General features: G+C 70.6%; 101 protein-coding genes, 1 tRNA gene and 1 pseudogene (1 of these 103 running past the window's edge). 62 read left to right on the top strand and 41 right to left on the bottom strand.

Features of this window, described 5'->3' with window-relative positions; all coding sequences use genetic code 11:
• The 3 genes in view from JOC24_RS08715 to JOC24_RS08705 are tightly spaced (at most 49 nt apart) and all read left to right on the top strand, a layout consistent with a single transcriptional unit that may run on beyond the window.
• A protein-coding gene (locus tag JOC24_RS08715) for a DUF998 domain-containing protein (RefSeq protein WP_205019552.1) crosses the window boundary here: on the top strand, positions 1-182 show its 3' end. It extends 466 nt beyond the left edge of the window; 182 of the gene's 648 nt are visible here — the last part of the coding sequence; its start codon lies off the left edge, out of view; the stop codon is at positions 180-182.
• A gap of 32 nt (positions 183-214) precedes the next feature.
• The gene (locus JOC24_RS08710) at positions 215-586 is read left to right on the top strand and encodes a YciI family protein (RefSeq protein ID WP_205019551.1); all 372 of its coding nucleotides are present in this window, start codon (positions 215-217) and stop codon (positions 584-586) included.
• 49 nt (positions 587-635) lie between these two features.
• The gene (locus JOC24_RS08705) at positions 636-1,895 is read left to right on the top strand and encodes an RNA polymerase sigma factor (protein WP_205019550.1); all 1,260 of its coding nucleotides are present in this window, start codon (positions 636-638) and stop codon (positions 1,893-1,895) included.
• A gap of 84 nt (positions 1,896-1,979) precedes the next feature.
• Here JOC24_RS08705 and JOC24_RS08700 read toward each other — a convergent pair whose 3' ends face one another.
• Entirely contained in the window at positions 1,980-3,071 is a 1,092-nt protein-coding gene (locus JOC24_RS08700; RefSeq protein ID WP_205019549.1) for an ankyrin repeat domain-containing protein, read from the bottom strand.
• 217 nt (positions 3,072-3,288) lie between these two features.
• Complete coding sequence (locus JOC24_RS08695) at positions 3,289-4,200, bottom strand: hypothetical protein (RefSeq protein WP_205019548.1); 912 nt, start codon at positions 4,198-4,200, stop codon at positions 3,289-3,291.
• A 254-nt stretch (positions 4,201-4,454) separates the two neighbouring features.
• On the opposite strand from JOC24_RS08695, the gene JOC24_RS08690 reads away from it, so the two are divergent.
• From JOC24_RS08690 to JOC24_RS08665, 6 genes are all read left to right on the top strand, one after another.
• Positions 4,455-5,231 carry a S1 family peptidase gene (locus JOC24_RS08690; protein ID WP_205019547.1) on the top strand — a complete coding sequence of 259 codons (777 nt, stop codon included), beginning with the start codon at positions 4,455-4,457 and terminating at the stop codon, positions 5,229-5,231.
• Positions 5,232-5,355: 124 nt separating this feature from the next.
• On the top strand, positions 5,356-5,679 hold the full coding sequence (locus JOC24_RS08685) for a chorismate mutase (protein ID WP_205019546.1): 324 nt from the start codon (positions 5,356-5,358) through the stop codon (positions 5,677-5,679).
• 354 nt (positions 5,680-6,033) lie between these two features.
• The gene (pepN, locus tag JOC24_RS08680) at positions 6,034-8,604 is read left to right on the top strand and encodes an aminopeptidase N (RefSeq protein ID WP_205019545.1); all 2,571 of its coding nucleotides are present in this window, start codon (positions 6,034-6,036) and stop codon (positions 8,602-8,604) included.
• A 282-nt stretch (positions 8,605-8,886) separates the two neighbouring features.
• Entirely contained in the window at positions 8,887-10,311 is a 1,425-nt protein-coding gene (locus JOC24_RS08675) for a pyridoxal phosphate-dependent decarboxylase family protein (protein ID WP_205019544.1), read from the top strand.
• The gene (locus JOC24_RS08670; RefSeq protein ID WP_205019543.1) at positions 10,308-11,741 is read left to right on the top strand and encodes a lysine N(6)-hydroxylase/L-ornithine N(5)-oxygenase family protein; all 1,434 of its coding nucleotides are present in this window, start codon (positions 10,308-10,310) and stop codon (positions 11,739-11,741) included. Before JOC24_RS08675 ends, JOC24_RS08670 begins: the two co-directional genes overlap by 4 nt.
• Before the next feature lie 296 nt (positions 11,742-12,037).
• Positions 12,038-12,484: a hypothetical protein gene (locus tag JOC24_RS08665; protein ID WP_205019542.1), complete on the top strand. Its 447-nt coding sequence runs from the start codon at positions 12,038-12,040 to the stop codon at positions 12,482-12,484.
• A 553-nt stretch (positions 12,485-13,037) separates the two neighbouring features.
• Here the strand turns inward: JOC24_RS08665 and JOC24_RS08660 are convergent.
• Positions 13,038-14,849, bottom strand: a complete 1,812-nt coding sequence (locus tag JOC24_RS08660) for a bifunctional metallophosphatase/5'-nucleotidase (RefSeq protein WP_205020003.1) — start codon at positions 14,847-14,849, stop codon at positions 13,038-13,040.
• Positions 14,850-15,096: 247 nt separating this feature from the next.
• Between JOC24_RS08660 and pyk the strand changes: the two genes are divergently transcribed.
• Positions 15,097-16,530 carry a pyruvate kinase gene (gene pyk / locus JOC24_RS08655; RefSeq protein WP_205019541.1) on the top strand — a complete coding sequence of 478 codons (1,434 nt, stop codon included), beginning with the start codon at positions 15,097-15,099 and terminating at the stop codon, positions 16,528-16,530.
• A 6-nt stretch (positions 16,531-16,536) separates the two neighbouring features.
• Here the strand turns inward: pyk and JOC24_RS08650 are convergent, their stop codons facing one another.
• Positions 16,537-17,316, bottom strand: coding sequence for a helix-turn-helix domain-containing protein (locus tag JOC24_RS08650; RefSeq protein WP_205019540.1), 780 nt, complete (start codon positions 17,314-17,316; stop codon positions 16,537-16,539).
• A gap of 111 nt (positions 17,317-17,427) precedes the next feature.
• A tRNA-Leu gene (locus JOC24_RS08645) sits at positions 17,428-17,500 on the bottom strand.
• Between the two features lie 100 nt (positions 17,501-17,600).
• Here JOC24_RS08645 and JOC24_RS08640 point away from each other — a divergent pair.
• The gene (locus JOC24_RS08640) at positions 17,601-18,257 is read left to right on the top strand and encodes an ANTAR domain-containing response regulator (protein WP_031094407.1); all 657 of its coding nucleotides are present in this window, start codon (positions 17,601-17,603) and stop codon (positions 18,255-18,257) included.
• A 71-nt stretch (positions 18,258-18,328) separates the two neighbouring features.
• Here the strand turns inward: JOC24_RS08640 and JOC24_RS08635 are convergent, their stop codons facing one another.
• The 7 genes from JOC24_RS08635 to JOC24_RS08605 form a co-directional block, all read right to left on the bottom strand.
• The gene (locus JOC24_RS08635) at positions 18,329-19,045 is read right to left on the bottom strand and encodes an ABC transporter ATP-binding protein (protein WP_205019539.1); all 717 of its coding nucleotides are present in this window, start codon (positions 19,043-19,045) and stop codon (positions 18,329-18,331) included.
• Positions 19,042-19,908, bottom strand: a complete 867-nt coding sequence (locus JOC24_RS08630) for an ABC transporter ATP-binding protein (RefSeq protein ID WP_205020002.1) — start codon at positions 19,906-19,908, stop codon at positions 19,042-19,044. The genes JOC24_RS08635 and JOC24_RS08630 overlap by 4 nt, the downstream gene beginning before the upstream one ends.
• A gap of 5 nt (positions 19,909-19,913) precedes the next feature.
• Complete coding sequence (locus JOC24_RS08625) at positions 19,914-21,650, bottom strand: branched-chain amino acid ABC transporter permease (protein ID WP_205020001.1); 1,737 nt, start codon at positions 21,648-21,650, stop codon at positions 19,914-19,916.
• A 5-nt stretch (positions 21,651-21,655) separates the two neighbouring features.
• The gene (locus JOC24_RS08620) at positions 21,656-22,588 is read right to left on the bottom strand and encodes a branched-chain amino acid ABC transporter permease (RefSeq protein WP_205019538.1); all 933 of its coding nucleotides are present in this window, start codon (positions 22,586-22,588) and stop codon (positions 21,656-21,658) included.
• 99 nt (positions 22,589-22,687) lie between these two features.
• Positions 22,688-23,923, bottom strand: a complete 1,236-nt coding sequence (locus tag JOC24_RS08615) for a branched-chain amino acid ABC transporter substrate-binding protein (RefSeq protein WP_205019537.1) — start codon at positions 23,921-23,923, stop codon at positions 22,688-22,690.
• A gap of 596 nt (positions 23,924-24,519) precedes the next feature.
• A complete protein-coding gene (locus tag JOC24_RS08610; RefSeq protein WP_205019536.1) occupies positions 24,520-24,990 on the bottom strand; it encodes a PaaI family thioesterase in 471 nt (156 codons plus the stop codon).
• 129 nt (positions 24,991-25,119) lie between these two features.
• Positions 25,120-27,390, bottom strand: a complete 2,271-nt coding sequence (locus JOC24_RS08605; RefSeq protein ID WP_205019535.1) for an FdhF/YdeP family oxidoreductase — start codon at positions 27,388-27,390, stop codon at positions 25,120-25,122.
• 254 nt (positions 27,391-27,644) lie between these two features.
• Here JOC24_RS08605 and polA point away from each other — a divergent pair, with 254 nt between their 5' ends.
• A complete protein-coding gene (gene polA / locus JOC24_RS08600) occupies positions 27,645-30,356 on the top strand; it encodes a DNA polymerase I (RefSeq protein ID WP_205019534.1) in 2,712 nt (903 codons plus the stop codon).
• Positions 30,357-30,432: 76 nt separating this feature from the next.
• Here the strand turns inward: polA and JOC24_RS08595 are convergent, their stop codons facing one another.
• Positions 30,433-31,308, bottom strand: coding sequence for a DUF4184 family protein (locus JOC24_RS08595; RefSeq protein ID WP_205019533.1), 876 nt, complete (start codon positions 31,306-31,308; stop codon positions 30,433-30,435).
• Between the two features lie 185 nt (positions 31,309-31,493).
• Between JOC24_RS08595 and JOC24_RS08590 the strand changes: the two genes are divergently transcribed.
• Positions 31,494-33,185, top strand: a complete 1,692-nt coding sequence (locus JOC24_RS08590) for a lytic transglycosylase domain-containing protein (protein WP_205019532.1) — start codon at positions 31,494-31,496, stop codon at positions 33,183-33,185.
• A 238-nt stretch (positions 33,186-33,423) separates the two neighbouring features.
• Here JOC24_RS08590 and JOC24_RS08585 read toward each other — a convergent pair whose 3' ends face one another.
• A complete protein-coding gene (locus JOC24_RS08585) occupies positions 33,424-34,077 on the bottom strand; it encodes a TetR/AcrR family transcriptional regulator (RefSeq protein ID WP_239580052.1) in 654 nt (217 codons plus the stop codon).
• Between the two features lie 114 nt (positions 34,078-34,191).
• Here JOC24_RS08585 and JOC24_RS08580 point away from each other — a divergent pair, with 114 nt between their 5' ends.
• Complete coding sequence (locus JOC24_RS08580) at positions 34,192-34,887, top strand: hypothetical protein (RefSeq protein ID WP_205019530.1); 696 nt, start codon at positions 34,192-34,194, stop codon at positions 34,885-34,887.
• A gap of 63 nt (positions 34,888-34,950) precedes the next feature.
• On the opposite strand, the gene hrpB is transcribed toward JOC24_RS08580, so the two are convergent.
• Complete coding sequence (hrpB, locus tag JOC24_RS08575) at positions 34,951-37,452, bottom strand: ATP-dependent helicase HrpB (RefSeq protein ID WP_205019529.1); 2,502 nt, start codon at positions 37,450-37,452, stop codon at positions 34,951-34,953.
• Between the two features lie 44 nt (positions 37,453-37,496).
• Positions 37,497-38,321: a class I SAM-dependent methyltransferase gene (locus tag JOC24_RS08570; RefSeq protein WP_205019528.1), complete on the bottom strand. Its 825-nt coding sequence runs from the start codon at positions 38,319-38,321 to the stop codon at positions 37,497-37,499.
• A gap of 397 nt (positions 38,322-38,718) precedes the next feature.
• Here JOC24_RS08570 and rpsA point away from each other — a divergent pair, with 397 nt between their 5' ends.
• The 4 genes from rpsA to JOC24_RS08550 all read left to right on the top strand — a co-directional run bounded on the left by rpsA (position 38,719) and on the right by JOC24_RS08550 (position 42,792).
• Positions 38,719-40,242, top strand: a complete 1,524-nt coding sequence (rpsA, locus tag JOC24_RS08565; protein ID WP_053929940.1) for a 30S ribosomal protein S1 — start codon at positions 38,719-38,721, stop codon at positions 40,240-40,242.
• 351 nt (positions 40,243-40,593) lie between these two features.
• Entirely contained in the window at positions 40,594-41,532 is a 939-nt protein-coding gene (locus tag JOC24_RS08560; RefSeq protein WP_205019527.1) for a PAC2 family protein, read from the top strand.
• A 217-nt stretch (positions 41,533-41,749) separates the two neighbouring features.
• Positions 41,750-42,352: a dephospho-CoA kinase gene (gene coaE / locus JOC24_RS08555; protein ID WP_205019526.1), complete on the top strand. Its 603-nt coding sequence runs from the start codon at positions 41,750-41,752 to the stop codon at positions 42,350-42,352.
• Positions 42,353-42,423: 71 nt separating this feature from the next.
• Entirely contained in the window at positions 42,424-42,792 is a 369-nt protein-coding gene (locus tag JOC24_RS08550; protein WP_205019525.1) for a tetratricopeptide repeat protein, read from the top strand.
• A gap of 64 nt (positions 42,793-42,856) precedes the next feature.
• On the opposite strand, the gene JOC24_RS08545 is transcribed toward JOC24_RS08550, so the two are convergent.
• A complete protein-coding gene (locus JOC24_RS08545) occupies positions 42,857-43,129 on the bottom strand; it encodes a DUF6343 family protein (protein WP_205019524.1) in 273 nt (90 codons plus the stop codon).
• Positions 43,130-43,226: 97 nt separating this feature from the next.
• Here JOC24_RS08545 and JOC24_RS08540 point away from each other — a divergent pair, with 97 nt between their 5' ends.
• Positions 43,227-43,931: a class I SAM-dependent methyltransferase gene (locus JOC24_RS08540; protein ID WP_205019523.1), complete on the top strand. Its 705-nt coding sequence runs from the start codon at positions 43,227-43,229 to the stop codon at positions 43,929-43,931.
• Between the two features lie 70 nt (positions 43,932-44,001).
• Here JOC24_RS08540 and JOC24_RS08535 read toward each other — a convergent pair whose 3' ends face one another.
• Positions 44,002-44,358 (bottom strand): hypothetical protein, encoded by a 357-nt coding sequence (locus JOC24_RS08535; protein ID WP_205019522.1) that lies wholly within the window; start codon positions 44,356-44,358, stop codon positions 44,002-44,004.
• A 218-nt stretch (positions 44,359-44,576) separates the two neighbouring features.
• On the opposite strand from JOC24_RS08535, the gene JOC24_RS08530 reads away from it, so the two are divergent.
• The 3 genes from JOC24_RS08530 to JOC24_RS08520 all read left to right on the top strand — a co-directional run bounded on the left by JOC24_RS08530 (position 44,577) and on the right by JOC24_RS08520 (position 50,023).
• Entirely contained in the window at positions 44,577-45,650 is a 1,074-nt protein-coding gene (locus tag JOC24_RS08530) for an SPFH domain-containing protein (RefSeq protein WP_205020000.1), read from the top strand.
• A gap of 123 nt (positions 45,651-45,773) precedes the next feature.
• Positions 45,774-48,749 carry a DEAD/DEAH box helicase gene (locus tag JOC24_RS08525; RefSeq protein ID WP_205019521.1) on the top strand — a complete coding sequence of 992 codons (2,976 nt, stop codon included), beginning with the start codon at positions 45,774-45,776 and terminating at the stop codon, positions 48,747-48,749.
• Positions 48,746-50,023 (top strand): SWIM zinc finger family protein, encoded by a 1,278-nt coding sequence (locus tag JOC24_RS08520; protein WP_205019520.1) that lies wholly within the window; start codon positions 48,746-48,748, stop codon positions 50,021-50,023. The genes JOC24_RS08525 and JOC24_RS08520 overlap by 4 nt, the downstream gene beginning before the upstream one ends.
• 17 nt (positions 50,024-50,040) lie before the next feature.
• On the opposite strand, the gene JOC24_RS08515 is transcribed toward JOC24_RS08520, so the two are convergent.
• From JOC24_RS08515 to JOC24_RS08500, 4 genes are all read right to left on the bottom strand, one after another.
• Entirely contained in the window at positions 50,041-50,349 is a 309-nt protein-coding gene (locus tag JOC24_RS08515; protein WP_205019519.1) for a hypothetical protein, read from the bottom strand.
• A complete protein-coding gene (locus JOC24_RS33950; RefSeq protein WP_307792654.1) occupies positions 50,276-50,740 on the bottom strand; it encodes a hypothetical protein in 465 nt (154 codons plus the stop codon). Before JOC24_RS33950 ends, JOC24_RS08515 begins: the two co-directional genes overlap by 74 nt.
• Positions 50,741-50,919: 179 nt before the next feature.
• Positions 50,920-51,549, bottom strand: coding sequence for a peptidase (locus tag JOC24_RS08505; RefSeq protein ID WP_205019518.1), 630 nt, complete (start codon positions 51,547-51,549; stop codon positions 50,920-50,922).
• Complete coding sequence (locus tag JOC24_RS08500; protein ID WP_205019517.1) at positions 51,546-52,757, bottom strand: pyridoxal phosphate-dependent aminotransferase; 1,212 nt, start codon at positions 52,755-52,757, stop codon at positions 51,546-51,548. The genes JOC24_RS08505 and JOC24_RS08500 overlap by 4 nt, the downstream gene beginning before the upstream one ends.
• A gap of 87 nt (positions 52,758-52,844) precedes the next feature.
• On the opposite strand from JOC24_RS08500, the gene JOC24_RS08495 reads away from it, so the two are divergent.
• The 3 genes and pseudogenes from JOC24_RS08495 to JOC24_RS08485 all read left to right on the top strand — a co-directional run.
• A complete protein-coding gene (locus JOC24_RS08495; protein WP_239580048.1) occupies positions 52,845-53,525 on the top strand; it encodes a winged helix-turn-helix transcriptional regulator in 681 nt (226 codons plus the stop codon).
• A 64-nt stretch (positions 53,526-53,589) separates the two neighbouring features.
• On the top strand, positions 53,590-54,150 hold the full coding sequence (locus JOC24_RS08490; protein ID WP_205019515.1) for a cupin domain-containing protein: 561 nt from the start codon (positions 53,590-53,592) through the stop codon (positions 54,148-54,150).
• A gap of 58 nt (positions 54,151-54,208) precedes the next feature.
• A pseudogene (locus JOC24_RS08485) lies at positions 54,209-54,841 on the top strand (uridine kinase); the annotation flags it as partial.
• Between the two features lie 37 nt (positions 54,842-54,878).
• Here the strand turns inward: JOC24_RS08485 and JOC24_RS08480 are convergent.
• The 3 genes from JOC24_RS08480 to JOC24_RS08470 form a co-directional block, all read right to left on the bottom strand.
• Positions 54,879-56,195: an MFS transporter gene (locus JOC24_RS08480; RefSeq protein WP_205019514.1), complete on the bottom strand. Its 1,317-nt coding sequence runs from the start codon at positions 56,193-56,195 to the stop codon at positions 54,879-54,881.
• A 154-nt stretch (positions 56,196-56,349) separates the two neighbouring features.
• Complete coding sequence (locus tag JOC24_RS08475; protein WP_205019513.1) at positions 56,350-56,895, bottom strand: methylated-DNA--[protein]-cysteine S-methyltransferase; 546 nt, start codon at positions 56,893-56,895, stop codon at positions 56,350-56,352.
• A gap of 49 nt (positions 56,896-56,944) precedes the next feature.
• Positions 56,945-57,817: a glycerophosphodiester phosphodiesterase gene (locus tag JOC24_RS08470; protein WP_205019512.1), complete on the bottom strand. Its 873-nt coding sequence runs from the start codon at positions 57,815-57,817 to the stop codon at positions 56,945-56,947.
• Between the two features lie 216 nt (positions 57,818-58,033).
• On the opposite strand from JOC24_RS08470, the gene JOC24_RS08465 reads away from it, so the two are divergent.
• The 5 genes from JOC24_RS08465 (at position 58,034) to JOC24_RS08445 (ending at position 65,162) form a co-directional block, all read left to right on the top strand.
• Positions 58,034-58,909: an MHYT domain-containing protein gene (locus tag JOC24_RS08465; RefSeq protein WP_205019511.1), complete on the top strand. Its 876-nt coding sequence runs from the start codon at positions 58,034-58,036 to the stop codon at positions 58,907-58,909.
• Positions 58,910-58,948: 39 nt separating this feature from the next.
• Positions 58,949-61,069, top strand: a complete 2,121-nt coding sequence (uvrB, locus tag JOC24_RS08460; protein ID WP_205019510.1) for an excinuclease ABC subunit UvrB — start codon at positions 58,949-58,951, stop codon at positions 61,067-61,069.
• 131 nt (positions 61,070-61,200) lie between these two features.
• Positions 61,201-61,779, top strand: a complete 579-nt coding sequence (locus JOC24_RS08455; RefSeq protein WP_033303139.1) for a TerD family protein — start codon at positions 61,201-61,203, stop codon at positions 61,777-61,779.
• Between the two features lie 126 nt (positions 61,780-61,905).
• Complete coding sequence (locus tag JOC24_RS08450; RefSeq protein WP_205019509.1) at positions 61,906-63,900, top strand: TerD family protein; 1,995 nt, start codon at positions 61,906-61,908, stop codon at positions 63,898-63,900.
• 266 nt (positions 63,901-64,166) lie between these two features.
• On the top strand, positions 64,167-65,162 hold the full coding sequence (locus JOC24_RS08445; protein ID WP_205019508.1) for a TerC family protein: 996 nt from the start codon (positions 64,167-64,169) through the stop codon (positions 65,160-65,162).
• A 66-nt stretch (positions 65,163-65,228) separates the two neighbouring features.
• Here the strand turns inward: JOC24_RS08445 and JOC24_RS08440 are convergent, their stop codons facing one another.
• Together JOC24_RS08440 and JOC24_RS08435 are read right to left on the bottom strand one after the other, a co-directional pair.
• Positions 65,229-65,885: an MBL fold metallo-hydrolase gene (locus JOC24_RS08440; protein WP_205019507.1), complete on the bottom strand. Its 657-nt coding sequence runs from the start codon at positions 65,883-65,885 to the stop codon at positions 65,229-65,231.
• Positions 65,886-65,895: 10 nt separating this feature from the next.
• The gene (locus JOC24_RS08435; protein WP_205019506.1) at positions 65,896-66,585 is read right to left on the bottom strand and encodes a maleylpyruvate isomerase family mycothiol-dependent enzyme; all 690 of its coding nucleotides are present in this window, start codon (positions 66,583-66,585) and stop codon (positions 65,896-65,898) included.
• A 175-nt stretch (positions 66,586-66,760) separates the two neighbouring features.
• Here JOC24_RS08435 and uvrA point away from each other — a divergent pair, with 175 nt between their 5' ends.
• From uvrA to JOC24_RS08365, 14 genes are all read left to right on the top strand, one after another.
• The gene (gene uvrA, locus JOC24_RS08430) at positions 66,761-69,778 is read left to right on the top strand and encodes an excinuclease ABC subunit UvrA (protein WP_205019505.1); all 3,018 of its coding nucleotides are present in this window, start codon (positions 66,761-66,763) and stop codon (positions 69,776-69,778) included.
• Positions 69,779-70,005: 227 nt separating this feature from the next.
• The gene (locus JOC24_RS08425) at positions 70,006-70,434 is read left to right on the top strand and encodes a Rieske (2Fe-2S) protein (RefSeq protein ID WP_205019504.1); all 429 of its coding nucleotides are present in this window, start codon (positions 70,006-70,008) and stop codon (positions 70,432-70,434) included.
• 78 nt (positions 70,435-70,512) lie between these two features.
• Positions 70,513-72,756, top strand: coding sequence for an excinuclease ABC subunit UvrC (gene uvrC / locus JOC24_RS08420; protein ID WP_205019503.1), 2,244 nt, complete (start codon positions 70,513-70,515; stop codon positions 72,754-72,756).
• Positions 72,753-73,718 (top strand): RNase adapter RapZ, encoded by a 966-nt coding sequence (gene rapZ, locus JOC24_RS08415; RefSeq protein ID WP_205019502.1) that lies wholly within the window; start codon positions 72,753-72,755, stop codon positions 73,716-73,718. The genes uvrC and rapZ overlap by 4 nt, the downstream gene beginning before the upstream one ends.
• Complete coding sequence (gene yvcK / locus JOC24_RS08410) at positions 73,715-74,749, top strand: gluconeogenesis factor YvcK family protein (protein WP_205019501.1); 1,035 nt, start codon at positions 73,715-73,717, stop codon at positions 74,747-74,749. Before rapZ ends, yvcK begins: the two co-directional genes overlap by 4 nt.
• Positions 74,740-75,729, top strand: a complete 990-nt coding sequence (gene whiA / locus JOC24_RS08405; RefSeq protein ID WP_033303128.1) for a DNA-binding protein WhiA — start codon at positions 74,740-74,742, stop codon at positions 75,727-75,729. The genes yvcK and whiA overlap by 10 nt, the downstream gene beginning before the upstream one ends.
• A gap of 648 nt (positions 75,730-76,377) precedes the next feature.
• Positions 76,378-77,388, top strand: coding sequence for a type I glyceraldehyde-3-phosphate dehydrogenase (gene gap, locus JOC24_RS08400; RefSeq protein WP_205019500.1), 1,011 nt, complete (start codon positions 76,378-76,380; stop codon positions 77,386-77,388).
• A gap of 112 nt (positions 77,389-77,500) precedes the next feature.
• Complete coding sequence (gene pgk / locus JOC24_RS08395; protein ID WP_205019499.1) at positions 77,501-78,712, top strand: phosphoglycerate kinase; 1,212 nt, start codon at positions 77,501-77,503, stop codon at positions 78,710-78,712.
• A gap of 6 nt (positions 78,713-78,718) precedes the next feature.
• A complete protein-coding gene (tpiA, locus tag JOC24_RS08390) occupies positions 78,719-79,495 on the top strand; it encodes a triose-phosphate isomerase (RefSeq protein ID WP_205019498.1) in 777 nt (258 codons plus the stop codon).
• A gap of 138 nt (positions 79,496-79,633) precedes the next feature.
• Positions 79,634-79,870 carry a preprotein translocase subunit SecG gene (gene secG, locus JOC24_RS08385; protein WP_205019497.1) on the top strand — a complete coding sequence of 79 codons (237 nt, stop codon included), beginning with the start codon at positions 79,634-79,636 and terminating at the stop codon, positions 79,868-79,870.
• Between the two features lie 109 nt (positions 79,871-79,979).
• Complete coding sequence (locus JOC24_RS08380) at positions 79,980-80,315, top strand: RNA polymerase-binding protein RbpA (RefSeq protein ID WP_078598194.1); 336 nt, start codon at positions 79,980-79,982, stop codon at positions 80,313-80,315.
• Between the two features lie 156 nt (positions 80,316-80,471).
• Complete coding sequence (gene pgi / locus JOC24_RS08375) at positions 80,472-82,124, top strand: glucose-6-phosphate isomerase (protein ID WP_205019496.1); 1,653 nt, start codon at positions 80,472-80,474, stop codon at positions 82,122-82,124.
• A gap of 3 nt (positions 82,125-82,127) precedes the next feature.
• Positions 82,128-82,631, top strand: a complete 504-nt coding sequence (locus JOC24_RS08370; protein WP_205019495.1) for a PH domain-containing protein — start codon at positions 82,128-82,130, stop codon at positions 82,629-82,631.
• Complete coding sequence (locus tag JOC24_RS08365) at positions 82,628-84,136, top strand: PH domain-containing protein (RefSeq protein WP_205019494.1); 1,509 nt, start codon at positions 82,628-82,630, stop codon at positions 84,134-84,136. The genes JOC24_RS08370 and JOC24_RS08365 overlap by 4 nt, the downstream gene beginning before the upstream one ends.
• Positions 84,137-84,226: 90 nt before the next feature.
• Here JOC24_RS08365 and pgl read toward each other — a convergent pair whose 3' ends face one another.
• From pgl to tkt, 5 genes are read right to left on the bottom strand one after another with little or no spacing between them, the layout of a single operon-like run.
• On the bottom strand, positions 84,227-85,009 hold the full coding sequence (gene pgl, locus JOC24_RS08360) for a 6-phosphogluconolactonase (protein ID WP_205019493.1): 783 nt from the start codon (positions 85,007-85,009) through the stop codon (positions 84,227-84,229).
• Positions 85,006-86,037 carry a glucose-6-phosphate dehydrogenase assembly protein OpcA gene (gene opcA / locus JOC24_RS08355; protein WP_205019492.1) on the bottom strand — a complete coding sequence of 344 codons (1,032 nt, stop codon included), beginning with the start codon at positions 86,035-86,037 and terminating at the stop codon, positions 85,006-85,008. Before opcA ends, pgl begins: the two co-directional genes overlap by 4 nt.
• Entirely contained in the window at positions 86,034-87,566 is a 1,533-nt protein-coding gene (gene zwf / locus JOC24_RS08350) for a glucose-6-phosphate dehydrogenase (protein ID WP_205019491.1), read from the bottom strand. The genes opcA and zwf overlap by 4 nt, the downstream gene beginning before the upstream one ends.
• A gap of 5 nt (positions 87,567-87,571) precedes the next feature.
• Positions 87,572-88,690, bottom strand: a complete 1,119-nt coding sequence (gene tal / locus JOC24_RS08345) for a transaldolase (RefSeq protein ID WP_205019490.1) — start codon at positions 88,688-88,690, stop codon at positions 87,572-87,574.
• Positions 88,691-88,724: 34 nt separating this feature from the next.
• Complete coding sequence (tkt, locus tag JOC24_RS08340; protein WP_205019489.1) at positions 88,725-90,812, bottom strand: transketolase; 2,088 nt, start codon at positions 90,810-90,812, stop codon at positions 88,725-88,727.
• Positions 90,813-91,098: 286 nt separating this feature from the next.
• Here tkt and JOC24_RS08335 point away from each other — a divergent pair, with 286 nt between their 5' ends.
• A complete protein-coding gene (locus JOC24_RS08335; protein ID WP_205019488.1) occupies positions 91,099-92,052 on the top strand; it encodes a heme o synthase in 954 nt (317 codons plus the stop codon).
• Between the two features lie 98 nt (positions 92,053-92,150).
• Positions 92,151-92,519 carry a hypothetical protein gene (locus JOC24_RS08330; protein WP_205019487.1) on the top strand — a complete coding sequence of 123 codons (369 nt, stop codon included), beginning with the start codon at positions 92,151-92,153 and terminating at the stop codon, positions 92,517-92,519.
• Here the strand turns inward: JOC24_RS08330 and JOC24_RS08325 are convergent.
• The 4 genes from JOC24_RS08325 to JOC24_RS08310 form a co-directional block, all read right to left on the bottom strand.
• Positions 92,516-92,992 carry a hypothetical protein gene (locus JOC24_RS08325; protein ID WP_205019486.1) on the bottom strand — a complete coding sequence of 159 codons (477 nt, stop codon included), beginning with the start codon at positions 92,990-92,992 and terminating at the stop codon, positions 92,516-92,518. The two genes, JOC24_RS08330 and JOC24_RS08325, sit on opposite strands and share 4 nt — an antisense overlap.
• Before the next feature lie 166 nt (positions 92,993-93,158).
• Positions 93,159-94,139 carry a COX15/CtaA family protein gene (locus JOC24_RS08320; RefSeq protein WP_205019999.1) on the bottom strand — a complete coding sequence of 327 codons (981 nt, stop codon included), beginning with the start codon at positions 94,137-94,139 and terminating at the stop codon, positions 93,159-93,161.
• A gap of 79 nt (positions 94,140-94,218) precedes the next feature.
• Positions 94,219-94,986, bottom strand: coding sequence for an ABC transporter permease (locus JOC24_RS08315; RefSeq protein WP_205019485.1), 768 nt, complete (start codon positions 94,984-94,986; stop codon positions 94,219-94,221).
• On the bottom strand, positions 94,983-95,909 hold the full coding sequence (locus tag JOC24_RS08310) for an ABC transporter ATP-binding protein (protein ID WP_205019484.1): 927 nt from the start codon (positions 95,907-95,909) through the stop codon (positions 94,983-94,985). The genes JOC24_RS08315 and JOC24_RS08310 overlap by 4 nt, the downstream gene beginning before the upstream one ends.
• 246 nt (positions 95,910-96,155) lie before the next feature.
• Here JOC24_RS08310 and JOC24_RS08305 point away from each other — a divergent pair, with 246 nt between their 5' ends.
• From JOC24_RS08305 to JOC24_RS08270, 8 genes are all read left to right on the top strand, one after another.
• Complete coding sequence (locus JOC24_RS08305; RefSeq protein ID WP_205019483.1) at positions 96,156-96,905, top strand: helix-turn-helix transcriptional regulator; 750 nt, start codon at positions 96,156-96,158, stop codon at positions 96,903-96,905.
• Positions 96,902-98,323 carry a Fe-S cluster assembly protein SufB gene (gene sufB, locus JOC24_RS08300; protein WP_205019482.1) on the top strand — a complete coding sequence of 474 codons (1,422 nt, stop codon included), beginning with the start codon at positions 96,902-96,904 and terminating at the stop codon, positions 98,321-98,323. The genes JOC24_RS08305 and sufB overlap by 4 nt, the downstream gene beginning before the upstream one ends.
• Before the next feature lie 69 nt (positions 98,324-98,392).
• The gene (gene sufD, locus JOC24_RS08295; RefSeq protein ID WP_205019481.1) at positions 98,393-99,574 is read left to right on the top strand and encodes a Fe-S cluster assembly protein SufD; all 1,182 of its coding nucleotides are present in this window, start codon (positions 98,393-98,395) and stop codon (positions 99,572-99,574) included.
• Between the two features lies 1 nt (position 99,575).
• Complete coding sequence (locus JOC24_RS08290) at positions 99,576-99,893, top strand: bifunctional 3-phenylpropionate/cinnamic acid dioxygenase ferredoxin subunit (RefSeq protein ID WP_205019480.1); 318 nt, start codon at positions 99,576-99,578, stop codon at positions 99,891-99,893.
• Positions 99,894-99,900: 7 nt separating this feature from the next.
• Positions 99,901-100,665 (top strand): Fe-S cluster assembly ATPase SufC, encoded by a 765-nt coding sequence (gene sufC, locus JOC24_RS08285; protein WP_205019479.1) that lies wholly within the window; start codon positions 99,901-99,903, stop codon positions 100,663-100,665.
• Positions 100,662-101,930 (top strand): cysteine desulfurase, encoded by a 1,269-nt coding sequence (locus tag JOC24_RS08280; protein WP_205019478.1) that lies wholly within the window; start codon positions 100,662-100,664, stop codon positions 101,928-101,930. The genes sufC and JOC24_RS08280 overlap by 4 nt, the downstream gene beginning before the upstream one ends.
• Positions 101,931-101,946: 16 nt before the next feature.
• Positions 101,947-102,402 carry a Fe-S cluster assembly sulfur transfer protein SufU gene (gene sufU, locus JOC24_RS08275; protein ID WP_307792653.1) on the top strand — a complete coding sequence of 152 codons (456 nt, stop codon included), beginning with the start codon at positions 101,947-101,949 and terminating at the stop codon, positions 102,400-102,402.
• Positions 102,399-102,737 carry a metal-sulfur cluster assembly factor gene (locus JOC24_RS08270; RefSeq protein WP_056783575.1) on the top strand — a complete coding sequence of 113 codons (339 nt, stop codon included), beginning with the start codon at positions 102,399-102,401 and terminating at the stop codon, positions 102,735-102,737. Before sufU ends, JOC24_RS08270 begins: the two co-directional genes overlap by 4 nt.
• A gap of 117 nt (positions 102,738-102,854) precedes the next feature.
• Here the strand turns inward: JOC24_RS08270 and JOC24_RS08265 are convergent, their stop codons facing one another.
• Positions 102,855-104,021, bottom strand: coding sequence for a DUF7847 domain-containing protein (locus tag JOC24_RS08265; RefSeq protein ID WP_205019477.1), 1,167 nt, complete (start codon positions 104,019-104,021; stop codon positions 102,855-102,857).
• Positions 104,022-104,175: 154 nt separating this feature from the next.
• Between JOC24_RS08265 and JOC24_RS08260 the strand changes: the two genes are divergently transcribed.
• From JOC24_RS08260 to dapD, 3 genes are read left to right on the top strand one after another with little or no spacing between them, the layout of a single operon-like run.
• The gene (locus tag JOC24_RS08260) at positions 104,176-104,496 is read left to right on the top strand and encodes a DMT family transporter (RefSeq protein WP_205019476.1); all 321 of its coding nucleotides are present in this window, start codon (positions 104,176-104,178) and stop codon (positions 104,494-104,496) included.
• Entirely contained in the window at positions 104,496-105,107 is a 612-nt protein-coding gene (locus tag JOC24_RS08255) for a TetR/AcrR family transcriptional regulator (RefSeq protein WP_205019475.1), read from the top strand. Before JOC24_RS08260 ends, JOC24_RS08255 begins: the two co-directional genes overlap by 1 nt.
• Positions 105,108-105,150: 43 nt before the next feature.
• Positions 105,151-106,149: a 2,3,4,5-tetrahydropyridine-2,6-dicarboxylate N-succinyltransferase gene (gene dapD, locus JOC24_RS08250; RefSeq protein WP_205019474.1), complete on the top strand. Its 999-nt coding sequence runs from the start codon at positions 105,151-105,153 to the stop codon at positions 106,147-106,149.
• Here dapD and dapA read toward each other — a convergent pair.
• On the bottom strand, positions 106,146-107,033 hold the full coding sequence (gene dapA / locus JOC24_RS08245; protein WP_205019473.1) for a 4-hydroxy-tetrahydrodipicolinate synthase: 888 nt from the start codon (positions 107,031-107,033) through the stop codon (positions 106,146-106,148). The genes dapD and dapA overlap by 4 nt on opposite strands.
• A gap of 141 nt (positions 107,034-107,174) precedes the next feature.
• On the opposite strand from dapA, the gene JOC24_RS08240 reads away from it, so the two are divergent.
• The 4 genes from JOC24_RS08240 to JOC24_RS08225 all read left to right on the top strand — a co-directional run bounded on the left by JOC24_RS08240 (position 107,175) and on the right by JOC24_RS08225 (position 111,826).
• Complete coding sequence (locus JOC24_RS08240; protein WP_205019472.1) at positions 107,175-107,804, top strand: DUF4232 domain-containing protein; 630 nt, start codon at positions 107,175-107,177, stop codon at positions 107,802-107,804.
• Positions 107,805-108,100: 296 nt separating this feature from the next.
• A complete protein-coding gene (locus tag JOC24_RS08235) occupies positions 108,101-109,579 on the top strand; it encodes a hypothetical protein (RefSeq protein ID WP_205019471.1) in 1,479 nt (492 codons plus the stop codon).
• Positions 109,580-109,884: 305 nt separating this feature from the next.
• A complete protein-coding gene (locus JOC24_RS08230) occupies positions 109,885-111,354 on the top strand; it encodes an alkaline phosphatase PhoX (protein WP_205019997.1) in 1,470 nt (489 codons plus the stop codon).
• A 241-nt stretch (positions 111,355-111,595) separates the two neighbouring features.
• Positions 111,596-111,826: a hypothetical protein gene (locus JOC24_RS08225; RefSeq protein WP_014156926.1), complete on the top strand. Its 231-nt coding sequence runs from the start codon at positions 111,596-111,598 to the stop codon at positions 111,824-111,826.
• 110 nt (positions 111,827-111,936) lie between these two features.
• Here the strand turns inward: JOC24_RS08225 and JOC24_RS08220 are convergent, their stop codons facing one another.
• Both JOC24_RS08220 and JOC24_RS08215 read right to left on the bottom strand, forming a co-directional pair.
• Positions 111,937-113,160: a TerD family protein gene (locus JOC24_RS08220; protein WP_205019470.1), complete on the bottom strand. Its 1,224-nt coding sequence runs from the start codon at positions 113,158-113,160 to the stop codon at positions 111,937-111,939.
• A 64-nt stretch (positions 113,161-113,224) separates the two neighbouring features.
• The gene (locus tag JOC24_RS08215) at positions 113,225-113,458 is read right to left on the bottom strand and encodes a hypothetical protein (RefSeq protein ID WP_205019469.1); all 234 of its coding nucleotides are present in this window, start codon (positions 113,456-113,458) and stop codon (positions 113,225-113,227) included.
• 265 nt (positions 113,459-113,723) lie between these two features.
• Here JOC24_RS08215 and JOC24_RS08210 point away from each other — a divergent pair, with 265 nt between their 5' ends.
• Positions 113,724-114,449 carry a VOC family protein gene (locus JOC24_RS08210; RefSeq protein ID WP_205019468.1) on the top strand — a complete coding sequence of 242 codons (726 nt, stop codon included), beginning with the start codon at positions 113,724-113,726 and terminating at the stop codon, positions 114,447-114,449.
• 60 nt (positions 114,450-114,509) lie between these two features.
• Here JOC24_RS08210 and JOC24_RS08205 read toward each other — a convergent pair whose 3' ends face one another.
• Complete coding sequence (locus JOC24_RS08205) at positions 114,510-115,319, bottom strand: NAD-dependent epimerase/dehydratase family protein (protein WP_205019467.1); 810 nt, start codon at positions 115,317-115,319, stop codon at positions 114,510-114,512.
• Positions 115,320-115,343 lie beyond the last annotated feature (24 nt).

The raw sequence follows: 115,343 nt of genomic DNA, 5'->3' as shown, positions 1-115,343 counted from the left end.
TGCTCACCGTGCGGTGCGTACGGCACCGAGCCGTCCTCCCGGCCGTACTCAGTGGCGCCACCGCGCTCGTGCTGGTACTGCCCATCTCTCCCGACCACATGAGCGTCCAGGTCGCCGTGAACGGTCTGGTCGCCTTCGCCTGGACGACCACCCTCGCTCTCTCCCTGCGCCGCGCGCGCTGACCTATCATCGCCAAGCACACCGGAGGGGACCCGTGAAGTACCTGCTGCTCGGATACACGTCAGCCGCAGCCTGGGACGCCGCGACCGCCGATACCCCGACGGAGGAGGCGCTGGCCGCCTTCGCCGCGTACCAGAGACTCGAGAAGGAACTGCTCGAAACCGGAGAGCTCGTCGGCACCGAGGGCCTGGGCCACCCGGCGGTCAGCACCACGGTGAAGCGGACGACGGACGGCGTGACGCTGACCGACGGGCCGTTCGCCGAACTCAAGGAGGTCCTGGCCAGCTTCGCCGTCATCGACGTGGCCGGCCGGGAACGGGCCATGGAGATCGCCTCGCGGATCGTGGAGGTGCTGGGCGAGCCGATCGAGGTCCGGCCGATCATGGGAGAGGACTTCACGGCATGACCGGCCGTCCTCCACGGGGCCCGGCGCGAACAGCGCGCCACACCGGCCGATGAACGACGGACCGGGAACGGCCACGGACGTCGAACCCCTGCTCCGCACCGAAGCGCCGCAGGTGCTCGGCGCGTTGGTACGACGCTTCGGCCGCTTCGACATCGCGGAGGACGCGGTACAGGAGGCACTGCTGGCGGCCGGCCGGACGTGGCCGGCCGACGGCGTGCCCGAGAACCCGCGCAGCTGGCTGATCCGGGTCGGCTACCGGCGGATGGTCGACCTGCTCCGCTCCGAACAGGCACGTCGCCGCCGCGAGCAGGAAGTCGGCATGGCCGAACTGGCCATGCAGGAGCAGGACCGCCGGGGAGGTCCTGCCCAGGAGACCGATGACGGCCTCACCCTGCTGCTGCTCTGCTGCCACCCGGCGCTGAGCCCCGCCTCCCAGGTGGCGCTCACCCTGCGCGCGGTCGGCGGTCTCACGACCGCCGAGATCGCACACGCCCACGGAACGACCGAGACCACCTTGGGGACGCGGATCAGCCGCGCCAAACAGCAGTTGGCCAGGGACGGCGTCCGCTTCACCGCCCCGACCGCGGCCGAGCGGCACACCCGCATGGCCGCTGTCATGCGGGTGCTCTACTTGATCTTCAACGAGGGCTACACCGCGTCCGCCGGCGACGAACTCTCCCGCGTCGACCTGACCCGCGAGGCGATCCGGCTGACCCGCATGCTCGGCGACACGGTGCCGGACGACGCCGAGGTGACCGGCCTGCTGGCACTGATGCTGCTCACCGAGTCGCGGCGCGCGGCCCGCATCGGCGACGACGGCGGGCTGGTCCCCCTGGAGGAGCAGGACCGTACGCGCTGGAACCGCGATCTGATCCGCGAGGGCACCCAGCTGATCGACGGCGTCTGGAGCCGGCGGGCGACGGGCCCGTACCAACTGCAGGCGGCGATCGCGGCCCTGCACGCGGCGGCCGTCACGCCGGAGCGGACGGACTGGCCGCAGATCGCGATGCTGTACCTGTGGTTCGAACGGCTCACCCCGACCGCTCCGGTGCGGCTGAGCCGGGTGGTCGCGGTCGCCCAGGCATACGGGCCGGCCCGGGGGATGGCGCTGCTCGACGACCTCAACCGGCGCCACGGACTGGACCAGGACCCTCTCACCCGGCAGCGGGAACGCGCGGTGCGTGCCCACCTGCTGCAGATGACAGGTGACGCGGCCGGCGCGACGGCGCTGTACCGCGAGGCCGCTGCCCTGACCGACAACCAGGTCGAACGCCGCTACCTGCTCGACGAGGCCGCCCGCCCCACCTGACCGGGCCGAACGGCACGGGGCTGCCGCACCCCACGATGACCAGGCCGCAGCGAGCACGGCGCCGTCGAGGACCGCCCATCGTGCTCAGTCCACGCCAGGGCTCCCGCCGTCCGTCCCGTCCCTCTCGTACTGGGCGAGCGCCCGGGCCGCCGCGTCGGCCGGCGCCGGGGCCGCGGACCGGGTCAGCTCCCGCAGCAGCGGAATCGCCCGTTCGGCGAACGGTCTGCCGCCGGTACGGAAGCCGAGCCGCGCCAGGACGTCCACGCCGAACGCCTGCCTCAGCGGATCCTCACCCGCCGTCCAGGCGGCCGCCGCCTGGAACGTCTCCTCGTCGCCCCGCAGCCACAGCGTCCCCACCGCCACCAGCCAGTTGTCCAGCCCCGGGTCACCGCCCCGCAGCGCCCGGACGGCCAGCTCCTCGAACGGGGCCCGCAGGCCCAGTTCGTTCTCCAGGAGCGTGGCGATCGCCCCGTGCCCCGTCTGCAGGTCCTGGGACGCGAACGGCTGACCGTCCCGCAGCAGTTCGACCGTGACCGTCACCCCGCCGTCCACCGGGTCGCGGTGCACCTGACTCCCGTGCCCCTCGTCCCCGTACGAGCGACGCAGTGACGCGCGCAACTCCTGCTCCGCGTCCAGTGTGAGCATGCGCCTGGCTTCCTCCAGCGCGGGGGAGAGGTCGCGGGCGCCGTGCCGGAGCAGGGCCCGCACCGTGTGCACCGACCCCCTCCGGGCCGCGACCACCAGCGGTACCTCACCCCGCGGGCCCGTCAGATCCGGATCCGCACCATGGGCGAGCAGGGCCTCCGCGACCCGCGCGTGGCCGAGGCCCGCCGCCCAGCGCAGCGCCGTGAAGCCGAACTCCTCGCTCAGATCGGGCTCGGCCCCGGCGGACAGAAGCGCCTCGACGGCCTCCACGTGGCCGCCGCACGCCGCCCCGCACAGCGGAAGATCGCCCGCCCCCGGGCCACTCGCGCGGTTCGGGTCCGCGCCGGCGGCCAGGAGCAGCCGGACCGCGTTGGGCAGGTCCTGCACGGACGCCAGATACAACGCGGTCGTCCCCTCCTCGTCGGCCGACTCGGCGGAGGCGCCCGCACGAAGCGCCCGTACGACGGCGTTCTCATCGCCGTACAACGCCTCGAAGAGGCTGCTCGCACCGGCGACCGGACCATTTGTCATACACCGACCCTAAGGACCGGAACAGGAACGAGGTCTTCGGGGGCGCGGGAGTGACGTCATGTCAGTTCCCTTCGGCGCGGCCCTGCGGCCCAAGCACGCTGGACCCCGGACCAGGCATCGACTTCGCGCTGCCCGTCGCCATTCCACCCCGTTGCCGGCACCGTGCCGCCCTACCGGAGTCCCACCGCCCTGGGGCCGCCCCGGGCAGGGACGATCCTCAGGTGTCGCACTCCAGGACCGTGCGGCACAGCCCGCACCGGGCGCGCGTCCGGCCACGGACCGGGACCCGGACGCGCTGGTGGCAGGTGGGGCAGGCGAAGGAGACCCGCAGCGCGTCCGCGGCCCCCTCGAAGGCGTACGGAACGGACGGGCCGGCACTGCTGCCCAAGTGGTCCCCGGCGTACCGGCGGTCCTTGGCGTAACGGCGCCTGCCCGCCCACCCCGCGGCCTTCAGCGGTGGCCGCTGCAGGTCGCGCAGGGCCTCGGCGCGGCCCTTGGTGTACGCCGTGTACGCCTGGGGGCTGGTGAACCACACGGACGGGTCCTCCCCGAAGGCCAGCGCACGCTTGGCGAGCACGTAGCCGAACTCCTCGGGTGTGAGATAGCCGAGCTTCTGGCTGGAGACCGCGTCCTGGCGGAAGGCGTCCAGCAGCAGCCAGCCCGCGCCGAGGTAGGCGGTCACCGTGTCCGTGAGGATCTCGTTGTCGCGGGTGCCGGGAAGCTCCAGTCCCAGCCGGTGCAGCAGCACATGGGTGATCTCGTGCGCCAGCGCGGCCCCGATGTCCCTGCGGTGCGTGCGGAAACGGTCGTTCAGCTCGATGAAGTACTCGGGTCCAGCGGTGAGTTCGACGCTCGCGGCGTGCTCCATCCGCCGGAAGCCCACGACGATACGCGCCTGCGGCAGCCGCAGGTGCCGGACCAGGGCGCCGGCCACCCGCTGGGCGCCGAGATACAGGTCGTCCACGTCGGAGAAGGCGGCGTCGGCCGGGGCGAGGCTCGTGGCGTAGGCGTGCACACCGTCGGGGGAGATACGCCGGTAGAGCGAGGTGATCGCGGACCGGACCGCGTCGAGATGCGGGAAGCCATGGACGACCGGACCGCCGCCGCTGCCGTTACTGCCGTCACTCACGTCCGAACCCCCATCAATGGCGCTCAACGGACCCTCACTCTAGGCCGGTCGGAGTGAATCCGGCCGTTCACCGGGAGGTGATCTTGGCCGGAAACCCTGACTTGTGACAGCGGTGAACGCTTCCCGATAATCGGATCGTTCTTGTCGGGAGCATGCCGAGAATTGCTCGGTCCGCGCCCCTGACCAGGACACGCACACCCGCACGCCTGCAGCAGCCCCCCATGCCGACCCCCACACGAAAGCAGGCACAGCCCGTGAAGCAACTTCTGCGCACGCTCAAGAGATGTTCCGTCATAGCCGCGGTGGCCCTCGCCACCATCAGCCTCCAGCCGTCGAACGCCTCCGCCGCCCCCGCCCCCGTAGTCGGCGGCACCCGCGCGGCCCAGGGCGAATTCCCCTTCATGGTCCGGCTCTCCATGGGCTGCGGCGGCGCCCTCTACAAGCAGAACATCGTGCTCACCGCCGCCCACTGCGTCAGCGGATCCGGCAACAACACCTCCATCACCGCCACCGCCGGAGCCGTCGACCTCCAGTCGTCCTCCGCCGTCAAGGTCCGCTCCACCAAGGTCCTCCAGGCACCCGGCTACAACGGCGTCGGCAAGGACTGGGCCCTGATCAAGCTCGCCCAGCCCATCAACCAGCCCACCCTGAAGATCGCCACCACCACCGCCTACGACACCGGCACCTTCACCATCGCCGGCTGGGGCGCCGCCACCGAGGGCGGCGGCCAGCAGCGCTACCTGCTCAAGGCCACCGTCCCCTACGTCTCCGACGCCACCTGCCAACAGGCCTACGGCAGCGACCTCGTACCCAGCCAGGAGATCTGCGCCGGATACGTCAGCACCGGCGGCGTCGACACCTGCCAGGGCGACTCCGGCGGCCCCATGTTCCGCAAGGACAACGCCGGAGCCTGGACCCAGGTCGGCATCGTCAGCTGGGGCGAGGGCTGCGCACGGCCCGGCTACCCCGGCGTCTACACCCAGGTGTCGACCTTCGCCTCCGCCATCGCCTCGGCCGCCGCCACCCTCTGACCCGGCCCACCCCGCCACCCACCCGGGGGCGCCCTCCTGACGGGCGTCCCCGGACCCACGTCCGCCCACCGGCCCCACCCCGCCGTCGCCCACCCCGCGACCGGTGCGTCTAAGCTCGCTGACCATGACCACGAGCAACACCGACGCGTACGTCACCGCCGAACTGAACCGGCTCCGCGAGAGCATCGACAACATCGATGCCGCAGTCGTCCACATGCTCGCCGAGCGCTTCAAGGCCACCCAGCAGGTCGGCCACCTCAAGGCCGAACACCACCTGCCGCCCGCCGACCCGGCCCGCGAGGCCCGCCAGATCACCCGGCTCCGCCAGCTCGCCGAGAGCGCCAGGCTGGACCCCGCCTTCGCCGAGAAGCTGCTGAACTTCATCGTGGCCGAGGTCATCCGCCACCACGAGCGCATCGCCGAGGAAACCGCCGGCCCCGACGCCTGACCCACCGCCGCCGTGTCGGCCCCGGCGCGGCGGCCCGGCCCGCGCCCCGCGCGGGATCAGCGGACCGCACCGGCCCGGCGCCCACCGGCCCCGCAGGCCACACCCACCCGAGCGATGCCGCCCGCGCGACGCGACCCGCCCGTCCCCGACGCGCGCCCGACCCGCTCGCGCCGGCCCGCGACCCATCCAGGCCCCGCGCACCCGGCCCCCCGCGAGAGCGCCGACGCCCTCCCACGCACCCCCGGCCCCGCACGGGAGCGCTGACACCCGGCGAGCGGAACACCCCACCCCCCGGCCGTCAGCCCTGCGAGAACGCCGCTGCACAGCCCCTACCCGTACGGCAGCATGGGCGCCATGTCCGTACTGACGCGCAACGAAGCGCAGACCCGCGCCCAGCTCCTCGACGTACACCGCTACACGGTCGACCTCGACCTCACCACGGGCGACGAGACCTTCGACTCCAGGACCGCCATCCGGTTCACCGCCCACACGGCCGGAGACACCTTCGTCGAGATCAAGCCGGAAACCCTGCGCTCACTCAGCCTCGACGGACAACCCCTCGACCCCGAACGCCTCGACGACAACCGCTACCCCCTGGACCACCTCACCCCAGGCACCCACGAACTCACCGTCGACGCCACCATGCACTACTCCCGCACCGGCGAAGGCATGCACCGCTTCACCGACCCCGCCGACGGCGAAACCTACGTCTACACCCAGCTCTTCATGGAGGACGTCCAACGCGTCTTCGCCGCCTTCGACCAGCCCGACCTCAAGTCCGTGTTCGACCTCACCGTCACCGCACCCACCGGCTGGACCGTCCTCGGCAACGGCACCACCACCCGGACCACCGACGGCCGCTGGACCATCGCCCCCACACCACCCATCTCCACCTACCTCGTCGCCGTCGCCGCAGGCCCCTGGCACTCCGTCACCACCCACCACGCCGGCATCCCCTTCGGCATCCACTGCCGCCGCTCCCTCGCCCCCCACCTCGACGCCGACGCCGACGAGATCCTCGACATCACCCGCGCCTGCTACGACCGCTACCACCAAAAATTCGACGAGCCCTACCCCTTCGACTCCTACGACCAGGCATTCGTCCCCGAATTCAACGCCGGTGCCATGGAGAACCCCGGACTCGTCACCTTCCGCGACGAATTCATCTACCGCTCCGCCGTCACCGACACCGAACGCCAGACCCGCGCCGTGGTCATCGCCCACGAAATGGCCCACATGTGGTTCGGCGACCTCGTCACCCTCACCTGGTGGGACGACATCTGGCTCAACGAGTCCTTCGCCGAGTACATGGGCTACCAGACCCTCACCGAAGCCTCCGTCCGAGCAGGGGAGACCCCATTCCCCGACACCTGGGTCGAATTCGGTGTCTCCCGCAAGGGCTGGGGCTACGACGCCGACCAGCGCTCCACCACCCACCCCGTCGCACCCGACCCCGACGCCGTCCCCGACACCGCCTCAGCACTCCTCAACTTCGACGGCATCTCCTACGCCAAGGGCGCCTCCGCACTACGCCAACTCGTCGCCTGGCTCGGCGAGAAGGACTTCCTCGCCGGCATCAACACCCACTTCGCCCGGCACAAATTCGCCAACGCCACCCTCGCCGACTTCATCGACAACCTCGCCACCGCCACCGACCGCGACGTCCACACCTGGGCCGCCACCTGGCTCCGCACCACCGGCATCGACACCCTCACCGCTCACGTCGAGAACACCGGCAACAGCTGGAACCTCACCATCGACCACGCCGGCAACCGCCCCCACCGCATCACCGTCGGCACCTACGACCACAGCCTCGACACCCAGACCGGCGCCGACCACCTCACCCTGCGCGGCCGCTTCGACCTGGACATCCCCCAGGACGGCACACCCACCACCCAGCCCGGCCGACGCCCCGACCTCGTCGTCCCCAACGACAACGACCTCACCTACGCCAAGATCCGCCTCGACCCCGACTCCTGGAACACCGCCCTCACCCACCTCTCCGGCATCCCCGACGCCCTCACCCGCGCCCTCCTGTGGAACACCGCCCGCGACATGGTCCGCGACGGCGAACTCCACCCCACCGTCCACCTCACCGCCGCCCGCACCCACCTCCCCTACGAAACCGACCTCGCCCTAGTCCAAGGCGTCCTCGGCTTCGCCGCCACCCACATCGCCGACCGCTACCTCCCGCCCCAGGACCGGCCCACCGCCCTGACCACCCTCACCTCACTCAGCCGTGACCTCCTTCGCCGCACCGAAGGACTCACCCCCAAGGACTGGGAACCCCACCAGGACGGCACCCGCCCCGACAGCCCCGCCCCCGGCCTCCGCCTCACCGCCGTACGCCACTTCATCGACGCCGCCACCCAGCCCGACGCCATCCAGGACTGGCTCCGCGAAGGCACCGTCCCCGGCGGACCCGAACTCGACCCCGAACTCCGCTGGCGCATCCTCACCCGCCTCGCCGTCCTCGGCGCCACCGACGACACGGCCATCACCCACGAACTCGACAAGGACCCCAGCGCCACCGGCCAGGAAGGCGCCGCCCGCTGCCGCGCCGCCCTCCCCACCCCCGAAGCCAAAAAAGCCGCCTGGCAAGCCATGTTCACCGACGACACCCTGTCCAACTACCTCTTCACCGCCACCGCGCAAGGCTTCTGGCAACCCGAACAGGCCGAACTCCTCCACCCCTACGTCGCCCGCTACTACCCCGACGTCATCGCACTCGCCGCACGCCGCGGCCCCGCCATCGCCGAAGCCGCCGGGCGCTACGCCTTCCCCGCCCACGCCGTCGACCCCGACAGCATCCGCCTCGGCGACCAAGCCCTCGACAACCCGGCGATCACCCCGGCCCTGCGCCGCAAACTCACCGACCAGCTCGACGACCTCCGCCGCGCCCTCGCCGTACGCAACGCCCACTGACCGGCGCCCACCCACGCCGTAACGCACCACCCACCGCCCCGCCACGGCCCCCGAAGCACCCCGAGCACCATCCGCGCCACCGTGCCCGGCCCCTCACCCACAGGGGCCGGGCACAGCCATACGAACAACAAACTCCCATACCAGCCCCACACCCCCCAGCACCGCCGCACCAGATCCCAGTACCCCTTTCGGGTCGAGATCGTTGGGCTCTTCGGCCGCACCCTCCGCAATCCGGACAAGCTGGCACCACCGCCCCCGCGTACCCGAAGGACCACACCACCCATGCCCACCCCGCCCCTCGCCGGAGGCACCGCAGGCCCCACCCACCTGCGCCCCCTCATCGACACCGTCCTCACCGCACTCCACGACGGCGCCACCCGCCGCAACGGCCCCCTCCCCGCCGGCGGACCCCACACCGTCACCCAAAACCTCCACCGCACCACCGGCCCCCTCATCCCCGACCACGGCACCGGCGCCCACCACGCCCTCCGCACCCTCGTGACCGCACTCACCGAAGGCGCCGCCGACCCCGCACACCCCCACTGCGCAGCCCACCTCCACACCCCACCCCTCGCACTCGCCGCCGCAGCCGACCTCGCCGCATCAGCCCTCAACCCCTCCATGGACTCCTGGGACCAGGCCCCCGCCGCCTCCGCCCTCGAAACCGCCCTCACCACCGCCCTCGCCACCGAGATCTACCCCCACACCCCGAAACCCGATGCCCTCGTCACCACCGGCGGCACCGAAGCCAACCAACTCGCCCTCCTCCTCGCCCGCGAACGCCACGGCCCCGTCCAGACCATCTGCGCCGCCAACGCCCACCACAGCATCACCCGCGCCGCCTGGCTCCTCGGCCTACCCCGACCCGTCGTCATCCCAGCCCCCCACGGGGTCATGGACCCCACCGCACTCCGCGACACCCTCATCCACCACCAAGGCCCCCTCCTCGTCACCGCCACCGCAGGCACCACCGACACCGGCCAGATCGACCCCCTCACCGACATCGCCGACCTCACCACCACCCACGGCGCCGAACTCCACATCGACGCCGCATACGGCGGCCCCCTCCTCTTCAGCCCCACCCACCGCCACACCCTCGCCAGCCTCCACCGCGCCCACAGCGTCACCCTCGACCTGCACAAACTCGGCTGGCAACCCGCATCCGCCGGCATCCTCGCCGTCCCCCACCACACCTACCTCGACGCCCTCCACCACCACGCCCCCTACCTCAACGCCGACGACGACACCGACGCAGGCCTCCCCGACCTCCTCGGCCGCTCCCTACGCACCACCCGCCGCCCCGACGCCCTCAAGATCGCCGTCACCCTCCAGGCACTCGGCCGCGACGGACTCGCCGACCTCATCGACCGCACCATCGCCACCGCCCACCACCTCGCCGACCTCATCGAGAAGAACCCCGCACTCGAGCTCTACGACCGCCCCACCATCAGCACCGTCCTCTTCCGCCCGAGCCACACCGACGACACCACCGTCGCCACCATCCGCCGCACCCTCCTCGACCGAGGCCACGCCGTCCTCGGCCGCGCCCGCACCGGCGACCGCCTCTGGCTCAAAGCCACCCTCCTCAACCCCCACACCACACCCGACGACCTCCGACGCCTCCTCACCCTCGTCACCCAGACCCACGCCGACACTCCCGCCCACACCCGTACCGACGCCATCACGGAAGGCAGCACCCCCCGATGACCGACCGGACCACCCCCCAAGGCCACCGGACCCAGGACCTCATCGGCATCGGCCTCGGCCCCTTCAACCTCTCCCTCGCCGCCCTCGCCCACGGCATCCCCACCACACCCGGCACCCACCCCCTCACCACCGCCTTCTACGAACAACGCCCCGCCTTCCACTGGCACCCCGGCCTCCTCATCGACGGTGCCACCCTCCAAGTCCCCTTCCTCGCCGACCTCACCACCCTCGCCGACCCCACCAGCCCCTGGACCTTCCTCAACTACCTCCGCACCCGCGACCGCCTCTACCCCTTCTACTTCGCGGAGCAGTTCCACATCCACCGCGCCGAATACGACGCCTACTGCCGCTGGGTCAGCGAACAACTCCCCACCATCCACTTCAACCACCAGGTCGACGCCATCCGCTGGAACACCGACCACGCCCACTACGAAGTCGACTACACCCGAACCGGCCCCGACGGCGAGACCCGGACCCCCGGCCAGGCCCACACCCGCCACATCGCCCTCGGCGTCGGCACCGCACCCTTCATCCCCGGACCCCTGCGCCCCCTCGCGGAAGTCCCCGGAATCCCGGTCATCCACTCCGCCGACTACCTCCACCACCGCGAACAACTCCTCGAAGCCGACCACGTCACCGTCATCGGCTCCGGCCAGTCGGGCGCCGAGATCTTCCTCGACCTCCTCCGCGCCCGCCCCCACGGCATCGAAAGAATCCACTGGCTCGCCCGCACCCAGGCCTTCGCACCCATGGAGTACTCGAAACTCGGCCTCGAACACTTCACCCCCGACTACACCCACTACTTCCACGCCCTCCCCGAACCCGTACGCGACACCCTCGTCCCCCAGCAATGGCAACTCCACAAAGGCATCGACACCGACACCATCACCGCCATCCACGACGAGCTCTACCGACGCACCCTCCACGGCGGATGGCCCGACGCCACCCTCACCCCAGGAGTCAGCGTCCGCACCGCAGGACGCCTCTCCGGCAGCGGCAACCGCATCGAACTCCACCTCGAACACACCCAACAAGCCACCCGCAGCCGCCTCACCACCGACGCCGTCGTCCTGGCCACCGGATACCGCGAACGCCCCCTCGACACCCTCCTCACCGGCATCGCCCCCCACATCCGCCGCGACACCCAAGGACGCCCCCGCATCCACACCGACTTCCGCCTCGACCTCGACCCCACCCTCACCGGCAACATCTACGTCCAGAACGCCGAACGCCACACCCACGGAGTCGGAGCCCCCGACCTCGGACTCGCCGCCTGGCGCAGCGCCACCATCCTCAACAACCTCACCGGCACCACCCCCTACCCCCTCCCACAACGCACCGCCTTCACCACCTTCGGCCTCACCCCCAGCCCCGCCCCCGCCGTACCGGGCCAACACACCCCCCTCGTCCCCTTCGCACAGGACCACTGACAACACGAAGGCGGCCGCCCGAGGACCAGGAACGGCCGCCCCACACACCGACCGGAACTCCACCGCAACACCACCGGCAAACCCGGCCGGCACGAACACCGGCCCCCGACACCAGGCCGGCACTCCAGCCACGGACCGTGATACCGCCGACGGGGCCGCCCGCGTCACCGATGATCACCAGCGCATGGAGCCAGAAGGCGAGCCGACGCCCGAATGAAGGAACTCCCGTACTGGCACACTTCGATGACGAGCACGCCGGTCGACGTGCAACCTGCGGCAGCGAGGGGTGAGGCACGTTGGTGCGCACGAACGGGCAAAGCAGGGGACTCCTGTTCACCTGGTGGGTGGTCGGCCCACTGGTCGCGATCTGGGCGGGCAACCTTCTCTTCTCCGCGCTTCAGGAGTCCAGCGCGGACCTCGGAGCCTTGGAGGCCTCCGGCAAGGAGTTCCTGGAAAACCTCGGCTCAGGAGACGGCGACGGAGTCTGCGCGACCATGACCCGGACAGCACGGTCCGAACTCGCCGCCGCCCAACGCAAGAACACCTGCCCGCAAGCCGTCGAAGCGCTCACAGCACCCCTGAGCGAAGCAGAACGAGATGAGCTGGCCGGTTCCTACGAAGCCAGATTCTTTGCGAAAAACGGCAGCACCGGGCACATCAAAGTCGAGGACAACCCTCTCCAGATCAGCGAACTGCTACTTTCCGAGATCGAGGGGAAGTGGCTGGTCACCGACTGGCGTTGACAGCCCACCGCGAAGTGTGAAATTCGGATCCGATACGCGGGTTCACACGGGCCACCGCGCGGAACAGCGGAAACAGACGAGTCCGCCGCCGACGCGGTCAAGGCGAACCAGAAGCCGGCGGCGGCCCCGGCGGGGACCGGCCAGGACCATGACCGCCCAGCCGCAGAAACACGTCGCGTCCGGCCCCGAGAGCCCGTGCCAGACCCGCTTACGCACCTTCCCGACCAAGGCGTCGGCGCGAAACGTCCCCGCTCCACAGCCTGCCCCTGACCAGGCAGCCTGCGAAGCGGGAACATGGCCGATGCCGCCTTCCCCCCCCAGGGCGGACCCCAGTGTCGGAGCACCGCAACAAACAGCGATCGGGGCCGGAGGCCCAGGAACGCGGATCCACCGGCTCCCGGCCCACCGCCGCGCGCCCGCTCGGGAGCCACGCAACTACCTGCGGCCACCGTCCCCCGCAAGCAAGCCCACATCACTCACGACGATCAACGGCTGCTGCACACGTCCCCCCGAGCGCCCCCCGCCGGCAAGACCGCCACCTACAGCCGCGGTACTAGAACACCGGCACACCGTCACGCGTCAGACGCCAGTCCACCGAAGCGAACTCCGCCGGATCCACCGAACCCTTCGCCTGAACCCACCCGATGATCGTGTTCCGGATCTCATCCGAATTCGCCCACAACTGCCTCGAGCCCGGCACGTGCGGGAAGTTGCCCCCACCACTCGCCCGATAGTTGTTCACCGCGAACACGAACTGCGCCGCCGGATCCACCGGCGCCCCCTCGAACGACAACCCCACGATCCGCGAACCGGCAGGCTTCGCGATATCGATGTCGTACGTCACACCCGACACCACGTCGTAGTTGTAATCCGGAATGTTCTCCGCGTTCGTCAGCTTCGACGTGTCCACCGGCGCCCCCGCAGCCGTCCGCACGTAGTACCTCGCCGAGAACTCCAGATAGTCCTTCAGCTGGGCCCCCGTCAGAAGCCGCGCCTCCAGCGTGTTCTCGAACGGATACAGCCCCGCCGCATCCTTGATCGTCACCTCACCCGCGGGAATCGCCGCCGTACGCGAGAAACACGCCGCCTGCGACAGCACCGGCAACGCCGCGTACTCCCCACCCGCCAGCGCCGCCCTCACCGTCTCCGCCTGCACCAGATTGATCAGATCGATGACCGGCTCGTCCTTCCACGGCGCGTCCACCGTCGACATCGCCGCCACCGACGTACCGATCACCTGGTTCACATACGCCACCACCTCCCGGTGCTCGGCACCCAGCAGCGAGGTGATGCGCGGATCCTCCTCCACCGTGTTCGAGTTCAGCACCGAGGCGCCGACCTTCTCGACCACCCAGCGGCCCTTCTCCCACACCAGATCGAAGTCGAACAGCGTCAGCCGCTGACCCCACTTCAACGGCTCCGAGAGAACGACCTGCTTCCCCGTCTCCTTGTTCGTCACGAAGTACTCGGGAATCTCCGAGTGCGCGTGACCCACCAGAATCGCGTCGATCCCCGGCACCTGCTCCGCCACCAGACCCGCCGCGTTCTCGACGTACGGCAACTGGTCACCGTACGACGACGTACCCGACGAACCCGAGTGCGCCGAAACGATCACCACGTCCGCACCCATCGAGCGAAGCTTCGGCACCCACTTCGCCGCCTGCTCCTCAAGACCCGGGAACACCATCTTCCCGCCCACATTCGCCTTGTCCCAGATCGCGATACCCGGATTCGTCAGCCCCAGCACCGCCACCCGCACATCACGGCCGTGCGGCGTACGCACCCGCTTGATCACATACGGCGCGAAAGCAGGCCGCAACGTCTTCGCATCCAGCGCATTCGCACCCAGCAGCGGGAAATCACACTGCTCCTCGAATTTCCGCAGCACCGGAATCCCGTAGTTGAACTCATGATTCCCGAGCGCCGCCGCGTCATAGCCGATCTTGTTCATCGCCTGCGCCATCGGATGCACCGGGCCACGCTTCGCCGTGATCGGATCGATCTTCGCGTAGTAGTACGACAACTGGGTGCCCTGGATCGTGTCACCCGCGTCGATCAGCAACGTGTTACGGCGCCCACGGTCCTCACGGATCTGGTTCACCAGCGTCGAGATCTTCGCCAGACCGACGTCGTTGTGCGCCTTGTCGTCGAACTCCTTGTCCGTGAAGTAGTCCCAGTTGAAGACGTTCCCGTGCAGGTCCGTCGTCCCCATCACCGTGAACGAGTACCGCTTCGGCGGACGCCCGTGACCGTGGCCCTTCGCCTCCGAGGCCACCGCCGACCCCGCCCCGACCCCACCGGCCAGCGCCACACCGGCACCGGCCACGGCCGAACGGCCCAGAAACGTCCTACGGTTCAACGGCATCCTTGACTCCTCGTTCGAGCGAACAACGCGCGTAGATTCTGGCCCAGCCACCCCCACCCGCAACACCCCGCGCAGGTTTCGATCTGATGACCGGCAGGCACCCCCGCCCCGCAGCACCACCTCTCACGCGCTCATCGGAGCACCCGGCCGCACAATTCAACAGTTGGCAATAACCGTTCATCAAAAGGCCGTTGGACAGTACTGCGAGGGCAAATACCTACCCGCAGGTAAGGTCTAGGCTCGAACCATGCGCCGAGCGAAAATCGTTTGTACCCTGGGACCCGCAACCGACACGTACGAGCAGATCAAGGCACTCGTCGAAGCGGGAATGGACATCGCCCGCCTCAACCTCAGCCACGGCACCTACGCCGAACACGAAGAGCGCTACCACCACGTACGCAAAGCATCCGAGGAGACCGGTCGCAGCGTAGGAATCCTCGCCGACCTTCAAGGCCCGAAGATCCGCCTCGGCCGCTTCGCCGAAGGCCCCGTACTCCTTGAACGCGGCGACGACTTCACCATCACCGTGGAACCCATGGAAGGCGACCGCACCACCTGCGGCACCACCTACGACGGCCTCGCCGCCGACGTCACCACCGGCGAACGCATCCTCATCGACGACGGCCGCGTCACCCTCGAAGTCACCGAAGTAGACGGACCCCGCGTCCACACCACCGTCATCGAAGGCGGCATGGTCTCCGACCACAAGGGACTCAACCTCCCCGGAGTCGCCGTCTCCGTCCCCGCACTCTCCGAGAAGGACATCGAGGACCTCCGCTGGGCCCTCCGCACCGGCGCCGACATCATCGCCCTCTCCTTCGTGCGCACCGGACGCGACATCGACGACGTCCACCGCGTCATGGACGAGGAGGAGCGCCGCCTCCCCGTCATCGCCAAGGTCGAGAAGCCCCAGGCCGTCGACAACATCGACGACATCGTCGCCGCCTTCGACGGCATCATGGTCGCCCGCGGCGACCTCGGCGTCGAAATGCCCCTGGAGCAGGTCCCGATCGTCCAGAAGCGCGCCATCAAGCTCGCCAGGCGCAACGCCAAGCCGGTCATCGTCGCCACCCAGATGCTCGACTCGATGATCGACAACTCCCGGCCCACCCGCGCCGAGGCCTCCGACGTCGCCAACGCCGTCATCGACGGCACGGACGCCGTGATGCTCTCCGGCGAGACCAGCGTCGGCAAGTACCCCGTCGAGACGGTCCGCACCATGGCCCGCATCGTCGAGGCAGCCGAGGAGGACATCCTCGCCAAGGGCCTCCCGCCCCTCACCGACCGCAACAAGCCCCGCACCCAGGGCGGCGCGGTCGCCCGCGCGGCAGCCGAGATGGGCGACTTCCTCGGTGCCAAGTTCCTGGTGGCCTTCACCCAGAGCGGCGACACCGTCAAACGCCTCTCGCGCTACCGCTCCCCGATCCCGCTCCTCGCCTTCACCCCGGACGAGGCCACCCGCGCGCAGCTGAACCTCACGTGGGGCGTGGAGACGTTCCTCGGACCGCACGTGGAGTCGACCGACGCGATGGTGGCGCAGGTGGACGAGGAACTGCTGCGGATCGGCCGCTGTCAGGAGGGCGACATCGTGGTCATCACGGCCGGGTCCCCGCCCGGAGTGGCCGGCTCGACGAACCTGGTACGGGTGCACCGCATCGGCGAGGACGACAGCCCGAGGTAACGGTCGTCAGTACTTCGGCCCGACGTGAGCGTCCATGAGAGCCACGGACGCCCGTCGGGCTACGGAGATGTTGTACTTCTTGCCCGCGCGGGTGCAGTGCGTCCACTTGATGCCGAGTTTGTCGAGTGTGTCCGTGTAGAGCTGTCGGATGTCGTCCGAGACATTGGTGAACCAGTACCGGGGGTACTCGTAGCGTTTGCGTTCTCCGCCGACCATGCGGGATGTCCAGTTCGTGGTCCGGCAGCCGTCTGAGTGGATGAGTCCCCGGATGAACTCCCATGAGTGAAAGTCTACGATCTCCTGCTGCCACGCTTCGAGGATGATCGGGCGCTCGTGCTTCCTGCCGGGGCCGTGCTGCGGAAAGAGGCATGTCCAGTGCTTCGTAAAGGACTTGACCTCTACACAGCCGCCCTTCTGGCGTCGCCCGGTGCGTGGCATGGGCATCACCTTGCGCATCACGGATTCGGCCTCGTCGATCAACCCGGGCCAGGCGTCGCCACAGAAGATCGACAGGTGGTGCTGCTTGGGTTTGGAGATGATGTGGCCGTCGCCCAGGTAGAGCCCGAGAAGATATGCATAGGCGGCGCGATCAAGGGCTCGGTCGGTACAGATCGGACAGTCAGTGGGCTGTACGTACTGGACCCCGCGTCTCTTGCGGTCCTCGTGCAGCCACCAGCCGATTGTCCCGCGAGGCACGTTGAGCAGTTCTGCCGCTGATCGATTGCTGATACCGCTTCGTAAGAGAGCGAGCGCTTCGTCGCGGATCGACGGATTGTGCTGGTCCATGTGGCGGAGTCTTGTGCGGGATTCGCTGATACGCCCCGCGATCGAAGGGGCGTTCACCGGCAATGGTGAAGATCAGCAAATGGAGGGTGAACCTGGGAATCGAAGGGAAAGTGCCCTGGGTGGGATTCGAACCCACGCTGTCGGTGGTTTGAGCACCGTGTCTCTTCCGCTGGACTACCAGGGCTGGGCTTAGGATCAAAGGTTAGCTGCGACCCGCTGTGCCTCAAACATACAGGAGCTAGGTAGGCTCAGGTAGCAGCACCTGCCTTGAAATGAGGAGCACCTTGACCACCCCCGAGTCGCCCCAGCCCGTAGACGCCGCCGACGACGACAAGTCGCACGTCCCGCCGCTGACGACCCGCGTCGTCATCGCCGAGGACGAGGCCCTCATCCGCCTCGATCTCAAGGAGATGCTGGAGGAGGAGGGCTACTCGGTCGTCGGGGAGGCCGGGGACGGGCAGCAGGCCGTCGAGCTGGCGCGGGAGCACCGCCCGGACCTCGTGATCCTCGATGTGAAGATGCCGGTCCTCGACGGCATCTCCGCCGCCGAGAAGATCGCCGAGGAGTCCATCGCCCCGGTCCTGATGCTGACGGCGTTCTCGCAGCGTGATCTCGTCGAGCGGGCCCGGGACGCCGGGGCGATGGCGTATCTGGTGAAGCCGTTCAGCAAGAGCGACGTGGTCCCGGCCATCGAGATGGCCGTGTCCCGTTTCGCGGAGCTGAAGGCGCTGGAGAACGAGATCGCGGACCTGTCGCAGCGGCTGGAGACCCGGAAGCTGGTGGACCGGGCGAAGAGCATCCTGCAGACGGATTACGGGCTCTCCGAGCCGGCGGCGTTCCGCTGGATCCAGAAGACGTCGATGGACCGGCGTATGTCGATGCAGCAGCTGGCGGAGGCGCTGATCGAGGACGCCGAGGAGAAGAAGAAGGCGGCCGAGTAGGTTCGCAGGCGTACATGGAGAAGCCCGCTCCCGGGTGTCCGGGGGCGGGCTTCTCCGTTGTGCGTGGGTGCTCAGTCCTCGCCGAGGTAGGCCTTGCGGACCGACTCGTCGTGGAGGAGGTCGGCGCCCGTGCCGGAGAGGACGACCTTGCCGACCTCCATGACGTGGCCCTGGTCCGCGAGGGAGAGGGCCGCCTGGGCGTTCTGCTCGACGAGCAGGATCGTCGTGCCCGACGCCTTGAGCTCGACGATGGTCTCCATGATCTTCTGCATCATGATCGGGGAGAGGCCCATGGAGGGCTCGTCGAGCATGAGCAGCTTGGGCTGGGACATGAGCGCGCGTCCCATGGCGAGCATCTGCTGCTCGCCCCCGGAGAGGGTTCCGGCGGCCTGCTTGCGGCGTTCCCCGAGAATGGGGAAGAGGTCGTAGGCGCGCTGGATGTCCTTCTCGATGCCCGCCTTGTCGGTGCGGAGGAAGGCGCCGAGCTGGAGGTTCTCCGCGATGCTGAGGCGGGGGAAGATGTGGCGGCCTTCGGGGGAGTGGGCGAGGCCCAGTGCCACGATCTTGTGGGCGGGGATGCCCGCGAGGGGCTTCCCGTCGAAGAGGATCCGGCCGCCGGAGGGCTTGAGGAGGCCCGAGAGGGTGCGCAGGGTGGTGGTCTTGCCCGCACCGTTGGTGCCGATGAGGGTGACGACCTGGCCGGCCTCGACGGTGAAGGAGATTCCCTTGACGGCTTCGATCTTGCCGTAGGCGACCCTGAGGTCCTCGACCTCGAGCAGTGCGGTCACTGGCCTTCCCCTTCTGTGCTGGTGGCGCGCTCCGCCTTGTCCGCCTCGGCGGGGGTGTCGGCCTTCTCGGGGGTGTCGCCTTCGAAGGGTGTGCCGAGGTAGGCGGCGACGACGCGTTCGTCGCCCTGGACGACGGCGGGTGTGCCTTCGACGAGCTTCTCGCCCTGGACGAGGCAGGCGACGCGGTCGCAGAGGTTGAAGATGAAGCGCATGTCGTGCTCGATGACGAGTACGGCGATGCCCATGTCCCGGATGGCGAAGATGAGTTCTTCGGTGACGCGGGTTTCCTGCGGGTTCATGCCGGCGGTGGGCTCGTCCAGGAGGAGGAGGCCGGGGTCGCTGGCGAGGGCGCGCGCGATTTCCAGCTTGCGCTGGTCTCCGTAGGGGAGGTTGCGTGCGAGGTGGTCCGCCTTGTCCTGCAGGCCGATGAACTCGAGGAGTTCCATGGCGCGTGCGTGCGATGCGGCTTCGGCCCTCTTGAACCCGGGGCCGCGCAGGAGGGCGGACCAGAGGCCTTCCTTGGTCCTGGTGTGGCGTCCGACGAGGACGTTCTCCAGGACGGTCATGTTGGCGAAGAGCCGGATGTTCTGGAAGGTGCGGGCGATTCCTGCCTGGGTGACGAGGTGGGGCTTGGGGGGCAGGACTGTGCCCTTGTAGCGGACCTTGCCCTCGGTGGGGACGTAGAGGCCGGTGAGGCAGTTGAAGAAGGTGGTCTTGCCTGCGCCGTTGGGGCCGATGAGGCCGACGATCTCGCCTGCGTTGACCTTGAGGTCGACGTCGCGTACGGCGGTGAGGCCGCCGAAGCGCATGGTGACGCCGCCGGCGTCCAGGACGGGCGTGGTGGTCTCGGTGGTGGTCGTCATGTCGTTCACGCCCCCGCCTTCACGGTGCCGACGCCGGAATCGGGCAGTGTGCCTTCGGGCGTGTCGAGTTGGCCGGTCTCGTGGTACTCGAGCTGGGCCCGCCGGTTGGCGATGAGGCCTTCGGGGCGGAAACGCATCAGCAGGATGAGCGCGAGGCCGAAGCCGAGGAGCTGGTAGTCCTGGAGGAACTGCAGCTTCGCGGGGATCATGTACAGGAGGGTGGCGCCGATCAGGGGTCCGCTGATCGTTCCCATGCCGCCGAGGATGACGGCGGCGAGGAGGAATGCGGAGTTGGGCGGCACGGGGCCGGCGAAGACGTACATCTCCGGGACGACGGTGCTCTGTACGTGTGCCTGGACGGTGCCGGCGAGGCCGGCGAGGGTGGCGCCGAGGGCGAAGGCGATGAGCTTGACGCGGAAGCCGTTGATGCCCATGGCGGTGGCTGCGGTCTCGTCCTCGCGGATGGCGACCCAGGCGCGGCCGATGCGGGAGCTGCCCGCGCGGCTGAAGACGAGGACCACGAGGATCATCGCGAGCAGCATGAGCAGGTAGTAGTTGGCGTATCCGCCGAGTTCGATGCCCAGGACGGTGTGGGACTCGCCGAAGTCGTATCCGAAGAAGACGAGGTCGGGGATGTTGGGTACGCCGTTGGGGCCGTTGGTGACCTGGGGTCCGGAGACGCCGTCGAGGTTGCCGACGGTGATGCGGAAGATCTCGCCGAAGCCGAGGGTGACGATGGCGAGGTAGTCGCCGCGGAGGCGCAGTGTGGGCGCTCCGATGACGACGCCGAAGATGAGGGAGACGGCCGCTCCCGTGAGGACCGATGCCCAGAAGGGGAACTGGACGTCGAACGCGGATGCGGTGGTGCCGGAGACGAGCGCGGCGGTGTAGGCGCCGACGCCGAGGAAGGCGACGTATCCGAGGTCGAGGAGTCCGGCGAGGCCGACGACGATGTTCAGCCCGAGTGCGACGGTCGCGAAGATGAGGATGTTGACCGCGATGAGGGTGTACTGGTCGGTGGTCTGGGTGAAGGGGAACGCGGCTGCGGCGACGAACGCGGCTGCCACGGCGATGGAGCGGTACTTGGTGGTGAGCACCGAGAGTCGGGCCATGATGCCCGATTTGAACAGGGCGCCCACGGCGAAGCCCGCGGTGATCATGTAGCCGGTGAAGAGTTCGGCGTACTCGGTGTCGATGCCGTAGGTGACGACGAAGAGGCCGGTTCCGAAGGCGAGGACGATGATGAGGATCTCGGCCCAGGAGGGGAGTTCCTTGGGGCGGGATGCCTTGCGGGTGTCGTCGGGGAGGAGGAAGGCGACGAGCGGGATGGCGGAGGCGACCGCTGCGACGAAGCCGCCGGGTTCGAGGTTGACGACGCCGCCGAGTTCGACGGCGATGGCGATGACGGTGAACCAGGTGGTGGCGAAGGCGCCGAGTGCGAGGAACTGGAGGGCTTTGGTGGTGCCGGTGGGGGCGAGCCAGCGGAAGCCCCGGATGTCGAGTGCGGCGAGTGCGTACAGGAGTACGAGGGCGCCCGCGACGAGGGTGAGGACCTGCAGGCCGCCGGGGTAGCCGTAGACGGTGAGGTCGCCGGGGAACTGGTCGGTGTAGGTCCAGGACAGGAAGGTGGCGGCGATCGTCGCGATACCGCCGAGGGCAGTGAGGCGGCGCAGGCCGGTGGTCCGGGAGCCGGTGTCGGCCTGCGCGGTGACGGTGGCGGTCTTGGTGGTGTCGGTTGTCATGGCTCTCACGCCCGATCCGCGACGCGCTCACCGAGCAGGCCTTGTGGCCTGACGAGGAGGACGACGATGAGAAGTACGAATGCCCAGACGTTGGCCCAGGCGCCGCCGCCGAGCTGCTGCATTCCGGGGATTTCCTCGATGTAGGCGATGGAGAGGGCTTCGGCGAGGCCGAGGACGACTCCGCCGACCATGGCGCCGTAGATGTTGCCGATGCCGCCGAGTACGGCGGCGGTGAAGGCCTTGAGCCCGAGGATGAAGCCCATTTCGAAGTTGATCTGGCCCTTGTCGAGTCCGTAGGCGACGGAGGCGACGGCGGCGAACGCGGCTCCGATGGCGAAGGCCATCACGATGATCCGGTCGGTGTTGATGCCCATGAGCTTCGCCGTGTCGGGGTCCTGTGCGGTGGCCTGCATGGCGCGGCCGCTGCGGCTCTTTGCGACGAAGAGGCCGAGAGCGAGCATGCACAGGGGGGCGAGCACGAGGATGAAGGCGTCGGCGCGCTGGAGGTACAGGTTGTCGAAGATCTTGAACGACTCGCCCTGGAACTCGGGGAAGCTGCGCGGCTTCTTCGCCTCGGGGTAGAAGCCCCAGACAAGCTGCTGGAGGACGATCGAGAGGCCGATCGCGGTGATGAGGGGTGCCAGCCGTGGCGCGCCGCGCAGGGGGCGGTAGGCGAAGCGTTCCGCGGCTGTGGCTACGGCGACGGAGGCGATTGCGCCACCGACGATCATGAGGGGTATGACCACCATGAGCGAGGTTCCGCTGGGGAGCGCCAGGTAGGTGGTGAGGGCGCCGAAGCCCCCGATCATGAAGATCTCGCCGTGGGCGAAATTGATGAGCTGGACGATGCCGTACACCATGGTGTACCCGATGGCTATGAGGCCATAGAGCGCGCCGAGTGCGAGACCGTTGGCCAGCTGTTGCGGCAGTTCGTTCACCGCAGTGCCTCCGATGAGCTTGTCGGATATGACACCGCGCGAGGGCGCTGTTTGCGCCCTCGCGCGGTCAGGAGCGTGTGCTGGGGTGGTGCGGGGTGATCAGTCCTCGAACGTGGCGCTCTTGACGTCCTTCCAGGCGCCCTTCTGGACCTCGTAGACGGTGAGCTGCTTGTTGGTGGTGTCACCGAACTCGTCGAAGGAGACCTTGCCGGTCACGCCGTCGAAGGAGACCTTGGCCATGGCCTCGGTGACCTTGGCGCGGGCGTCCTCGGGGAGCTTGCCGTCGTTGTCGGCGACGACGGCCTTGACCGCCTGGATGATGGCCCAGCCGGCGTCGTAGGAGTAGCCGCCGTATGCGGCGTACGGGTCCTTGTACTTCTCGGCCTCGTAGTCGGCGATGAACTGCTTGGCGGTCGGGAGGGCCTGGACGGGGTAGCCGATGGAGGTGGCGTAGTCGCCGTCGTTGGCTTCGCCGGATGCGCTGATGAACGCGGGGTCGTAGATGCCGTCGCCGCCCATGGTGGGGATCTTGGCGCCGGTCTTCTTGATCTGGTCGGAGAGGAGGCCGCCCTCGGGGTACTGGCCGCCGTAGTAGACGGAGTCGGCGCCCGAGCTCTTCACCTTGTCGGCGGTGCTGGAGAAGTCGGTCTCCTTGACGGTGACGTGGTCGGTGCCGACGACCTTGCCGCCGAGGCGGGCGAACTCCTTGGAGAAGATGGAGGCGAGGCCGGCGCCGTAGGTCTGCTTGTCGTCGACGACGTAGACCTTCTTCTTCTTGGCGTCGTTGAAGAGGTACTGGGCGGCGAACTTGCCCTGGACGATGTCGGTGGCGCAGGTGCGGAAGTAGGTCTTGAAGACCCGCTGGCCCTTGCCCTTGGCCCAGTCGTCGCCCTGGCTGAGGGCGGGGTTGGTGTTGGCAGGGGAGACCTGCGCGAGGTCGGCCTTCTCGAAGACGCCCTGCATGGACTGGGCGACGCCGGAGTTGAGGGGTCCGACGGCTCCGAGGACTTCCTTGGTGCCGACGAGCTTGGTGGCGTTGGCCTGTCCAGAGGCGGGGACGGCCTGGTCGTCGAGGGCTTCGATCTTGAACTCGATGCCGGGGACCTCGTTGTTCTTGTTCGCGGTCTTGGCCGCGAGGTCCACGGAGTTCTTGATGCCCTGGCCGAGCGCGGAGAGGGATCCGGTCAGCGGGGCGTCGACACCGATGACGACGGTGGTCTTGCCGCCGCTGTCGCTGCTGCCCTTGCTGTTGTCGTCGCGCGATCCGCAGGCGGTGAGGGTGAGTGCACCGGTGGTGAGCACTGTGGTGAGGATGATCAAAGAACGGTGTCGCACGAAAGGTCCTTTCCCTGGCGCGGCCTCCTCTGCATGAGGTGCCGTGACTACGCCGGGCTGTACTGGTCGATACAGGGCCGTGCAGCAGACACGCCCGGCGGCGCGGTGACTGGCCGTGACTCTATGGGCAGGTGAGGGGGTGCGGGATGGGTGCGCTGATGATGTGACTGTCTTGTTATGCCGTGGGGAAGGCTTCTTGGCCGCAGTGTGGAGATGTACGGCCTTTGCCCGGGTGGCGGAATGACCGCATGGTGAGAACCCGCAGCTCTGCTAAGGGGCTTGGGGCGATCTTGGTGCTGTCGCGCGAATCGGGGCGCAAGGGGCATGAGGGGGTCGGCCGGGTGTGCGGGGGGCCGGGGTGCGCGCCGTTTTTCGTGTATTGCACACATGTTACGCAGTGTTACATCCGTGGGGTGTGTGCGGATGTGTCGCAGGGGTGGTGTGGCTGCTGAAGTGGTTCATGTGACGGGGGTCGGCGGTCAGGGGTGTTGACCCTGCGTGTCCGCCAAGTCCGGCCGGAAGCCGTGGACATGGGTCTGCCCGGCCGGGACGCGGTGCGCGTTCCGGCCGGGCAGTGGGGTGTCGGGGCGGGGTGGTCAGCCGGCGTCGGGGCGGGGTGCGTCGCGGAGCAGGCAGGTGAGGCGGGCGGTGCAGACCCGCTTGTCGTGCTCGTCGGTGATGACGATCTCGTACGTGGCGGTGGAGCGGCCGCGGTGGACGGGGGTGGCGACTCCGGTGACGAGGCCGTTGCGGACGCCTCGGTGGTGGGTGCAGTTCAGGTCGACGCCGACGGCGATCTTGGTGGCGCCGCCGTGGAGCATGGTGCCGACGGAGCCGAGGGTCTCGGCGAGGACGGCGGAGGCGCCGCCGTGGAGCAGTCCGTAGGGCTGGGTGTTGCCTTCGACGGGCATGGTGCCCACGACGCGTTCGGCGGAGGCTTCGACGATCGTGACGCCCATGCGCTCGCCGAGGTGTCCGGCGGAGAAGAGTGCGGGGAGGTCTACGCCGAGTGCCGCGTACTCGTCGATGATCTCCTGGGGGAACGTGGGTGCGGTGTGCTCGCCCATGGGGTCCGGCTCCGATCGTGTGCGGTGGTTCGTTGCTGTGTGCACTGTTCTTATCAGACGACTGAGCGTGCGCTTAGTGTCCGTGGTCCGGATCCTGCCGGGCCCTCCGGGCCCGGCACGCGCGGGTGTTCAGGCCGTTTCGAACCGGATGACGACCGACTTGCTGGCCGGGGTGTTGCTGGTGTCCGCGGTGGAGTCGAGGGGGACGAGGACGTTGGTCTCCGGGTAGTACGCGGCGGCGCAGCCCCGTGCGGTGGGGTAGTGGACGACGCGGAAGCCGGGGGCGCGGCGTTCGACGCCGTCCTTCCATTCGCTGACGAGGTCGGTGTAGGCGCCGTCGGCGAGGCCGAGGGCGTGGGCGTCCTCGGGGTTGACCATGACGATGCGGCGGCCGCCCTTGATGCCGCGGTAGCGGTCGTCGAGGCCGTAGATCGTGGTGTTGTACTGGTCGTGGGAGCGCAGGGTCTGCAGCAGCAGCCGGCCTTCGGGGAGCGCGGGGTATTCGACGGGTGCGGCGGTGAAGTTGGCCTTGCCGGTGGTGGTGGGGAAGCGGCGTTCGTCGCGGGGGGCGTGGGGGAGGGAGAAGCCGCCGGGCCGTGCGACGCGGGTGTTGAAGTCCTCGAAGCCGGGGACGACGCGGGAGATGCGGTCGCGGATCGTGCCGTAGTCCTTCTCGAAGTCCTCCCAGGGTGTGGTGGAGGCGGGTCCGAGGACGGTGCGGGCCAGGCGGGCGACGATCGCGGGTTCGGAGAGCAGGTGGGGGCTCGCGGGGGTGAGGTTGCCGCGCGAGGAGTGGACCAGGCCCATGGAGTCCTCGACGGTGACGAACTGCTTTCCGCCGGCCTGGACGTCCTTGTCGGTGCGGCCGAGGGTCGGGAGGATCAGGGCGCGGGTGCCGGTGACGGCGTGCGAGCGGTTGAGTTTCGTCGAGACGTGGACGGTGAGCCGGGCGCGGCGCATCGCGGCCTCGGTGACGGCGGTGTCGGGGGTGGCGCCGACGAAGTTGCCGCCCATGGCGAAGAAGACCTTGGCGTCGCCGTCGCGCAGTGCCTGGATGGACCGCACGACGTCGTATCCGTGGTGGCGTGGTGAGGTGATGCCGAATTCCTGGTCGAGGGCGTCGAGGAAGGCGGTGGAGGGTCGTTCGAAGATGCCCATGGTGCGGTCGCCCTGGACGTTGGAGTGGCCGCGGACGGGGCAGACACCGGCGCCGGGCCTGCCGATGTTGCCGCGCAGCAGAAGGAAGTTGACCACTTCGCGGATGGTCGGCACGGAGTGCTTGTGCTGGGTGAGGCCCATGGCCCAGCAGACGATGGTGCGCCTGGACGCGAGGATCATGGCGAGCGCCTGTTCGATGGCGTCGCGTTCGAGGCCGGTGGCGGTGAGGGTCTCGTCCCAGTCGGCCGCGCGGGCCGCGTCGGCGAATTCCTCGTAGCCATGGGTGTGCTCGGCGACGAAGCCGGTGTCGACGGCTCCGTCGGCCTCGATGATCATCTTGTTCAGGAGGCGGAAGAGCGCCTGGTCGCCGCCGATACGGATCTGGAGGAAGAGGTCGGTGAGGGCGGCGCCCTTGAGCATGCCGCGGGCCGTCTGGGGGTTCTTGAACCGCTCCAGGCCGGCCTCGGGCAGCGGGTTCACCGAGATGATCTTCGCGCCGGCGGTCTTGGCCTGTTCGAGGGCCGAGAGCATCCGGGGGTGGTTGGTGCCTGGGTTCTGTCCGGCGACGATGATCAGGTCGGCCTGGTGGAGGTCCTCGAGGCTGACGCTGCCCTTGCCGATCCCGATGGTCTCGGTGAGGGCCGAGCCGGACGACTCGTGGCACATGTTGGAGCAGTCGGGCAGGTTGTTCGTGCCGAACTCGCGGGCGAAGAGCTGGAGGAGGAACGCCGCCTCGTTGCTGGTGCGGCCGGAGGTGTAGAAGAGCGCCTCGTCGGGGGAGGAGAGCGCGGTCAGTTCCTCGGCGATGATCTCGAAGGCGCGTTCCCAGGTCACGGCCTCGTACCGGTCGGCGCCCTCGGGCAGGTACACGGGCTGCGTGATGCGTCCCTGCTGGCCGAGCCAGTAGCCGCTGCGGGTGCCGAGGTCGGCGACGGGGTGGGCGGCGAAGAAGTCGGGGGTGACGCGTCGCAGGGTCGCTTCCTCGGCGACGGCCTTGGCGCCGTTCTCGCAGAATTCGGCGGTGTGCCGTTCCTCGCCCTCGGGCCAGGCGCAGCCGGGGCAGTCGAAGCCGTCCTTCTGGTTGACCTTGAGGAGGGTCTGCGCGGTGCGCCGTACGCCCATCTGCCGCTGGGCGACGCGCAGGGTGTGGGCGACGGCGGGCAGCCCGGCGGCGGAATGCTGGACCGGGTCGATCTGCGGCGCGTCCTGGACCGGGTCTCCGGTCGGGGGCTTGGTGGCCATGGTGCTCCCCTTCGAGCCTTCGGGCGCCTCCGACGGGTGCGGGCGCGCGTGGCGTCGTCACGTGTCGGGGCGTCCTGTCGCGTCTTCTTCACGCCTTCACAGTCCTTCGATCCTGTCATGCACACCTGCCGGTGTGCTGCGGGGGAAGCGAGGAGGCCGGGGAGCGGTCCGGCGCGCGTGATGCCGGGGCCCGACGTCGGGGGCCGTGGGGCGGCCGGTCCGGATTGTCAGTGGTCCGTGGCAGGATCGGGGGCGTGGCTGAGACGGCATCGAAGAACACGGCAGACAACCGACCGCGCCTGCTCCTCATGGACGGGCACTCCCTGGCGTACCGGGCGTTCTTCGCCCTGCCCGCGGAGAACTTCACGACGGCGACGGGGCAGCCGACGAATGCCGTGTACGGCTTCATGTCGATGCTGGCGAACACGCTGCGCGACGAGGCGCCCACGCACTTCGCGGTCGCGTTCGACGTGTCCCGCAAGACGTGGCGTGCGCAGGAGTTCCCGGAGTACAAGGCGAACCGCTCCAAGACCCCCGACGAGTTCAAGGGGCAGGTCGAGCTGATCGGCGAGCTCCTGGACGCGATGCGCGCGGACCGGTTCGCGGTGGACGGCTTCGAGGCGGACGACGTGATCGCGACGCTGGCCACGCAGGCCGAGGCGGCGGGCTTCGAGGTGCTGATCGTCACGGGTGACCGGGATTCCTTCCAGCTGATCACGGACAACGTGACGGTGCTCTATCCGACGAAGGGCGTCTCGGAGCTCACGCGCTTCACCCCGGAGAAGGTCCAGGAGAAGTACGGGCTCACGCCGGGCCAGTATCCGGACTTCGCGGCGCTGCGCGGTGATCCGTCGGACAACCTCCCGGGCATCCCCGGTGTGGGTGAGAAGACGGCGGCGAAGTGGATCAACCAGTTCGGTTCGTTCGCGGAGCTCGTCGAGCGGGCCGACGAGGTGAAGGGCAAGGCCGGCCAGAATTTCCGGGACCACCTGGACGCGGTGAAGATGAACCGTGTGCTGACCGAGATGGTCCGTGACGTGGAGCTGCCGAAGGTCCCGGCCGAGTTGGAGCGTGCTCCGTACGACCGTGCGGCGGTCACCGGTGTGCTGGACGTCCTGGAGATCCGCAACCCGAGCCTGCGCGAGCGGCTGCTCGCAGTGGACCCGGGCGCCGAGGAGGCCGGCCCGCCGGAGCCCCTGGCCGGCATCGAGCTGGACGGCGCGGTGCTGGGGTCGGGCGAGGTCGCTCCGTGGCTGGAGGCGCACGGCGCGCAGCCGCTCGGTGTGATGACCGTCGACACCTGGTCGCTGGGCAGTGGCACGGTCACGGAGATCGCGCTCGCCGCGGCCGACGGGGCGGCCGCCTGGCTGGACCCGGCAGATCTCGACGAGGCCGACGAGCAGGCGCTCGCCGCCTGGCTCGCGGACCCGGAGCGGCCCAAGGTCCTGCACAACGCCAAGAACGCCCTGCGGGTCTTCCCCGAGCAGGGCTGGCGGCTGGACGGCATCACCATGGACACCGCGCTCGCCGCCTACCTGGTCAAGCCCGGCCGCCGCTCCTTCGCCCTGGACGCCCTGGCCGTGGAGTACCTGGGCCGTGAGCTGGCCCCGGCCCCCGCGTCCGACGGGCAGCTGGCGTTCGGCGCGGAGGACCGTGCGGAGGCCGACGCGCTGATGGCGCAGGCCCGCGCGGTGCTGGACCTCGGGGACGCGTTCACGACGCGCCTGAAGGAGGTCGGTGCCACGGGGCTGCTGCACGACATGGAGCTGCCCACCTCGATCATGCTGGCCCGTCTGGAGCGGCACGGCATCGCCGCTGACCGGGCACATCTGGAGGGCATGGAGCAGCAGTTCGCCGGTGCGGTGCAGCAGGCGGTGAAGGAGGCGCACGCCGCGGTGGGCCGTGAGTTCAACCTCGGCTCGCCCAAGCAGCTCCAGGAAGTCCTCTTCGGTGAGCTGGCGCTGCCGAAGACGAAGAAGACGAAGACGGGGTACACGACCGACGCGGACGCGCTGGCCTGGCTGGCCGCGCAGACCGAGCACGAGCTGCCGGTCATCATGCTGCGCCACCGGGAGCAGGCGAAGCTGCGGGTCACGGTCGAGGGGCTGATCAAGACGATCGGTGCGGACGGCCGTATCCACACCACGTTCAACCAGACGGTCGCGGCGACCGGCCGGCTCTCCTCGACCGAGCCCAACCTGCAGAACATCCCCGTCCGTACGGACGAGGGCCGGGCGATCCGCCGGGGCTTCGTCGTCGGTGAGGGCTTCGAGACGCTGATGACGGCCGACTACAGCCAGATCGAGCTGCGGGTGATGGCCCACCTCTCCGAGGACGCCGGTCTGATCGAGGCGTTCGCCTCGGGCGAGGACCTGCACACGACGGTCGCCTCGCAGGTGTTCGGTGTCGAGAAGTCCGCGGTCGACGCGGAGATGCGCCGCAAGATCAAGGCGATGTCCTACGGGCTGGCCTACGGGCTCTCCGCGTTCGGTCTCTCCCAGCAGCTGAACATCGAGGCCGGCGAGGCGCGAGGGCTGATGGACACCTACTTCCTGCGTTTCGGCGGGGTGCGCGACTACCTGCACCGGGTCGTGGAGGAGGCAAGGGCCACCGGGTACACGGAGACGATCCTCGGCCGCCGCCGCTACCTCCCGGACCTGAACAGCGACAACCGCCAGCGCCGCGAGGCCGCCGAGCGGATGGCGCTCAACGCTCCGATCCAGGGGACGGCCGCGGACATCGTGAAGGTCGCGATGCTTCAGGTGGACCGGGCGCTGACGGAGGCGAAGCTGACGTCACGGATGCTGCTCCAGGTCCATGACGAAATCGTCCTGGAGATCGCGCGGGGTGAGCGTGAGCAGGTCGAGGAGATCCTGCGCCGGGAGATGTCCACGGCGGTCGAGCTCCGTGCACCGCTGGACGTGTCCGTCGGCGTCGGTACGGACTGGGAGACGGCCGCGCACTAGCGGAGAAGCAGGTCCTGAAGGGGCGGGACCGCCGGAGGGCAGGGAGGGGGACCCGGCGCCCGGCGGTCCGGCCCGTTCAGCCGACGTCCCTGCCCGCGGGGCGGGGCTGTGCGGTGTCCGCGGGCGGCACGTCCGGCGGCCGGGGCGCGGACGGCCTGCGCAGCAGCCGCATCCACGCCCCGTACAGCACCAGTCCGGCCGTCAGGCCCGCCCCGGCGCCGAAGCACGCGGTCGGGATGATGTCGAGAGGCGTGTCGAGGCGCCCGAAGTGGGCGTACCAGCGGGCACACCGGTGGGCGGTGCCCAGCAGGACGCACAGGGCGAGGAACACGACGGCCCAGGCGCGTTCGGTCCGGCCCAGCACCGGCACGGACCTCGGAGCGGGGACCGGGCCGGTGCGCCGCAGACCGGTGTACGTGAACCACGCGAGGAGCACCAGGGCCACCGCCGAACTGCCGTACTGGACGATCTGGAACACCGGGTGGCCGCCGACGCTCCCGTTCAGGGCGGGGACCAACTCCGTACCCCACCGGTCGTGATGGGTGAAGGCGTCCCACGCGACGTGGGTTCCCGAGCCGATGACGGCGGACACGGCGAACCACACCGCATGGGGGAGGACCGGGTCGCCGGGCTCCCGGCGCCGCCCGCGCACGAAGGCGTGCACGCGCCCCCGCGCCGCCCCGGGCAGCAACGCGACGAGCGGTTCGCGCAGCATCAGCCACAGTGCCACCAGGGCGCCGGTGACGAGGACATCCACGGTGAACACCCCCCACACGGCGTGGGTCACCTCGCCGAACTCCATGGCCCCCGGCACGACCGTGTCCGCGTAGTAGGTCATGTCCGGAGCGAACGACCCGGCGACGAGCGCGGACGCCACGAGAGGCCCACGGCCCCTGCCGGACCTGCTGATTCCCGGCAGCACCGCTGCGGCATGGCTGAGTGTGAACGGCATGTGGCAAGTATGGGTGAGTGCGCGTCACCCACCCGCGAACGCCCGGTCACTTGAGGGCCGGGAAGCTGAGAAATCGGTAAGAACCGGTCGCGGACCAGTGTTCGGGCGCCGGGAGTTGTCGTAGGGTCGCCTGAGTTCTCGCGCGGGGAGCGCGGACAGCCGTCGACGGGGAGGGACCGACACCCATGGCAGCGCAATTCGGCCGCAGGCTGCGCAGGGGGGCCACCACCACGGCGGTGGCCGCCGCCGCCGTGGCGGCCCTCTCCGCCTCCCAGGCCCCCGCGGCACCGCAGTCCGACAGCGCCGCGGATGCCCGGGCGGCGGCCGGTGGGACACCGCCCGGCGACAGTGCGGCCACCGGCAACTCGCCCTACTACACCGACCTTCCGCCGCTCAGCACGCCCGGCGGGCCCGGTACGTCAGTGGATCTTCCGGCGACCGGCAGCAGCGAGGCGGGCATACCCGCCTCGGTGCTGGCCGCGTACAAGAAGGCCCAGCAGGAGATAGCGGGAACTGACGCCGCGTGCCGTCTGCCGTGGCAACTGCTCGCCGCGATCGGCAAGGTCGAGTCCGGCCAGGCCCGCGGCGGCAAGGTCGACGCGGACGGCACCACGTTCTCCCCGATCCTCGGCCCGGCGCTCAACGGCCAGGGCTTCGCGCTCATCAAGGACACCGACGGCGGTGCGTACGACGGGGACTCGACCCACGACCGTGCGGTCGGCCCGATGCAGTTCATCCCGTCCACCTGGGCCACCTGGGGCCAGGACGGCAACGGCGACGGACGCAAGGACCCCAACAACATCTACGACGCGGCGCTGGCCGCCGGACGCTACCTCTGCGCCGGCACCCGCGACCTGTCGCTCGCCGCGGACCTCGACCAGGCGGTGCTGAGCTACAACCGCTCGACGGAGTACCTGCGCACGGTGCGCTCCTGGTTCGACTTCTACCAGCGCGGCACTCACGAGGTCCCCGACGGCACGGGCGTCCTCCCGGCGGACACCGGTACGTCCTCCCCGTCCCCCTCGCCCCGCACCCCGGGCGGCGGCACGACGCCGAGCCCCGAGCCCACGCCGCCGAAGACCGGTGGCGGTACGACGCCCGGCCCCGACCCCACGCCCCCGCCCACGACGAAGCCGCCGACCACCCCGCCGACGAAGCCGCCGACCACTCCGCCGACCACCCCGCCCCAGTCCTTCGGCAGCCTCGAGAACGCGGGCACCGGCTCCCTGACTGCCACGGCCGGAGAGGCGTTCACCGAGCGCGTCAAGGTCCGGGCGATGAACACGCTCGGTGCCCCGCTCGCCAAGGCCTCGGTCAAGTTCACGCTCGTCGGCGACACGGACGCCCGCTTCGTCGGCGGGAGGAGCACCGTGACGCTCACCACCGGAGCCGACGGCACCGTCACCGCTCCCGTCCTGACAGCCGGTGAGGAGCCGGGCACCTTCAAGGTGACGGCCGTCGCCGGCACGGCCAGGCCCCGCACCCTCACCTTCTCCGCGACCGTCGAGGCACGGGTGGCGGACACCATCACCCGGACGGGCGGCACAGCCCTCACGGCCGCCCCCGGCGGGGCGTTCGCCGGCCGGGTCGAGGTCAGGACGACGTACAAGGGCACGGGCGTGGCGGACACCGCGGTCACCGCCACGATGATCACCGACGCGGAGACGCCCGTCGAGAACGACAAGGGGCCGTATTTCAAGGACGCCGACGGCGAGCCCGTCCGCACCCTGGACCTGAAGGCGGGCGCCGACGGGCTCCTGAAGCTTCCCGAGATCTTCGCCGACGACGCCGAGGGCACGTACGAGCTGCGGCTCACCACCGCGAGCGGCGCCACGCTGACCGTCGAGCTGAAGGTCGAGGCGGCCCCCGCGGCCTGACCCGTAGGGGACCGGGGGGCCGGCCGCCGGGCCGGCACCCCGGGGCCGGAGCGGGACCCGGGTCCCGCAGCTGTTGCCGGGGCGCCCGGGCCCGGACTCCTCGTACGCCCCGGAGGCCCCTCGGCGGGCGCTGCTTCCCACGCCGCGCCGGGCTGCGAGACGCCCGTGCCGACACCCGCCGGCACCTTTCCGCAGCTCGGGCACGCACCAGGCCGTGTTCCTGAGGCCGTTCGGTGACTCAGGCGGGCGCGCCGCCACCGCGGCGGTCGGGAGCGAGGAGATAGGCGATCGCCATGTCGCCCAGTTCGTCCGCGTACCGACGCCGGGCGGTCTCGCCCTCGGCGGGGTCGGGCCGCAGGGAGTTGTGGAAGCAGGCGCCGAGGATCGCGCGCGCCACGGTGTCAAGCGCAGCCGCCGGGTCGGAGCGCCGGATCTGCCGGACGTGGGGGGCCGCCGCTTCCAGCAGGAGGCGGTGGATCTCGGTGATGGTGCGGGCCCCGCGGTCCAGAGCGCCGGCTCCCCGGGCGCGCAGCAGTTCGGGGAAGAGGTCGCTGTTGTCCGCGAACGACCGCAGGAGTGCGTGGGCATAGGCGTCGACGACGCCGGAGAGCGAGGGCTCGGCCCCGCGCAGCTGTTCGGCCACGTACTCCTCACGCCGTTCCAGCATCCGCTCCGTCAGGGCGGTGACCAACTGCTCCTTGCCCTCGAAGCGGCGGTAGATCGAGCCGACGGCGACACCGGCGCGTTCCGCGACACCGGTCATCGTCATCTCCGCCAGGCCGTCCGACGTGGCGATCTCCTCGGCCGCCCGCAGGACGCGAGCCAGCGTCGCGGCGCTGCGCGCCTGCCGGGGTTCCCGGTAGTGCGCCCGGCCGTTCGGCTCATCCGTCATGTCCCGCATGGTATCGGCGGCACCGCGGCCGAGGTCTTGACGAGTGGCGCACCCCTCCGGGTAAGGTCAAAATGCGAATGTGAATTCACGTTCGCGTTCTAGGGAGGTTCGGGAATGACCCACGACCAGTCGCCGTCCGTAGCCGTCACGCTCGTCTCGGGACCCGCAGGTCCCGGGAGCATCGCCGACTTCGAGCTGTTCTACGCCCGCCGCGCCCTGGACCGCTTCAGGGCGCGGCTGGGGCGCCGGGGCCTGCTCGACCTCCTGGCCGAGGACATCGAGGAGGGCAACGCCTTCCTGCGGGAGAGCGCCCGCACCTCCGACGGCGGATTCCGGGGAGGTACGACGGTCCTGACCACGCGGGGCCTCTCGGCGGGCGAGTTCCTCGCCTGGATGGAGAAGGCCTTCGCGGCCGACGAGAGCGCGCTCCTCGCGGCGCACCCCGAGCACTACGTGATGACTCCGGAGGCCGACGGATCGTTCAACGTGGTCGAGAACATCGGCCCCCACGTCTGCTCCTTCTACATGGGGGGCTGGGGGACGGACGCGATGGCCTGGGCCGAGGACGCGGACGAACTGCTCCCGGAGTCCGGATTTCCGCACAAGATGTCCTCGAACCTGTTCCTGGCCGACGGAACGGTCGTCGGGCGGGCGCTGACCCAGTTCGGCGACACCGCCGACGGCTTCACCGCGAACCTGACGGTCTACGTGCCCACCTCGTGCCCGGAGGACGTCCTGGAGCACCACCTCCGGCATTACGCCGTCGAGTTCAGGAACTGGATCACCGCCGCCTCGGCGGCGCGCACCTGAGGGGTTTGCGGGCCGTGCGTACCGGGGTGAGGTCCACGGCCGGCCGTCGGGCCGCGCCGGGGCCTACTCCCGGCGCAGCCGCGCCGTGGTGAAGCGGGTCGCCTCCGTCGTCGTCGGGTCCTCGGGCCACGGATGCTTCGGATAGCGGCCCCGCAACTCCGCCCGCACGCTCCTGTAACCCTCCCGCCAGAACGACGCCAGGTCCGCCGTCACGGCGGCCGGCCTGCCCGCCGGCGACAGCATGTGGACCAGGAGCGGCACCCCGGCGACCCGGGGCGTCTCGCTGAGTCCGAAGAGCTCCTGGAGCTTCACCGCGAGTACGGGCTGCTCACCGGCGTAGTCCAGACGGATCCTCGAGCCGCTCGGCACCTCGATCCGCTCCGGAGCGAGCTCGTCCAGCCGGGCCGCGTCGCCCGTCGACCACGGCAGAAGCCTGCGCAGCGCCTGCCCGGCGTCGATCCGTGCGAGGTCGGCGCGGCGCCCGGCCCGTGAGAGCTCCGGCTCCAGCCACTCGTCGGCGCGCGCGAGCAGGGCCTCGTCGGACACGTCGGGCCAGGGCGCGCCGAGCGCCCGGTGCAGGAACGCGAGCCGCAGCCGCAGTTGCCCGCCCTCCCTGGTCCACCGCAGAAGTCCCGGCCCCTCGCCGCGCAGTCCCTCCAGGAGCGCCGTGCGCACCAGCTCGGGGGCCGGCCGCCGCAGGGTGCGCACGGACAGCTCGACCGCCCCGAGGCGCTCCACGGACCGCGCCACGACATCGCCGTCGGCCCAGCGGACCTCCTCGCCGGAGAAGCTCAGGTGTCCCGCGGCCAGCCGCGCGGTGTCCTCGTCGATCACGGCCGCAAGCCGCACCCGCGCGGAGGCGGCGTGGGCGGGCCGGTCGGCGACGGCGACGGCCAGCCACGGCGCGCTGCCCAGCCTTGAGCCGGTCCCCAGCTCCGCGCCCGTGCCCGACGCCATGAGGAAGGCCCCCTCGCCGCGGGCCCGGGCCACGCGCTCCGGGAACGCCAGCGCCGCCACCAGGCCCACCGCGGAGTCGTCCGTACCGGCGTCCCGGCCCTCCTTGCCGCCCAGCGACTGCGAGAGCCGCCGTACCTCCTGCCGCCAGCGCGCCGCGTAGGCGTCCCCGCCGCGCCGTGCCGTGCGCAGCGCGTGCGCCAGGTCATCGCCGTACTCGCGCGGAGGCTCCTCGCTCAGCAGCGCCACGACCTCCGACGCCCGGCGTCCGCCCACCTCCTGTGCGCCGTCCAGCAGGGCGCGCGCCAGTCGGGGGTGCAGGCCGAGCCGGGACATCCGTACGCCCCGGTCCGTGGCCCGGCCCGAGGCGTCCACCGCGCCGACTGCGCCCAGCACCTCGCGGGCCGCGCCCATGGCCCCGGCGGGCGGGGGGTCGAGGAGCGCGAGTCCGGAGGCGCCCGGATCGCCCCAGCACGCGGCCTGGAGTGCGAACGCCGCGAGATCGGCCACCTTGATCTCGGGGGAGGGATAGGCGGCCAGCCGGCCGTCCTCGGCCCGGTCCCAGCAGCGGTACACCGCGCCGGGGGCCTCACGACCCGCGCGGCCCGCCCGCTGGCGTCCGGCCGCCCGCGACGCCCGTACGGTCGTCAGCGCGCTCAGGCCCCGCGCGTGGTCGGTGCGCGGCTCCCTGGCCAGCCCGGAGTCCACGACCACCCGCACGCCCGGCACCGTGAGGGAGGACTCCGCGACGGACGTCGCCAGCACCACCCTGCGCCGCTGCGAGGACCCGGCCAGCACCGCGTCCTGCACGGCCGCGGGCGCCCGACCGTGCACCTGGAGCACCTCCGCGTCCACGCCGGCGAGCTGCCCGGCCACCCGGCCGATCTCCCCGACCCCGGGCAGGAAGCACAGCACGTCGCCCGCCCGCTCGGCGAGGGCCCGGCGCACCACGGCGGCCACGTGCGTCAGCAGCGCCGGATCGACCCTCATCCCGTGCGGCGGGCGGACGGACCCCGCCGGCGGCGCCCACACCACCTCCACCGGATGGGCCACGCCCTGCGCCTCGACGACCGGTGCGTCGCCCAGCAGCCTTGCCCAGCCCTGCGCGTCCGTCGTCGCCGACGCCGCGACCAGACGCAGCTCCGGCCTGATGGTCTCCCGTACGTCGAGGAGGAACGCGGCCGCCGTGTCCGCGTCCAGATGGCGCTCGTGGCACTCGTCGATGATCACCACGTCGGTCCGGCCCAGTTCCTGGTCGCGCTGCAGCCGCTGGAGGAGCACCCCCGTGGTCACGACCTCCACCACCGTGCCGGGTCCCACCACCCGCTCCCCGCGCACCGTGAACCCGACCCGGCCGCCGGTCTGCTCGCCGAGCAGCCACGCCATCCGCCGCGCCGCCGCCCTGGCTGCGATCCGGCGGGGCTCGGCCACGAGCACCCGGCGTGCGGGGCCGCCGCCGGTCAGCCCCGCGAGCACCAAGGGCACGAGGGTCGTCTTGCCGGTCCCGGGCGGCGCGCAGAGCACCGCGGCGCCCCGCTCGTCGAGCGCCCGTTCCAGGGCGGGCACAGCTGTGCGTACGGGCAACTGGTCCAGTGCGTCGGTACGGATCACGCCCCCAGTCTCGTACGCCGCCGCCGAGGGGAGCGGCCGGTGCCTCAGGCGGCCCGACGGTCCCGCTCGCATACGAAGATCGCGGTCCCCGGGATCAGGTGGCCGCGCAGCGGGGACCAGCCGCCCCACTCCTGGCTGTTCCACGCCGGCCACTCGGGTTCCACGAGGTCGACCAGCCGGAAGCCGCCCGCCACCACGTCCCGCACCCGGTCGCCCAGCGTCCGGTGGTGCTCCACGTACACGGCGTCGCCCCGCTCGTCCTGCTCGACGTACGGCACGCGGTCGAAGTAGGAGGCGGAGACGGAGAGGCCCTCGGGGCCCGGCTCGTCGGGGAACGCCCAGCGGATCGGGTGCGTGACCGAGAACACCCAGCGGCCCCCCGGCCGCAGCACCCGGTGCACCTCGCGGAACACCTGGACGGGGTCGGCGACGAAGGGCACCGCGCCGTAGGCGGAGCAGGCCAGGTCGAAGGAGCCGTCCCGGAAGGGGAGCCGCCCCGCGTCCGCCTCCACGAGGGGTACGCCGCCTCCGATGCGCAGGGCGTGCTGGAGCTGGCGGTGGGAGAGGTCCAGCGCCACCGGGCGGGCGCCCCGGGCGGCGAGCCAGCGTGAGCACTGGGCGGCGCCGGCCCCGACCTCCAGGACGTCCAGGCCCTTCAGGCCCTCCGCCGGACCCAGCAGGGCGGCCTCCGCCTCGTCCATCCCCTCCGGGCCCCAGACGAAGCGGTCGTCCCCGAGGAACCCCCCGTGGTCGCTCTGGTACTCGTCGGCGTTGCGGTCCCACCAGCCGCGGCTCGCCCGGCTGCTCTCCGCCTCACCGGCTTCCCGCCGGGTCGCTTCGGGTTCGGGGTCGTGGATCTCTTGGCTCATCGTGCCCGTCGTTGTAGTTTTCCTTCACCCGCCCGCGCGGGTGCCTTCCCGGGCCGCACGGACGAGCGCGGGTGTCACGCGCGCGACACACCGATGTCGCCGATGTGGCCTCGGTGAACGTGAGTTGTGCCGGGATTGGGGTGTTGTGCCCCGGGTGTGCGCCTTCGCGCATTGACCCTGTCCGGCTGCCCCCGTATGCTACAAGTTGCGCTGCGAGCCTGCGCGCCTCAGACCTAGCAGGCCGCGCTCGCGTCTGTTGCATGTCCCCTCGGTTGTCGAGGCACTCTCCGGTTGCCGGATAGGTGCTTTCCAGGCTGTCCGGCTTCTGCAGAGGCGATACGGGCTTTCGGCGTAGCAGTACCTACGACTCACTGTCCGTACCGGAGCCCTTTCCCACATGACGAGCAGCACCGAGACCACCGCCACCACTCCGCAGGTTGCGGTCAACGACATCGGCGACGCGGACGCGTTCCTCGCGGCGATCGACGAGACGATCAAGTACTTCAACGACGGCGACATCGTTGACGGTGTCATCGTCAAGGTTGACCGCGACGAGGTCCTCCTCGACATCGGTTACAAGACCGAAGGTGTCATCCCGAGCCGCGAGCTCTCGATCAAGCACGACGTCGACCCGAACGAGGTCGTCAAGGTCGGCGACGAGATCGAGGCCCTGGTTCTCCAGAAGGAGGACAAGGAAGGCCGCCTGATCCTCTCGAAGAAGCGCGCTCAGTACGAGCGTGCCTGGGGCACCATCGAGAAGATCAAGGAAGAAGACGGCATCGTCACCGGTACCGTCATCGAGGTCGTCAAGGGTGGTCTCATCCTCGACATCGGCCTCCGTGGCTTCCTCCCGGCGTCGCTCGTCGAGATGCGTCGCGTCCGCGACCTCCAGCCCTACGTGGGCAAGGAGCTCGAGGCCAAGATCATCGAGCTGGACAAGAACCGCAACAACGTGGTCCTGTCCCGCCGTGCCTGGCTCGAGCAGACGCAGTCCGAGGTGCGCCAGACGTTCCTCACGACCCTCCAGAAGGGTCAGGTCCGCTCCGGCGTCGTCTCCTCGATCGTCAACTTCGGTGCCTTCGTGGACCTGGGTGGCGTCGACGGTCTCGTGCACGTCTCCGAGCTCTCCTGGAAGCACATCGACCACCCCTCCGAGGTCGTCGAGGTCGGTCAGGAAGTCACCGTCGAGGTCCTCGACGTCGACATGGACCGCGAGCGCGTCTCGCTGTCGCTCAAGGCGACGCAGGAAGACCCGTGGCAGCAGTTCGCCCGCACGCACCAGATCGGGCAGGTCGTTCCCGGTAAGGTCACGAAGCTCGTTCCGTTCGGTGCGTTCGTGCGCGTCGACGAGGGCATCGAGGGTCTGGTCCACATCTCCGAGCTGGCCGAGCGCCACGTGGAGATCCCGGAGCAGGTCGTCCAGGTCAACGACGAGATCTTCGTCAAGGTCATCGACATCGACCTCGAGCGCCGTCGCATCAGCCTCTCGCTGAAGCAGGCCAACGAGGCCTTCGGCGGCGACCCGGCCTCGGTCGAGTTCGACCCGACGCTGTACGGCATGGCCGCGTCGTACGACGACCAGGGCAACTACATCTACCCCGAGGGCTTCGACCCCGAGACCAACGACTGGCTCGAGGGCTTCGAGTCGCAGCGTGAGGTCTGGGAGACGCAGTACGCCGAGGCGCAGCAGCGCTTCGAGCAGCACCAGGCCCAGGTCATCAAGTCCCGCGAGGCCGACGAGGCTGCCGCTGCCGAGGGCGCTGCCGCCCCGGCCGGCGCTGCCCCGGCTGCCTCCGGCGGCAGCGGTGGCGGTGGCGGCGGCGGCTCGTACTCCTCGGAGTCCGCGGACAACTCCGGCGCCCTGGCGTCGGACGAGGCCCTGGCCGCCCTGCGCGAGAAGCTGGCCGGCGGCCAGAGCTGACGCTCTGACCCCAGCCGCTCATCGGCTGCAGTAGCTGTGGAGCTGTAGGTGAGGCCCGTCCCCCTTCGCGGGGGGCGGGCCTCACTCATGCCCGGACCGAAGAAGCGTGCGGCCTACGGCGGCAGCCCGTACACGAACGCCGAACCACTCAACAGCGCAGCCGGGCATGAGCACTTCGCAGGTGACCACCTTGGGCCATGCCGGCCGCCGGGCAGCACGCGGCGTTCGCCTCCGCCCGGAGGGCGGAGGCCGCAGCACGGCCGTGTCCTCGCGCGACGGCGGGGGAGCGGGCGGGAATGCCGCAGCCGGGCGGGGTGTTCTTGTCCAGGAACACGAGGAGGAGCGGTAACCGTGCCTGATCCGCAGAGTTTGTACGAATGGGAGCCCAAGGGCCTGGCCGTCGTCGACATGGCGCTCGCCCAGGAGTCGGCCGGCCTGGTCATGCTCTACCACTTCGACGGGTACATCGACGCGGGCGAGACCGGTGAGCAGATCATCGACGGCCTGCTCGAGACGCTGCCCCACCAGACCGTGGTCCGCTTCGACCACGACCGGCTCGTCGACTACCGGGCGCGCCGCCCGCTGCTGACCTTCAAGCGTGACCGGTGGTCGGGGTTCGAATCGCCCACCCTGGAGGTGAAGGTCGTCCAGGACGCCACCGGGGCCCCCTTCCTGCTCCTCTCCGGTCCGGAGCCCGACGTCGAGTGGGAGAGGTTCGCCGCCGCCGTGGAGCAGGTCGTGGAGCGGCTCGGTGTCCGCCTCGCCGTCAGCTTCCACGGCATCCCCATGGGCGTCCCGCACACCCGCCCCGTCGGCCTCACGCCGCACGGCAACCGCACCGACCTGATGCCCGGACACCGCAGCCCCTTCGACGAGGCGCAGGTGCCCGGTTCGGCCGAGGCACTCGTGGAGTACCGGCTCATGGAGGCGGGTCACGACGTCCTCGGTGTCGCCGCCCATGTGCCGCACTACGTCGCCAGGTCGGCCTACCCGGACGCCGCGCTCACCGCCCTGGAGGCGATCACAGCGGCGACCGGACTGGTCCTGCCGAGCGTCGCGCACACGCTGCGCACGGAGGCGCACCGCACCCAGACCGAGATCGACCGGCAGGTCGGCCAGGGTGACGAGGAGCTCGTCTCGCTCGTCGAGGGGCTGGAGCACCAGTACGACGCCCTCGCGGGTTCCGAGACCCGGGGGAACCTGGTCGCCGAGTCGGTCGATCTGCCCTCGGCGGACGAGATCGGCCTCGAGTTCGAGCGCTTCCTCGCGGAGCGGGAGGGCGATTCCTGAAGGGGCGGGGGCCGGGCAGCCCGGGGCGGCCCCGTCCCAGGCGGACCTGGGCGCGGAGCCGGGCGCGGTGGGCCGCACGGTGCGGGGTACTCGCCCGCCGGGCCTGCCGGGTCCTTCCGGCCGCTCGGCGGGGGCGCGTGGCCCCCGTCATGCACCCACAGGGGATCGCCGTGCGCCCGCGGGAGATCACCGGTCTGCCGTTCGTTAGGCTCGGCCCATGCTGAAAGTGGGCCTGACCGGCGGGATCGGCGCCGGCAAGAGCGAAGTGTCACGGCTGCTCGCACGCTACGGAGCCGTACTGATCGACGCGGACCGGATCGCCCGCGAGGTGGTCGAACCCGGCACTCCCGGGCTCACTGCCGTCGTCGAGATGTTCGGCCCCAGGATCCTCACCCCCGACGGCTCCCTCGACCGTCCCGCGCTCGGCTCGATCGTCTTCGCCGACCCCGCGCGCCTGGCTGCGCTCAACGCCATCGTCCACCCGCTCGTCGGGGCGCGTTCGGCCGAGCTGGAGCGGGCCGCCGGGCCGGGCGCGGTGGTCGTCCACGACGTCCCGCTCCTTACGGAGAACGGCCTCGCCCCGCTGTACGACCTGGTCGTGGTCATCGACGCGAAGCCCGCGACCCAGCTCGACCGCCTCGTACGCCTGCGCCGCATGACGGAGTCCGATGCCCGCGCCCGGATGGCGGCGCAGGCCTCGCGCGAGGAGCGGCTGGCCGTCGCCGATCTCGTCATCGACAACGACGGTCCGCTGGAGGACCTGGAGCCCCAGGTCCGCGAGGTCTGGTCGGAGCTCACCGCACGGGCCGCCGCCGGCTGACCCCGCGACCGCCGGAATACGGGCGCCCGGACCGATGTTCAGGAGCGGAGAGCGAGGGGAAGGATAGGGCCGTGCCAGAGAGCAACCCGGAAACGCATGTCATCGACTTCCGCGCGGCGGAGCAACTGCTCGCAGCACGGGATCCACGGGGTGCGGTCAAGCTGCTCGACTCGGTGATCGCAGCGCACCCGGAGAACACGGCGGCCCGGCTGCTGCGGGCCCGGGCCTTCTTCGCCGCCGCCCAACTGCGTCCGGCCGAGCTCGAGTTCGAGCTGGTCCTGGAGCGCGAGCCGGACAACGCCTTCGCGCACTTCGCGCTGGCCCGCACCTTCCAGCGCGCCGGCAGGCCCGAGCAGGCCACCCGCCACTTCCGGCTGGCCGCCGCCCTCGACCCGAAGCCGGAGTACCTGCAGGCCGCCCGCTTCGACGACCGCCCCTGACGGACGAGAGCCCCCAGCGCCTCTCGTCCGGACCGCGCTGAGCCCGGGGGCCGGGCGAAGGGCCCTAGCGGCGCCGCCGCCCGCCCCGGTCGGGTTCGTACGGAGGGACGTCGCGGCCCGGCTGATAGTGCGGGCCCTGCCGCATGTGGTGGACGACGACGCAGAGGTCCGTGATCGTGACGACCAGCAGCACCCCGCAGGCGGTCGCCCAGCCGACGCGTCCGGTCGCCGCGAAGGCCACCAGGCCGAGCACGGCCCAGAGCATGCCCCAGACGCTCAGCCAGAGTCGCATCCGCAGGGGACTGCGTGCGGTGGACGGTTCACTTCCGGTACGCATCACCATCACCATCGCCTCCCCTCCAGCATGACCCCAGGCCGAGCCGGACGGAAACCAAGGGGGGAACGCCGTCCCGCGCCCGGACGTTGTGGCGGGTATGAGCGGACAACTGGTACGTGAGGGACACACGGGCACGGGGCCCGGCTCGATCACACCGGACGGCTGCGCGGTCGAGCTGTACGCCCGACTGTCCGTCGGCGATGAACCGGACGTGATCGCCTCGGCGCTGCCTTCGGGCGCGAGCGTGCTCGAACTGGGCTGCGGGGCGGGCCGGGTGACGCATCCCCTGGTCGAGCGGGGCTTCACCGTGACCGCGGTGGACGAGTCGCCGCAGATGCTGGAGCGCGTCCGCGGGGCCCGCGCGGTCCTGAGCCCCATCGAGGGCCTGGACCTCGGCGAGGAGCGGTTCGACGCGGTCGTGCTGGGGTCGTTCCTGGTGCACACGAGCGACCACCGGGTCAGGGAGGGGCTGCTGCGGACCTGCGTCAGGCACGTGAAGGAAGACGGAGTCGTGCTGATCCAGCGGGAGGGCGCCGACTACCACTCCGATGTGCCCCGGGAGAGGGAGGACCCGGCCGCGGGCTGCGTCATACGCATCCTCTCGGCGGACCCCGTCGGTGACGGCGTCGACGAGGTGCGCGCGGAGTACGTCTTCGAGGACGCCCGGTGGACCCAGACCTTCCGGTCGCGGGAGCTGTCCGCGGAGCGGTTCGAGGCGTATCTGGCGGAGGCGGGACTCGTGGCCGACCGCTCTCTCACCCCGGACGGGGTCTGGGTGCTGGCCCGCCCCGACCGGTCCTGAGGGGCGGCGGGCCCGTCGGGCCGCGTATGCGCCTCGTACGGTCGGGGGAACGGGCGCGCGGGGCGCACGGTCAGTGGACGAACCGGTAGCTGCGCCAGATCGGGGCGCTCTCGGCGTTGGTGTCGGTGAACGTGGTGGCCACGTAGGCGGTGCCGCGGCCCGAGCAGTCGCGGGTCGTGTAGAGGGTCATGTCGATCAGGGTCTGGTTCTCGACCTTGCTCGCTCCGTCGGGCGCCATCTCGTGGCAGCCCTTCACCGACGGGCTGTGCACGGTGACGACGCCGTCCCGGCCGGTGGTGTAGGAGACCGGCCCGACCGCCGTGCGCCCGAGGCCGGAACAGCCCGCGACGGCCAGGGTGAGCAGGGCGGCACCGGTGGCGGTGACGGCACGTCGCCGGAGAACGGTATGGGGCGCGGTGACGGACATGGCGGGTCCTCGTCTGCTCGTACGGCTCATCGGTACGTCCCGGAGACGTGCTGGCGCTGGCCACCCTGCCCGGTCCCCGGGACGTCGGCATCCGGGGCGCGGCCGGCCGGGGCCACTGATACCCGGGCGGAGGTTCAAGGGGTGCGTATCGGGCATATCGTGTTAATAGGACGTGATGGGCGGGTGCGAACGCGCACCCCCGTAGGCAGGGGGCCGTGATGGTCCAGTATCTGTTGATCGTGTTGGTGGCGGTGCTCTCGGGAGCCTTGGTGTACGGCATGGCCGCGGCACGGGTGGTCAAGCAGTACGAACGAGGCGTGGTGCTCAGGCTCGGCAGGCTCCATGACCAGGTGCGCTCCCCGGGCTTCACCATGATCGTCCCGGGCGTCGACCGGCTCCGCAAGGTGAACATGCAGATCGTGACGATGCCCGTGCCCGCCCAGGACGGCATCACACGTGACAACGTCACGGTGCGGGTGGACGCCGTCATCTACTTCAAGGTGGTGGACGCCGCGAGCGCGGTGATCCAGGTCGAGGACTACCGTTTCGCGGTCTCCCAGATGGCGCAGACCTCCCTCCGGTCGATCATCGGTAAGAGCGACCTGGACGATCTGCTGTCCAACCGCGAGAAGCTCAACCAGGGACTGGAACTGATGATCGACAGTCCCGCGGTGGGATGGGGCGTACAGATCGACCGCGTGGAGATCAAGGACGTCTCGCTGCCGGAGACGATGAAGCGGTCCATGGCCAGGCAGGCCGAAGCCGACCGTGAGCGGCGCGCGAGGGTCATCAACGCCGACGCGGAGCTGCAGGCGTCGAAGAAGCTCGCCCAGGCGGCGCAGCAGATGTCCACCCAACCGGCGGCGCTGCAGCTGAGGCTGCTGCAGACGGTCGTCGCGGTCGCGGCCGAGAAGAACTCCACCCTGGTCCTGCCCTTCCCGGTGGAACTGCTCCGCTTCCTGGAACGCGCGCAGCAGGGGTCGCCGCCGCCCGTCGCGACCGACCGATCGCAGGGTCCGTCCGGGCAGCAGACCGCAGAACGGCCCGAGGACGAGCCCGCGGAAGGGCCCGCTGGAGACGCGTCCGCCGTGGACCTGCCGGACACGCCGGTCTCCCCGCTCCCCTCGGTCACGGAGCAGACCTTCACGGACCAGCCCCTTCCGGACGCGCCTCTCCCGGGGCCGGAACCGGAGCCGGACGGGGTGCCGGAGTTCGATCCGGAGGTGCTCCCCGAGTTCGACCCGGAACAGCCGGCCGGCCGCTCCCGCATCAAGCCCTTCACCCGTCACTGACGTGCTCGCCCGCCCGCTCCGCCTGGGGAACCACGGCCGGGGCGGGCGCTGTCACACCCCCCGCCTAGACTCGCGATGAGCAGGAGAACGCAAGCGGACCGAGGCATGAGGGGGCGGTGGGGCATGGAGCGGCAGACCCGGGACGTCGCCTCCGACCGGCTGCTTCGGTGCGCCGCGGTCTTCCTGCCCGCGGAACCGCCCCGGGACGGCCGGGTCGCCTTCTGGGACCCGGAGCGGACCGACGGCCCGACGGGCCCCGACGCCGTGTCCACCGGCGGGGCGCCCCGCGCCGAAGCGGTGCCCCCCTCCCGTACCGACGCGGTGCTCGCGGCCACCGATGCCTCTCACCCCGCGGCGGGGTCCGCGTACACCCTGACCGAGCTGGAGGTCGTCCGCCGGCGCGGGACGGAGGACGTCGAGACCCGCACCGTGCCCGCGGTGGTGCTTGCCGTCGCGGACGCGGTGCCCCTGCTCGCGCGCGCCCGGCACCGGGCCGCCGCCCATCCCGCCACCCGCGCCTGGGGAGCGGCGGCTCTGCACGCCCTCACCCTCGTCGCGCGCGGCGGACTCCTGCCCGGCCTGACACCCGGCGACCACGACGCCTGGCGGGCCGGACCGCGCGACGCGGAGGACATCGCCCATCTGAGAGCCGTCGCCGCGTCGATGCCGCCCGAGGGGCACGCCGTCCCACTGGACGGCACACCCCTGCGCGTCCCCGACCCCCGTGCCCTGCTCGGCGCCTTCCTCGACGCCGTCGCCGACACCCTGCCCAGGACGCCCGCCGCCGCCCACGCCATGGGAGCGCCCTTCGCCGCCCGTGAGGCACAGCACCTGCCCGAGGCCCGGGCCTGGGCCGTCGAGGTGGCTGCCGGACTGGACGCGGGGGTACGCGTCTCGCTGCGGCTCGACCTCTCCGCGTACGACCTCTTCGACGCGTCGGGCGCCACCGGGGAGCCGGCCGGGGGCGAGGAGGCGCCCGCGCCCGCCACGCGCCATGCCGCCGCCGCGGTCACTCAGGTGCACAGCCTGGCCGATCCGACGTACGTCACCGACGCGGCCACGCTGTGGAGCGGCGGTGCGGGCGACCCCTTCGGGCCGAGGGCCCGGATCGACGCGGTGCTCGCCCTGCGTCGCGCCGCCCGCGTCTGGCCGCCGCTGGAGCGGTTGCTGGAGCAGCCCGTCCCCGACGTGCTCGCCGTCACCGAGGACGAGCTCTACGAGCTGATCGGTGCCGCCGGAGCGCGGCTCGCGGCGGCCGGGGTGGCGCTGCACTGGCCCCGCGAGCTCGCCCGTTCGCTCAGCGCGACGGCCGTCGTCCGGCCCGCGCCGGGTTCCGCCACGGACGGCACCTCCTTCTTCGACGCCGAGCAGCTCTTCGCGTTCGACTGGCAGCTCTCCCTCGGCGACGACCGGCTCACCGAGGCCGAGATGGACACCCTGGCCGAGGCTCACCGGCCGGTGGTGCGGCTGCGCGACCAATGGGTCGTCGTGGATCCCGCGCTCGTCCGCAAGGCACGCAAGCGGGAGCTCGGCCTCCTGGACCCGGTGGAGGCGCTCGCCGTCGCCCTCACCGGCAGCGCCGAGGTCGACGGGGAACACGTCGAAGCGGTTCCCGCCGGAGCCCTCGCCGCACTCCGGGCGCGCATCCTCGACGAGGACGCCACCCTCCCCGCGCCGCCCGGCCTCGACGCCACCCTCCGCGACTACCAGCTCCGCGGCCTGGCCTGGCTGGACCGCATGACCTCGCTCGGCCTCGGCGGCTGTCTCGCCGACGACATGGGCCTGGGCAAGACGATCACCGTCATCGCGCTCCATCTGCACCGCGCCCGTGCCGCCCCCACTCTGGTCGTCTGTCCCGCATCCCTCCTCGGCAACTGGCACCGCGAGATCAACCGCTTCGCACCCGGCGTCCCCGTGCGCCGCTTCCACGGCACCGACCGCACCCTCGGCGGCTCCGACGGCGGCTTCGTCCTCACCACCTACGGCACGATGCGCTCCGGCGCGGAGCAGCTCGCCGGGCACACCTGGGGGCTGGTCGTCGCCGACGAGGCACAGCACGTCAAGAATCCGCACTCCTCGACGGCCAGGGCGCTGCGCACCATCCCCGCCCCGGCCCGTGTCGCCCTGACCGGTACCCCGGTCGAGAACAACCTCTCCGAGCTCTGGGCGCTGCTCGACTGGACCACCCCCGGCCTGCTCGGCCCCCTGAAGGCCTTCCGGTCCCGGCACGCCAGGATCGTCGAGAACACCGGCACCGCCGCCGGCCTGGGCAACGAGGAGGCGGTCGAGCGGCTCTCCCGGCTGGTCCGTCCCTTCCTGCTGCGCCGCAAGAAGTCCGACCCGGGGATCGCGCCCGAGCTGCCGCCCAAGACCGAGACCGACCACCCCGTCTTCCTCACCCGGGAACAGGCCACGCTCTACGAGGCGGCCGTCCGCGAGACGATGGCGTTCATCGAGCAGTCCGAGGGCATCGCACGGCGCGGACTGATCATGAAGCTGCTCGGCTCGCTCAAACAGATCTGCAACCACCCCGCGCAGTATCTGAAGGAGGAGCCGACCCGGCTGACGGGACGCTCGGGCAAGCTCGCGCTGCTCGACGAGCTGCTCGACACCATCCTGTCCGAGGACGGTTCCGTCCTGATCTTCACTCAGTACGTGTCGATGGCCCGGCTCCTCTCCGCCCACCTCGCCTCCCGCGCCATCCCCTCCCAGCTGCTGCACGGTGGAACACCGGTGCCCGAGCGGGAGCGGATGGTGGACGGCTTCCAGTCCGGCGAGGTCCCGGTCTTCCTGCTCTCCCTCAAGGCGGCGGGCACCGGGCTGAATCTGACCCGGGCCGCCCACGTCATCCATTACGACCGATGGTGGAACCCGGCGGTCGAGGAACAGGCCACCGACCGTGCGTACCGCATCGGCCAGACCCAGCCCGTGCAGGTGCACCGGCTCATCGCCGAGGGCACCGTCGAGGACCGGATCAGCGAACTCCTGGAGTCCAAGCGGGCACTCGCCGACGCGGTGCTCGGTTCCGGCGAGGCCGCTCTGACCGAGCTCAGCGACCGCGACCTGGCCGACCTCGTCTCTCTCCGGAGGGCGTCGTGAGCCCCGGTGCCGGCCCCGCGGCCCGCCCGGGCCCCGACGACCTGCGGCGTACCTTCGAAGCGGTGCCCGCCCGCGCCTCGGACGCGGACGGGCCCTTCGCGGACAGCTGGTGGGGCCGCGCCTGGGTGGACGCCCTGGAATCCCTGTCGATGGACGAGGGCCGTCTCGCCCGCGGCCGTACGTACGCCGACGGCGGCCATGTCGCCGCGATCACCGTCACCCCCGGCCGGGTCATCGCCTACGTCCACGGCAGCCGCCCCCGCCCCTACCGTGCGGAGCTGCGCCTGCGGACGTTCTCGGCGTCCGACTGGGACACGTTCCTGGACGCCGCCGCCGCCCGGCCGGGGCATCTGTCCGCGCTGCTCGACAAGGAGATGCCGCACTCCCTGGTCGACACGGCGGGCGAGACCGGCATCCGGCTGCTCCCCGCCGCCGGTGATCTGGACCCCGACTGTTCCTGCCCCGACCGGGGCTGGCCCTGCAAGCACGTGGCGGCGCTCTGCTTCCAGACGGCACGGCTCCTGGACAGCGATCCGTTCGTCCTGTTGCTGATGCGCGGCCGGGGTGAACGCGAACTCCTCGACGAGCTGGGCCGCCGCAACGCCGAGCACTCCGCGCGCGAGCGCCCCGAGACCCCCGCCATGCCCTCGGTCGCGGCCCGCGACGCCCTGGCCGACCGTTTCCTGCCGCCGCTGCCCGCGCCCCTGCCCGTGCCGCCGTTCCCCGGCGAGCCGCCGTCCTACCCGGAGCTGCCCGGCGCCCGCGACCCACTCGGCCTCGACCACCTCGCCACCGACGCCGCGGCCCGTGCCCACGCGATGCTCACCACCGGTGACGACCCGCTCGCCGGCCTCAGCACCTGGCAGGACGCCGTACGCATCGCCGCGTCCCGCCCGACCGCCGGGCTCACCGCCACGACCCGGGCGCTCTACCGTGAGCTGGCCTTCGCCACCGGCCGCAGCACGACGGACCTGGCCCGGGCCGTCGCCGCCTGGCGGCAGGGCGGCGCGGAAGGGCTGGAGGTGCTGGAGACCCCGTGGGACCCGCCGGCCGGCCCCTTCGACCGGGCGCGGCCCGCCCTCGCCGCGGCGGACCTCCCACGCTTTTTGCCGTGGCGCAACCATCTGACCAACACACCCGGCACCCTCCAGCTCCGCTTCGGTCACGACAGCCGCTGGTACGGCTACGAATCCGATCCGGGCGAGGACGACTGGTGGCCCCGGGCCACCCCGGACCCCGACCCGGTCGCCGCTCTCACCGCCCTGAGGCGCTGACCCCGCCGACCGGCCACTCAGCTCCGCAGGACCACCAGCAGTGCGATGACCAGGATCGCGCACAGCGGAAGCATCACCCAGCGTGCCTTCCGGAAGGACTCGTTCTCCTGATCGGTCCGTCCGCCGGTGGCGTCGTGGGACCCGGCCAGGTGGTCCCAGGCCATGGCGTCGATCCTCTCCGTGGTGAGCAGCGACGGAGACCAGTCGCAGTGCGCGCAGACGAGGAAGTCCCGGTACGGGTCGTACCGGAAGTCACGCTCGATGTTCACCGTGAAAACCTGGCCCCCGGGGCCGATGGCGGTGAGGTGGCGTATCGCCGCACCCATGTCGATTGCTCCCTGCTCGGGTTCGTCCGTGACGGTCTGCTGTGATGCCGTAAGGAACGGCGGTCGGGCGCTCCCCGCCGACGGCGGAACAGTAGCGGACCCCGCGAGGCGGTGCCGGTCCTGAGCCGACAACGTTCAGGCGTCGAGCAAGAGTTGATCGGACGCCGACAGGCCACGGGCGGGTGGGACCCGGACGTCGGCGAGGGCGTGTCACTCGAACCGGGCCACCGAGTCCTTGGCGCAGGGCTTCTCGTACGCGGTGCGGATCCGTTCGATCCGAGGGTCGCGCCGACGGGCCCTGGAGGCCGGGTACAGCAGGACCAGCTCGTACGGGCGCCCCCCGCTCGATCACTCCACCGGAGTGGCGCCACCGCCCCCGGCCCTCCTGCACCGTCAGGCCGTCCGGGAAGCGCGGTGTGACGGTCGGTGAACGAACGGAACTGCGCGCCCGTCACAGCGGTTCCGTCGCCCGGGCGTTCGGTGCCGAAGAGCAGGCGGGTCACGGATCGGGCCGTGCCGCGTGCGGGGGAACATCCCGGTGCCGGTCCGACCACTCGCAAGAGGGGACCCCTATCGGTCCGTTGACGGGAGGCCCGGGAGGGAGACCCCTCGGCCAGCGAAGAAGCGTTCGAAGTCCGGCAGCGGAAGGCCCGCCACGCGGGTCGCGGACGTGGTCCCGGAGGGGTTGTGGAAGTGGACGCCGGCCCCGTCCGCCGTCCGGGAGGTCAGCAGCACCAGATGGCCACCGCGCCCCGGGGGCGGCTGCTCGGGGTGCCGGATCCCGAAGTGCACGGAGGCCATCACTCTCCGGCCCTCGTCCAGGAGGTCCAGGATCCCGGCGGGGGAGAGGTCCCGGTGGACGACCGCGTCGAGGCCGTGCACCTCGGACACGTACCGGGCGAAGGGGGCGTAGACCAGTCCCTTGATCTCCCCGTCGGCGTCCTCGGTGTACGCGTCGTACCCCAACGCCCCGTCCCGCAGCGCGAACAGGGGCGGAGCCCCTGCGCCGAGCGCCATGCGCAGGCAGGCCATACCGCACAGATGGCCTGCCCGGCGTGCGTACTCCGCGGGTGACGCCGCACCGGAGTCCGCCCAGCGAGGGTCCTCCGCCGGATCGAGCCCGCCCTCCACGATCGCCCCCACCAGGCCGGGCGAGGCGAACTGCGTCTCCACGTGGGTGCGGCAGGCACGGCAGGTCACTGGCGGTATCCGTTCAGGAAACGGCCGATGCGGCTGATGGCGGCGTCCAGGTCGTCGGCGTGCGGAAGGGTGAGGATGCGGAAGTGGTCCGGACGCGGCCAGTTGAACCCGGTGCCCTGGACCACCTGGATCTTCTCCTGAAGCAGCAGGTCCAGGACGAAGCGCTCGTCGTCGACGATGGCGTGGACCTTCGGGTCGATGCGCGGGAAGGCGTAGAGCGCGCCCTTGGGCTTCACGCACGACACCCCGGGGATCTCGTTCAGCCGTTCCCACGCCCGGTCTCGCTGCTCGTGGAGCCGGCCGCCCGGTGCCACGAGATCCCGGATCGACTGGCGGCCGCCGAGCGCCGCCTGGATCGCGTACTGCGCCGGGGCGTTGGGGCAAAGCCGCATCGAGGCGAGCATCGTGAGCCCCTCCAGATAGCTGCGGGCGTGCTGCTGCGGTCCCGACACGACCATCCAGCCGGAGCGGAACCCCGCGACGCGGTACGTCTTGGACAGCCCGCTGAAGGTGAGACAGAGCAGATCCGGGGCCAGCACCGCGACGGAGTGGTGCTCGGCGTCGTCGTACAGGATCTGGTCGTAGATCTCGTCGGCGAACACCATCAGACCGTGCCTGCGGGCCAGGTCGAGCATGCCGTCGAGGACCTCGCGGGAGTAGACGGCTCCCGTCGGATTGTTCGGGTTGATGATCACCATGGCCCTGGTGCGGTCGGTGATCTTCGCGGCCATGTCGGCGAGGTCGGGGTTCCAGTCCGCCCCCTCGTCGCAGGTGTAGTGCACGGCCTTGCCGCCCGCGAGCGTGGTGACGGCGGTCCACAGCGGATAGTCGGGGCTCGGGATCAGGATTTCGTCCCCGTCCTCCAGGAGCCCCTGCACCGCCATGGAGATCAGCTCCGAGACCCCGTTGCCGAGGAAGACGTCATCCACGTCGACATCGGCCAGCCCCATCGCCTGGTAGCGCTGCGCGACGGCGCGGCGCGCGGAGAGGATGCCGCGCGAATCGGTGTAGCCGTGCGCCTGGGGGAGCATCCGGATCATGTCCTGGACGATCTCCTCCGGCGCCTCGAAGCCGAAGAGTGCGGGATTGCCCGTGTTGAGGCGGAGCACGCTGTGGCCCGCCTCCTCGAGGGCGTTGGCCTGTTCGATGACCGGGCCCCGGATCTCGTAACAGACCTCGTTGAGCTTGCTGGACTGCCGGAACTCCATGCGGTGCCTCCCCTGCCCCGAATTGCGATACTTGGTTTTACCAAGCTCGGGCTTGGAAAGTCCAACAACATGTCTAGACTGCGTCGCATGCCACGTCAGCAGCAGCCCGCACGCCCCGTACGCCGCCGGAGCTACGACCAGTTCTGCGCCACCGCCCGTGCCCTCGACTCCGTCGGCGACCGGTGGACCCTGCTGATCGTCCGTGAACTGCTGGCCGGTCCGCGCCGCTACACGGATCTGCACGCCGATCTGCCCGGAGTCAGCACGGACGTGCTGGCCTCCCGGCTCAAGGACATGGAGCAGGGCGGTCTTGCCGTCCGCCGCCGGCTGCCGCCCCCGGCCGCCGCGTCGGTCTACGAACTGACCGCGCGCGGCCGCGATCTGCTCCCGGTCCTCACCGCGCTCGGACGGTGGGGTGCGCCCGCGCTCGCCGAACGCCGCCCGACGGATGCGGTCAGGGCCCACTGGTTCGCTTGGCCGCTGCTGCGCGCCATGGACGGCCTCGCCCACCGCGGGGTCGTCGAAGTCAGGCTCTCCGAGGGCGAGTTCCACATCCGGACGGGTGGTGATGACGCGGAGGGCGAGGTGTACGGATACGGCCCCGCAGGTCACCCGGACGCGTGCCTCGTCCTGGACGCGGAGGTGGTCCTGGCCCTCGGGCGCGGTGAGTGCACCCTCGCGCAGGCGGTCGAGGAAGGACGGGCGGAGGTGCTCGGGGAAGGGCCGCTCGCCGCTGAACTCCGCGGTGGCCGATCCTCGCGTACCTGACGCTTTCCGCCCAACTCATCGGTAGCGTGGTCGCGTTCACTGGGCGGATGCTGAGGAGTCGTTCATGAGGTTCGGCGGCGTGGTCGGTGCGAGGAGCGGGAAGAGCACGAAGGAGCGGGGGACACCGCGCAGGATGCTGCTCGTGGGCGTCTGCGTGGCCGCACTGGGCCTCCTGCCGGTGGCGGCGGTCGCCACACCGGGCAGTGGGGTGAGCGGCACCGTCGTCGCCCAGGGCACCTCCGAGGGCAAGCTCGGCATCAAGCCCCCGAGGGGCCGTACGGACGTGACCTTCCGGGAGATCACCGTGCAGCCCGGCGGCTCCACCGGCTGGCACACCCACGGCGGTCAGCTGATCGCCGTCGTCAAGTCCGGGACACTCACCCGGACCCTCGACGACTGCTCGGTCGAGGTGACATCCGCGGGAACGTCCTTCATCGAGCCGGCCGGGGCCCGGCACCGGCACATCGGACGCAACCTGGGGACGGAGCCCGTCGTGCTGTGGGTGACGTACCTGCTCCCCGAGGGCAGTGCGCTCTCCGACGACGCCGACGCGGTGGACTGCCCGGCGGCGGAACAGGCGGACGATCGCGTGCGGGCCGGCCGCGCGGGGGCGGGGACGAGCTGACTGCGGATCGTGAAGCGGACAGGTGACGGACGCCCGCGGGCAGGGCGATGATGGACGCGTGCGATGTGAACCCATCACCTGGGAACGGCTGGCCCGCGCCCTCGCGGAACACGCCGACGGACTCGAACCGGCCGACGGCGGGTCCTGGCTGAGGATCGGTGTCGACGGCGCTCCCGCCGCCCGCCCCGAGGAGCCCGCCGCTCACCTCGCCGAGGAGCTGCGGGCCCGCGGGCGCCAGGTGCTCACCGTCTCCACGGGCGGCTTCCTGCGTCCGGCCAGCCTGCGCTACGAGTACGGCAAGGAGGACCCCGACTCGTACGCGGACAGCTGGTTCGACACCGGGGCACTGTGGCGCGAGGTCTTCCGCCCGCTCGAGGCGGGCGGCAGCGGACGGGTGCTGCCCGATCTCTGGAACCCCGCCACGGACCGTGCGACCCGCAGCCCGTACCAGGTGCTTCCCGAGGGCGGGGTGCTGATTCTGCACGGACCGCTGCTCCTCGGGCAGTGGTTCCCGTTCGACCTCGGAGTGCATCTGAGCCTCTCACCGGGCGCGCTTCGACGCCGTACGCGGGAGAGCGAACGGTGGACGCTGCCCGCCTTCGCGCGGTACGAGGACGAGGTCGCCCCGGCCGGACGCGCGGACGCGGTCGTACGCGCCGACGACCCGCGCCACCCCGCATGGACGGGGATCGCCGGCCGGCGCCCTCAGCGGTCCGCCGACGGTTCGTTCAGCCCTTCGCCGGATCCCGGGCCGGACGTGCCACCGTCCTGCGGAGCACGAGCGCGGCCATGGGCAGGAGGAGACAGGCGACGACCGCGTTGAGCCAGCCGTAGCCCACCCAGGAGACGATCACCCCGGCGACAGCGCCGCCGACGCCGGCCGACGCGTTCATCGAGAGGTCGGAGAGCCCCTGCACGGCCGCCCGGGCATCCTGCGGTACGGAGTCGGTGAGCAGCGCCGAGCCGGCCACCAGGCCCGCCGACCAGCCGAGGCCCAGGACGAACAGACCCGCGGCCGTCCGGGCGTGGCCGTCACCCGACGTGCCCGCCAACAGTGCCGCGCAGCACAGCAGTCCGGCGGCCAGCCCGATCACGGTGAGCCGTCCGACCCGGTCGGAGAGCCAGCCCATGACGGGGGAGAACGCGTACATCCCCGCGATGTGTCCGCTGATGACCAGACCGATCAGCTGGATGTCCGCGCCGTGGTGCCCCAGGTGGACGGGGGTCATGACCATGATGGAGACCATGGCGGTGTGGGACACACTGACGGTCAGGAGCGCCAGCCGGGCCATCTGCGACGCCCGGACCGCCGCGATCCCCGCCCGCAGCGAGCGGCTCGCGGCGGACGTCGCGGTCGGGGACGCGAGCGCCCGTGCCGTCAGCAGTGGATCGGGACGCAGCAGCACAGCGACCACGGCTCCGGCGAGCAGGAAGATGAGGACGGCCCAGGCGAACGGGCCCGCAGTCTCCGGCACGAACGTGTCCCGGAACACACGGCTCGCGGGGGCGGCGATGTTCGGGCCGAGCACCGAACCGATCGTGGTGGCCCAGATGACGGTGGAGATCGCCCGGCCACGCCGCTCGGGCTCCGCGAGGTCGGCCGCAGCGAACCGCGCCTGGAGATTGGCCGACGATCCCGCGCCGAAGCCGGCCATCCCGAGCAGCAGCAGCGGAAAACTGTCCACGACCGCGGCGGTCACCACGAGGAAGGCTCCGAGCGCCCCGGTCAGATACGCCAGGACGAGTCCGGGACGCCTGCCCCGCGAGGTCATCAGGGCGGCCAGCGGCAGTGACAGCAGGGCCGTGCCCGTCACGGAGGCGGTCGGCGCGAGCCCCGAGAGGGCTTCCGTTCCACTCACCTCGGCCGCCAGGACCGGGGCGAGCGCGATACCGACGGCCACGCCGAGACCACCGAGTATCTGACTGCCGATGAGTACGGCGGATATCCGGCGCCGAAGGGCCGGCAGCTCGGCGGCCGTGATCCGGGATGCGGAGAAAGCTGACGTCACCGCCGCAGTGTGCCAGCTCGCACCACCGGGCGGCATCGAACGGACGGATCCGGATGTGGGCCCGGAGGGCGGGCCTGCCGGTGCCGAGGTGTGTCCACCCCCGAGGTGACGCGGCCTTCGGCGTCGGACCGTCCGTGCCTCCGGAGATCGGGCGGTCCGTGCCATCGGGCGGGCAGTCCACGTCCTCGGATCAGAAGAGGGGCTGCGGCAGTATCCCCTCGAGTGCCAGCAGCTGCCGCTTCGTCTCGACCCCGCCGCCGAACCCGCCCAGCCCTCCGCCGCTCTCCACCACCCGGTGGCACGGAACCACCACGGGCAGGGGGTTGGACCCCATGGCCGCCCCCACGGCCTGGGCGGCGCCCGGTTGGCCGACCCGGCTCGCCAGGTCCCCGTAGCCCACGACCGTCCCGTAGGGCACGCCGGACGCCAGCTCGCGGAGCACCTCGCGGTGGAAACCCGAGCTCAGCGACCAGTCCAGGGCCAGCGAGAACTCCCGCAGGTCTCCGGCGAAGTAGGCGGCGAACTGACGGACCGGTTCGGCCAGCAGCGGGGAGTCCGGGGCCTCCACCAGCTCCGCGCCCAGCCGTGTCCGCACCTGTCCGAGTGCCTTGTCCCGGACGGCGGGGCGTGCGTGGAAGGCCACGGTCACCAGGCCCGCGCGGGTCGCGGCGAGCAGGAGCGGTCCGATGTCGCTCGGCACGACGGACCACTCCACGACCTGCTCGTTGCTCTCCATGCGCACCACGGTACGGCGGGGCACCGACAGTGCCGCCCCGGGCGACCGCTCAGCGGGTGGCGTCCCGGACGGTGTCGGGGTTGTTGGTGATGATGCCGTCGACGCCGAAGCCTGCCACCTCCGCCGCCTTCGCCGCGTCGTTCACCGTCCAGGTGTTCACCCGGAGCGGCTTGCCGTGGGCGCCCTTCAGCTTCTGCACCGTGGCGACGTAGTCGGCGCCGATGGTCGTGTGCGACGGATTGATCTGATCGGTGAACGCCGCGTACGACGGCAGATCGGCCACCGGCGGGGTCCCCAGGAAGCCGGTGACGACGTCCGGACGCTGGGCGTGGACAGTTTTCACACTCTCTGCACCGAAGCTCTGGATGATCAGCCTGTTCCGCACGTGACCGCGGTCGAGCCAGCCCTCCCTGCCGAGGACGCGCAGGGTCTCCCGCTCGATCCCCGGGTAGGCCTCCGGGCTCTTGATCTCCAGGAGAAGCTTCTGGCGGTTGCGCTCCAGCCGGTGCAGGAACTGCGTGAGCGTGGGTACCCGGGCCCCCGCGAAGCCGGCGCCGAACCAGCTGCCCGCGTCCAGCTTCGCGATCTCCGCCGCGGTGAAGTCCTTGACGGCCCAGGGCGCACGGCCGGGGAAGACCTCCTCCGCGTCGGTGGTCCTGCTCAGGGTGGTGTCGTGCACGACGACCAGCACACCGTCCTTGGTGAGCTGCACGTCGTTCTCCACCCACGCGATGCCCAGGTCGTCGGCCGCGTCGACGGCCGCCAGGGTGTTCTCCGGGGCGTAGGCGGAAGCGCCCCGGTGGGCGTAGACGACCGGGCTGTCCCGCGCGCCCGAGGCCTGCGCCTGGGCGGCGGGCAGCAGGACGCAGGCGCCGAGCAGGGCGGCGGCGGCACCGGAGGCGGTTGCTGTGCGTGCGGACACGTGTACTCCTCGCGTCGGGAAGCGGACTGGCAGCAGCCTCGCACCCGAGCGCCAACGGAGGGGAGGGTGATGATGGCCATGTTGTGAACGGAATGTCGGGCGCCGGACCGTCGGAGGGTCCAGAGGGGGATAAAATGCCGCTCTTATGTTTGCTTGCCGGGCCTTGCCCCATAGGGTCACCCCCGAACCCGGGCACAGCGCGAAGGGCGTACCAGCATGCAGGGCACAGTCGACGGATTCAGCTACGGCCTCGTGACGCCTGTCACGGCATTCCTCCTGGCATGCCTCGGTGCCGCTCTCGGTCTTCGTTGCACCACCCGGTCGTTGCGCACGCGGGGCGTCTACAGAGCCGGCTGGCTGGCCCTCGCCGCGACCTCCATCGGATCCGGCATCTGGACGATGCACTTCATCGCGATGCTGGGCTTCTCCGTGCGGGAGGCACCGGTGAGCTACGACCGGCCCCTCACCTACGCCAGCCTCGCCGTGGCGGTTGTGATGGTCGGGGTCGGCGTCTTCCTGGTCGGCTACCGGGGCGCCACCCGCATGGCGCTGGTCACCGGTGGGACGATCACGGGCCTCGGGGTCGCCTCCATGCACTACCTCGGCATGGCCGGAATGAACTTCGAGGGTGTGTTCGAGTACGACACGCTCACCGTGTCGCTCTCCGTCCTGATCGCCGTGGTGGCCGCGACCGCCTCGCTGTGGGCGGCCGTCTCCATCCACGGCTTCCTCCCCAGCCTCGGCGCCAGCGTCGTCATGGGCGTGGCCGTGAGCGGGATGCACTACACGGGTATGGCCGCGCTCCAGGTGCACCTGCACCCCACCACCGCCCCGTCACCGCCCGGCGAGGCACCCGCCTCGCTGCTCCTTCCGATGATGATCGGGCCGGGCTGTTTCCTGCTGCTTGCCGCGGTGGTCGTGCTCGTCGACCCCCTGGTGGTGACCGGCGACGGTCGCGCCGGCGCGGCCCGGCTGCCCGGACCCGCCCCCCGGCGCGGCGGACCGCTGAGCTCGATCCCCGTCCAGCGCCGCCCCGCACCGACCTACGAGTCCGCCTCGCGCAGGTCCTACCGGGACCAGCGAAACCGCTGATCACCGGCCGTTGTCGGTGCGGGGTCGTACGGTGGTTGCATGCGGCCAGTCTCGAAGATCGAACGTTCCGTGGCGCCTTTCGAGGTCGTCAGTCCCTACCAGCCCAGCGGTGACCAGCCCGCGGCCATCGCGGAGCTGGACCGGCGCATCCGCGCGGGCGAGAAGGACGTCGTCCTGCTCGGCGCGACCGGCACGGGCAAGTCGGCGACGACCGCCTGGATGATCGAGAAGCTGCAGCGCCCCACCCTGGTGATGGCGCCGAACAAGACGCTGGCCGCCCAGCTGGCCAACGAGTTCCGCGAGCTCCTCCCGAACAACGCCGTGGAGTACTTCGTCTCGTACTACGACTACTACCAGCCCGAGGCGTACGTCCCGCAGTCGGACACCTACATCGAGAAGGACTCCTCGATCAACGAGGAGGTGGAGCGGCTGCGGCACTCCGCCACCAACTCGCTGCTCACCCGGCGCGACGTCGTCGTGGTCGCCTCCGTCTCCTGCATCTACGGCCTCGGCACGCCTCAGGAGTACGTGGACCGGATGGTCCAGCTCAAGGTCGGCGACGAGGTCGACCGCGACCAGCTGCTGCGCCGCTTCGTCGAGATCCAGTACACCCGCAACGACCTGGCCTTCACCCGCGGCACCTTCCGGGTGCGCGGCGACACGATCGAGATCTTCCCGGTGTACGAGGAGCTCGCCGTCCGCATCGAGATGTTCGGCGACGAGATCGAGGCGCTCTCGACCCTCCACCCGCTGACCGGTGAGGTCATCAGCGAGGACGACGCGCTCCACATCTTCCCCGCCAGCCACTACGTGGCGGGTCCCGAGCGCATGGAGAAGGCGGTCGGCGGCATCGAGCAGGAGCTGGAACAGCGCCTCGCCGAGCTGGAGAAGCAGGGCAAGATGCTGGAGGCCCAGCGGCTGCGCATGCGCACCACCTACGACATCGAGATGCTCCGCCAGATCGGCAGCTGCTCCGGCGTCGAGAACTACTCGATGCACTTCGACGGCCGCCTCCCGGGTACCGCGCCCAACACCCTCCTCGACTACTTCCCCGAGGACTTCCTCCTCGTCCTGGACGAGTCGCACGTCACCGTGCCCCAGATCGGCGCGATGTACGAGGGCGACGCCTCCCGCAAGCGGACCCTCGTCGACCACGGGTTCCGGCTTCCGTCCGCCCTGGACAACCGTCCGCTGAAATGGGAGGAGTTCCTGGGCCGGATCGATCAGACGGTCTACCTCTCCGCCACACCCGGGAAGTACGAGCTGTCGCGCGGCGACGGTTTCGTCGAGCAGATCATCCGGCCCACCGGGCTCGTCGACCCGGAGGTCGTCGTCAAGCCCACCGAGGGGCAGATCGACGACCTGGTGCACGAGATCCGCAAGCGGACCGAGAAGGACGAGCGCGTCCTGGTCACCACCCTCACCAAGAAGATGTCCGAGGACCTCACGGACTACTTCCTGGAGCTGGGCATCCAGGTCCGCTACCTCCACAGCGACGTCGACACGCTGCGCCGCATCGAGCTGCTGCGCGAGCTGCGCTCCGGTGAGTACGACGTCCTGGTCGGCATCAACCTCCTGCGCGAGGGTCTCGACCTGCCCGAGGTGTCGTTGGTGGCCATCCTCGACGCGGACAAGCAGGGCTTCCTGCGGTCCGGCACGTCGCTGATCCAGACCATCGGACGTGCCGCCCGTAACGTCTCGGGCCAGGTCCACATGTACGCCGACAAGATCACCCCCGCCATGGCGCAGGCCATCGACGAGACCAACCGGCGTCGTGAGAAGCAGATCGCCTACAACACCGAGCGCGGGGTCGACCCGCAGCCGCTCCGCAAGAAGATCAACGACATCGTCGCCTCCATCGCCCGTGAGGAGGTCGACACCGAGCAGCTCCTGGGCACCGGTTACCGGCAGGCCAAGGACACCAAGGCGCCGGTCCCCTCGCTGGGGGGCAAGGCCGCTGCGGGAGGCAAGGCGAAGAAGGGCGGCGCGGTGGTCACCGACCGGCCCGCCGCGGAGCTCGCGGGAATCATCGAGGAGATGACGGACCGCATGCGGGCGGCGGCCGCCGACCTGCAGTTCGAGGTGGCCGCCCGGCTGCGCGACGAGGTGGGGGAGCTCAAGAAGGAACTGCGCCAGATGAGGGAGGCGGGGCTGGCCTGACCAGTGGGGCCCGCAGTGTTGCAGGACCGACACAAAAACGGCCTACCACTGCTTCTCGCCCCCGCGCACTGCGTAGGGTGCGGGGACACCGCACACCGATGGTTGCGGGGCAAGCGGAGAGGGGACAGCGCGTGACGGTCAACATGACCAAGGGCCAGGCCATCAGCCTTCAGAAGAGCGACGGGGGGACCCTGACCGCGGTACGGATGGGGCTCGGCTGGCAGGCGGCGCCGCGCCGCGGACTGTTCGGTTCACGCACCCGGGAGATCGACCTGGACGCCTCCGCGGTGCTCTTCGCCGACAAGCAGCCCGTGGACGTCGTGTTCTTCCGTCACCTCGTCAGCGACGACGGCTCGGTCAAGCACACCGGTGACAACCTCGTCGGTGGCGCCGGCTCGGGCGGCGACGACGAGGCGATCCTGGTCGACCTGCAGCGGATTCCGGTCCACATCGACCAGATCGTCTTCACGGTGAACTCGTTCACCGGCCAGACGTTCCAGGAGGTGCAGAACGCCTTCTGCCGCATCGTCGACGAGACCAACGGCCAGGAGCTCGCCCGTTACACGCTGGACGGCGGCGGCCAGTACACGGCGCAGATCATGGCGAAGGTGCACCGTGCGGGGAGCGGCTGGCAGATGACCGCCCTCGGCAACCCGGCCAACGGCCGGACGTTCCAGGACCTGATGCCGTCGATCCTGCCGCACCTGTAGGCACGACGGGGCCCGGGGCGAGACCCGGCCCACACATCCGTACGAGCAGCTCCCGGAGGCACCCGCCGCCGGGAGCTGCGCCCGTGGCAGGGCACCACACACCGAACGTCGAGGGGGACAAGGGCGATGACGGCCGAGCTGGTCCGGGGGCAGAACCACACCTTGCCCCAGACCCGTCTGGAGATCAGGGTGTCGGCGGGCTCACCCGTCGTGGCCGGTGCGACGCTCGGGGACGAGCGGGGCACGGTCCGGGGCGCCGAGTGGGTCGCCCACCCCGCGTCACCCCGGGTGCCCGGACTGGAGGTGTCCGGGCAGGCCGCGGCCGACCACCGGCTCGCCGTGGACCTGGACGCCCTGCCCGACGCGGTGCACCGCGTCACCGTGCTCCTCGCCCTGCCCGTGGGAGCCGGACGCCCGGGCAGTTTCGGTGCGGTCGCCGCACCGTTCGTCGCCGTCACCGGGCTGGACGGTACCGAGATAGCCACCTTCACCCTCACCGGCCTGGACACCGAGTCCGCCGTGTCGGCCCTGGAGCTCTACCGGCGCCGAGGCGCCTGGAAGGTCCGCGCCGTCGGCCAGGGCTACGCCGCGGGGCTCGCCGGGATGCTCGCCGACCAGGGGGTGGCAGGGGCGGCGGAGCTGGCCGCGTCCATCCAGGACGCCGTCGCCTCCGGCCTTGCCCGCGCCGTCACGCCGTCGCCCCGCGCCCCCGACGGGGAACGCGTGCGCCACCCCGCGGGCCCCGCTTCCCCAGGAGGCGACGGAGGCGGCGGAGGCGACGGAGGCACCGGAGCCCCGTCCGCCCCGGCGCAGTCCTCCGCCCCGCCGGCACCGGGGACGGCGCACCACTCCCAGCCCCTGAGCGACCCCGCGCCCTCGCACGCGGACACCCCGGGCGGCCCCATCGACTACGCGCACCCGCGGCGTCAGACCTCGGCGCCGCCCCCGCCGCCCCCGGCAGCCCCACCCGCCGCCCCCGGACAGCCCGAGCGACCCGTCGCCGGCGACGCCACCGGCTGGTCCATGGACGAGCGCCTCTACAACCAGATCTGGGGCATGTTCGAGGACCTGGCGCGTGCAGTCGCCGCCTATCGCAGTGCCGTCGACTTCGCGGAGTCCCGGATGGACCAGGAACTCGACCGGACCCTTTCCGATCCGCGCAGCCGCATCGGCGGGACGGGCGACCGCGCACGCGCGGAGGCCCGGGCCAAGCACGACGAGCTCACCGGCCGGGCCCGCGAGGCCCTCGATCGTGATCTCGCCCAGCTCGCCGCTGAGTCCGCCGTCGTGGAGCCGGCCCTTCCGGCCGCCTACGCGGGCTGGGACAACCCCGTCTGGCACGGCTACCGGGTACCGATGGAGATCCCCATGGCTCTGCGCATCGGTGACGTCCGTCTGCCCGAGGCAACGGACCTGCGCGTCCCGCTGCTGGTGCGGCTTCCCCTGGAGCGCGGCATCTGGGTCGACAGCGGACGCACGGCCTCCGAGGCGGCCGCCGCGACCTCCGGGGACCAGTTGCGACGTCTGGCCATGGAGACGGCCGTCGCCCTGGCAGCTCGGCTGCTCGCCGTCCACCCGACGGACGAGTTTGCCGTGCACGTCATCGATCCCGCGGGTTCCGCGGCCGGTCCCCTCGCGCCCCTGACCGGCTCCGGCGTCCTCGCCGGGCCGCCCGCCGCCGGAGCGGAGGGAGTGTCCTCCGTACTCGCCCACCTCACCCGGCGCGTCGATCTCCTGCAGATGGCGATGAGGGCCGGCGCTGCGGACGCGCTACCCCCGGACATCGACACGGGGGAGCATCTGCTGATCGTCAACGACTTCCCGCACGGCTTCGACGACAGGGCCGTCACCCAGTTGCGCTATCTGGCCGACGAGGGCCCCTCGGTGGGCGTGCACCTGCTGATGGTGGCCGACCGCGAGGACGCCCACGCCTACGGTCCGGTGCTCGACCCGCTGTGGCGGTCCCTGCTGCGGATCACGCCCGTGGCCGACGACCACCTCGCCGATCCCTGGGTGGGCCACGCCTGGACGTACGAACCGTCCAGGGTGCCCCAGGGCAGCCGCGTCCTGGAACAGGTGCTCGCCCTGGTGGCCGCAGCGAGGCGCGCGGACTACCGCTGAGCGTGGTGACGGTGGGTCAAGTAGCTTCATCAAGCCCCTGACCTGCTATTTTGATCACATCTTGGCACGGGCTTTACCTTTTCTTGGTGCTTCGTGTACTGTTCTTGGTGCGGAGGGGAGTACTCCCGATCGCGGCGTTCCCGTCAGTACGGACTGTGACCGGTCCCGGGGCGTCGGCCCGGCGCGCATCCCGCGCTCCCGGGTGGAAGAGACCTCCGGCAGCGACGACGCTGATCTATAGCCCGTAGCGAACTGCCGGAGGCGCAGTGGACGTTTCATGGACCCTCTGGGCGCTGACCATCTTTGGTCTGTGCGCCCTCATCGCCGTCGACTTCTTCATCGGGCGCAAGCCCCATGACGTATCGACCAAGGAAGCCGGAATCTGGACCATCGTCTGGATCGCCCTGGCCGTGCTCTTCGGACTCGGACTGCTGGTCTTCGGGGAGAGTCAGGCCTCGGGCGAGTTCTTCGCCGGCTTCATCACCGAGAAGTCGCTCAGTGTCGACAATCTCTTCGTCTTCATCCTGATCATGGCGAAGTTCTCGGTGCCCTCCCACCTCCAGCAGCGTGTGCTGCTCATCGGCGTGCTGATCGCCCTGGTGCTGCGTGCGATCTTCATCGCGGCCGGTGCCGCGGTCATCGCCAACTTCTCGTGGGTCTTCTACATCTTCGGCGCGTTCCTGATCTACACCGCCTGGAAGCTGATCCAGGAGGCGCGGGCCGATGACGACGAGGAGGAGTGGGAGGAGAACCGGCTCCTGAAGTCGATCGAGCACCGCTTCGGTGTCGCCGACAGGTACCACGGGACCAAGCTCTTCATCCAGAAGAACGGCAAGCGCGTCATGACCCCGCTCATGGTGGTCATGCTCGCCATCGGCACGACCGATGTGCTGTTCGCGCTGGACTCCATCCCTGCGATCTTCGGCCTGACCCAGGACCCGTACATCGTCTTCACCGCCAACGCCTTCGCCCTGATGGGCCTGCGTCAGCTGTACTTCCTCATCGGCGGTCTGCTGAAGAAGCTGGTCCACCTCAGCTACGGGCTCTCGGTGATCCTCGGGTTCATCGGTGTCAAGCTGGTGCTGCACGCCCTGCACGAGTCCGGGGTGCACGTCCCGGAGATCTCCATCGCGTTCTCCCTCGCCGTCATCGGCGGTGTCCTGGTGATCACCACGATCACCAGCCTCATCGCCAACAAGAAGCAGGCGGCGCTGGAGGCCGAGGAGAAGGGTGACAGCGAGAACGTCGGCGTGGAGAAGTAGCGCCGCACGGACACACCGACGGCCGGGGCCCCGTGAGGGGCACCCGGCCGTCGGCCGTTCACCGGGTCACCAGCCGCGCTCGCGCCACTCCGGCAGATGCGGGCGCTCGGCACCGAGCGTGGTGTCGTGACCGTGGCCCGGATAGACCCACGTCTCGTCCGGCAGGCAGTCGAAGAGCTTGGTCTCCACGTCGTGGATCAGGCTCGCGAACGCCGCCGGGTCCTCGTGCGTGTTGCCCACGCCGCCGGGGAAGAGGCAGTCCCCGGTGAACACGTGCGGAGCCCCGTGCGGGTCGTCGTAGACCAGGGCGATGGACCCCGGTGTGTGCCCGGTCAGGTGCCTGGCGGTCAGTCGGACCCGGCCCACCCGGATCGTGCCGCCGTCCTCGACGGGTTCGTCCGTGGGGACCGGGATGCCTTCGGCGTCGTACCTGCCGGAGTACGTCCGTGCCCCGGTGGCCGCCACCACCTCGCCGAGTGCCTGCCAGTGGTCACCGTGCCGGTGCGTCGTGACGACGGACGCGATGCCGTCGTCGCCGATCAGCCGCAGCAGGGTTCCGGCCTCGGCGGCCGCGTCGATCAGGAGCTGCTCGCCGGTGGCCCGGCAGCGCAGCAGGTACGCGTTGTTGTTCATCGGGCCGACCGCGACCTTGGAGATCATCAGATCCGTCAGCTCGTGCACGTCCGCAGGTCCGCCGACCTTGACCGTTCCGCTGTACGTCATGTGACGCAGCCTATAGCGGGGGCAGCGCGGGAAGGCTCCCGCCTTCCACGGTGAGCGCGGAGCCGTCACGGCGTCCGCAGAGCCAGCCCAGGATGTCGGGGGCCGTGCCCCGGACGGTGACCGGAGTGCCGTCGGCTCCACCGCCCGTGGTCCACAGCCGGCCGTCGGCGGTGACCGCCGTCGTGGGGACGACGTCGGGATGCCCGGCGAAGCGCTCGGCGAGGAAGTCGTTCTCCCGGATCACGAACTCCTCCGGCAGATCCTCCAGCTCGTACCCCACCCCCAGGTCGACGTGGTGCAACTCCACCTCGACCCAGCGGCGGAAGGGGATGCGGGACGCTGAATCCGTCACACCGTTGCGCATCGTGACCGTGCGTGACCAGTCGGCCGGCTCCTCGGCCGCGACCAGTACGGCCGCTCCGCTCTCGCGCAGGTCAGCGAGGTGTTCGGCCAGGGGCCGGGGCGCGTCGCGTTCGATGTCGGCGTCCCGGGTTTCGCTGTTCGCGTACATCGGGCGCCCCTGGAGAACATTTATGAGCGCGTCGGCGTTACGTGACAGGTGGGCAAGAACATGGCCGCGGCTCCAGCCCGGCAGACGCGACGGCTCGGCAACGGCGCCGTCGTCCAGCTTGCCCGCGGCACCGAGCAGCCGTTCGGTCGCTTCACGGACGGCTTCCAGGTCGTGCACATGATCAGTCATGAGCCGAGCGTAGCCCCCACCACTCATTCGGGTGATGGAGTCTTCGCTCGACCGTAAATCGAATGCGCGTGCTATACGCTCGGAGTCGAAAGCTTCGTACATCGCTGAGGCGCCCCCCATACCCTGGGGTGGGGGCCCAGTTCCCCCATTTCTCTCCAGAAAGGTGCGGACCGGCGTGGCCGACCGTCTCATCGTCCGTGGCGCGCGCGAGCACAACCTGAAGAACGTCTCGCTCGATCTCCCCCGTGACTCCCTCATCGTCTTCACCGGGCTCTCCGGATCGGGCAAGTCCTCGCTCGCGTTCGACACGATCTTCGCCGAGGGCCAGCGGCGCTACGTGGAGTCGCTCTCCTCGTACGCCCGCCAGTTCCTCGGCCAGATGGACAAGCCGGACGTGGACTTCATCGAAGGCCTCTCGCCCGCCGTCTCCATCGACCAGAAGTCGACCTCGCGCAACCCGCGCTCGACGGTCGGCACCATCACCGAGGTCTACGACTACCTCAGGCTCCTCTTCGCGAGGATCGGCAAGCCGCACTGTCCCGAGTGCGCGAGGCCCATCGCGCGACAGTCGCCGCAGGCCATCGTCGACAAGGTGCTCGGCCTGCCCGAGGGCAGCCGCTTCCAGGTCCTCTCCCCGCTGGTGCGTGAGCGCAAGGGAGAGTTCGTCGACCTCTTCGGCGACCTCCAGACCAAGGGCTACAGCAGGGCCCGGGTCGACGGCGAGACCGTCCAGCTGTCCGAGCCGCCGAAGCTGAAGAAGCAGGAGAAGCACACCATCGAGGTGGTCATCGACCGCCTCACGGTGAAGGACAGCGCCAAGCGCCGGCTGACCGACTCCGTCGAGACCGCGCTGGGCCTCTCGGGCGGCATGGTCGTCCTCGACTTCGTCGACCTCGAGGCGGACGACCCCGAGCGTGAGCGGATGTACTCCGAGCACCTCTACTGCCCGTACGACGACCTCTCCTTCGAGGAGCTGGAGCCCCGGTCCTTCTCGTTCAACTCCCCCTTCGGTGCCTGCCCCGACTGCACGGGCATCGGCACGCGGATGGAGGTCGACCCGGACCTGATCGTCCCGGACGAGGAGAAGTCCCTCGACGAGGGCGCGATCCACCCCTGGTCGCACGGCCACACCAAGGAGTACTTCGGCCGTCAGATCACCGCACTCTCCGAGGCGCTCGGTTTCCGCACGGACATCCCCTGGGCCGGGCTGCCGCAGCGTGCCAGGAAGGCGCTGCTCCACGGCCACAAGATCCAGACTGAGGTCCGCTACCGCAACAGGTACGGGCGCGAGCGTGCCTACACCACCCCCCGTTTCGAGGGTGCGGTCCAGTACGTCAAGCGCCGTCACTCCGAGGCCGAGAGCGACTCCAGCAGGGAGCGCTTCGAGGGCTACATGCGCGAGGTCGCCTGCCCGACCTGTGAGGGCACCCGGCTCAAGCCGCTCGTCCTCGCCGTGACGGTGATGGAGAAGTCCATCGCCGAGGTCGCCGCGATGTCGATCAGCGAGTGCGCCGAATTCCTCGGCCGCCTCAAGCTGAACGCCCGCGACAAGAAGATCGCCGAGCGGGTCCTCAAGGAGGTCAACGAGCGGCTGAGGTTCCTCGTCGACGTCGGCCTCGACTACCTCTCGCTGAACCGTGCGGCGGGAACGCTCTCCGGTGGCGAGGCCCAGCGCATCCGGCTCGCCACCCAGATCGGCTCCGGGCTCGTCGGCGTGCTGTACGTGCTGGACGAGCCGTCCATCGGCCTGCACCAGCGCGACAACCACCGGCTGATCGAGACCCTGGTCCGGCTCCGCGACATGGGCAACACGCTCATCGTCGTCGAGCACGACGAGGACACGATCAAGGTCGCCGACTGGGTCGTCGACATCGGCCCCGGCGCCGGCGAGCACGGCGGCAAGGTCGTCCACTCCGGCTCGCTCAAGGAACTGCTGGCCAACAAGGAGTCGGTCACCGGGCAGTACCTCTCCGGCAAGAGGGCGATCGAGATGCCGGACATCCGGCGTCCCGTCGACCCCGGGCGCCGGCTCACGGTGCACGGCGCCCGGGAGAACAACCTCCAGGACATCGACGTCTCCTTCCCCCTGGGCGTTCTCACGGCCGTCACCGGAGTCTCCGGATCGGGCAAGTCGACCCTGGTCAACGACATCCTCTACACGCACCTGGCGCGCGAGCTCAACGGCGCCAAGTCCGTCCCGGGACGGCACACCCGGGTCGACGGCGACGACCTCGTCGACAAGGTCGTCCACGTCGACCAGTCGCCGATCGGCCGTACGCCCCGGTCCAACCCGGCGACGTACACCGGAGTCTTCGACCACGTCCGCAGGCTGTTCGCCGAGACGATGGAGGCGAAGGTGCGCGGCTATCTGCCGGGCCGCTTCTCCTTCAACGTCAAGGGCGGCCGCTGCGAGAACTGCTCCGGCGACGGCACGATCAAGATCGAGATGAACTTCCTGCCCGACGTGTACGTCCCGTGCGAGGTCTGCCACGGCGCGCGCTACAACCGGGAGACACTGGAGGTCCACTACAAGGGCAAGTCCATCGCCGAGGTGCTGGACATGCCGATCGAGGAGGGCCTGGAGTTCTTCGAGGCCGTCCCGACGATCGCCCGCCACCTCCGAACCCTCAACGAGGTCGGACTCGGATACGTCAGGCTCGGCCAGTCCGCGCCGACGCTCTCCGGCGGCGAGGCGCAGCGGGTGAAGCTGGCGAGCGAACTGCAGAAGCGCTCCACCGGCCGCACGGTCTACGTCCTGGACGAGCCGACGACCGGTCTGCACTTCGAGGACATCAGCAAGCTCATCTCGGTGCTGTCGGGCCTGGTCGACAAGGGCAACACGGTGATCGTCATCGAGCACAACCTCGATGTGATCAAGACCGCTGACTGGGTCGTCGACATGGGCCCCGAGGGAGGCAACGGCGGAGGTCTGGTCGTCGCCGAGGGTACTCCGGAGCAGATCGCCTCGGTGCCGGCCAGCCACACCGGGAAGTTCCTCCAGGAGATCCTGGGCGCGGACCGGATCGGTGAGGCCGCGGTGCCCGCCGCGCGCAAGGCCCGTAAGGCCCCCGCGAAGAAGGCCGTCGCGGCAAAGGCATCCACGGGCCGCAGGACGGCCACGGCCAGGGCGGCCGGGAAGGCGTCGGCCGAGCAGCCCGCGCCGAAGAAGGCTGCCCGCGCCCGAAAGGCCTGACACCGGCGGGCACCGGGCGGCACCCCTGCGTGAGGGGGCCGCGCCGGCGCCCGCGGCGCCTCCCGGCCCCGGCGTACTCCGGGGCCGGTCGAAGGGCCCTCGTTCTCTGTCGGTATCGTCGGGTCTGTCGCCCATGCCTTCAGGCGCGGCCCGTGCCCGGATCATCCGGCACCCGGTGCCCCGGACGGTGACGGCGGCTCTCTGTCCCCCCGACCCGTGGAGACCGCATGTCAGGCCTGCCCGCCGCCCGCCGCACCGTACTGAAGGGCGCCGCGCTCGCCGGTGCCGCCGGGCTGGGAGCGGCCGCCTGTTCCACCGATTCGAAGCTCGGTCACGCGCAGACCCCCACGCCCACCGCCCCCGTGGAGCTCGGTGCCGCGGACGAGGTCCCGGTCGGCGGCGCCAAGCTCTACCGGGAGCAGCGGGTCGTCGTGAGCTGTCCGGCCGCCGGCCAGTACAAGGCCTTCAGCGCGCAGTGCACGCACGCGGGCTGCCTCCTGGACAAGGTCGAGGGCAACGAGGGCAACTGCCCCTGCCACGGCAGCCGCTTCGACATGACCACGGGCAAGGCGCTGCAGGGGCCCGCCACGGTGCCGCTGCCCTCCGTGCCGTTGAAGCTCGAGGGCGGAAAGCTCGTCGCGGGCCCCGGGGCCTGACCGGTCACGGAGGCCGTCGCAGACCCCCGGGACCTCGGAGATGCCGCTCTGTCACTGCCCGCCAGTAGGGTGTGAGACATGGCAGACCCCTCCAGCTACCGCCCCAAGCCGGGACAGATCCCCGACTCCCCGGGGGTCTACAAGTTCCGCGACGAGCACCGCCGGGTGATCTACGTCGGGAAGGCGAAGAACCTGCGCCAGCGCCTGGCCAACTACTTCCAGGACCTGGCCGGCCTGCACCCGCGCACCCGCACGATGGTCACCACGGCTGCCTCCGTGGAATGGACCGTGGTCTCGACCGAGGTCGAGGCGCTGCAGCTGGAGTACTCCTGGATCAAGGAGTTCGACCCCCGGTTCAACGTCAAGTACCGCGACGACAAGAGCTACCCCTACCTCGCGGTCACGCTCAACGAGGAGTTCCCGCGCGTCCAGGTCATGCGCGGCGCCAAGAAGAAGGGCGTGCGCTACTTCGGACCGTACGGCCATGCCTGGGCGATCCGCGAGACCGTGGACCTGATGCTCCGTGTCTTCCCCGTGCGCACCTGCTCCGCCGGCGTCTTCAAGAACGCGGAGCGGACCGGCCGGCCCTGCCTCCTCGGCTACATCGGCAAGTGCTCCGCCCCGTGCGTCGGGCGGGTCACCCCCGAGGAACACCGGGACCTGGCCGAGGAGTTCTGCGATTTCATGGCAGGCCGCACCGGGACGTACATCCGCCGCCTCGAGAAGGACATGATGCAGGCGGCCGAGGAGATGGAGTACGAGCGGGCGGCCCGGCTGCGTGACGACGCGGGGGCGCTGAAGCGAGCCATGGAGAAGAGTGCCGTGGTCCTCGCCGACGCCACCGACGCGGACCTGATCGCCGTGGCCGAGGACGAGCTCGAAGCGGCGGTCCAGATCTTCCACGTCCGCGGCGGACGCGTCCGGGGCCAGCGCGGCTGGGTCACCGACAAGGTCGAGGCCGTCGACACGTCGGGACTGGTGGAACACGCGCTCCAGCAGCTCTACGGGGAGGAGTCGGGTGACTCCGTGCCCAAGGAGGTGCTCGTCCCGGCGCTCCCCGAGGACCCCGACGCCGTGTCCCAGTGGCTCGCCGACCGCCGCGGGTCCCAGGTCAGCCTGCGCATTCCGCAGCGCGGCGACAAGAAGGACCTGATGGGCACGGTCCAGCGCAATGCCCAGCAGGCGCTGGGGCTGCACAAGACCAAGCGCGCGTCCGACCTCACGACGCGCTCCCGCGCACTGGAGGAGATCGCCGAGGCACTCGGTCTCGACACCGCGCCGCTGCGCGTCGAGTGCTTCGACATCTCGCACCTCCAGGGTGACGACGTGGTCGCGTCCATGGTGGTCTTCGAGGACGGCCTCGCACGCAAGAGCGAATACCGCCGCTTCCAGATCAAGGGCTTCGAGGGCCAGGACGATGTCCGGTCCATGCACGAGGTCATCGGGCGCCGCTTCAAGCGCTACCTCCAGGAGAAGGAGCGGACGGGGGAGTGGGAGGAGACCCCGGCCCCCACCGGCCCCGTCCCCGCCGATCCGGCCGCCGCAGGCCCCACGGCCCCGGTCCTCGCAGGCCCCGCGCCCACGGCCCCGGTCCTCGCAGGCCCCGCGCCCGCCCCAGGTGGCACGACGCCCGGCGAAACCTCCTCCGGTGAGCCGGCCCCCGCTCAGCCTGCCCCCGCCGAGTCCGACCCCGCTCGGCCCACCCCCGACGCGCCCGCCGCCGCCGGGGCGGTGGCCCCCGTGACGCCCGGCTCCGGGCCCGCCCCCGTCCGGGAGGAGCCCCGCGAGGACGACGGCCGGCCCAAGCGCTTCGCCTACCCCCCGCAGCTCGTCGTCGTCGACGGGGGGCAGCCCCAGGTCGCCGCCGCCAAGCGGGCCCTGGACGAGCTCGGCATCGACGACATCGCCGTCTGCGGTCTCGCCAAGCGCCTCGAAGAGGTCTGGCTGCCCGATGACGACGACCCGGTGGTCCTGCCCCGCTCCAGCGAGGGCCTCTACCTCCTCCAGCGCATTCGCGACGAGGCCCACCGCTTCGCCATCACCTACCAGAGGGCCAAACGGGCCAAGCGCATCCGCAGCAGCCCCCTGGACGACGTCCCGGGCCTCGGCGAGACCCGGAAGCAGGCGTTGATCAAGCATTTCGGCTCCGTCAAGAAGCTGAGGCAGGCGACAATCGACGAGATCTGCGAGGTGCCGGGGATAGGGCGCAGGACGGCGGAATCGGTGGCCGTCGCCTTCGCGGCGGCCGCCCCGGCCGCGCCCGCCGTGAACACCGCCACAGGAGAGATCATTGAAGAGGACGACGGGGGCAGCGGGACATGACCGACGACGCGCATGAACACCAGAACGAACGCGAGCGAGCAGACGGAGCAGCACACGTGAGTACGGGAAGCACCACGGAGAAGGCCGAGGCCACGCCGCCCGCCATCCCCGAGCTGGTGATCATCTCCGGAATGTCGGGCGCCGGGCGCAGCACCGCCGCCAAGTGTCTGGAGGACCTCGGCTGGTTCGTCGTCGACAACCTGCCGCCCGCCCTGATCCCCACGATGGTGGAGCTCGGAGCCCGGTCCCAGGGAAACGTCGCGCGCATCGCCGTCGTCGTCGACGTGCGGGGACGCCGCTTCTTCGACAACCTGCGGGAGTCCCTCGCCGATCTGGAGGCCAAGCACGTCACCCGGCGGATCGTCTTCCTCGAGTCCTCCGACGATGCCCTCGTACGCCGTTTCGAATCGGTCCGCCGCCCGCATCCGCTCCAGGGCGACGGCAGGATCGTCGACGGCATCGCGGCCGAGCGTGACCTGCTGCGTGAGCTGCGTGGCGACGCCGACCTCGTCATCGACACCTCCAGCCTCAACGTGCACGAGCTGCGGGCCAAGATGGATGCCCAGTTCGCCGGCGACGAGGAGCCGGAGCTGCGGGCGACGGTGATGTCGTTCGGCTTCAAGTACGGGCTGCCGGTCGACGCCGACCTCGTCGTCGACTGCCGCTTCCTGCCCAACCCGCACTGGGTCCCGGAGCTCCGCCCGTTCACCGGTCTCAACGAGGAGGTGTCCGACTACGTCTTCGACCAGCCGGGCGCCAAGGAGTTCCTCAACCAGTACACCGAGCTGCTGCAGCTCATCGCCGCCGGCTACCGCCGCGAGGGCAAGCGCTACGTCACCATCGCCGTCGGGTGCACGGGCGGGAAGCACCGTTCCGTCGCCATGTCGGAGAAGCTGGCCGCCCGGCTGGCCACCGAAGGTGTCGAGACCGTCCTCGTCCATCGGGACATGGGGCGAGAGTGACGAGTCGCAATCTGCGTCTGCGCCGGCTGAGCAGGGCCACGGCCGCGCTCTCCGGCCGTAAGCGCGGCTCACAGCCCAAGGTCGTCGCCCTCGGCGGCGGCATGGGGCTGTCGGCCTCGCTCACGGCGCTGCGCCGGATCACCGGCGACCTCACGGCCGTGGTGACCGTCGCCGACGACGGCGGCTCCAGCGGCCGGCTCCGCGAGGAACTGGGCGTCCTCCCGCCGGGCGACCTGCGCAAGGCGCTCGCCGCGCTCTGCGGGGACGACGAATGGGGCCAGACCTGGGCCCAGGTCATCCAGCACCGCTTCGAGTCCAGGGGCGATCTGCACGAGCACGCGGTGGGCAACCTGCTCATCGTCGCCCTCTGGGAACAGCTGGGCGACCATGTCCAGGCCCTCGACCTGGTCGGCAAGCTGCTCGGAGCACACGGCAGGGTGCTGCCCATGTCCGCGGTCCCCCTGGAGCTCCAGGCGCTCGTCAGGGGGCATCACCCGGAGCGCCCCGAGGACACGGTCACCGTGCGCGGGCAGGCGACCGTGGCGCTGACCCCCGGCGAGGTGCAGTCCGTCCACGTCGTCCCGGCCGACCCGCCGGCGGTCCCCGAGGCGGTCGCCGCGGTGCTTGACGCGGACTGGGTGGTCCTCGGCCCGGGGTCCTGGTTCTCCTCCGTGATTCCGCATCTGCTGGTGCCCGAACTCCTCGACGCGCTGGTGACCACGAAGGCCCGCAAGGTCCTCTCGCTGAACCTCGCACCGCAGCCCGGCGAAACAGAAGGCTTCTCACCGCAGCGTCATTTGGAGGTTTTGGGACGACACGCCCCTAAACTCGCCATGGACGTGGTGCTGGCCGACGAGGCCGCCGTGCCCGACCGCGAGTCTCTCGCCGACGCCGCCCAGCGGCTCGGAGCCGCGGTCGAGCTGGCCCCCGTGGCCTCACCCGACGGCGTTCCGATTCATGATCCGGAGCTGTTGGCCGCCGCGTACGACCGTATTTTTCGGATGCATGGAAGGATCGGCCCATGGCGATGACGCCAGCGGTGAAGGACGAAGTCTCCCGGCTTCCCGTTACCCGGACCTGCTGCAGAAAGGCAGAGGTCTCGGCGATTCTTCGCTTCGCGGGCGGGCTGCACCTCGTGAGCGGCCGGATCGTGATCGAGGCCGAGCTGGACACGGCGATGGCGGCCCGGCGGCTCAAGCGGGACATCCTCGAGATCTTCGGGCACAGCTCGGAGCTGATCGTGATGGCTCCCGGCGGACTCCGCCGAGGCTCCCGCTACGTCGTACGTGTGGTGGCGGGCGGCGACCAGCTGGCCCGCCAGACCGGACTGGTCGACGGCCGCGGCCGCCCCATCCGCGGCCTGCCCCCGCAGGTGGTCTCAGGGGCCACCTGCGACGCCGAGGCGGCTTGGCGCGGTGCCTTCCTGGCCCACGGCTCGCTCACCGAGCCGGGCCGTTCCTCGTCGCTCGAGGTGACCTGCCCCGGTCCGGAGGCCGCGCTGGCCCTGGTCGGAGCCGCCCGCAGGCTCTCCATCGCGGCCAAGGCCCGCGAGGTGCGCGGCGTCGACCGTGTGGTCGTCCGCGACGGTGACGCGATCGGCGCCCTGCTGACCCGTCTCGGCGCCCATGAGGCGGTGCTGGCCTGGGAGGAACGCCGCATGCGGCGCGAGGTCCGTGCCACGGCCAACAGGCTGGCCAACTTCGACGACGCCAACCTCCGCCGATCCGCCCGCGCCGCTGTCGCCGCGGGCGCCCGGGTGGGGCGCGCGCTGGAGATCCTGGGCGAGGAGGTTCCCGAGCACCTCGCGGCGGCCGGACGGCTGCGCATGGAGCACAAGCAGGCCTCCCTGGAGGAGCTGGGAGCGCTCGCCGATCCGCCGCTGACCAAGGACGCCGTCGCGGGCCGGATCAGGCGCCTGCTGGCCATGGCCGACAAGCGCGCCCAGGATCTCGGTATCCCGGGCACGGAATCGACCCTCAGCGAGGAGCTGGCCGACGGCCTCGTGGGCTGAGCGCCGCGGGACGGCCTCCGGCCACCACCTTCCGGGCCGCCCAGGCACCCGGGAGGCGGTGGCCGGAGGCATTTCCAGGCCGGCCCGGGATCATCGCCATTCCCCTTATGGGGCGGACCGTATTCCCGCAATCGCCGGGAGCCGCCCGCGGGATCGATCGGGTGTCATCGTGCAGTTCGAGCGCCCGCGAACGCCGAAAGTGCGCGAGAGGCCCCGGCGCTTTTATCGATTGAGTGCCAAGCCGCACAATTGAGCGTGCGGTTGCTGGTCATCCGGCAAGTTCCGGAAGTGCTCCGGAATCGTTCTTCGTGGCCGTCGTCCGGGGAGCGGGCGGGGGCGGCCGAGCCCGCACCGGTGACTCCCGGTGACAATGCGCCGACGGAATCCGTCACCCGTCGCTTTACCGCAAGGGGCCGGGTTCCCACGGGTGTTGACGTTTGGTGACCGCGGGGCGGGCGGCTGTGCTCCTGCCTCTTCCGTCCGTCCGGAATCCCGTACTCCTACTCGGGAGTATGGGGATCTCTCTTCATGCCGCCGCTCTCGATGTCACTCCGGAGCCTTCGGAGAGGTAGGGTCGGAAGCGGTCGGGGACATCCCTAATAAACTCGCCGGCATCGAAACCGGCGTTCCTAACGAGGAGATCGGTTCGTGACGATCCGCGTAGGCATCAACGGCTTTGGCCGCATCGGTCGTAACTACTTCCGCGCGCTGCTGGAGCAGGGTGCGGACATCGAGATCGTGGCTGTCAACGACCTGGGTGACACCGCGACCACGGCTCACCTGCTGAAGTACGACACCATTCTGGGTCGTCTCAAGGCAGAGGTCAGCCACACCGCCGACACCATCACCGTCGACGGCCACACCATCAAGGTGCTCTCCGAGCGCAACCCGGCCGACATCCCCTGGGGTGAGCTGGGCGTCGACATCGTCATCGAGTCGACCGGCATCTTCACCAAGAAGGCCGACGCGGCGAAGCACATCGCGGGTGGCGCCAAGAAGGTCCTCATCTCGGCTCCGGCCAAGGACGAGGACATCACGATCGTGATGGGCGTCAACCAGGACAAGTACGACGCGGCCAACCACCACGTCATCTCCAACGCGTCCTGCACCACCAACTGTGTGGCGCCGATGGCCAAGGTCCTCGACGAGAACTTCGGCATCGTCAAGGGCCTGATGACGACGGTCCACGCGTACACGAACGACCAGCGCATCCTGGACTTCCCGCACTCGGACCTGCGTCGTGCGCGCGCCGCCGCGGAGAACATCATCCCGACCACGACGGGCGCCGCCAAGGCGACCGCCCTGGTCCTCCCGCAGCTCAAGGGCAAGCTCGACGGCATCGCGATGCGCGTCCCGGTCCCGACCGGCTCCGCCACCGACCTGGTCGTGACCCTGCAGCGCGAGGTCACCAAGGACGAGGTCAACGCCGCGTTCAAGAAGGCGTCCGACGACGGCGACCTCAAGGGCTTCCTGACCTACACCGAGGACCCGATCGTGTCCTCGGACATCGTCGGCGACCCGTCGTCCTGCACCTTCGACTCCTCCCTGACCATGGTCCAGGAGGGCAACTCGGTGAAGATCCTCGGCTGGTACGACAACGAGTGGGGTTACTCCAACCGCCTCGTCGACCTGACCGTCTTCGTCGGCGACCAGCTCTGATCCTAGGATCGGCAGGCAGCCAGGTGTGATGTAAGGGGCTCGGACGGCGCGACGTGGCGCCGTTCGAGCCCCCTTGCATGCTCATCCGTCCTTCCAAGGAGTATGGGAACAGATGAAGACCATCGACGAACTTCTCGCCGAAGGGGTCGCGGGCAAGCGGGTATTCGTCCGCGCCGACCTCAACGTGCCGCTCGACGGCACCACGATCACCGACGACGGCCGCATCCGCGCCGTCCTTCCGACGATCGCCCAGCTGGCCGCGGCCGGCGCGCGCGTCGTCGTCGCCTCGCACCTCGGCCGCCCCAAGGGAGCCCCGGACCCGGCCTTCTCGCTGGCCCCCGCCGCGGCGCGCCTGGGCGAGCTGCTCGACGCCGAGGTCGCCTTCGCGACCGACACCGTCGGTGAGTCCGCCCGGGCGACGGTCGACGCGCTCGCCGACGGCCAGGTGGCCGTCCTCGAGAACCTCCGCTTCAACGCCGGTGAGACGTCGAAGGACGATGCCGAGCGCGGCGCCTTCGCCGACCGCCTCGCCGAGCTCGCCGACGTGTACGTGGGTGACGGCTTCGGCGCCGTCCACCGCAAGCACGCCTCGGTCTTCGACCTCCCGGCCCGGCTGCCGCACGCGGCCGGTGGCCTCATCGCCACCGAGGTCGGTGTCCTGAAGAAGCTCACCGAGGACGTCACGCGTCCCTACGCCGTGGTCCTCGGCGGCTCCAAGGTCTCCGACAAGCTCGGCGTGATCGACCACCTGCTGGAGAAGGCCGACCGCATCCTCATCGGTGGCGGAATGGCCTACACCTTCCTCAAGGCCCAGGGCCACGAGGTCGGCAGCTCCCTCCTCCAGGAGGACCAGATCCCGGCGGTGCTCGGATACCTCAAGCGCGCCGAGGAGAAGGGCGTGGAGTTCGTACTCCCCGTCGACGTCGTCGTCTCCCCCCGGTTCCCGGACCTCAAGGCCAGGACTCCCGGCAACCCCACGACTGTCGCCGCCGATGCCATTCCGGCCGGTGTGATGGGCCTGGACAACGGCCCGGAGACCAACAAGCTGTACGCCTCGAAGCTCGCCGACGCGGCCACCGTCTTCTGGAACGGTCCGATGGGCGTCTTCGAGCACCCCGACTACGCCGAGGGCACCAAGGCGGTCGCCCAGGCCCTCGTCGACTCCCAGGCGTTCACCGTCGTCGGCGGCGGGGACTCCGCGGCCGCCGTCCGCATCCTGGGCTTCGACGAGAACGCATTCGGCCACATCTCGACCGGTGGCGGCGCGAGCCTCGAATACCTCGAGGGCAAGACGCTTCCCGGACTCGCCGCACTGGAGGACTGACCCTCAATGACCACACGTACCCCGCTCATGGCGGGCAACTGGAAGATGAACCTCAACCACCTCGAGGCCATCGCGCACGTCCAGAAGCTCGCCTTCGCCCTGGCCGACAAGGACTACGACGCGGTCGAGGTCGCCGTCCTGCCGCCCTTCACCGACCTGCGCTCCGTGCAGACGCTGGTCGACGGCGACAAGCTGAAGATCAAGTACGGTGCCCAGGACATCTCGGCGCAGGACTCCGGCGCGTACACCGGTGAGATCTCCGGCCCGATGCTCGCCAAGCTGAAGTGCACCTTCGTGGCCGTCGGCCACAGCGAGCGCCGCCAGTACCACGGTGAGAACGACGAGGTCTGCAACGCCAAGGTGAAGGCCGCGTACAAGCACGGCCTGACCCCGATCCTCTGCGTCGGCGAGGGCCTGGACATCCGCAAGGCCGGCGACCAGGTGTCCTACACGCTGGCGCAGCTCGACGGCGCTCTGAAGGACGTCCCGGCCGAGCAGGCCGAGTCCATCGTGATCGCCTACGAGCCGGTCTGGGCCATCGGAACCGGTGAGGTCGCCACCCCCGAGGACGCGCAGGAGGTCTGCGGCGCGATCCGCCGCCGCCTCGCCGAGCTGTACTCGCAGGAACTGGCCGACGCCGTCCGTATCCAGTACGGCGGCTCGGTGAAGTCCGGCAACGTCGCGGCCATCATGGCTCAGCCCGATGTGGACGGCGCCCTGATCGGTGGCGCGGCGCTTGACGCCGACGAGTTCGTCAAGATCGTCCGCTTCCGCGACCAGTAGGTTCCTCCGCCTCCGCGACCGGTGAGTATGCGGCGGCGCGGATCCGTCGTACCCTTGCGGGGGCCGAGGGGGGTCCACCCCCTGGCCCCCGCTGTTCGTACATGCAGTCCTAGGAATTCCGGAAAGTAGGGACCAGCCGTGGTTTTGGCGTTCGAGATCGCCCTGATCGTCTTCAGCCTGCTGCTGATGCTGCTGGTGCTGATGCACAAGGGAAAGGGCGGCGGCCTCTCCGACATGTTCGGTGGCGGAATGCAGTCGTCGGTCGGCGGCTCGTCGGTCGCCGAGCGGAACCTCGACCGCATCACCGTGGTGGTCGGTCTGGCCTGGTTCGCGTGCATTGTCGTTCTTGCTCTGCTCATCAAGCTGGACGGCTGACCCGGCGGCGGCGAATCCCGGTGACGGTGTAACTCCTTTCACTGGACGCGCGTTGGGCCTTACGTAGACTGGGGCATCTTCGAGCACCATCACGCAGGGAGTTACGACCGTGGCAAGTGGCAACGCGATCCGGGGAAGCCGGGTCGGAGCGGGGCCGATGGGGGAGGCCGAGCGAGGCGAGTCCGCGCCGCGCCTCCGCATCTCCTTCTGGTGCTCGAACGGGCACGAGACGCAGCCGAGCTTCGCCCATGACGCGCAGGTACCGGAGACCTGGGACTGCCCGCGCTGCGGCTTCCCGGCCGGACAGGACCGGGACAGTCCGCCGGCTCCGCCGCGCACCGAGCCGTACAAGACGCACCTGGCGTACGTGCGTGAGCGGCGCAGCGACGCGGACGGCGAAGCCATCCTCGCCGAAGCCCTCGCGAAACTCCGCGGCGAGATCTGATGAGTTGTTCACCGGCCGGTCACCTCCTGGGTGCCCGGCCGGCGCCCGTATGCCGCCCCGTAGCCCGCCGTTGCCCCGTCGCACCCTCCAGATCAATTAGGTTGGAGGGGCAGCGGGGAAGGTTGCAGGTACGAGAAGAAGTGGGCGATTTCCGGGATGAACGCACAAAGCCGAACCAGGCTCAACCAGATGCCCGAATGGGCGGCCCTCGGCAAGCACCGTGAGGAGTTCGGCGACACGCATCTGCGCCGGCTGTTCGCGGACGCGCCGGACCGCGGAGCCGCGTACACCCTCCGGGTCGGCGACCTCCACATCGACTACTCCAAGCATCTGGTCACCGACGAGACGCTCGCTCTGCTGCGTGACCTCGCCGGCGCCGCGGGCGTGGCCGGGCTGCGCGACGCGATGTTCCGCGGCGAGAAGATCAACACCACCGAGGACCGCGCGGTCCTGCACACCGCGCTCCGCGCGCCGCGGGACGCCGTGATCGAGGTCGACGGCGAGAACGTCGTGCCGGCCGTGCACGCCGTCCTCGACAGGATGGCGGCCTTCTCCGACCGGGTCAGGGCCGGGGAGTGGACCGGTCACACCGGCAAGCCGGTGAAGAACATCGTGAACATCGGCATCGGCGGCTCCGACCTCGGACCGGCCATGGCCTACGAGGTGCTGCGTTCCTTCACGGACCGCTCGCTGACCGTCCGCTTCGTGTCGAACGTCGACGGCGCCGACCTCCACGAGGCCGTCCGGGACCTGGACCCGGCCGAGACGCTGTTCATCGTGGCGTCCAAGACCTTCACGACGATCGAGACCATCACCAACGCCACGTCCGCGCGCGACTGGCTGCTCACCGGTCTGAGGGCGGGTCAGGAAGCCGTCGCCAAGCACTTCGTGGCACTGTCGACCAACGCGGACAAGGTGACGGACTTCGGCATCGACACGGCCAACATGTTCGAGTTCTGGGACTGGGTCGGCGGCCGTTACTCCTTCGACTCGGCGATCGGCCTCTCGCTGATGATCGCCATCGGCCCGGAGCGGTTCCGCGAGATGCTCGATGGCTTCCACCTCGTCGACGAGCACTTCCGCACCGCCCCCGCCGAGGAGAACGCCCCGCTGCTGCTGGGCCTGCTGGGTGTCTGGTACGGCGCCTTCTTCGACGCGCAGTCGCACGCGGTCCTGCCCTACAGCCACTACCTGTCCAAGTTCACCGCCTACCTGCAGCAGCTGGACATGGAGTCCAACGGCAAGTCCGTGGACCGGGACGGCAATCCGGTCGACTGGCAGACCGGCCCGGTCGTCTGGGGCACCCCCGGCACCAACGGGCAGCACGCCTACTACCAGCTGATCCACCAGGGGACGAAGGTCATCCCGGCCGACTTCATCGGCTTCGCCTCCCCGGTACAGGACCTGCTGCCCGGCCTGATCGCCCAGCACGACCTGCTGATGGCCAACTTCTTCGCCCAGACGCAGGCCCTCGCCTTCGGCAAGACGCCCGACGAGGTGCGCGCGGAAGGTGTGGCGGAAGAGCTCGTCCCGCACAAGACGTTCCGCGGCAACCACCCGACGACGACGGTCCTCGCCGACCGGCTCACCCCGTCGGTGCTCGGCCAGCTGATCGCGCTGTACGAGCACAAGGTCTTCGTCCAGGGTGCGGTCTGGAACATCGACTCCTTCGACCAGTGGGGCGTCGAGCTGGGCAAGGTCCTCGCCAGGAAGATCGAGCCCGTCCTGACCGAGGGCACCGGCGGCGAACAGCTGGACAGCTCCACCACCGCGCTCGTGGCGGCGTACCGCACGCTGCGGGGCCGCTGAGCGATGACCACGGGGGAGGGGGCGATACGGCTCAGGCCACCGAGGAACACGCTGGATCCCCGGGCCGTCGGCTGGTGGCGGGCCCAGTGGCTGCTGCTGACCGCGGCACCGGTGGCGGTCCTGGGCATCCTGGGCGCGCTCATCGCCCCGGCCAGATTCTGGCTGTGGACGCCGGCCGCGGTGCTCGCGGCCGCCGGCCTGCTGTGCGCCGTCCTCTTCCCCCTGTGGCGGTTCCGCACCCACCGCTGGGAGGTCACCGACGAGGCGGTGTACGTGAGCACCGGGGTCTTCCTGCGGGAATGGCGGATCGCGCCGATGTCCCGCATCCAGACCGTCGACACCGTGCGGGGGCCCCTGGAACAGCTCTTCGGGCTGGCCACGGTCACCGTGACCACCGCCTCGGCGAAGGGCGCCGTACGGATCGAGGGGCTGACCCACGAGGTCGCCGCCGGGCTCGCCGAGCGGCTGACCCGTATCACCCGGGGCACCCCCGGGGACGCCACATGAGCACCGCCGCCGCCAGCGACCCGTGCTGGCGGCGGCTCCATCCCCGGACGGTGCTCGTCACGGCGCTGGTCACGGTGGGAGTCGCCGTGGGTGCCGCCGTGCCCGTCACGGTCGCGTTGTCCGGCCGTCTCGGGTACGCGACCGCCGTCGGCTGGGCCCTTGCGGGGACGGCCCTGCTGACGGGCTGCGCCACCGCCGGCGACTACGTGCGCTGGCGACGCACCCGCTACCGGGTCGGCGGTGAGCGCGTCGATCTGCACACCGGGCTCCTCCTGGCGAAGCGCCGCTCGCTGGCCCGCGAGCGGATCCGCAGCGTCGACCTCACCGCCCATCCGCTGCTGCGGATCCTGGGGCTGGTCACGGTCCGTATAGGCACCGGCGAGCACACGGGCGGCGACTCCACGCTCGAACTCGATGCCGTCGCGCGCGCCGAGGGCGAGCGGCTGCGCCGCGAACTCCTGGACCGCGCGGTCCCCGAGACCGTCGGAAAGCACCGCGAGGGCGAACTCGTCACCCTCGATCCGCGCTGGCTCCGCTACGCACCCGTCTCCTTCGCCGCGCCCATGCTCGGTGGCGCGGCCGCCGGCGGTGTGATGCAGATCAGCGAGTGGGTCGGCGTGCAGGGCGAGGTGATCGACTGGGTCGCCGATCGTCTCCGGGACACCCCCCTGGTCTGGGCGATCGTCGTGCTGGTCGTGGTGGCGCTGGCCGCCGGCGTCGTCGGAGCGCTCGGGCTGTGGATCGAGATGTGGTGGAACTACCGTCTGGAGCGCGAACCGGGCGGCACGCTGCGGGTGAGACGTGGGCTGTTCACCTCACGTTCCCTGTCCGTCGAGGAACGGCGGCTGCGCGGGGTGGACCTGGTCGAGCCCCTGGGGGTGCGGCTGGTGGGCGCCGCCCGGGTGGACGCGATCACGACCGGCCTGACCCGGGACGAGGAGTCGCGGAGCGCCGACCACAACACCCTGCTGCCGGCCGTGCCCCGGGCGCTGGCCGACACGATCGCCGCCGAGGTCCTGCGCGAGTCCGCCACCCCGACGGGCGCCCCGCTCACCCGGCACCCCCGGGCGGCCCTCGGACGGCGGCTCCGCCGTGCCCTGGCCGTGGCCCTGGCGCCCGTCCTCGTCCAGGTCCTGCTGGGCATCCTGCTGACGCCCGTACTGCTGTGGACCGCGCTCGTCTGCGCGGTGGTGTCCGTGCCCGTCGCGGTCCTGCTGGCCGTCGACGCGTACAGGTCGCTGGGGCACACGCTCAGCGGCGGGTACCTGGTGACGCGATCCGGCACCGTGCGACGCTCCACAGCGGCGCTGCGGCGGACCGGTGTGATCGGCTGGACGGTGAAGCAGTCCCATTTCCAGCGCCGGGCCGGGCTGCTGAGCGTCACCGCGACGACGGCCGCCGGGAACGGCGCCTACACGGCGCACGACACCGACGCGGCCGAGGGCCTCGACTTCGCCGCCGACGCCGTCCCGGGGCTCCTGGAGCCCTTCCTGGAGCGCGACTGACCCGGGGTACCGCCGAGACGCACAAGTGGACCGCACGACGGAGGCCCGGTCCGCCCCCGCAGGGGCGGACCGGGCCTCCGTGATGTGCCCCTACGCCGAGGCGGGCGGGTACAGCGCGCGCGGCAGCCCGGAGGCCGCCGCGGCGTCCAGCAGCCACAGCGTGCGGCTGCGGCCGTAGGCCCCCGCCGCCGGTGCCTGGATCTCCCCGGCCCCGGACAGCGCGATCTCCGCGGCCTCCGCCTTGTCCTCACCCGCGGCCAGCAGCCACACCTCACGCGCCGCCCGGATGGCGGGCAGCGTGAGCGTGACACGGGTGGGCGGCGGCTTGGGAGCGCCGTGCACACCGACGACGGTGCGCTCGGTCTCCCGCACCGCGGGCAGCTCCGGGAAGAGCGACGCGACGTGGGTGTCCGGGCCGACGCCCAGCATCAGCACGTCGAACGTCGGTACCGGCCCGTGGTCCTCCGGGCCCGCCGCCGCGGCGAGCTCCGCCGCGTAACCGGCGGCGGCCGCGTCGGCGTCCCCGGCGTACGGCCCGTCGGACGCGGGCATCGCGTGGACCCGGGACGGGTCCAGCGCCACCTTGTCCAGCAGGGCCTCACGGGCCTGCGTGACATTGCGCTCCGGGTCGCCCTCGGGCAGGAAGCGTTCGTCGCCCCACCACAGGTCGAGACGCGACCAGTCGATCGCGTCCCGGGCGGCCGAGCCGGCGAGTGCCGCCAGCAGGCCGTTGCCGTTGCGCCCGCCGGTGAGGACCACCGAGGCGTGACCGCGGGCCGCCTGGGCGTCCACGATCCTCGTGATGAGCCTCGCCGCAGCGGCCTGGACCATCAGCTCCTTGTCGCGGTGCACGACGAGCTGCGGAGCACTCACTTCGACGCCGCCTTCTTGGCCGCCGCCTTCTTCGCGGCAGGCGCGGCGGAACCCGTCGGCTCCGGCCGCTTCTGCCCCGAACCGACGGACGACGGCTCCGTGGGCCCGCCGAGGCGCTCCACGCCGAACTTCACCGTGGCCTCGTAGATGTTGTCCGGGTCCAGACGGCGCAGCTCCTCCGCGAGGAGTTCGGCCGTCTCCCGCCGCTTCAGCGCGACGGCACGGTCGGGCTGGCCGGCCATGCAGAGCGTCGCCAGCGAGCCGTCGGGCCGGTCCAGGACGATCACGCCGTTCTTGGTCTCCAGCCGCACGGCCGTCAGACCGGGACCACCGGAGAGCGTGCGCTCCACGGGGACCCCGAGCCGGTCCGCGAGCCACATGGCCAGCAGTTCGCAGCTCGGGTTGTCGGACTCGCCCTCCACCATCGCCGAGATGACCTGGGCGGGCTGCTGGTCGAGCGCGGCCGCCAGCATCGAGCGCCACGGGGTGATGCGGGTCCAGGCCAGATCCGTGTCCCCGGGCCGGTAGGTCGCCGCACGCACCGACAACTCGTCGAGCGGGTGCTCGGCGGAGTAGGTGTCGGTGATACGGCGCTGGGCGAGCGCGCCCAACGGGTCCCTGGCCGGGTCCGCCGGAGCGTCCTCGGGCCACCACACGACGACCGGGGCGTCCGGAAGCAGCAGCGGCAGGACGACCGACTGGGCGTGGTTGGCCAGCTCACCGTGGAGACGCAGCACCACGGTCTCGCCCGAGCCCGCGTCGGAACCGACCCGGATCTCGGCGTCGAGCCGTGCGTCGCGCCGCGCCCGCGGCGACTTGCTGACCCGCTTGATCACCGCGATGATCCGCGACGGGTGCTCGCGGGAGGAGTCGCTCGCCGCCCGGAGCGCGTCGTAGGCGTTCTCCTCGTCCGTGACGACGACGAGGGTCAGCACCATGCCGATCGCCGGCGTGCCGATGGAACGGCGGGCCGAGACGAGCGCCTGGTTGATCTTGCTGGACGTGGTTTCCGTGAGATCGATCTTCATGGCCGGCGCCAGCTCCGTCCGTCGCGTGCGAGCATCTCGTCGGCCTCGGCCGGACCCCAGGTGCCGGCCGCGTACTGGGCGGGCTTGCCGTGCTTGTCCCAGTACTCCTCGATCGGGTCGAGGATGTTCCAGGAGAGCTCGACCTCCTGGTGGCGCGGGAAGAGGTTGGCGTCGCCGAGCAGGACATCGAGGATGAGCCGCTCGTACGCCTCCGGGCTGGACTCCGTGAAGGACTCGCCGTAGGCGAAGTCCATCGTGACGTCCCGCACCTCCATGGAGGTGCCCGGCACCTTGGAGCCGAACCGGACCGTGACCCCCTCGTCCGGCTGCACCCGGATGACCAGGGCGTTGCCGCCGAGCTCCTCCGTCGCACCGGACTCGAAGGGCAGGTACGGGGCGCGCTTGAAGACGACCGCGATCTCGGTGACACGGCGGCCGAGGCGCTTGCCGGTACGGAGGTAGAACGGCACGCCCGCCCAGCGACGGTTGTTGATCGTCAGCTTGATCGCGGCGAAGGTGTCGGTCTTCGACTTGGGGTCGATGCCGTCCTCCTCCAGATAGCCGAGCGCTTCCTCGCCGCCCTGCCAGGCGTGCGCGTACTGCCCGCGCACCGTGTGCTTGCCCAGGTCCTCTGGCAGCTCCACCGCCGTCAGCACCTTCAGCTTCTCGGCCACCAGTGCCTTCGGGTGGAAGGAGCCGGGCTCCTCCATCGCCGTCAGCGCGAGCAGCTGAAGCAGGTGGTTCTGGATGACGTCACGGGCCGCGCCGATGCCGTCGTAGTAACCGGCCCGGCCGCCGATGCCGATGTCCTCGGCCATCGTGATCTGGATGTGGTCGACGTACGACCTGTTCCAGATCGGCTCCCACATCGTGTTGGCGAAGCGCAGCGCCAGGATGTTCTGGACCGTCTCCTTGCCGAGGTAGTGGTCGATACGGAAGACCTCGTTCGGCGGGAAGACGTCGTGCACGAGGTGGTTGAGCTCCTGAGCGCTCTCCAGGTCGTGACCGAACGGCTTCTCGATGACGGCCCGTCGCCAGCTGCCTTCCTTCTGGTCGGCCAGCCCGTGCTTCTTGAGCTGCTGGACGACCTTGGGGAAGAACTTCGGCGGCACGGAGAGGTAGAAGGCGAAGTTGCCGCCCGTGCCCTGCGCCTTGTCGAGCTCCTCGATCGTGGCCCTGAGGGTCTCGAACGCGTCGTCGTCGTCGAAGTTGCCCTGGACGAAGCGCATGCCCTGGCTGAGCTGCTGCCAGACCTCTTCGCGGAACGGGGTGCGGGAGTGCTCTTTCACGGCGTCGTGGACGACCTGGGCGAAGTCCTCGTCCTCCCAGTCGCGGCGCGCGAAGCCGATGAGCGAGAAGCCCGGCGGCAGCAGGCCGCGATTGGCCAGGTCGTAGACAGCGGGCATCAGCTTTTTACGGGACAAATCGCCCGTGACGCCAAAGATCACCAGGCCCGACGGCCCCGCGATGCGCGGGAGCCGTCGGTCCTGGGCGTCACGGAGCGGGTTGGCTCCGGGAACACCAGACAAGGTGGTCAGCCCTCCGAAGGAGCGAGGCGCTTGAGCTCGGCCTCGGTGGAGTTGAGCAGGTCGACCCAGGCGGCCTCGAACTTCTCGACGCCCTCGTCCTCCAGCAGCTGGACGACTTCGTCGTAGCTGACCCCGAGGTTCTTGATCGCGTCGAGGTCGGCACGAGCCTGGTCGTAACGGCCGGCGACGGTGTTGCCGGAGATCTCCCCATGGTCGGCCACGGCGTCCAGCGTCGCCTCCGGCATGGTGTTGACCGTGTTCGGCGCGACCAGGTCGTCGACGTACAGGGTGTCCTTGAGGGACGGGTCCTTCACGCCGGTCGAGGCCCACAGCGGACGCTGCTTGTTGGCCTGCGCCTTGTCCAGGGCGGCCCAGCGGTCGCCCGCGAAGACCTCCTCGTACGCCTCGTAGGCCAGACGGGCGTTGGCGAGGGCGGACTTGCCCTTCGCTGCCTTCGCCTCGTCGCTGCCGACCGCGTCCAGACGCTTGTCGATCTCGGTGTCCACACGGGACACGAAGAAGGACGCCACGGAGTGGATCTTGGAAAGGTCCAGGCCGGCGGCCTTCGCCTTCTCCAGGCCCGCCAGGTAGGCGTCCATGACCTCGCGGTAGCGCTCCAGCGAGAAGATCAGCGTGACGTTGACGCTGATGCCCTTGCCGATGACCTCGGTGATCGCCGGCAGGCCGGCCTTGGTCGCCGGGATCTTGATGAGCGTGTTCGGCCGGTCCACGAGCCAGGCCAGCTGCTTGGCCTCGGCGACGGTGGCCCCGGTGTGGTGGGCCAGGCGCGGGTCGACCTCGATGGAGACCCGGCCGTCCTGGCCGCCGGTGGCGTCGAAGACGGGGCGCAGGATGTCGGCGGCGTCACGGACGTCGGCCGTCGTGATCATGCGGATGGCCTCGTCGACCGTGACCTTGCGGGTGGCGAGGTCCGTGAGCTGCTGGTCGTAACCGTGGCCCTGGGAGATCGCCTTCTGGAAGATCGACGGGTTGGTCGTGACACCCACGACGTGACTCTGGTCGATCAGCTCGGCGAGGTTGCCGGAGGTGATCCGTGTACGGGACAGGTCGTCGAGCCAGATCGCCACGCCCTCGTCGGAGAGGCGCTTGAGTGCGTCTGTCATGAGAATTGCATCTCCTACTAGTCGTATAACCGCGTCAGCGCGCAGCGGCGGCGAGAGATTCCCGGGCGGCTTCCGCCACGTGCGCGGCGGTGAAGCCGAACTCGCGGAAGAGGACCTTGGCGTCGGCCGACGCGCCGAAGTGCTCCAGCGAGACGATCCGGCCCGCGTCGCCCACGTACCGGTGCCAGGTGAGGCCGATGCCCGCCTCGACGGCGACCCGTGCCTTCACGGACGGCGGCAGCACGCTGTCCTTGTAACCCTTGTCCTGCTCCTCGAACCACTCGACACACGGCATCGAGACCACCCGGGTCGGCACACCGGCCGCCTGGAGCTCGTCGCGGGCCTCGACGGCCAGCTGGACCTCTGAACCCGTGGCGATCAGAACGGCCTGCGCCTCGCCGCCCTCGGCGTCGAAGAGCACGTAACCGCCCTTGGCGGCGTTCTCGTTCGCCGGGTAGGTGGGCAGGCCCTGGCGGGACAGCGCCAGACCGTGCGGGGCGCTCGTGCCGTAGTCCTTCTTGCCCCGCTTGAGGATCTCGCGCCAGGCGATGGCCGTCTCGTTGGCGTCGCCCGGACGGACGACGTTGAGGCCCGGGATGGCACGCAGCGAGGCCAGGTGCTCGACCGGCTGGTGCGTCGGGCCGTCCTCGCCGAGGCCGACCGAGTCGTGCGTCCACACGTACGTCACCGGCAGGTGCATCAGTGCGGAGAGCCGGACGGCGTTACGCATGTAGTCGGAGAACACCAGGAAGGTGCCGCCGTAGACGCGGGTGTTGCCGTGCAGCGCGATGCCGTTCATGGCCGCGGCCATGGCGTGCTCGCGGATGCCGAAGTGGATCGTCCGGCCGTACGGGTCGGCCTCGGGCAGCGGGTTGCCGGCCGGGAGGAACGACGACGTCTTGTCGATCGTGGTGTTGTTCGAGCCCGCGAGGTCGGCGGAGCCGCCCCACAGCTCGGGGATGACACCACCGAGTGCCTGCAGGACCTTGCCGGAGGCGGCACGCGTGGCGACACCGTGGCCGGCCTCGAAGACGGGGAGCTTCTCCTCCCAGCCCGCGGGCAGCTCGCCGGCGGCGATCCGGTCGAAGTCGGCGGCGCGCTCCGGGTTGGCGGTGCGCCACGCGGCGAAGCCCTTCTCCCACTCGGCCTTGGCCTCGCGGCCGCGGTCCAGCGCCTCACGGGTGTGGGAGATGACCTCGTCGGAGACCTCGAAGGTCTTCTCGGGGTCGAAGCCGAGCACCCGCTTGGTGGCGGCGATCTCGTCGTCGCCGAGCGCCGAGCCGTGCGCGGCCTCGGTGTTCTGGGCGTTCGGGGCGGGCCAGGCGATGATCGAGCGGGCCGCGATGAACGACGGGCGCTCCGTCTCGGCCTTGGCGGCCAGGAGCGCGCGGTGCAGACCCTCGGGGTCCAGGTCGCCGCTGGGCAGCTGGTCCACACGCTGGACGTGCCAGCCGTAGGACTCGTAGCGCTTCAGGGTGTCCTCGGAGACCGCGGTCTCCGTGTCGCCCTCGATCGAGATGTGGTTGTCGTCCCACAGCAGCACCAGGTTGCCGAGCTTCTGGTGGCCGGCGAGCGAGGACGCCTCGGCCGAGATGCCCTCCTGGAGGCAGCCGTCGCCGGCGATGACCCAGACGGTGTGGTCGAACGGGGAGGTGCCCGGGGCCGCCTGCGGGTCGAAGAGGCCACGCTCGTAGCGGGAGGCCATTGCCATGCCCACGGCGTTGGCGACGCCCTGGCCCAGCGGGCCGGTCGTCGTCTCGACACCGGTGGTGTGGCCGTACTCCGGGTGACCGGGCGTCTTGGAACCCCAGGTGCGGAACGCCTTGAGGTCGTCCAGCTCCAGGCCGTATCCGGCGAGGTAGAGCTGGATGTACAGCGTCAGGCTGGAGTGGCCCGCGGACAGCACGAACCGGTCGCGTCCGGTCCACTCCGCGTCCGCCGGGTCGTGCCGCATCACCTTCTGGAAAAGGGTGTACGCGGCAGGAGCGAGGCTCATCGCCGTACCCGGGTGGCCGTTTCCGACCTTCTGTACGGCGTCCGCGGCGAGGACGCGGACGGTGTCCACGGCCCGCTGGTCCAATTCGGTCCACTGGAGGTCTGTGGTGGTCGGCTTGGTGCTCACCCTGAGTCAGGGCTCCTCTCCACTGTTCGTAAACCGGTGACTGGTTACCGCACCGGGCATTGTCGAGCCTACCCCCGTCGCAAGGCCGTACTTCTGCCCTTTCCACAGTGCGGGCGACCTGCGGAGTTCGCCTCCCGTATGAGCGCCGTCGTTCACTTCTGCGCCACCCCAACACGACCCCACCCCCGCGAAGGGCGGCGTATGCCCAACGTCTACAGTGGTCTGGTTCGCGCAAGTCTTTACCGGGCCTTCAGGCCCGGAGCTTGCTGGGATTTCTCTGTCAGGGGTGTGCGTGACGGCCGTCGAGTCCCGACCCGCAGGGGTCGCCTTGACTCCGAGCCCAGTGGGCCAACGCCCGTTCGGGGCCCGCATCAAGGCATTCGTGGCTCTTACCAAGCCGCGCATCATCGAGTTGCTGCTGATCACCACCGTTCCGGTGATGTTCCTCGCGGCTCAGGGCGTGCCCGATCTTTGGCTCGTGGTCACCACCACCATCGGCGGATTTCTCTCCGCGGGCGGTGCCAATGCGCTCAACATGTATATCGACCGTGACATCGACGCGCTGATGGACCGTACGTCCCAGCGCCCGCTGGTCACCGGGATGGTGAGCCCCCGGGAGTGCCTCGCCTTCGGAATCGCCCTCGCGGTGATTTCCACGGTCTGGTTCGGACTGCTCGTCAACTGGCTCTCGGCCGCTCTCGCGCTCGGCGCACTTCTGTTCTATGTCGTCGTCTACACGATGCTGCTGAAGCGCCGTACCTCGCAGAACATCGTCTGGGGCGGAATCGCGGGCTGCATGCCCGTGCTCATCGGCTGGTCCGCCGTCACCAATTCGATGTCCTGGGCGCCGGTCGTACTTTTCGCCGTCATGTTCTTCTGGACGCCGCCGCACTACTGGCCGCTGTCGATGAAGGTCAAGGACGACTACGCCCGCGTCGGCGTCCCGATGCTCCCGGTCGTCGCCTCCAACCGTGTGGTCGCCCGCCAGATCGTCGTCTACAGCTGGGTGATGGTCGGCGTCTCGCTGCTGCTGACCCCCCTGGGCTACACCGGCTGGTTCTACACGGCGGTGGCACTGCTGGCCGGCGGCTTCTGGCTCTGGGAGGCGCACGGTCTGCAGAACCGGGCGAAGTCCGGTGTGACGGGCGCCAAGCTCAAGGAGATGCGGCTGTTCCACTGGTCCATCACCTACGTGTCGTTCCTCTTCGTCGCCGTCGCTGTGGACCCCTTCCTGAGGTAGTCCCGCACGCACCCTGGATCCGCCGACGGGCGGGGACGTGGCCGATGCCACGCCCCCGCCCGTCGCCCGTTCGTCTACCCGTCGGTAGCATCCTGTCCATGGCAGAGACGGCAGAGCCTCAGACCCAGCAGACGCACGACAGCAAGCAGGCGGCCCGCGCGGAGCGCAGGGCCGCGAAGCTCGCCAAGCAGATCGGTGCCTTCGCCAAGGCGCACGGCGGCGCCGAGGGGCAGCTCGCCCACCTCGGGCAGACGGGCACCCGCATCGTGCTGGTCGGCGAGGACGGCGGCTGGGGCGACCTGGTCGCGCCCTCCTACGCCGTCGCCGAGAGCGCCGTGCGGAAGGCGGGCATCACGGTCCACGAGGACTTCGACGGCGAGTTCGCGGCCAAGGTCCGCACCGGCCCGTACGAGTGGTCCCGGATGGCGGGCATCCAGGTCGGCGGCCCGTCCAACGACAACACCTAGGGCTTCTCGGGTCCCTGCTCGACGGGCCGGGGGGCCGGCGCCAGTTCCGCGCCGCCCAGGCGGGCCCAGGCCGCCCAGCCGTCGGCGTCGGTGGGGGAGGAGTAGTCGGCCGGGGAGTCGGTGTCCTTGTCGCGTACGAGGACGCGCGTGCAGCCGGAGCAGTGCCGGATGTCGGCGCCCGCCCGGCCGCTGCCCGCGGGCGCGTACGCGCGCTCGGCGAACTTCGCGGCCCTCTCGCGTTTCCCGAGTCTCGCGCGTATGCGTCCGCGCGCCATCAGGACCAGGACGGGGACGAGCAGCAGTTCGAGTCCGACCAGCTTCCAGGAGAAGTCGGCGACCAGCAGCAGCACCGCGGCGACCACGATCAGCACCGGCGCACCGGTCGGGACCGCGGGGAGCTCGTCGCGGCGCAGGGGCTGGGCGCGGTCCGGGAAGGCGGCCACGGGCCAGCTCTTCTCGTGGAAGCAGTTCATGCGGTGTTCCCCGGAGCACGAGCCCGATCCCATTGCCCCACCCTCCCCCGGACGGACGCGCGGTCGGTGACCGGGACCAGGATGGAGGGCGGGGCGCTGTCCGTCCAGGGGTGCGGTCCCACATGGCCGAAACGCCGGGCGAACCGAGCCGGGAAGGCGCTCTTGCTCAGCGGACGGCGGCGTGCTCCGGCAGGTCGCCGGCCGTCGGTGCGGGAATTCCGGCGGCGGCCACCGGGCGCTCGCGCAGCGACAGCAGCAGACGCAGCACCGCGATCCACAGCAGGGCCGAGCCGAACATGTGGATGCCGACCAGGACCTCGGGTACGTCACTGAAGTACTGCACGTATCCGATGGCGCCCTGCGCCAGCAGCACGATCAGCAGGTCACGGGCGCGGGCACGGGTGTCGGCGGGGGCGTCGACGACGCGCAGGGCGAACCACATCGCGACGGCCAGGGCGCAGACGACCCATGCGGCGATTGCGTGGACGTGGGCGGCGGCGCTCCAGTCCCACGGCATGCGGGGGACGTCGCTGCTGTCGCCGGCGTGCTTGCCGGAGCCGGTCACGGTGGTGCCGAGCACGATCAGGACGACGGTGGTGGCCACGACGGCCCAGGCGAGCTGCCGCACCGGGCGCGGGGCGCGCGGGCGTGCCGCGCCGTCGCCCTCGCCGATCCGCACCCAGGTGAGCACGGCCACGGTGAGCAGACAGTTGGCGAGCAGGAAGTGCCCGGCCACCGACCACGGGTTGAGGCCGGCCCAGACCGTGATCCCGCCGATGACCGCGTTCCCCATCACCAGCCAGAACTGCGACCAGGCCAGGCGGGTGAGACCACGCCGCCGGGGTTTCACGGAGCGGGCCGCGATGATCGCCCAGCCGACCGCGGCCGACAGGACGTAGGTGAGCATCCGGTTGCCGAACTCGATGGCGCCGTGCAGCCCCTGCTCGGGCGTCGCGAAGAGGCTGTCGTCGGTGCACTTCGGCCAGGTGTCGCAGCCGAGACCGGAACCGGTCAGCCGGACCGCGCCGCCGGTGACGATGATGAACACGGTCATCGCGACCGCGGTGAGCGCGGCGCGCCTGGCCGTCTTCACCGACGGAGTCCAGCGCCTGGCGATGTAGGAGATGGGGGTTTCCACGCGCCCTATCGTAGGGAACGGCTTGTGCATGATTTCACGAGGGGTGGGCATTCCGGCCGACCCCGGACATCCCGCGGTCGCCCTCCGCTCACTCCCAGCGGAAGAACCGGGCCGCGGCGCCCAGCCCCAGCAGCGACCACACGGCCAGGACCGCCGCGTCGCCCCAGGGCATCGCCGTGCCGTGCTGGAGGACGTCCCGCAGTCCGCCCGACAGCGCGGAGATAGGCAGCAGACCCAGCACCGACTGCGCGGCGTCGGGGAACCTGTCCAGTGGCACGATGACCCCGCCGCCGACCAGCAGCAGCAGGAAGACGAGGTTGGCGGCCGCCAGCGTCGCCTCGGCCTTCAGCGTCCCCGCCATCAGCAGCCCGAGCCCGGAGAAGGCCACGGTGCCCAGCACCAGGAGCAGCAGCGCGGGGAACGGGCCACCCTGCGGCGACCAGCCCAGCGCGAAGGCGATCACCGTCAGCAGGACGATCTGCAGCACCTCCGTGACCAGCACGGAGAGGGTCTTCGCCGCCATCAGACCCCAGCGGGGCAGCGGAGAGGCGCCCAGCCGCTTGAGCACTCCGTAGCGCCGCTCGAATCCCGTCGCGATGGCCTGGCCCGTGAAGGCCGTCGACATCACCGCGAGCGCGAGGACGCCGGGTGTCAGGAAGTCGACCGGCTCACCGGCGCCCGTGTCGACGATGTCGACGGCGCTGAACAGCACGAGCAGCAGCGTCGGGATGACCACCGTCAGCAGCAGCTGCTCGCCGTTGCGCAGCAGCATCCGCGTCTCCAGCGCGGCCTGCGCGGCGATCATGCGGGACAGCGGTGCGGCGCCGGGGCGCGGGGTGTACGTACCGGCGCTCATGCGCGCAGCTCCTTGCCGGTCAGTTCCAAAAAGACGTCCTCCAGGGTGCGCCGCTCGACCGCGATGCCGTCCGGCATCACGCCGTGCTGCGCGCACCAGGAGGTGACGGTCGCGAGCAGCTCCGGGTCGATCCGCCCGGTGATGCGGTAGGCGCCGGTGGCCGGCTCGGCCGCACCGCTGCCGTGGGGCAGCGCCTTCAGCAGCGAGCCGAGGTCCAGTCCGGGGCGGCCGGTGAAGCGCAGGGTGTTCTCGGCGCCGCCGCGTCGAAGCCGCTCCGGGCTGCCCTGGGCGACGACCCGCCCGGCGTCGATCACGGCCACGTCGTCGGCGAGCTCCTCGGCCTCGTCCATGAAGTGCGTCGTGAGGACGACGGACACCCCGTCGGTCCGCAGCTCCCGGATCAGGTCCCAGGTCGCCCGGCGGGCCTGCGGGTCGAGACCCGCGGTCGGCTCGTCCAGGAAGACCAGCTCGGGGCGGCCGACGACCGCCATGGCCAGCGCGAGGCGCTGCTGCTGACCGCCGGAGAGCCGGCGGTAGGTGGTCCGGCCGCAGCTGCCGAGTCCGAGCCGTTCGACGAGCGCGCCGACGTCCAGCGGATGGGCGTGGAGCTTCGCCGTGTGGCGCAGCATCTCGTCGGCGCGGGCACCCGGGTAGACACCGCCGGACTGCAGCATCACGCCGATGCGCGGACGGAGCGCCGCCGCGTCGGCTACGGGGTCGAGGCCGAGGACCCGCACGGTCCCGCCGTCCGGCCGCCGGTAACCCTCGCACGTCTCGATCGTGGTGGTCTTCCCGGCGCCGTTCGGCCCGAGGACCGCGGTCACCGCGCCCGCCGAGACCTCCAGATCGAGGCCGTCCACCGCCGTCTTCGTGCCGTACCGCTTGACCAGGCCCCTGGCCTGTACGACGGGCTCACTGCTCATGGCGGGCAAGTCTAGGCGGGCGGGAGAAGGGCCCGGCGCGCCGGGTTCCCGACGTCGTCACGGCACGTCCTCGCGGTGTCGCGGGAGGTCCGGCCGCCGACCGGGCCGCAGGGCGCCCACCTGCGGTCACCTCCGGTGATCGCCCGTTTCCGCAGGTCAATTTAGGTTTACCTAAGTGATGAACGGCACCGGGCCCGGTGCCGAGGCGGGTTGTCACGCCCGGAGGAATTACGCAACAATGGCGTTGTGAAATACGTTGGCGAGGCTCCCCAGGAGGAACTCGCGACCGGTGAGCGTTCGACGCGCAACCGGGTCGCGCGCTCCATCCTGGATCACGGCCCGTCCACCGCCGCCGATCTGGCGAAGCGCGTCGGTCTGACACAGGCCGCCGTGCGCCGGCACCTCGACACCCTCATGTCCGACGACGTGGTCGAGGCCCGCGAACAGCGGGTGTACGGAGCGCGGACCCGTGGCCGTCCGGCCAAGGTCTTCGCCCTCACCGACTGCGGCCGGGACGCGTTCGACCAGTCCTACGACAAGCTCGCGGCCGACGCGCTGCGCTGGATCGCCGAGTCGGCGGGGGACGAGGCGCTCGTCGCCTTCGCCCGCGCCAGGATGGCCGCGCAGTCCGAGAAGTACCGGGCCGTGATCGAGTCCGCGGACCCCGAGGCGCGCACCGAGGCCTTGGCCAAGGCCTTGTCGGCCGACGGGTACGCTGCTACGGCGCGTAGCGCTCCGGGCTCTCAGCGGGGCGAGCAGCTCTGCCAGCACCACTGCCCGGTCGCGCACGTAGCCGAGCAGTTCCCGCAGCTGTGCGAGGCGGAGACGGAATTCTTCTCCAGCCTGCTCGGGACCCATGTGCAGCGTCTCGCCACCCTCGCCCACGGCGACGGTGTGTGCACGACGTTCGTTCCGCGCAGCAGCCCCACGGCACCACAGGTTTCACAGACCACTCATTCAGCATCTGCAAGTACGGCCGGGAGGAACCCCGCATGACGCTCCCTACGGAGACTGCCCACCCTGAGCTCGATGGCCTGGGCACGTACGAATTCGGCTGGGCCGACTCCGACGCGGCAGGCGCGGCGGCGAAGCGCGGCCTGTCCGAAGCTGTCGTCCGCGACATCTCGGAGAAGAAGAACGAGCCGGAGTGGATGCTGAAGCTCCGTCTCAAGGGCCTGAAGCTCTTCGGCAAGAAGCCCATGCCGAACTGGGGCTCCGACCTCTCGGGCATCGACTTCGACAACATCAAGTACTTCGTGCGGTCCACCGAGAAGCAGGCGGAGTCCTGGGAGGACCTGCCCGAGGACATCAAGAACACGTACGACAAGCTCGGCATCCCCGAGGCGGAGAAGCAGCGCCTCGTCGCCGGTGTCGCCGCGCAGTACGAGTCCGAGGTGGTCTACCACCAGATCAACGAGGAGCTCGAGTCGCAGGGTGTCATCTTCATGGACACCGACACCGCGCTCAAGGAGCACCCGGAGCTCTTCAGGGAGTACTTCGGCACCGTCATCCCCGTCGGGGACAACAAGTTCGCGTCGCTGAACTCCGCGGTGTGGTCCGGCGGCTCCTTCATCTACGTGCCGAAGGGTGTGCACGTCGAGATCCCGCTCCAGGCCTACTTCCGTATCAACACGGAGAACATGGGCCAGTTCGAGCGGACGCTGATCATCGTCGACGAGGACGCCTACGTCCACTACGTCGAGGGCTGCACGGCGCCGATCTACTCCTCGGACTCGCTGCACTCCGCGGTCGTCGAGATCATCGTGAAGAAGGGCGGCCGCTGCCGCTACACGACCATCCAGAACTGGTCGAACAACGTCTACAACCTCGTCACCAAGCGCGCCGTGGCGTACGAGGGCGCGACCATGGAGTGGGTCGACGGCAACATCGGCTCCAAGGTCACCATGAAGTACCCGGCCGTCTACCTGATGGGCGAGCACGCCAAGGGCGAGACCCTGTCCATCGCCTTCGCGGGCGAGGGCCAGCACCAGGACGCCGGCGCCAAGATGGTCCACATGGCACCGAACACCTCCTCCAACATCGTCTCCAAGTCGGTGGCGCGAGGCGGCGGCCGCACCTCTTACCGCGGTCTCATCGAGATCGGCGAGGGCGCGCCGGGCGCCAAGTCCAACGTGCTGTGCGACGCGCTGCTCGTGGACACGATCTCCCGCTCCGACACCTATCCCTACGTCGACGTCCGTGAGGACGACGTGTCGATGGGTCACGAGGCGACGGTCTCCAAGGTCTCCGAGGACCAGCTCTTCTACCTGATGAGCCGCGGGATGACCGAGTTCGAGGCCATGGCGATGATCGTGCGCGGCTTCGTCGAGCCGATCGCCAAGGAGCTGCCGATGGAGTACGCCCTGGAGCTCAACCGGCTGATCGAGCTGCAGATGGAGGGTTCGGTCGGCTAGCACGGCCGCGCGCCGTCCGCCGATCGACCCGAGAGTTCCTTGACTGAGAAAGCGAGCACCACGACAGCCATGGCTGAGGCTTTGAACATCCCTGCGGGCTCCACCACCGCCGGGTCCGTCGCGGTGGCGGCCGAGTCCACCGTCGCCACGCGCATGAGCGCCCCCCCGTCCTTCGACGTCGCGGACTTCCCGGTCCCGCACGGCCGCGAGGAGGAGTGGCGGTTCACCCCGCTGGAGCGGCTGCGCGGCCTGCACAACGGCACCGCCGTCGCCACCGGTGACGGGGTCAAGGTCGTCGTCGAGGCGCCCTCCGGCGTCACGGTCGAGACCGTCGGCCGCGACGACGCGCGACTCGGCAGGGCCGGAACGCCGGTCGACCGGGTCGCCGCCCAGGCGTACTCGTCCTTCCAGCACGCCTCGGTCGTCACGGTCGCCAAGGAGGCCGTGCTCACCGAACCGGTCCGGATCGCGGTGCACGGTGAGGGCGGCGTGGCCTACGGCCACCAGGTCATCGAGCTGGGTGCCTTCGCCGAGGCCGTCGTCGTCATCGACCACACCGGTGACGCCGTGCTCGCCGCCAACGTCGACTACGTCCTGGGCGACGGCGCCAAACTGACCGTCGTCTCCGTCCAGGACTGGGACGACACGGCCGTCCACGTCGGCCAGCACAACGCGCTGGTCGGCCGCGACGCCTCGTTCAAGTCGGTCGTCGTGACGTTCGGCGGGGACCTCGTCCGCCTGCACCCGCGGGTCGCCTACGCCGCCACCGGCGGCGAGGCCGAGCTCTTCGGTCTGTACTTCACCGACAAGGGCCAGCACCAGGAGCACCGTCTCCTGGTCGACCACAACACCCCGCACTGCAAGTCCAACGCGGTGTACAAGGGCGCCCTCCAGGGCGACGACGCCCACGCCGTGTGGATCGGCGACGTGCTCATCCAGGCCGCCGCCGAGGGCACCGACACCTACGAGATGAACCGCAACCTGGTCCTCACCGACGGTGCCCGTGTCGACTCGGTGCCGAACCTGGAGATCGAGACCGGCGAGATCGTCGGAGCAGGCCACGCCTCGGCGACCGGCCGCTTCGACGACGAGCAGCTGTTCTACCTCCAGTCCCGCGGTATCCCCGCCGAGGAGGCCCGCCGGCTCGTCGTGCGCGGCTTCTTCGCCGAGCTGGTCCAGCAGATCGGTCTGCCGGACGTCGAGGCCCGGCTCCTCGACAAGATCGAGGCCGAGCTGAAGGCGTCGGTCTGAGATGGCCTTCGTCAAAGCCTGTGCGCTGAGCGAGCTGGAGGACGACACCCCCAAGAGGGTGGAGCTCGACGGCACGCCGGTCTCCCTCGTCCGCACCGAGGGCGAGGTGTTCGCGATCAACGACATCTGCTCGCACGCGAACGTCTCGCTGTCGGAGGGCGAGGTGGAGGACTGCGCGATCGAGTGCTGGCTGCACGGATCGAGCTTCGACCTCCGCACCGGCAAGCCGTCCGGTCTTCCCGCGACGCGCCCCGTCCCCGTATACCCCGTAAAGATCGAAGGGGACGATGTGCTCGTCTCCGTCACCCAGGAGTCCTGAGTCACCCATGGCAACGCTTGAAATCCGCGACCTGCACGTCTCCGTCGAGGCCGACAACGCCACGAAGGAGATCCTCAAGGGCGTCGACCTGACCGTGAAGCAGGGCGAGACGCACGCCATCATGGGCCCGAACGGGTCCGGCAAGTCCACCCTCGCCTACTCGCTCGCGGGTCACCCCAAGTACACGATCACGAGTGGCACGGTGACCCTGGACGGCGAGGACGTCCTGGAGATGTCCGTCGACGAGCGGGCCCGCGCCGGCCTGTTCCTCGCCATGCAGTACCCGGTGGAGATCCCCGGTGTCTCGGTCTCCAACTTCCTGCGCACCTCCGCCACCGCCGTCCGCGGCGAGGCCCCCAAGCTGCGGACGTGGGTGAAGGAGGTCAAGGAGACGATGGCCGGGCTCCAGATGGACCCCGCCTTCGCCGAGCGCAACGTCAACGAGGGCTTCTCCGGCGGCGAGAAGAAGCGCCACGAGATCCTCCAGCTGGAGCTGCTCAAGCCGAAGATCGCGATCCTCGACGAGACCGACTCCGGCCTCGACGTCGACGCGCTGAAGACGGTCTCCGAGGGCGTCAACCGGGTGCGCGAGACCGGCGAGGTCGGCACCCTGCTGATCACCCACTACACCCGCATCCTCAAGTACATCAAGCCCGACTACGTGCACGTCTTCGCCAACGGCCGGATCGCCGCCTCCGGCGGTGCCGAGCTGGCCGACACGCTGGAGAACGAGGGCTACGAGGCCTACACGAAGGGTGGCGCTTCCGCGTGACTGACGCCCGACAGGGGCTCTCCGGCCTCCTCGACACCGAGGCGATCCGCAAGGACTTCCCGATCCTGGACCGCACGGTCCACGACGGCAAGAAGATCGTGTACCTGGACAGTGCGGCGACCTCGCAGAAGCCGCGGCAGGTGCTCGACGCCCTCAGTGAGTACTACGAGCGGCACAACGCCAACGTCCACCGCGGTGTGTACACCATCGCGGAGGAGGCCACCGCGCTGTACGAGGGCGCTCGCGACAAGGTCGCGGCCTTCATCAACGCACCCAGCCGCAACGAGGTGATCTTCACCAAGAACGCCTCGGAGTCGCTCAACCTCGTCGCCAACATGCTGGGCTGGGCGGACGAGCCCTACCGGGTCGACAGCGACACCGAGATCGTCACCACGGAGATGGAGCACCACTCCAACATCGTGCCGTGGCAGCTGCTCTCGCAGCGCACCGGCGCGAAGCTGAAGTGGTTCGGCATCACCGACGACGGCCGGCTCGACCTGTCCAACATCGACGAGATCATCACGGAGAAGACGAAGATCGTCTCCTTCACGCTGGTCTCCAACATCATGGGCACGATCAACCCGGTCGAGACGATCGTCCGGCGTGCCCAGCAGGTCGGCGCGCTGGTCTGCATCGACGCCTCGCAGGCCGCCCCGCACATGGTGCTCGACGTGCAGGCGCTGCAGGCCGACTTCGTGGCCTTCACCGGTCACAAGATGGTCGGCCCGACCGGCATCGGCGTCCTCTGGGGCCGGCAGGAGCTCCTGGAGGACCTGCCGCCGTTCCTCGGCGGCGGCGAGATGATCGAGACCGTGTCGATGCACTCGTCGACGTACGCCCCCGCGCCGCACAAGTTCGAGGCGGGAACGCCCCCGATCGCGCAGGCCGTCGGCCTCGGCGCGGCCGTGGACTACCTCTCGGCCATCGGCATGGAGAACGTCCACCGCCATGAGCAGGCGATCACCGAGTACGCGGTGCGCAGGCTCCTGGAGGTCCCCGACCTCCGGATCATCGGCCCGTCCACGGCCGAGGACCGGGGCGCGACGATCTCCTTCACGCTTGGCGACATCCACCCGCACGACGTGGGTCAGGTGCTCGACGAGCAGGGCATCGCGGTCCGGGTCGGCCACCACTGTGCGCGGCCGGTGTGCCTGCGGTACGGAATTCCTGCGACGACGCGGGCGTCGTTCTATCTGTACTCCACGCCCGCCGAGGTCGACGCCCTGGTGGACGGCCTGGAGCACGTGCGGAACTTTTTCGGTTAAGGGCGAGGGTTGACTGGTGAAGCTTGACTCCATGTACCAGGAAGTGATCCTGGACCACTACAAGCACCCCCACGGGCGTGGCCTGCGGGACGGCGACGCCGAGGTGCACCACGTCAACCCGACGTGCGGCGACGAGATCACGCTCCGCGTGAAGTACGACGGCGAGACCATCGCCGACGTCAGTTACGAGGGTCAGGGCTGCTCCATCAGCCAGGCCAGCGCCTCCGTGCTCAACGAACTGCTGGTGGGCAAGCAGCTCGGCGAGGCGCGGAAGATCCAGGAGACCTTCCTGGAACTGATGCAGTCCAAGGGTCAGCTGGAGCCGGACGACACGATGGAGGAGGTGCTGGAGGACGCGGTCGCGTTCGCCGGCGTCTCCAAGTACCCGGCCCGGGTCAAGTGCGCGCTGCTGAGTTGGATGGCGTGGAAGGACGCGACGGCGCAGGCGCTGTCCGAAGGGAAGACGGCATGAGCGACAACGAGACTCTCACCACCAAGCCGGCCTCCGAGGAGGAGGTCCGCGAGGCCCTGTACGACGTGGTCGACCCCGAGCTGGGCATCGACGTGGTCAACCTCGGCCTGATCTACGGCATTCACGTCGACGACGCCAACATCGCCACCCTCGACATGACCCTGACGTCCGCGGCCTGTCCGCTGACCGATGTCATCGAGGACCAGGCGAAGTCCGCGACGGACGGCATCGTCAACGAGCTGCGGATCAACTGGGTCTGGATGCCGCCGTGGGGCCCGGACAAGATCACCGACGACGGCCGTGAGCAGCTCCGCGCGCTCGGCTTCAACGTCTGACCCACGCCTTCGCCGACGGCTCCCGGCTCTGTGCCGGGAGCCGTCACGCGTGTCGCCCCGTTGCCTTTCGGCGGCTCCGCAACCGGGCCCGGCGTCACCGGGCGGTGACGGGTCCGGTCACCACTGCGGTGCGCCGCCCCCGTACGGCGGCGGCGGGTAGGGGCCCTGTGCGGGGACGCCTGCGGCCTCGGCCAGGGCCGGGCCCAGGTTCTCCGTCCGGATCCGCCGGTCGACGTAGAGCAGGCCCGTCACCAGCTGCGGGAACGTCGCCGAGATGATCTGGCTCACCAGCCCGCCCAGCAGCGACGCGATCAGATAGCCGCTCATCGCGACCACGACGGCCGCTGGGCTCGGGTCGTCCTCCAGCGACGCGCTCCCGATCATGCCGGGGAACACGCCGAGGACCGAGAACGGTATCTGGACGACGTAGCCGGCCACGGCGGCCATCAGACCGGCCAGCAGGATGATGCCGAAGATCCGCCACCAGTCGCCGCGCACCAGCTGGGCCGAGCGGCGCAGCGCGGCGACGGGCCCCTGGCCCTCGAAGACCACGGCCGCCGGTGCCAGGCAGACCTTCACCCAGAGCCAGACCGCCAGCGGCCCGGTGATCAGGGCACCGATGACGCCCAGGCTGATGGCGATGGCCGGGCCGCCACCGTCGGCCATGGTGATGAGGCTGACGATCGCCGTGAAGAGGGCCACTGTGAGGAGCACCACGGGCACCATCGCGACCAGGCCCGTGAGGATCAGGGCGCCGATCACGGGGAACACGCGGGCCCAGGCCCTGCGCCACACCGCGGCGACGGTGACCGTCCTGCCCAGGACCGCCTCCTGCAGCACGGTGGGGACCGCGGCGTACACCAGGCCGGAGACGATCGCCATGGTGCCGATGCCCAGCAGCACCAGGACACAGCCCGCGATCACGAGCGGAGCGACGTCCGCGGACGAGGCCTCCTCGGCGTAGTCGAGCGAGACGACCCGCTCCAGGCGGTCGGAGACGGCGGAGTAGGCGATGGCCACAGCCGCCGCCATCAGGAGCGCGGCACCGCCGTAGAGGGCGGCGGCCAGGCCGAGCACCTGTTTCCAGTACCTGCCCATGGTCGAGAACGCCCCGCCCAGCACGTCCCCCAGCGTCAGCGGGGCGAGGGGTATGACCCCCGGCTTCGGTGGCGGCGCCCAGCCGCCCCATCCCGGCTGCCCACCGTACGGCCCTCCGCCGTGCGGCCCCCCGCCGTTCGGTGCGCCCCCGTAGGCGCCCCCGCCCCACCCTGCGTCCTGCGCCACCACTGCTCCGTTGTTCGTACGGTCTGTTCGTCTGCCGGTCCTACCGGTGCGGACACCGTAGCGCCCGGGACATCCCTGCCCCGCCCCGGGCGCGGGGGCAGGGGTGCACCTGCGGTGTGTACAGCTGTACGCAACGCTGTGTACGCTTGTACGCATGGGATACGGACTGCTGGCCGCGGCCATCGCGGCGGAGGTGGCCGGCACGACGGCCATGAAGTACAGCGAGGGATTCACCCGGCTGTGGCCATCGGTCGTCAGCGTCCTGGGCTACGTGCTGGCCTTCGCGCTGCTCGCCCAGACCCTCAAGACGCTCTCGATCGGCACGGCCTACGCCATCTGGGCCGGGGTGGGCACCGCGGCGGTCGCCGCCATCGGCATGCTCTGGATGGGTGAACCGGCGGGCCTCGCCAAGCTCGCCGGCATCGCGCTGGTCATCGCGGGGGTCGTCGTCCTCAACCTCGGAGGAGCGCACTGATGGTCCGGCGGTACGACCCAAAGCGGCGTGAACGCATCATCGACGCCGCGATCCGTGTCGTCGCGAACCGGGGCATCGGAGGACTCAGCCATCGCACGGTCGCCGCCGAGGCCGACGTCCCGCTCGGCTCGACGACGTACCACTTCGCCTCGCTCGACGAGCTGCTGGTCGCCGCCCTCCGCCGGTGCAACGAGAGCTTCGCCAGGACGGTGCGGGAGAGCCCGTACTTCTCCGATCCGGCGGTCCCGCTCGCCGACGAGCTCACCCGACTGCTGGGGGAGTGGTTCGCGGCGGGGCGCGGTCCGCTCGCGTTGGAGTACGAGCTGTATCTCGCGGCCCTGCGCCGGCCCGCCCTGCAGCCGGTCGCCGCCGAGTGGGCCGACGCCCTGGCCGTACTGATCGCCGATCGCACCGACCGTGCCACCGCACGGGCGCTCACGGCCCTGCTGGACGGGATCAGCCTCCAGGTGCTGCTCACCGGGGGCGACTTCGACCCGGAGTACACCCGGGAGATGCTGGCCAGGGTGGTGGACGGGGCGGGCCACCGCTACCCGTCGGGCGCTGCGGCGCGACCGGGTCCGGCGGACACCGGGCCGGCCTCCGTCAGCTGAGACCGGTTCGCCCGCGCGGGGCTCGGACGGTTAGGTTCTGTCCATGACCGACACGACTTCCCAGGGCTCCGCCCGCACCACCGGCGCCGTCGCCGCCGGACTCGCCACCATCGCCGGTGACGGCACCGTCCTCGACACCTGGTTCCCGGCCCCCGAGCTCGTCGCCGACCCCGGACCGGCGGGGACGCAGCGCCTCGGCGCGGACGAGGCGGTGAACCGCCTCGGTGAGGGGGCGGCCAAGGCCATCGGTGTGGACGCCCGACGCGGGGTGGAGGTCGTCGCCGTGTCCACGGTCATCTCCTCGCTGGACGACAAGCCGCTCGACGCGCACGACACCTACCTGCGGCTCCACCTGCTCTCGCACCGCCTCGTCCAGCCCCACGGGCAGAACCTCGACGGCATCTTCGGCTTCCTCGCGAACGTCGCCTGGACCTCGCTCGGGCCGGTGGCCGTCGACGACCTGGAGAAGGTCCGGCTCAACGCGCGCGCCGAGGGCCTCCACCTGCAGGTCACCTCGGTGGACAAGTTCCCCCGGATGACGGACTACGTCGCGCCCAAGGGCGTGCGGATCGCCGACGCCGACCGGGTGAGGCTCGGGGCGCACCTGGCCTCGGGCACGACCGTGATGCACGAGGGCTTCGTCAACTTCAACGCCGGCACGCTGGGCACCTCCATGGTCGAGGGCCGTATCTCCGCGGGCGTCGTGGTCGGCGACGGGTCCGACATCGGCGGCGGCGCGTCCACCATGGGCACGCTGTCGGGCGGCGGCAAGGAGCGCATCGTCATCGGACAGCGCTGCCTGATCGGCGCCGAGGCCGGCATCGGGATCGCGCTCGGCGACGAGTGCGTCGTCGAGGCCGGGCTGTACGTCACCGCCGGCACACGTGTCACGCTGCCGGACGGGCAGGTCGTCAAGGCGCGGGAGCTGTCCGGCGCCTCGAACATCCTCTTCCGCCGCAACTCGGTCACCGGTGCCGTCGAGGCCCGCCCGAACAACGCGGTGTGGGACGGGCTCAACGACGTACTGCACAGCCACAACTAGTCGGTAGCGGCGAGTAGTTCCCCGTACACCCCACGCAGCCCGTCGGTCGCCTCGCGGCCGGCGGGCTGCAGCGGTTCACGGACCGGGCCCGCGTCCAGGAGAGCCTTCGCCGTGACCGTACCGGGCAGGCCGGCGGCCATCATCGCCTCGACGAGAGGGGCGGTGAGCCCGTTGAGACGGGCGGCCTCCGCGGTGTCGCCGGAGTCGAACGCGTCCAGCACCGCCCGCATCTGGCGCGGGGCCACATTGGCGACCGTGCTGACGTAGCCGGCGCCGCCCAGCGCGTACAACGGGAGGTTCAGCTCCTCGCAGCCCGAGTAGTACGCCAGTGACGTCCGTGCCATCACCCCGGTGGCCCCGAGCAGGTCGTACGAGCAGTCCTTGACCGCCAGGACGTGCGGATGTCCCGCCAGACGCAGCAGCGTCGCGGGTTCGATCCTCGTGCCGGTGCGGCCCGGGATGTCGTACAGCATCAGCCCGAGGCCGGTGGCCTCCGCGACCCGGAGGAAGTGCGCCTCCACCGCGGCCTGGGGCGGACGGCTGTAGTACGGCGTCACCACCAGCAGCCCGTCGGCGCCCGCCGCCTCGGCCTCCTGCGCGAGCCGGACCGTGTGCCGCGTGTCGGAACTGCCGACGCCGGCGATCAGCGGGACCGTGTCGCCGACGGTCTCCCGGACGGCCCGCAGCAGCGCGGTCTTCTCCCCGTCCGTCGTGGTCGGGGACTCGCCGGTGGTGCCACTGAGCACGAGACCGTCGCAGCCGTCCGCGACAAGACGGGCGGCGTGACGGCGGGCGGCGTCCAGATCCAGATCACCCGTGGCGGTGAACGGCGTGATCATGGCGCAGAGGGCGCGGCCGAAGGGTCCGGCCGAGTGGGATGTCATCTCCGCAGTCTCGGTGCCCGGTCCGTACGGGTCCACTTAGATCTGCTTGGGGTGAGGGGCAAGAGACGCTGAACGGTGGAAGGCCTTCTGGCATGATCGAACAGAGTGGCGACGGACCGTTCCAGGGGTGGGATGCACGGCATGCGCGTACGGAAGACGATCTCGGCGGCCGTGCTCACGGGCGCCGTACTGACGCTCTCCGGCTGCGCCGGACTCCTCGTCCCCGCGGGTGAGGGGGAGCCGGAACCGACGCCGAGCCCGGCCGTCACGACGCGGCCGGCGGACCCGGACACCGGGGCCACGGCGGACGCCCCCGCCCAGGGCGCACCGAGCCCCGCGGTGCCGGCGGGCGACTGCCCCGCCTCCGGCGCGGCCGTGGAGATGGGGCCGGTCCTGACGGCGATGTTCCACCGCGCCGTCACGCTCACCCTCACCAACTGCGGGAAGCGGCCCTACCGCGTCCACGGCTACCCGTCGGTCCGCGCGCTGGGCGACGACGGCGAGCGCATCCCCGTCCCCGTGAACGCGGGAGGCTCGATGTTCGGCAACGACCAGGGGCCGAAGGAAATGACGCTGAAGCCCGGCGGGCAGGTGACGTCGACGCTCGCCTGGGTCTCCACCGAGGAGGGCGGCGATCTCATCGAGGGCGACGCCCTGGAGATCGCCGCCGCACCGGACACGGGGGCCCGGGTCTTCCCTCTGGAGGGGCATGACATTCGCCTGATGGACGAGCTGAACACGACGGCGTGGCGCGCGGGGGACACCGGATGACCGGTCTCCGAGACAGCCACCTCTGACGTGTGGGGCCGTGGTCCGGCCACCTCCGGGGAGCGACCGGAAGAGAGTCGCGCGGCCCCTCCGCGCCGGGCAACTACCCTCCGGGCCGGGCTCGTTGCGACGTGCGCACCGTCAATGCGCCCCACCGGGGCGCCGGTCCCCGGTGGGGTGGTGGCAGAACCGGGCGGGACGGGACGAAATGCGTCTACGCTGGGGCCGCGGCCGAGGACCCGTACGCACAGGGCCGGCCCCTTGCACACAGCCCGCGCATGCCCCGAGGAGACCCCCTGATGTCCGCAGAGCGCCCCTCCCTGCCGCCGGTGCGGCTGCACACCGAGGCCGAACTGGCACGGGACGCGCTGGCCGCTCCGCTGCTCGCCCGCGCCGTCCGCCTCGCCCGCTGGGCGGGCCCGGCGACCCGGGTGGGCGCCGGTGGTGAACTCGTCGACGCGCAGTTGCCCGCGGCCGCCGAGCACCTCGGGCTCGGCGACGACGAGGACGGTGCCGCGTACGCCAGCGAGGCATGGCGCCTCGCCGTCGACACGGGGCTCGTCGACGTCGAGGATCCGCAGGACGAGGCCGCGGGCGACGACGCGGGAGGCGAGGCGGAGGGTACCGTCACGGTCGGCGGGAACCTGGCCCTGCTGACCTCCGGGTCGCCGGGGGACGTCCTCGCCATCTGGCTCGACGGCCTGGAGGCCGTCCACGCGGACGCCACCGCCCCCGCCTTCGACGACTTCGCCGACCTCATCGGTGAGGACGGCAGCGTCGACTTCGACGCCCTCGACTGGGACCCGGAGGAGGAGGCCGACTTCCTCGACGGGGTGCTCACCAACCTCTACCTGCTGACCCTCTCGGACGCCGGACCCGCCGACGGCCCCGTGCCGCTGCCCGCCCTCGCCGCGTCCATGGTGGTGCCCGAGGACATGGGCGAGCCCACCGACGACGTCCTGGAGCGGGTCTCCGAGGCCATGATGCGGCTGGACGACCAGTTCCGGGTCCTCGAACCCATCGGGATCGTCGCCTACACGCCGGTGGACGAGTCGCTGCTGACCGAGGAGGGCGAGGAGGCGACACCGCCCGCCGACGACGAGGACGTCACCCGTTACGGCATGGTGAGGCTGACCCCGCTCGGCCTCTACGGCATCCGCGAGCGGATGCTGGAGGCCGGTGTCGACGCGCCGGCCGTCGGTGACCTCGCCGACAGGGGGGCCGACATCCTCCTCGACGGGATCGCGTACTACCCGGAGGAGGCCGCACGCACCGAGATCGGTCTCTGGCTCGCAGGGCACACGGAGCGGGGCGTGGAATCCGCCGCGGCCGAACTCCTGGGCGCTGCGCGCGGCACCGACGGGCGCGCGCCGCTGCGCAGGCTCCACTGCCAGCAGGCCCTCGCCCTGGTCGGGCCGGAGGCCGAACCCGCCGTGCGCGCGGTGCTCGGCGATCCCGAGCTCGGCGGCCTGGCCCGGGTCTGGCTCGCGGAGCGCGGTGCGGCCGACGTGCCGGCGCCCCCGGAGCCGATGATCTTCTGGCTCGCCGTGGACACGATCGCCGCGCAACTGGACGCCGACGGGGACCTGGACGAGCTCCAGGAACTGGTCGAGGGACTCTCCGGCCAGCACAGCGGCTTCTTCGACCAGGCCTGGCGGGTGGAGCACCCCGCGACGGCGGAGGTGCTCGAGGCGGTGGGGCGGCTGCACCGCGACCGGAAGATCGCGAAGGACGCCCGCAAGGCCGCCTTCAAGGCCCGCTCGCGCGCGAAGGGCTGATCCGCGGGAGACGGAGGGCCCGGCCACGCGGAGACGACGGGAGCTGAGCGGCGGGAGGCGCTGAGCCGCGGTAGGCGCTGAGCCGCAGTGGGCGCTGAGCCGCAGTGGGTGCGGAGGCCCGGCGGAGGCTTTTCGGCCAGGTGCGGCCGATCGACCCGGCGCACGGTGACCTGCTTTGTCATCAAACGCCGAACGGCTTGACGCGCAGGCCCGCTCCTCGTCGTTCGTCGTTCAACTCCTGTTGGTGAGGGAGAGGGAGCGTGATCGCGCCAACCCACCCGGCCACGCACCACCAGGAGTCCTCGATGTCGATCACGCGCAGGGAATTCAGCAGAAAGTCCGCCCTCACCGGTGCCGGTATAGCGCTGACCGGCACCGTCGGCGCACTGGCCACGGCCCCCGGCGCGCTGGCCGCCGAGGACGCGCGGCACGGCCAGGGGAACGGGCACGACGACGACAAGGGCCACGGGCACGGCAAGGAGCTGGGTTACGGACCGCTGATCGACGACCCGAAGGGCATCCTCGCCCTGCCCGCCGGGTTCTCGTACCGCGTCCTCACCCACAGTGGTGTCACCAAGCTGGAGACCGGCGAGCCGACCCCCTCCAACCACGACGGTACCGCCGCCTTCGAGGGCGCCCGCGGAGTCACGCTCCTCGTCAACAACCACGAGCTGAGCGGCACCCGTGCCGGCTGGAAGTACCCGGTCCCGCTCACCGAGGGCCTCGTCTACGACCCGGTGGCCGCCGGCGGCTGCACCGTCGTGGAGACCCGCCGCGACGGCCGCACCGCCGAGTGGGTGGGCATCGCCGGCACGTCGACGAACTGCGCCGGCGGCAGCACCGCGTGGGGAACCTGGCTCACCTGCGAGGAGACCGAGGACAAGGCAGGCAAGAACGGCCTGCTCAAGGACCACGGCTACGTCTTCGAGGTCGACCCCTCCGACAAGCGCGCCAACCGCGACCCGCGCCCGATCAAAGCCTTCGGCCGGTACGCCCACGAGGCCGTCGTCATCGACCCGAAGCTCGGCCACGCCTACCTGACCGAGGACGCGTCCGGCCCCAACGGGCTGCTCTACCGTTGGGTCCCGCCGCACGGCTTCAGGCACGGCCGCGGCAAGCTGCGCACCCTCGCCGACGACGCCGGTGTCCTCCAGGCCACCAAGTGCTTCGACAGGAAGGGCGCCTTCGTCGACGACCTGTCCCGGGCCACGGAGATCGGCACCGTCTACGGCGTGGACTGGGTCGACGTCCCCGACCGTGACGCGAGGTCCGTCTCCGTCCGCAAGCAGTTCGACGACACCCAGGTCACCCGCGCCCGCAAGCTCGAGGGCATGTGGTGGGGCGACGGCGGCGCCTACGTCGTCTCGTCGTTCGCGCGTGACGAGAGCCCGGTCGCGCACGACGGCCAGGTCTGGTTCTACGACCCCAAGCGCCGCACGCTGACCCTGAAGGTGCTCCTCGGCGTCAACGCCGACCCGTCCGAGGACGGCGCCTTCGACGGCCCGGACAACATCACCGTCTCTCCCTACGGCGGCATCGTCATCTCCGAGGACGGCGACGGTGTCCAGCACCTCTTCGGCGCCACGGACAGCGGCCGCACGTACCCGATCGCACGCAACGACCTGAACGGCGGGACGGAGGAGGACCCCTCCTACAGCGAGATGACCGGAGTCACCTTCTCGCCGGACGGGAAGACCCTGTTCGCCAACATCCAGACCCCCGGCATCATGCTGGCCATCACCGGCCCCTGGAAGCGCCAGCCCGACAAGCGCTGACACCCCGGTCGCGGGCGGCGCGTACGCAGTGCGCGCGCCCGCTCGGACGTGTCGTCGGAAAGCGAGAACCGCCACACCTTCGGGGGGCCTTTCGGCGCGGCTTTCCACGTGGTGCCCTTGCCGGAAGCGGCCAGGAGCGCCGCCCGGCCCCGGAATCGCTGATTACGAATCCGGCACTACTGACCGCTCCGGAGCGGTCGGGCATGGCGTCGGGCGCTTACAGGGCGCATACTCGACCGTAATGAAACAGTCAGCCGGTTCCCGGCGTCACCTGCCTTCCAGTCCCTTCAACCGCCCGGCCCAGGCGGCCCCACCGGTCGAATGCTTCGATGTGGGCGACAGGGTGTCGCACGACCAGTTCGGACTCGGCCGAGTCCTTGCTGTCGAGGGCGACAACGACGCAGTGCTCATCGACTTCTCGGGGCGACAGGGGAGGATCCTGAGCCCGTATTCCAAGCTGACCAAGCTCTGAGAGGGCGGACGAGCACGCACCGCGTCCCACCGGAAACTCTCCGGATCCGGGGCACCTGAGGGGGAGACCCGCCGGGTGCCCCGGAAGCCGTTCCGGGGCCGGTGACGGCGCTACAGCGCCTTGGCGGCGGGCTTGACCATGCCGCGAACGGTCCGAGACTTCACGAAGTCGCCCATTCCGGTCATCTCCCACTCGCCCGAGAACTGCTTGATCAGCTTGGCCATCATCACGCCGGTCTGCGGCTCAGCCCCTGTCAGGTCGAAGCGGACCAGCTCCTCGCCGGTGGCCGCGTCGATCAGCCGGCAGTAGGCCTTGGCCACCTCGGTGAACTTCTGCCCGGTGAACGAGTTGACCGTGAAGACCAGCCCTGTCGCGTCGGCGGGGATCCGGCCGAGGTCCACGACGATCACCTCGTCGTCGCCCGCGCCCTCACCCGTGAGGTTGTCGCCGGAGTGCTTGATCGCGCCGTTGAGGATGGAGAGCTTGCCGAAGTAGCAGCTGTCCAGGTGATTGCGGTTGGGACCGAAGGCGATCACCGAGGCGTCGAGGTCGATGTCCTTGCCGCGGAACGCGGGCTCCCAGCCGAGGCCCATCTTCACCTGCGAGAGCAGCGGCTTGCCGCCCTTGACCAGGGACACCGTCTGGTTCTTCTGGAGGCTGATACGTCCCTTGTCGAGGTTGACCTTGCCGGAGCCCGCGGGAGCCGGCGGCGCCGCGGGGGCCGGCGGGGCGATCCGGGGGTCGACGGGCGCCGCTGCCGGCGCCGGGGGAGCGACGGGTGCCGGGGGAGCGGCGGGTGCCGCCGCCGGGACGGGCGGCGCGGCCGCGGCGGGCTCCTCCACCGAGACGCCGAAGTCCGTGGCGATGCCCGCCAGCCCGTTCGCATAGCCCTGGCCGACCGCGCGCGCCTTCCAGGCGCCGTTGCGCAGGTAGATCTCGATGACCACCAGCGCCGTCTCGCCGCCCAGCTGCGGCGGGGTGAAGGTCGCGAGCGCGCTGCCGTCGTCCGCGTTGCGCACGGTGGCGGTGGGCTCGACGCCCTGGAAGGTCTGGCCTGCGGCGTCGGGGCTCGCCGTGACCACGATCTTCTCGATGCCCGGGGGGACCGCCGTGGTGTCCACCACGATCGCGTCGGGTGCGGATCCGCCGCCGGAGCGGTAGGTCACCCCGGGGCCCGCGGGCTGGTTGTAGAAGATGAAGTCGTCGTCGGAGCGCACCTTGCCGTCGGCGGTGAGCAGCAGGCCCGAGACGTCGAGTCGCACCGGGGCGGCGACGTCCACCGCCACGCGGGCGGCGGAGAGGGGGATGTTCGAGCCGGGGGTCATTGCGGTCATGCACGGGGTAACGAACGACCCGGCTTTGCCGTTCCCTTACCTTCGCGGGTTTGCTCCGGACGGCTCAGCGGCCGCCGCGCAGCCGGTTGCGCGGGTGTTCGCGGGCTGTGCGCTCGTTGCCGTGCCGGTACGCGCCCGTCCAGCGCGCCATCACGAGCTGGGCGTCGCCCGACGTCACTTCGGCCAGGAACTTCGCCGCCCGGTCGCCGCGCAGCGTTCCCGCGGGGCGGCCGTGGTGGGTCACGGTGACGCTCACGTCGCCCTGTTGCTCGTACTGGAATCCGGATGGTTTCGGCATGGTCGTATGATGCCCGTCCACGCGGCCGCGGGCAGGGGAATTGCGCACCACGAGGCGTCCCGGGAAAGCCGGTGCGCGCCCGCCCCACCGGTGTGAACTCCGGTGTCCCGTCCCGACGTCGTCCCGTCCCGACGTCGTTCCGTTGGGGCGGCCGGACCCCCGCCGGGGAAACTCGGATGCGGGTGCCGCGCGGCGGCCCTAGGCTGCGCTCGCGCGGCGGGCGAGGCGCCGTATCGACCGTCGACGTATCGGAGATGCACCGGGTATGGCCAGTGAACTGTTCGCGATCTGCTTCAACGCGACCCGGCCGTCCGGCCTGGCGCGGTTCTGGTCCGGGGTCCTCGGCTGGGAACAGGTGGACGGCCCGGACGGCGACATCGCCGTCCTGCCCCCTGATCCCACCGGGTTCCGCATCCGCTTCCGGCCGGGCAGGGAGCCGAAGACCGCTCAGAACCGAGCGCACTTCGACCTGACGAGCGCCTCCCCGGAGGATCAGCGGCAGACGGTGGCCAGGGTGCTGGAACTCGGCGGGATCCACATCGACGTGGGCCAGCTCCCGGAAGAGGGGCATGTGGTGCTCGCCGATCCGGACGGCAACGAGTTCTGTGTCATCGAGGCGGGCAACGAGTTCCTCGCCGACACCGGTGTCATCGGAGCGCTGGCCTGCGACGGCACGCAGGAGGTCGGCTACTTCTGGAGCGGGGCGCTGCGCTGGCCGCTGGTCTGGGACCAGGAGCAGGAGACCGCGATCCAGTCGCCGGACGGCGGTACGAAGATCACCTGGGGTGGTCCCCCGGTGGCGCCGAAGGCGGGCACGAACAGGCTGTACTTCGAGCTCGCGCTCCCCGCAGGCGCCGACCGGGACGCGGAGGTCGGCCGCCTGGTCTCGCTCGGCGCGACGCTCACCGGCGAGGGTGAGGGCGGCATGCTGCTGATGCTCGACCCCGACGGCAACGAGTTCTCCGTGCAAAGGCCACGGCAGGGGAACTGAAGCCGTGCGTCCGCGGCCCCGGGCATCGCGCGGGGCGGGCGGGGACTCCGTGGACACGGCCTAATAGGGCCAGATCGGCGGGTCCGTGACGAAGTGGCCGCCGAGGTGGGCGTGGTCGGGATTCTCGGGGTCCAGCTCGCCGTGCTCGGCGACGAGCTTGTCCGCGTACTGCTCGGAGTCGTCCTGCGGTTCGTATCCGAGGGAGCGGGCCGTCGTCAGGTCCCACCAGAGACGGGTGTTGTCGGAGGAGCCGTACACCACGGTGTGCTGCACGTCCTCGGCGGTGAGGGCCGCGTGGAGGAGGCGCGCTCCGTCGCCGGGGCTCATCCAGACGGAGAGCATCCGTACGGACGTCGGCTCCATGAAGCAGGAGCCGATGCGCACGGAGACGGTCTCCATGCCGTGCTTGTCCCAGTAGAACTGCGCGAGGTCCTCGCCGAAGGACTTCGACAGGCCGTAGAAGGTGTCGGGGCGCCGGGGCGTGTCGACGGGGATCAGCGGGTCGCCGGCGAGGGGGCGCGGGGTGTAGCCGATGGCGTGGTTGGAGGACGCGAACACGATGCGCCCGACGCCCTCCTCGCGCGCGGCCTCGTAGAGGTTGTAGGTGCCCTCGATGTTGGAGCGCAGGATCTTGTCGAACGGGGCCTCCAGGGAGATGCCCGCGAGGTGGATGACCGCGTCGACCCCCCGCACGGCCTCCCGCAGCGCGTCCTTGTCGCCGAGGTCGGCGGTGACGGCGTCCGGTTCGCCCTCGATGGGGGTGAGGTCGAGGAGCCGGAGGTCGTAGCCGTACGCGGGGAGCAGCCCCCGCATCAGGGTGCCGAGGCCGCCGGCGGCGCCGGTGAGCAGGACGGTGCGGGGAGCGGGCATACGGGGATCTCCTCGGTGCGGGCG

The sequence above is a fragment of the Streptomyces sp. HB132 genome (assembly GCF_016909575.1).
In the GTDB taxonomy this organism is placed as follows: domain Bacteria; phylum Actinomycetota; class Actinomycetes; order Streptomycetales; family Streptomycetaceae; genus Streptomyces.
The sequence above is the reverse complement of the archived record's forward strand: the minus strand, read 5'-3'. Positions and strand labels throughout refer to the sequence as shown.

Coding starts and splice junctions, on each gene's coding strand:
- JOC24_RS08705 (WP_205019550.1), top strand. CDS start 636: ATGAACGACGGACCGGGAACGGCCACGGACGTCGAACCCCTGCTCCGC.
- JOC24_RS08700 (WP_205019549.1), bottom strand. CDS start 3,071: ATGACAAATGGTCCGGTCGCCGGTGCGAGCAGCCTCTTCGAGGCGTTG.
- JOC24_RS08685 (WP_205019546.1), top strand. CDS start 5,356: ATGACCACGAGCAACACCGACGCGTACGTCACCGCCGAACTGAACCGG.
- pepN (WP_205019545.1), top strand. CDS start 6,034: ATGTCCGTACTGACGCGCAACGAAGCGCAGACCCGCGCCCAGCTCCTC.
- JOC24_RS08675 (WP_205019544.1), top strand. CDS start 8,887: ATGCCCACCCCGCCCCTCGCCGGAGGCACCGCAGGCCCCACCCACCTG.
- JOC24_RS08670 (WP_205019543.1), top strand. CDS start 10,308: ATGACCGACCGGACCACCCCCCAAGGCCACCGGACCCAGGACCTCATC.
- JOC24_RS08660 (WP_205020003.1), bottom strand. CDS start 14,849: ATGCCGTTGAACCGTAGGACGTTTCTGGGCCGTTCGGCCGTGGCCGGT.
- pyk (WP_205019541.1), top strand. CDS start 15,097: ATGCGCCGAGCGAAAATCGTTTGTACCCTGGGACCCGCAACCGACACG.
- JOC24_RS08650 (WP_205019540.1), bottom strand. CDS start 17,316: ATGGACCAGCACAATCCGTCGATCCGCGACGAAGCGCTCGCTCTCTTA.
- JOC24_RS08630 (WP_205020002.1), bottom strand. CDS start 19,908: ATGACGACCACCACCGAGACCACCACGCCCGTCCTGGACGCCGGCGGC.
- JOC24_RS08625 (WP_205020001.1), bottom strand. CDS start 21,650: ATGACAACCGACACCACCAAGACCGCCACCGTCACCGCGCAGGCCGAC.
- JOC24_RS08610 (WP_205019536.1), bottom strand. CDS start 24,990: ATGGGCGAGCACACCGCACCCACGTTCCCCCAGGAGATCATCGACGAG.
- JOC24_RS08605 (WP_205019535.1), bottom strand. CDS start 27,390: ATGGCCACCAAGCCCCCGACCGGAGACCCGGTCCAGGACGCGCCGCAG.
- JOC24_RS08595 (WP_205019533.1), bottom strand. CDS start 31,308: ATGCCGTTCACACTCAGCCATGCCGCAGCGGTGCTGCCGGGAATCAGC.
- JOC24_RS08590 (WP_205019532.1), top strand. CDS start 31,494: ATGGCAGCGCAATTCGGCCGCAGGCTGCGCAGGGGGGCCACCACCACG.
- JOC24_RS08585 (WP_239580052.1), bottom strand. CDS start 34,077: ATGACGGATGAGCCGAACGGCCGGGCGCACTACCGGGAACCCCGGCAG.
- JOC24_RS08580 (WP_205019530.1), top strand. CDS start 34,192: ATGACCCACGACCAGTCGCCGTCCGTAGCCGTCACGCTCGTCTCGGGA.
- JOC24_RS08570 (WP_205019528.1), bottom strand. CDS start 38,321: ATGAGCCAAGAGATCCACGACCCCGAACCCGAAGCGACCCGGCGGGAA.
- rpsA (WP_053929940.1), top strand. CDS start 38,719: ATGACGAGCAGCACCGAGACCACCGCCACCACTCCGCAGGTTGCGGTC.
- coaE (WP_205019526.1), top strand. CDS start 41,750: ATGCTGAAAGTGGGCCTGACCGGCGGGATCGGCGCCGGCAAGAGCGAA.
- JOC24_RS08545 (WP_205019524.1), bottom strand. CDS start 43,129: ATGCGTACCGGAAGTGAACCGTCCACCGCACGCAGTCCCCTGCGGATG.
- JOC24_RS08540 (WP_205019523.1), top strand. CDS start 43,227: ATGAGCGGACAACTGGTACGTGAGGGACACACGGGCACGGGGCCCGGC.
- JOC24_RS08535 (WP_205019522.1), bottom strand. CDS start 44,358: ATGTCCGTCACCGCGCCCCATACCGTTCTCCGGCGACGTGCCGTCACC.
- JOC24_RS08530 (WP_205020000.1), top strand. CDS start 44,577: ATGGTCCAGTATCTGTTGATCGTGTTGGTGGCGGTGCTCTCGGGAGCC.
- JOC24_RS08525 (WP_205019521.1), top strand. CDS start 45,774: ATGGAGCGGCAGACCCGGGACGTCGCCTCCGACCGGCTGCTTCGGTGC.
- JOC24_RS08515 (WP_205019519.1), bottom strand. CDS start 50,349: ATGGGTGCGGCGATACGCCACCTCACCGCCATCGGCCCCGGGGGCCAG.
- JOC24_RS08500 (WP_205019517.1), bottom strand. CDS start 52,757: ATGGAGTTCCGGCAGTCCAGCAAGCTCAACGAGGTCTGTTACGAGATC.
- JOC24_RS08495 (WP_239580048.1), top strand. CDS start 52,845: ATGCCACGTCAGCAGCAGCCCGCACGCCCCGTACGCCGCCGGAGCTAC.
- JOC24_RS08490 (WP_205019515.1), top strand. CDS start 53,590: ATGAGGTTCGGCGGCGTGGTCGGTGCGAGGAGCGGGAAGAGCACGAAG.
- JOC24_RS08480 (WP_205019514.1), bottom strand. CDS start 56,195: ATGCCGCCCGGTGGTGCGAGCTGGCACACTGCGGCGGTGACGTCAGCT.
- JOC24_RS08475 (WP_205019513.1), bottom strand. CDS start 56,895: ATGGAGAGCAACGAGCAGGTCGTGGAGTGGTCCGTCGTGCCGAGCGAC.
- JOC24_RS08465 (WP_205019511.1), top strand. CDS start 58,034: ATGCAGGGCACAGTCGACGGATTCAGCTACGGCCTCGTGACGCCTGTC.
- uvrB (WP_205019510.1), top strand. CDS start 58,949: ATGCGGCCAGTCTCGAAGATCGAACGTTCCGTGGCGCCTTTCGAGGTC.
- JOC24_RS08450 (WP_205019509.1), top strand. CDS start 61,906: ATGACGGCCGAGCTGGTCCGGGGGCAGAACCACACCTTGCCCCAGACC.
- JOC24_RS08440 (WP_205019507.1), bottom strand. CDS start 65,885: ATGACGTACAGCGGAACGGTCAAGGTCGGCGGACCTGCGGACGTGCAC.
- JOC24_RS08435 (WP_205019506.1), bottom strand. CDS start 66,585: ATGACTGATCATGTGCACGACCTGGAAGCCGTCCGTGAAGCGACCGAA.
- JOC24_RS08425 (WP_205019504.1), top strand. CDS start 70,006: ATGTCAGGCCTGCCCGCCGCCCGCCGCACCGTACTGAAGGGCGCCGCG.
- uvrC (WP_205019503.1), top strand. CDS start 70,513: ATGGCAGACCCCTCCAGCTACCGCCCCAAGCCGGGACAGATCCCCGAC.
- rapZ (WP_205019502.1), top strand. CDS start 72,753: ATGACCGACGACGCGCATGAACACCAGAACGAACGCGAGCGAGCAGAC.
- whiA (WP_033303128.1), top strand. CDS start 74,740: ATGGCGATGACGCCAGCGGTGAAGGACGAAGTCTCCCGGCTTCCCGTT.
- pgk (WP_205019499.1), top strand. CDS start 77,501: ATGAAGACCATCGACGAACTTCTCGCCGAAGGGGTCGCGGGCAAGCGG.
- tpiA (WP_205019498.1), top strand. CDS start 78,719: ATGACCACACGTACCCCGCTCATGGCGGGCAACTGGAAGATGAACCTC.
- pgi (WP_205019496.1), top strand. CDS start 80,472: ATGAACGCACAAAGCCGAACCAGGCTCAACCAGATGCCCGAATGGGCG.
- JOC24_RS08370 (WP_205019495.1), top strand. CDS start 82,128: ATGACCACGGGGGAGGGGGCGATACGGCTCAGGCCACCGAGGAACACG.
- JOC24_RS08365 (WP_205019494.1), top strand. CDS start 82,628: ATGAGCACCGCCGCCGCCAGCGACCCGTGCTGGCGGCGGCTCCATCCC.
- opcA (WP_205019492.1), bottom strand. CDS start 86,037: ATGAAGATCGATCTCACGGAAACCACGTCCAGCAAGATCAACCAGGCG.
- tal (WP_205019490.1), bottom strand. CDS start 88,690: ATGACAGACGCACTCAAGCGCCTCTCCGACGAGGGCGTGGCGATCTGG.
- JOC24_RS08330 (WP_205019487.1), top strand. CDS start 92,151: ATGGCAGAGACGGCAGAGCCTCAGACCCAGCAGACGCACGACAGCAAG.
- JOC24_RS08325 (WP_205019486.1), bottom strand. CDS start 92,992: ATGAACTGCTTCCACGAGAAGAGCTGGCCCGTGGCCGCCTTCCCGGAC.
- JOC24_RS08315 (WP_205019485.1), bottom strand. CDS start 94,986: ATGAGCGCCGGTACGTACACCCCGCGCCCCGGCGCCGCACCGCTGTCC.
- JOC24_RS08310 (WP_205019484.1), bottom strand. CDS start 95,909: ATGAGCAGTGAGCCCGTCGTACAGGCCAGGGGCCTGGTCAAGCGGTAC.
- sufB (WP_205019482.1), top strand. CDS start 96,902: ATGACGCTCCCTACGGAGACTGCCCACCCTGAGCTCGATGGCCTGGGC.
- sufD (WP_205019481.1), top strand. CDS start 98,393: ATGGCTGAGGCTTTGAACATCCCTGCGGGCTCCACCACCGCCGGGTCC.
- JOC24_RS08290 (WP_205019480.1), top strand. CDS start 99,576: ATGGCCTTCGTCAAAGCCTGTGCGCTGAGCGAGCTGGAGGACGACACC.
- sufC (WP_205019479.1), top strand. CDS start 99,901: ATGGCAACGCTTGAAATCCGCGACCTGCACGTCTCCGTCGAGGCCGAC.
- JOC24_RS08270 (WP_056783575.1), top strand. CDS start 102,399: ATGAGCGACAACGAGACTCTCACCACCAAGCCGGCCTCCGAGGAGGAG.
- JOC24_RS08260 (WP_205019476.1), top strand. CDS start 104,176: ATGGGATACGGACTGCTGGCCGCGGCCATCGCGGCGGAGGTGGCCGGC.
- JOC24_RS08255 (WP_205019475.1), top strand. CDS start 104,496: ATGGTCCGGCGGTACGACCCAAAGCGGCGTGAACGCATCATCGACGCC.
- dapD (WP_205019474.1), top strand. CDS start 105,151: ATGACCGACACGACTTCCCAGGGCTCCGCCCGCACCACCGGCGCCGTC.
- dapA (WP_205019473.1), bottom strand. CDS start 107,033: ATGACATCCCACTCGGCCGGACCCTTCGGCCGCGCCCTCTGCGCCATG.
- JOC24_RS08240 (WP_205019472.1), top strand. CDS start 107,175: ATGCGCGTACGGAAGACGATCTCGGCGGCCGTGCTCACGGGCGCCGTA.
- JOC24_RS08235 (WP_205019471.1), top strand. CDS start 108,101: ATGTCCGCAGAGCGCCCCTCCCTGCCGCCGGTGCGGCTGCACACCGAG.
- JOC24_RS08230 (WP_205019997.1), top strand. CDS start 109,885: ATGTCGATCACGCGCAGGGAATTCAGCAGAAAGTCCGCCCTCACCGGT.
- JOC24_RS08225 (WP_014156926.1), top strand. CDS start 111,596: ATGAAACAGTCAGCCGGTTCCCGGCGTCACCTGCCTTCCAGTCCCTTC.
- JOC24_RS08220 (WP_205019470.1), bottom strand. CDS start 113,160: ATGACCGCAATGACCCCCGGCTCGAACATCCCCCTCTCCGCCGCCCGC.
- JOC24_RS08215 (WP_205019469.1), bottom strand. CDS start 113,458: ATGCCGAAACCATCCGGATTCCAGTACGAGCAACAGGGCGACGTGAGC.
- JOC24_RS08210 (WP_205019468.1), top strand. CDS start 113,724: ATGGCCAGTGAACTGTTCGCGATCTGCTTCAACGCGACCCGGCCGTCC.
- JOC24_RS08205 (WP_205019467.1), bottom strand. CDS start 115,319: ATGCCCGCTCCCCGCACCGTCCTGCTCACCGGCGCCGCCGGCGGCCTC.